Source organism: Rhizobium sp. ZX09 (genome assembly GCF_017357485.1).
GTDB classification, from domain to species: Bacteria; Pseudomonadota; Alphaproteobacteria; order Rhizobiales; family Rhizobiaceae; genus Agrobacterium; species Agrobacterium pusense.
The window spans coordinates 2,249,592-2,357,500 of the sequence record NZ_CP031363.1 but is presented as its reverse complement, the minus strand read 5'-3'; the positions used below and the strand labels follow the sequence as shown (position 1 = coordinate 2,357,500).

Annotated in this window: 90 protein-coding genes, 1 tRNA gene, 2 rRNA genes and 1 pseudogene (2 of these 94 cut by a window edge); 45 read left to right on the top strand and 49 right to left on the bottom strand. The window is 58.5% G+C overall.

Annotated elements, in window-relative coordinates:
- The 5 genes from BTN45_RS11685 to BTN45_RS26370 form a co-directional block, all read left to right on the top strand.
- A 23S ribosomal RNA gene (locus BTN45_RS11685) occupies positions 1-2,374 on the top strand (it extends 426 nt beyond the left edge of the window).
- Between the two features lie 265 nt (positions 2,375-2,639).
- Positions 2,640-2,754: ribosomal RNA gene (rrf, locus tag BTN45_RS11680) — 5S ribosomal RNA — on the top strand.
- Between the two features lie 219 nt (positions 2,755-2,973).
- Positions 2,974-3,050, top strand: a tRNA-Met gene (locus BTN45_RS11675).
- A 73-nt stretch (positions 3,051-3,123) separates the two neighbouring features.
- Complete coding sequence (locus BTN45_RS26645; RefSeq protein WP_281434737.1) at positions 3,124-3,249, top strand: hypothetical protein; 126 nt, start codon at positions 3,124-3,126, stop codon at positions 3,247-3,249.
- A 3-nt stretch (positions 3,250-3,252) separates the two neighbouring features.
- On the top strand, positions 3,253-3,597 hold the full coding sequence (locus BTN45_RS26370; protein ID WP_246751646.1) for a hypothetical protein: 345 nt from the start codon (positions 3,253-3,255) through the stop codon (positions 3,595-3,597).
- A 447-nt stretch (positions 3,598-4,044) separates the two neighbouring features.
- On the opposite strand, the pseudogene BTN45_RS26365 reads toward BTN45_RS26370, so the two are convergent.
- The 5 genes and pseudogenes from BTN45_RS26365 to BTN45_RS11655 all read right to left on the bottom strand — a co-directional run.
- A pseudogene (locus BTN45_RS26365) lies at positions 4,045-4,857 on the bottom strand (recombinase family protein); the annotation flags it as partial.
- A 74-nt stretch (positions 4,858-4,931) separates the two neighbouring features.
- Positions 4,932-5,795 (bottom strand): recombinase family protein, encoded by an 864-nt coding sequence (locus BTN45_RS11665; RefSeq protein ID WP_246751645.1) that lies wholly within the window; start codon positions 5,793-5,795, stop codon positions 4,932-4,934.
- 157 nt (positions 5,796-5,952) lie between these two features.
- A complete protein-coding gene (locus BTN45_RS26360) occupies positions 5,953-6,117 on the bottom strand; it encodes a hypothetical protein (protein ID WP_246751644.1) in 165 nt (54 codons plus the stop codon).
- Between the two features lie 86 nt (positions 6,118-6,203).
- Positions 6,204-6,749 (bottom strand): hypothetical protein, encoded by a 546-nt coding sequence (locus BTN45_RS11660; protein ID WP_246751643.1) that lies wholly within the window; start codon positions 6,747-6,749, stop codon positions 6,204-6,206.
- A gap of 642 nt (positions 6,750-7,391) precedes the next feature.
- A complete protein-coding gene (locus tag BTN45_RS11655) occupies positions 7,392-7,727 on the bottom strand; it encodes a hypothetical protein (protein ID WP_207587910.1) in 336 nt (111 codons plus the stop codon).
- An 847-nt stretch (positions 7,728-8,574) separates the two neighbouring features.
- Here BTN45_RS11655 and BTN45_RS11650 point away from each other — a divergent pair.
- The 5 genes from BTN45_RS11650 to BTN45_RS11630 all read left to right on the top strand — a co-directional run bounded on the left by BTN45_RS11650 (position 8,575) and on the right by BTN45_RS11630 (position 14,550).
- Positions 8,575-9,753 carry a hypothetical protein gene (locus tag BTN45_RS11650; protein WP_207587908.1) on the top strand — a complete coding sequence of 393 codons (1,179 nt, stop codon included), beginning with the start codon at positions 8,575-8,577 and terminating at the stop codon, positions 9,751-9,753.
- 332 nt (positions 9,754-10,085) lie between these two features.
- On the top strand, positions 10,086-11,156 hold the full coding sequence (locus tag BTN45_RS11645) for a hypothetical protein (RefSeq protein WP_207587906.1): 1,071 nt from the start codon (positions 10,086-10,088) through the stop codon (positions 11,154-11,156).
- A 115-nt stretch (positions 11,157-11,271) separates the two neighbouring features.
- Positions 11,272-11,814: a hypothetical protein gene (locus BTN45_RS11640; RefSeq protein ID WP_207587904.1), complete on the top strand. Its 543-nt coding sequence runs from the start codon at positions 11,272-11,274 to the stop codon at positions 11,812-11,814.
- Positions 11,807-13,777, top strand: a complete 1,971-nt coding sequence (locus BTN45_RS11635) for an ATP-binding protein (protein WP_207587902.1) — start codon at positions 11,807-11,809, stop codon at positions 13,775-13,777. The genes BTN45_RS11640 and BTN45_RS11635 overlap by 8 nt, the downstream gene beginning before the upstream one ends.
- Positions 13,774-14,550 (top strand): ATP-dependent Zn protease, encoded by a 777-nt coding sequence (locus BTN45_RS11630; protein ID WP_207587900.1) that lies wholly within the window; start codon positions 13,774-13,776, stop codon positions 14,548-14,550. The genes BTN45_RS11635 and BTN45_RS11630 overlap by 4 nt, the downstream gene beginning before the upstream one ends.
- Before the next feature lie 222 nt (positions 14,551-14,772).
- On the opposite strand, the gene BTN45_RS11625 is transcribed toward BTN45_RS11630, so the two are convergent.
- The 6 genes from BTN45_RS11625 to BTN45_RS11600 all read right to left on the bottom strand — a co-directional run bounded on the left by BTN45_RS11625 (position 14,773) and on the right by BTN45_RS11600 (position 20,274).
- Complete coding sequence (locus tag BTN45_RS11625) at positions 14,773-15,888, bottom strand: patatin-like phospholipase family protein (protein WP_207587898.1); 1,116 nt, start codon at positions 15,886-15,888, stop codon at positions 14,773-14,775.
- A 37-nt stretch (positions 15,889-15,925) separates the two neighbouring features.
- Positions 15,926-16,612 carry a hypothetical protein gene (locus BTN45_RS11620; protein WP_207587889.1) on the bottom strand — a complete coding sequence of 229 codons (687 nt, stop codon included), beginning with the start codon at positions 16,610-16,612 and terminating at the stop codon, positions 15,926-15,928.
- 60 nt (positions 16,613-16,672) lie between these two features.
- On the bottom strand, positions 16,673-17,707 hold the full coding sequence (locus BTN45_RS11615; protein WP_207587887.1) for an AraC family transcriptional regulator: 1,035 nt from the start codon (positions 17,705-17,707) through the stop codon (positions 16,673-16,675).
- A gap of 12 nt (positions 17,708-17,719) precedes the next feature.
- Positions 17,720-18,571, bottom strand: coding sequence for an oxidoreductase (locus tag BTN45_RS11610; protein ID WP_207587885.1), 852 nt, complete (start codon positions 18,569-18,571; stop codon positions 17,720-17,722).
- A 211-nt stretch (positions 18,572-18,782) separates the two neighbouring features.
- Positions 18,783-19,367 carry an SAM-dependent methyltransferase gene (locus BTN45_RS11605; protein ID WP_207587883.1) on the bottom strand — a complete coding sequence of 195 codons (585 nt, stop codon included), beginning with the start codon at positions 19,365-19,367 and terminating at the stop codon, positions 18,783-18,785.
- Between the two features lie 55 nt (positions 19,368-19,422).
- The gene (locus tag BTN45_RS11600) at positions 19,423-20,274 is read right to left on the bottom strand and encodes an SDR family NAD(P)-dependent oxidoreductase (protein ID WP_207587881.1); all 852 of its coding nucleotides are present in this window, start codon (positions 20,272-20,274) and stop codon (positions 19,423-19,425) included.
- 215 nt (positions 20,275-20,489) lie between these two features.
- Here BTN45_RS11600 and BTN45_RS11595 point away from each other — a divergent pair, with 215 nt between their 5' ends.
- Positions 20,490-20,930 (top strand): cupin domain-containing protein, encoded by a 441-nt coding sequence (locus BTN45_RS11595; RefSeq protein ID WP_207587875.1) that lies wholly within the window; start codon positions 20,490-20,492, stop codon positions 20,928-20,930.
- 322 nt (positions 20,931-21,252) lie between these two features.
- Here the strand turns inward: BTN45_RS11595 and BTN45_RS11590 are convergent, their stop codons facing one another.
- Complete coding sequence (locus BTN45_RS11590; protein ID WP_207587874.1) at positions 21,253-22,722, bottom strand: mechanosensitive ion channel domain-containing protein; 1,470 nt, start codon at positions 22,720-22,722, stop codon at positions 21,253-21,255.
- Positions 22,723-22,889: 167 nt separating this feature from the next.
- Here BTN45_RS11590 and BTN45_RS11585 point away from each other — a divergent pair, with 167 nt between their 5' ends.
- Entirely contained in the window at positions 22,890-23,039 is a 150-nt protein-coding gene (locus BTN45_RS11585) for a hypothetical protein (RefSeq protein ID WP_207587872.1), read from the top strand.
- Here the strand turns inward: BTN45_RS11585 and BTN45_RS11580 are convergent.
- Genes BTN45_RS11580 through BTN45_RS11565 form a run of 4 tightly spaced genes read right to left on the bottom strand, consistent with a single transcriptional unit; the run spans position 23,029 to position 27,261 of the window.
- Positions 23,029-24,189, bottom strand: coding sequence for an ABC transporter permease (locus BTN45_RS11580; protein ID WP_207587870.1), 1,161 nt, complete (start codon positions 24,187-24,189; stop codon positions 23,029-23,031). The genes BTN45_RS11585 and BTN45_RS11580 overlap by 11 nt on opposite strands.
- On the bottom strand, positions 24,186-25,400 hold the full coding sequence (locus BTN45_RS11575; RefSeq protein WP_246751642.1) for an ABC transporter permease: 1,215 nt from the start codon (positions 25,398-25,400) through the stop codon (positions 24,186-24,188). Before BTN45_RS11575 ends, BTN45_RS11580 begins: the two co-directional genes overlap by 4 nt.
- Complete coding sequence (locus BTN45_RS11570) at positions 25,400-26,380, bottom strand: HlyD family secretion protein (protein ID WP_207587868.1); 981 nt, start codon at positions 26,378-26,380, stop codon at positions 25,400-25,402. Before BTN45_RS11570 ends, BTN45_RS11575 begins: the two co-directional genes overlap by 1 nt.
- Before the next feature lie 14 nt (positions 26,381-26,394).
- Positions 26,395-27,261 carry an SDR family NAD(P)-dependent oxidoreductase gene (locus tag BTN45_RS11565; RefSeq protein WP_207587859.1) on the bottom strand — a complete coding sequence of 289 codons (867 nt, stop codon included), beginning with the start codon at positions 27,259-27,261 and terminating at the stop codon, positions 26,395-26,397.
- A 236-nt stretch (positions 27,262-27,497) separates the two neighbouring features.
- On the opposite strand from BTN45_RS11565, the gene BTN45_RS11560 reads away from it, so the two are divergent.
- From BTN45_RS11560 to BTN45_RS11540, 5 genes are all read left to right on the top strand, one after another.
- On the top strand, positions 27,498-29,216 hold the full coding sequence (locus BTN45_RS11560; RefSeq protein ID WP_207587852.1) for a hypothetical protein: 1,719 nt from the start codon (positions 27,498-27,500) through the stop codon (positions 29,214-29,216).
- Between the two features lie 102 nt (positions 29,217-29,318).
- On the top strand, positions 29,319-30,302 hold the full coding sequence (locus BTN45_RS11555; RefSeq protein ID WP_207587850.1) for a catalase: 984 nt from the start codon (positions 29,319-29,321) through the stop codon (positions 30,300-30,302).
- Between the two features lie 4 nt (positions 30,303-30,306).
- Positions 30,307-30,702 (top strand): ester cyclase, encoded by a 396-nt coding sequence (locus BTN45_RS11550; protein WP_207587848.1) that lies wholly within the window; start codon positions 30,307-30,309, stop codon positions 30,700-30,702.
- The gene (locus tag BTN45_RS11545) at positions 30,699-31,217 is read left to right on the top strand and encodes a hypothetical protein (protein ID WP_196379756.1); all 519 of its coding nucleotides are present in this window, start codon (positions 30,699-30,701) and stop codon (positions 31,215-31,217) included. Before BTN45_RS11550 ends, BTN45_RS11545 begins: the two co-directional genes overlap by 4 nt.
- A 4-nt stretch (positions 31,218-31,221) precedes the next feature.
- A complete protein-coding gene (locus tag BTN45_RS11540; RefSeq protein ID WP_207587840.1) occupies positions 31,222-32,547 on the top strand; it encodes a peroxidase in 1,326 nt (441 codons plus the stop codon).
- Positions 32,548-33,203: 656 nt separating this feature from the next.
- On the opposite strand, the gene BTN45_RS11535 is transcribed toward BTN45_RS11540, so the two are convergent.
- Positions 33,204-33,476, bottom strand: coding sequence for a hypothetical protein (locus BTN45_RS11535; RefSeq protein WP_207587838.1), 273 nt, complete (start codon positions 33,474-33,476; stop codon positions 33,204-33,206).
- A gap of 930 nt (positions 33,477-34,406) precedes the next feature.
- A protein-coding gene (locus tag BTN45_RS11530; RefSeq protein WP_207587836.1) for an IS3 family transposase occupies positions 34,407-35,533 on the bottom strand; the annotation gives its coding sequence in 2 pieces (ribosomal slippage) (positions 34,407-35,305 and positions 35,305-35,533; 1,128 coding nt in all).
- 419 nt (positions 35,534-35,952) lie between these two features.
- On the opposite strand from BTN45_RS11530, the gene BTN45_RS11525 reads away from it, so the two are divergent.
- The 3 genes from BTN45_RS11525 to BTN45_RS11515 all read left to right on the top strand — a co-directional run bounded on the left by BTN45_RS11525 (position 35,953) and on the right by BTN45_RS11515 (position 41,216).
- Complete coding sequence (locus tag BTN45_RS11525; RefSeq protein WP_207587833.1) at positions 35,953-39,027, top strand: AAA domain-containing protein; 3,075 nt, start codon at positions 35,953-35,955, stop codon at positions 39,025-39,027.
- A gap of 87 nt (positions 39,028-39,114) precedes the next feature.
- Positions 39,115-39,690 (top strand): hypothetical protein, encoded by a 576-nt coding sequence (locus tag BTN45_RS11520; protein ID WP_207587831.1) that lies wholly within the window; start codon positions 39,115-39,117, stop codon positions 39,688-39,690.
- A gap of 59 nt (positions 39,691-39,749) precedes the next feature.
- Positions 39,750-41,216, top strand: coding sequence for a hypothetical protein (locus BTN45_RS11515; RefSeq protein ID WP_207587829.1), 1,467 nt, complete (start codon positions 39,750-39,752; stop codon positions 41,214-41,216).
- A gap of 35 nt (positions 41,217-41,251) precedes the next feature.
- Here BTN45_RS11515 and BTN45_RS11510 read toward each other — a convergent pair whose 3' ends face one another.
- Together BTN45_RS11510 and BTN45_RS11505 are read right to left on the bottom strand one after the other, a co-directional pair.
- Positions 41,252-43,012 carry a hypothetical protein gene (locus tag BTN45_RS11510; RefSeq protein WP_207587827.1) on the bottom strand — a complete coding sequence of 587 codons (1,761 nt, stop codon included), beginning with the start codon at positions 43,010-43,012 and terminating at the stop codon, positions 41,252-41,254.
- Between the two features lie 290 nt (positions 43,013-43,302).
- The gene (locus BTN45_RS11505) at positions 43,303-45,045 is read right to left on the bottom strand and encodes a hypothetical protein (RefSeq protein ID WP_207587825.1); all 1,743 of its coding nucleotides are present in this window, start codon (positions 45,043-45,045) and stop codon (positions 43,303-43,305) included.
- Between the two features lie 507 nt (positions 45,046-45,552).
- Here BTN45_RS11505 and BTN45_RS11500 point away from each other — a divergent pair.
- Positions 45,553-50,862, top strand: a complete 5,310-nt coding sequence (locus BTN45_RS11500) for an ATP-binding protein (RefSeq protein WP_207587823.1) — start codon at positions 45,553-45,555, stop codon at positions 50,860-50,862.
- Positions 50,863-51,294: 432 nt separating this feature from the next.
- On the opposite strand, the gene BTN45_RS11495 is transcribed toward BTN45_RS11500, so the two are convergent.
- Positions 51,295-51,639 (bottom strand): ethanolamine utilization protein, encoded by a 345-nt coding sequence (locus BTN45_RS11495; protein WP_112766996.1) that lies wholly within the window; start codon positions 51,637-51,639, stop codon positions 51,295-51,297.
- A 228-nt stretch (positions 51,640-51,867) separates the two neighbouring features.
- Positions 51,868-52,761, bottom strand: coding sequence for an AraC family transcriptional regulator (locus BTN45_RS11490; protein WP_004443590.1), 894 nt, complete (start codon positions 52,759-52,761; stop codon positions 51,868-51,870).
- Positions 52,762-52,933: 172 nt separating this feature from the next.
- Here BTN45_RS11490 and BTN45_RS11485 point away from each other — a divergent pair, with 172 nt between their 5' ends.
- Both BTN45_RS11485 and BTN45_RS11480 read left to right on the top strand, forming a co-directional pair.
- A complete protein-coding gene (locus BTN45_RS11485; RefSeq protein ID WP_207587822.1) occupies positions 52,934-53,674 on the top strand; it encodes an SDR family oxidoreductase in 741 nt (246 codons plus the stop codon).
- 165 nt (positions 53,675-53,839) lie between these two features.
- The gene (locus BTN45_RS11480; RefSeq protein WP_004443587.1) at positions 53,840-54,796 is read left to right on the top strand and encodes a zinc-binding alcohol dehydrogenase family protein; all 957 of its coding nucleotides are present in this window, start codon (positions 53,840-53,842) and stop codon (positions 54,794-54,796) included.
- A gap of 24 nt (positions 54,797-54,820) precedes the next feature.
- On the opposite strand, the gene BTN45_RS11475 is transcribed toward BTN45_RS11480, so the two are convergent.
- A complete protein-coding gene (locus BTN45_RS11475) occupies positions 54,821-55,705 on the bottom strand; it encodes a LysR family transcriptional regulator (protein WP_004443585.1) in 885 nt (294 codons plus the stop codon).
- Positions 55,706-55,856: 151 nt separating this feature from the next.
- Between BTN45_RS11475 and BTN45_RS11470 the strand changes: the two genes are divergently transcribed.
- The gene (locus tag BTN45_RS11470; protein WP_112556987.1) at positions 55,857-56,516 is read left to right on the top strand and encodes a hydrolase; all 660 of its coding nucleotides are present in this window, start codon (positions 55,857-55,859) and stop codon (positions 56,514-56,516) included.
- Between the two features lie 235 nt (positions 56,517-56,751).
- Here the strand turns inward: BTN45_RS11470 and BTN45_RS11465 are convergent, their stop codons facing one another.
- Positions 56,752-57,243: an Lrp/AsnC family transcriptional regulator gene (locus BTN45_RS11465; protein WP_207587821.1), complete on the bottom strand. Its 492-nt coding sequence runs from the start codon at positions 57,241-57,243 to the stop codon at positions 56,752-56,754.
- Positions 57,244-57,404: 161 nt separating this feature from the next.
- On the opposite strand from BTN45_RS11465, the gene BTN45_RS11460 reads away from it, so the two are divergent.
- Both BTN45_RS11460 and BTN45_RS11455 read left to right on the top strand, forming a co-directional pair.
- On the top strand, positions 57,405-57,971 hold the full coding sequence (locus BTN45_RS11460; protein ID WP_004443577.1) for a hypothetical protein: 567 nt from the start codon (positions 57,405-57,407) through the stop codon (positions 57,969-57,971).
- Complete coding sequence (locus tag BTN45_RS11455; RefSeq protein ID WP_004443574.1) at positions 57,958-58,365, top strand: PPC domain-containing DNA-binding protein; 408 nt, start codon at positions 57,958-57,960, stop codon at positions 58,363-58,365. The genes BTN45_RS11460 and BTN45_RS11455 overlap by 14 nt, the downstream gene beginning before the upstream one ends.
- A 50-nt stretch (positions 58,366-58,415) precedes the next feature.
- Here BTN45_RS11455 and BTN45_RS11450 read toward each other — a convergent pair whose 3' ends face one another.
- The 9 genes from BTN45_RS11450 to BTN45_RS11410 form a co-directional block, all read right to left on the bottom strand.
- Positions 58,416-59,300, bottom strand: coding sequence for a DUF296 domain-containing protein (locus BTN45_RS11450; RefSeq protein ID WP_207587820.1), 885 nt, complete (start codon positions 59,298-59,300; stop codon positions 58,416-58,418).
- Positions 59,297-60,076 carry an SDR family oxidoreductase gene (locus tag BTN45_RS11445; RefSeq protein ID WP_004443568.1) on the bottom strand — a complete coding sequence of 260 codons (780 nt, stop codon included), beginning with the start codon at positions 60,074-60,076 and terminating at the stop codon, positions 59,297-59,299. The genes BTN45_RS11450 and BTN45_RS11445 overlap by 4 nt, the downstream gene beginning before the upstream one ends.
- Before the next feature lie 31 nt (positions 60,077-60,107).
- Positions 60,108-61,748, bottom strand: coding sequence for an acyl-CoA synthetase (locus tag BTN45_RS11440; protein ID WP_207587819.1), 1,641 nt, complete (start codon positions 61,746-61,748; stop codon positions 60,108-60,110).
- A complete protein-coding gene (locus BTN45_RS11435) occupies positions 61,745-62,914 on the bottom strand; it encodes an acetyl-CoA acetyltransferase (RefSeq protein WP_207587818.1) in 1,170 nt (389 codons plus the stop codon). The genes BTN45_RS11440 and BTN45_RS11435 overlap by 4 nt, the downstream gene beginning before the upstream one ends.
- Positions 62,911-63,768 (bottom strand): IclR family transcriptional regulator, encoded by an 858-nt coding sequence (locus tag BTN45_RS11430; RefSeq protein ID WP_004443561.1) that lies wholly within the window; start codon positions 63,766-63,768, stop codon positions 62,911-62,913. The genes BTN45_RS11435 and BTN45_RS11430 overlap by 4 nt, the downstream gene beginning before the upstream one ends.
- A 1-nt stretch (position 63,769) precedes the next feature.
- On the bottom strand, positions 63,770-64,573 hold the full coding sequence (locus BTN45_RS11425) for a glucose 1-dehydrogenase (protein WP_207587817.1): 804 nt from the start codon (positions 64,571-64,573) through the stop codon (positions 63,770-63,772).
- Between the two features lie 75 nt (positions 64,574-64,648).
- Positions 64,649-65,659: a TRAP transporter substrate-binding protein gene (locus BTN45_RS11420; protein WP_004443559.1), complete on the bottom strand. Its 1,011-nt coding sequence runs from the start codon at positions 65,657-65,659 to the stop codon at positions 64,649-64,651.
- A 65-nt stretch (positions 65,660-65,724) separates the two neighbouring features.
- Positions 65,725-67,602 (bottom strand): TRAP transporter large permease subunit, encoded by a 1,878-nt coding sequence (locus BTN45_RS11415; RefSeq protein WP_004443556.1) that lies wholly within the window; start codon positions 67,600-67,602, stop codon positions 65,725-65,727.
- Positions 67,603-68,016: 414 nt separating this feature from the next.
- Positions 68,017-70,053: an NADH:flavin oxidoreductase gene (locus BTN45_RS11410; protein ID WP_207587810.1), complete on the bottom strand. Its 2,037-nt coding sequence runs from the start codon at positions 70,051-70,053 to the stop codon at positions 68,017-68,019.
- A 143-nt stretch (positions 70,054-70,196) separates the two neighbouring features.
- On the opposite strand from BTN45_RS11410, the gene BTN45_RS11405 reads away from it, so the two are divergent.
- The 4 genes from BTN45_RS11405 to BTN45_RS11390 all read left to right on the top strand — a co-directional run bounded on the left by BTN45_RS11405 (position 70,197) and on the right by BTN45_RS11390 (position 74,009).
- The gene (locus BTN45_RS11405; RefSeq protein WP_006698730.1) at positions 70,197-70,835 is read left to right on the top strand and encodes a TetR/AcrR family transcriptional regulator; all 639 of its coding nucleotides are present in this window, start codon (positions 70,197-70,199) and stop codon (positions 70,833-70,835) included.
- 194 nt (positions 70,836-71,029) lie between these two features.
- Positions 71,030-71,704, top strand: a complete 675-nt coding sequence (locus tag BTN45_RS11400; RefSeq protein ID WP_022556873.1) for a response regulator transcription factor — start codon at positions 71,030-71,032, stop codon at positions 71,702-71,704.
- On the top strand, positions 71,701-73,131 hold the full coding sequence (locus tag BTN45_RS11395; RefSeq protein ID WP_246751641.1) for a HAMP domain-containing sensor histidine kinase: 1,431 nt from the start codon (positions 71,701-71,703) through the stop codon (positions 73,129-73,131). The genes BTN45_RS11400 and BTN45_RS11395 overlap by 4 nt, the downstream gene beginning before the upstream one ends.
- A 257-nt stretch (positions 73,132-73,388) precedes the next feature.
- Positions 73,389-74,009, top strand: coding sequence for an outer membrane protein (locus BTN45_RS11390; protein WP_207587807.1), 621 nt, complete (start codon positions 73,389-73,391; stop codon positions 74,007-74,009).
- Between the two features lie 97 nt (positions 74,010-74,106).
- Here the strand turns inward: BTN45_RS11390 and BTN45_RS11385 are convergent, their stop codons facing one another.
- The 5 genes from BTN45_RS11385 to mprF all read right to left on the bottom strand — a co-directional run bounded on the left by BTN45_RS11385 (position 74,107) and on the right by mprF (position 83,050).
- The gene (locus BTN45_RS11385) at positions 74,107-74,496 is read right to left on the bottom strand and encodes a hypothetical protein (RefSeq protein ID WP_022556870.1); all 390 of its coding nucleotides are present in this window, start codon (positions 74,494-74,496) and stop codon (positions 74,107-74,109) included.
- A 288-nt stretch (positions 74,497-74,784) separates the two neighbouring features.
- A complete protein-coding gene (locus BTN45_RS11380; protein ID WP_207587805.1) occupies positions 74,785-77,178 on the bottom strand; it encodes a DUF1217 domain-containing protein in 2,394 nt (797 codons plus the stop codon).
- A gap of 332 nt (positions 77,179-77,510) precedes the next feature.
- Positions 77,511-78,842 carry a telomere resolvase gene (locus BTN45_RS11375; RefSeq protein WP_004443532.1) on the bottom strand — a complete coding sequence of 444 codons (1,332 nt, stop codon included), beginning with the start codon at positions 78,840-78,842 and terminating at the stop codon, positions 77,511-77,513.
- A gap of 225 nt (positions 78,843-79,067) precedes the next feature.
- Positions 79,068-80,438 carry a virulence factor family protein gene (locus BTN45_RS11370; RefSeq protein ID WP_045532266.1) on the bottom strand — a complete coding sequence of 457 codons (1,371 nt, stop codon included), beginning with the start codon at positions 80,436-80,438 and terminating at the stop codon, positions 79,068-79,070.
- Positions 80,439-80,449: 11 nt separating this feature from the next.
- Positions 80,450-83,050: a bifunctional lysylphosphatidylglycerol flippase/synthetase MprF gene (gene mprF, locus BTN45_RS11365; protein WP_004443529.1), complete on the bottom strand. Its 2,601-nt coding sequence runs from the start codon at positions 83,048-83,050 to the stop codon at positions 80,450-80,452.
- A gap of 278 nt (positions 83,051-83,328) precedes the next feature.
- Here mprF and BTN45_RS11360 point away from each other — a divergent pair, with 278 nt between their 5' ends.
- A complete protein-coding gene (locus tag BTN45_RS11360) occupies positions 83,329-83,622 on the top strand; it encodes a hypothetical protein (protein WP_004443527.1) in 294 nt (97 codons plus the stop codon).
- Between the two features lie 59 nt (positions 83,623-83,681).
- On the opposite strand, the gene BTN45_RS11355 is transcribed toward BTN45_RS11360, so the two are convergent.
- On the bottom strand, positions 83,682-84,722 hold the full coding sequence (locus BTN45_RS11355; RefSeq protein WP_207587803.1) for a dipeptidase: 1,041 nt from the start codon (positions 84,720-84,722) through the stop codon (positions 83,682-83,684).
- A 231-nt stretch (positions 84,723-84,953) separates the two neighbouring features.
- On the opposite strand from BTN45_RS11355, the gene BTN45_RS11350 reads away from it, so the two are divergent.
- From BTN45_RS11350 to BTN45_RS11320, 7 genes are all read left to right on the top strand, one after another.
- Positions 84,954-86,549: an ABC transporter substrate-binding protein gene (locus BTN45_RS11350; RefSeq protein ID WP_004443523.1), complete on the top strand. Its 1,596-nt coding sequence runs from the start codon at positions 84,954-84,956 to the stop codon at positions 86,547-86,549.
- Between the two features lie 2 nt (positions 86,550-86,551).
- The gene (locus tag BTN45_RS11345) at positions 86,552-87,565 is read left to right on the top strand and encodes an ABC transporter permease (protein ID WP_034498671.1); all 1,014 of its coding nucleotides are present in this window, start codon (positions 86,552-86,554) and stop codon (positions 87,563-87,565) included.
- Complete coding sequence (nikC, locus tag BTN45_RS11340) at positions 87,562-88,464, top strand: nickel transporter permease (RefSeq protein WP_004443520.1); 903 nt, start codon at positions 87,562-87,564, stop codon at positions 88,462-88,464. Before BTN45_RS11345 ends, nikC begins: the two co-directional genes overlap by 4 nt.
- 3 nt (positions 88,465-88,467) lie before the next feature.
- The gene (locus tag BTN45_RS11335) at positions 88,468-89,298 is read left to right on the top strand and encodes an ATP-binding cassette domain-containing protein (RefSeq protein ID WP_004443518.1); all 831 of its coding nucleotides are present in this window, start codon (positions 88,468-88,470) and stop codon (positions 89,296-89,298) included.
- A complete protein-coding gene (locus tag BTN45_RS11330) occupies positions 89,295-90,035 on the top strand; it encodes an ABC transporter ATP-binding protein (protein WP_022556864.1) in 741 nt (246 codons plus the stop codon). The genes BTN45_RS11335 and BTN45_RS11330 overlap by 4 nt, the downstream gene beginning before the upstream one ends.
- A 228-nt stretch (positions 90,036-90,263) precedes the next feature.
- The gene (locus BTN45_RS11325; RefSeq protein WP_207587801.1) at positions 90,264-91,775 is read left to right on the top strand and encodes a serine hydrolase domain-containing protein; all 1,512 of its coding nucleotides are present in this window, start codon (positions 90,264-90,266) and stop codon (positions 91,773-91,775) included.
- A gap of 127 nt (positions 91,776-91,902) precedes the next feature.
- The gene (locus BTN45_RS11320) at positions 91,903-92,799 is read left to right on the top strand and encodes a LysR substrate-binding domain-containing protein (protein ID WP_207587799.1); all 897 of its coding nucleotides are present in this window, start codon (positions 91,903-91,905) and stop codon (positions 92,797-92,799) included.
- Positions 92,800-92,854: 55 nt separating this feature from the next.
- Here BTN45_RS11320 and BTN45_RS11315 read toward each other — a convergent pair whose 3' ends face one another.
- From BTN45_RS11315 to BTN45_RS11275, 9 genes are all read right to left on the bottom strand, one after another.
- A complete protein-coding gene (locus tag BTN45_RS11315) occupies positions 92,855-93,721 on the bottom strand; it encodes a D-amino-acid transaminase (RefSeq protein WP_006697595.1) in 867 nt (288 codons plus the stop codon).
- Positions 93,722-93,740: 19 nt separating this feature from the next.
- Positions 93,741-94,799 (bottom strand): P1 family peptidase, encoded by a 1,059-nt coding sequence (locus BTN45_RS11310; protein WP_207587797.1) that lies wholly within the window; start codon positions 94,797-94,799, stop codon positions 93,741-93,743.
- A 143-nt stretch (positions 94,800-94,942) separates the two neighbouring features.
- Positions 94,943-95,902, bottom strand: a complete 960-nt coding sequence (locus BTN45_RS11305; RefSeq protein WP_207587794.1) for a sugar kinase — start codon at positions 95,900-95,902, stop codon at positions 94,943-94,945.
- Between the two features lie 20 nt (positions 95,903-95,922).
- The gene (gene ugpC / locus BTN45_RS11300) at positions 95,923-96,981 is read right to left on the bottom strand and encodes a sn-glycerol-3-phosphate ABC transporter ATP-binding protein UgpC (RefSeq protein ID WP_207587792.1); all 1,059 of its coding nucleotides are present in this window, start codon (positions 96,979-96,981) and stop codon (positions 95,923-95,925) included.
- A gap of 32 nt (positions 96,982-97,013) precedes the next feature.
- Positions 97,014-97,835: a carbohydrate ABC transporter permease gene (locus BTN45_RS11295; RefSeq protein ID WP_169538611.1), complete on the bottom strand. Its 822-nt coding sequence runs from the start codon at positions 97,833-97,835 to the stop codon at positions 97,014-97,016.
- 14 nt (positions 97,836-97,849) lie between these two features.
- Positions 97,850-98,788, bottom strand: a complete 939-nt coding sequence (locus BTN45_RS11290) for a sugar ABC transporter permease (protein ID WP_207587790.1) — start codon at positions 98,786-98,788, stop codon at positions 97,850-97,852.
- Entirely contained in the window at positions 98,788-100,116 is a 1,329-nt protein-coding gene (locus tag BTN45_RS11285) for a sugar ABC transporter substrate-binding protein (RefSeq protein ID WP_045532247.1), read from the bottom strand. The genes BTN45_RS11290 and BTN45_RS11285 overlap by 1 nt, the downstream gene beginning before the upstream one ends.
- A 100-nt stretch (positions 100,117-100,216) precedes the next feature.
- The gene (locus BTN45_RS11280; RefSeq protein WP_004443498.1) at positions 100,217-100,873 is read right to left on the bottom strand and encodes a GntR family transcriptional regulator; all 657 of its coding nucleotides are present in this window, start codon (positions 100,871-100,873) and stop codon (positions 100,217-100,219) included.
- Between the two features lie 20 nt (positions 100,874-100,893).
- Positions 100,894-101,778 carry a dihydrodipicolinate synthase family protein gene (locus tag BTN45_RS11275; RefSeq protein WP_006697602.1) on the bottom strand — a complete coding sequence of 295 codons (885 nt, stop codon included), beginning with the start codon at positions 101,776-101,778 and terminating at the stop codon, positions 100,894-100,896.
- A gap of 294 nt (positions 101,779-102,072) precedes the next feature.
- Between BTN45_RS11275 and BTN45_RS11270 the strand changes: the two genes are divergently transcribed.
- The 7 genes from BTN45_RS11270 (at position 102,073) to rutF (ending at position 107,351) form a co-directional block, all read left to right on the top strand.
- Positions 102,073-102,684, top strand: a complete 612-nt coding sequence (locus BTN45_RS11270) for a biliverdin-producing heme oxygenase (RefSeq protein ID WP_022556855.1) — start codon at positions 102,073-102,075, stop codon at positions 102,682-102,684.
- Between the two features lie 461 nt (positions 102,685-103,145).
- The gene (gene rutA / locus BTN45_RS11265; protein ID WP_207587788.1) at positions 103,146-104,237 is read left to right on the top strand and encodes a pyrimidine utilization protein A; all 1,092 of its coding nucleotides are present in this window, start codon (positions 103,146-103,148) and stop codon (positions 104,235-104,237) included.
- Positions 104,234-104,974 (top strand): pyrimidine utilization protein B, encoded by a 741-nt coding sequence (rutB, locus tag BTN45_RS11260; RefSeq protein ID WP_207587786.1) that lies wholly within the window; start codon positions 104,234-104,236, stop codon positions 104,972-104,974. The genes rutA and rutB overlap by 4 nt, the downstream gene beginning before the upstream one ends.
- 26 nt (positions 104,975-105,000) lie before the next feature.
- Positions 105,001-105,387, top strand: coding sequence for a pyrimidine utilization protein C (gene rutC, locus BTN45_RS11255; RefSeq protein ID WP_112765888.1), 387 nt, complete (start codon positions 105,001-105,003; stop codon positions 105,385-105,387).
- 13 nt (positions 105,388-105,400) lie between these two features.
- Entirely contained in the window at positions 105,401-106,192 is a 792-nt protein-coding gene (rutD, locus tag BTN45_RS11250; RefSeq protein WP_162699326.1) for a pyrimidine utilization protein D, read from the top strand.
- 17 nt (positions 106,193-106,209) lie between these two features.
- Complete coding sequence (locus BTN45_RS11245) at positions 106,210-106,800, top strand: malonic semialdehyde reductase (protein ID WP_022556850.1); 591 nt, start codon at positions 106,210-106,212, stop codon at positions 106,798-106,800.
- A gap of 26 nt (positions 106,801-106,826) precedes the next feature.
- Positions 106,827-107,351 (top strand): NADH-dependent FMN reductase RutF, encoded by a 525-nt coding sequence (rutF, locus tag BTN45_RS11240; RefSeq protein ID WP_004443483.1) that lies wholly within the window; start codon positions 106,827-106,829, stop codon positions 107,349-107,351.
- 143 nt (positions 107,352-107,494) lie between these two features.
- Here rutF and BTN45_RS11235 read toward each other — a convergent pair whose 3' ends face one another.
- Positions 107,495-107,909 carry the 3' portion of an NAD(P)(+) transhydrogenase (Re/Si-specific) subunit beta gene (locus BTN45_RS11235; protein WP_112765887.1) on the bottom strand. 1,031 nt of this gene lie beyond the right edge of the window, so 415 of the gene's 1,446 nt are visible here — the last part of the coding sequence; its start codon lies beyond the right edge, outside the window; the stop codon is at positions 107,495-107,497.

Here is a 107,909-nt window from a genome sequence, read left to right as displayed (position 1 = left end):
TGAAATCCTGTCTGAACATGGGGAGACCACTCTCCAAGCCTAAGTACTCGTGCATGACCGATAGCGAACAAGTACCGTGAGGGAAAGGTGAAAAGCACCCCGACGAGGGGAGTGAAATAGAACCTGAAACCGGATGCCTACAAACAGTCGGAGCCCGCAAGGGTGACGGCGTACCTTTTGTATAATGGGTCAACGACTTAGTGTAACTAGCAAGCTTAAGCCGGTAGGTGTAGGCGCAGCGAAAGCGAGTCTGAATAGGGCGATTGAGTTAGTTGCATTAGACCCGAAACCGAGTGATCTAGCCATGAGCAGGCTGAAGGTTGGGTAACACCAACTGGAGGGCCGAACCCATAACTGTTGCAATAGTTCGGGATGACTTGTGGCTAGGGGTGAAAGGCCAATCAAACTCGGAAATAGCTGGTTCTCCGCGAAATCTATTTAGGTAGAGCGTCGACCGAATACCCTCGGGGGTAGAGCACTGGATGGGCTATGGGGACTCACCGTCTTACTGATCCTAACCAAACTCCGAATACCGAGGAGTACTAGTCGGCAGACACACGGCGGGTGCTAACGTCCGTCGTGAAAAGGGCAACAACCCTGACCTCCAGCTAAGGTCCCCAAGTCATGGCTAAGTGGGAAAGGATGTGAGGATCCCAAAACAACCAGGATGTTGGCTTAGAAGCAGCCATCATTTAAAGAAAGCGTAACAGCTCACTGGTCTAAATAAGGGTCTTTGCGCCGAAAATGTAACGGGGCTAAAGCCATGCACCGAAGCTGAGGATTTGCACTTTGTGCAAGTGGTAGCGGAGCGTTCCGTAAGTCTGTGAAGGCGGACCCGTGAGGGCTGCTGGAGATATCGGAAGTGCGAATGTTGACATGAGTAACGATAAAGGGAGTGAGAGACTCCCTCGCCGAAAGACCAAGGGTTCCTGCTTAAAGTTAATCTGAGCAGGGTTAGCCGGCCCCTAAGACGAGGCGGACACGCGTAGTCGATGGGAACCACGTTAATATTCGTGGGCCTGGTGGTAGTGACGGATCTCGTGTGTTGTTCAACCTTATTGGATTGGTTGGGCGGCGAAGAGGTTCCAGGAAATAGCTCCACCGTATAGACCGTACCCGAAACCGACACAGGTGGTCAGGTAGAGTATACCAAGGCGCTTGAGAGAACTATGTTGAAGGAACTCGGCAAATTGCACGCGTAACTTCGGAAGAAGCGTGACCCTTTTGTACGCAAGTATGATGGGGTGGCACAGACCAGGGGGTAGCGACTGTTTATCAAAAACACAGGGCTCTGCGAAGTAGCAATACGACGTATAGGGTCTGACGCCTGCCCGGTGCTGGAAGGTTAAAGGGAGGGGTGCAAGCTCTGAACTGAAGCCCCAGTAAACGGCGGCCGTAACTATAACGGTCCTAAGGTAGCGAAATTCCTTGTCGGGTAAGTTCCGACCTGCACGAATGGCGTAACGACTTCCCCGCTGTCTCCAACATAGACTCAGTGAAATTGAATTCCCCGTGAAGATGCGGGGTTCCTGCGGTCAGACGGAAAGACCCCGTGCACCTTTACTATAGCTTTACACTGGCATTCGCCAAGGCATGTGTAGGATAGGTGGTAGGCTTTGAAGCAGGGACGCCAGTTTCTGTGGAGCCATCCTTGAAATACCACCCTTATCTTCGTGGATGTCTAACCGCGGTCCGTTATCCGGATCCGGGACAGTGTATGGTGGGTAGTTTGACTGGGGCGGTCGCCTCCGAAAGAGTAACGGAGGCGCGCGATGGTTAGCTCAGACCGGTCGGAAATCGGTCGTCGAGTGCAATGGCATAAGCTAGCCTGACTGCGAGACTGACAAGTCGAGCAGAGACGAAAGTCGGTCATAGTGATCCGGTGGTCCCGTGTGGAAGGGCCATCGCTCAACGGATAAAAGGTACGCCGGGGATAACAGGCTGATGACCCCCAAGAGTCCATATCGACGGGGTTGTTTGGCACCTCGATGTCGACTCATCGCATCCTGGGGCTGGAGCAGGTCCCAAGGGTATGGCTGTTCGCCATTTAAAGCGGTACGTGAGTTGGGTTCAGAACGTCGTGAGACAGTTCGGTCCCTATCTGCCGTGGGTGTAGGAATATTGACAGGATCTGTCCCTAGTACGAGAGGACCGGGATGGACGTATCTCTGGTGGATCTGTTGTCCTGCCAAGGGCATAGCAGAGTAGCTATATACGGAATGGATAACCGCTGAAGGCATCTAAGCGGGAAACCAACCTGAAAACGAGTGTTCCCTATCAGAGCCGTGGAAGACGACCACGTTGATAGGACGGGTGTGGAAGCACAGCAATGTGTGAAGCTTACCGTTACTAATAGCTCGATCGACTTCTTCGTTCCCATTGTTCATGCTCATCAAGCGAAGCTTGATGATCTGTTCTGTCTTCACGCTGACGTGGCCTTCGGCCACTACGCTGCAGACGGCGCGCCAAACGATTGGCGACGGACTAGCGTCCTGTATGGGCGCCACGCTCGACCTCGAGCAAGGCAACATACGGATAAGTCACAGAAACGACGTGTAAATTAAAAACGAAGCGCAAGCTTCCCAGCTTCTCGAAAACAACGTTCATGTGAAAACATGAACAATGTTGCGTTTTGCCGACCTGGTGGTTATCGCGGGGCGGCTGCACCCGTTCCCATTCCGAACACGGCCGTGAAACGCCCCAGCGCCAATGGTACTTCGTCTCAAGACGCGGGAGAGTAGGTCGCTGCCAGGTCTGCAAAACGCATCAAAAATCTTCTCATCACATCCCTCGGCCCAGCCGAAAAAAAGGGCCGCCAAAAGCGGCCTTTTGCAGTTTAAGACAAAACTTAAGGAAAACGCCAAGTGCGTCCCTTACAGGAGATAAATTGCTCCGCAATTTACTCCGGCAAAGATCCGTCGTCGCTAAAGCAACGACGTAACCGCGACATTCGGCCTTGCCGAATGCGCTGGACGCGGGGTGGAGCAGCCCGGTAGCTCGTCAGGCTCATAACCTGAAGGCCGCAGGTTCAAATCCTGCCCCCGCAACCACTGAAACTTGTAAATTCTCCCATTCGGGATATTTGCACCGGAGCTCCTCCGCGTAAGCGTCGAGGAGCTTTTTTTGTTTCTGCTCCGTGTCGATCTCGCCGGATGCAATCCGGGCCATCAGATCATTCTGGGCGGCGGTGATGAACTGCTGCTCCATCAGGTCCAGGACCTCCATCGAGGCCATGATGTTGGCGATTGAGCCGTGTACCTGCAAACTGGCCGGTTGATGGCCCGGGGTCTTGCCGATCACGACGGTCTGGATGAGATCACGCACGATCGGCATCAGCCGCTGCTTGGCATGTTCGTCGGCGTTGTTGCGTGCGAGGAAGATCAGCTTGCGGATGCTGATCTCGGTATTGGCGGGATTGAACTGCGCCTTCAGCTTCGCAATCTTCTCCTGGAAATCCTCGGCCGGCTCCTGCGAGTGGGCGAGTTCCAGAACCAGCGCCTCGCGCGTGACTTCCAGTTCGTCCAGTTGATCATCCAGGATGGCAAGCCGCGGCCGGCCGTCGGCATGGCGGTCCTGAATCTGCTGCATGAGACCTGACTGTTTCGACTTGATCGCCGCGAGTTCTGTGGTCAACTGGTCCTTGCGCGAAGGCAGGCTCTTCAGCTTGCTCACCTCATGCGCGACCATCTTCTCTGAAATCCGATCGAAGATATCCATCGAGAAGAAGGCCACAGGCAAGCAGTTGAGGACGCGTTCCTCCAGTTCATGGCGTGTGATGGTCTTGCTGTTACCACAGCAGGCGCCGTCGAGGTCGTCGATCGGCAGGCGCTTCTTGCGGTTGGTGCAGCTATAGCGGTCCTTGCCTGAGATTGCGTAGGGACCTCCGCACTCCGCGCATTCGAGCATGCGGCTGAGCAGATACTCGGGGCGCTGCGTCGCGTTCAGCCGGTTGCTCTGCCCGAAATCGAACAGCTCACCGATCTCTTTCTGACGCTCCTTCACCCGCTGCCATAGGTCGTCGGAAACGATGCGCATCTCCGGCACGTCCGTCAGCACCCATTCGCTTGCGTCGTTGGCGCGCGCGGTGCGTCGTTCAGTCTCCGGGTTCTTGCGGTAGTTACGCTTGTTCCAGACCATGCGGCCGATGTAGCTCTCGTTGTTGAGGATGCCGGTGCCACGGCTGACGTGGCCGCGGATGGCGGTGTCGCGCCACTTGCGGCCGCGCGAGCCCGGGATGCCCTCTTTGTTCAAAAGCTGGGCGATGTCGCGAGGCGACACGCCGTCGGCATAGAGGGTGAAAATGCGGCGAACAACCTCGGCTTTCGCAGGATCGATCTCGCGTAGACCCTTGACACGATCGCCGTTCGCATCGCGCTGCTGGGAGAGCATGTAGCCGTAGGCGAGGCAGGTGGATGCCTTGCCTTTCCGGACGGCCATCTTCATGCCTTCACGGGTGCGGTAGCGGATCTGTTCGACCAGTTCATGGCTGAGCGCGGCGCGCAATGCCATCTCGAGGTCGGTCACCGGCGTGCCGGCGTGGACGGTCCAGATGTCGGCGTCGCAATAGCGAAGCTGTTTGAGGATCTTCGCGCTATGCTCGATGTCGCGCGACAGGCGATCGACGGTGACGCAAAGCACGACATCGATGCGCTCGCGCTTCACATGCGCCATGAGGCTCTGGATGCCGGCGCGGAGCTGGTAGCTGGTTCCGCTGATGGCGGCGTCGGAGTAGATCTCGACCAGCTTCCAGCCCTGACGTGCGACAAAGGCCTTGCCGAGTTCGATCTGCGTTTCGATTGAGACCTCATGCTGGCGGTCGGTGGAATAGCGGGCATAAAACAGAACATTTTTGGTCATTTGCGGAATTCCATATTCATCAATGTCTTCGTGAACACTGGCCGGCATGGCCGGCCAGATCCTTTGTAGCGTGCTCAGCTCTGCAGCTTGCGGCGCCATGCCAATCCTGCAGCACGCTCGGCTGCGGCATCCTGGCGATCCTTCACGCGGTCCCAGAGTTCATCGCTGACGATGCGCAGTGCGGATACGTAATGGTAGTCATCGTCACCCGCCTGTTTACAGGCGCCGATGTAAGCCGGATTGTTGAGGATCCCGGTTCCGCTGGCGCGGTTGCCGCGGATCGCAGCGTCGCGCCAGATACTGCCACGGGGACCGGCCACGCCTTCCACATTAAGAAGTGCAGCGATCTTTGTCGGTGCGATCCCCTCGGCATACATACCGAAAATACGCCTGATGACGTCGGCGGCGACCGGATCGATGGTCTGGAAACCGAAGATGCGCTGGCCGTCGGCATTGCAGGCGCCGGAATAGCGGTAGCCGAACGGGAGGGGCGCGAAGTGTTTCTCCTCGCGCAGGTCATCGGGCACTTGGGCAACGTGGCTGCCGATGGCAAACATCTTGCTGCGGTCATCGATATAGTAATCGGACAGGTTCCGGGCGGTGATACGCTCGCCGGGATCGGCGACCCAGAGTTCGATGCCCTTGCGAGCGAGTTCGCTCAACAGTCGGCTGGCGATATCAAATCGCGAGCACAACCGGTCCAGCGTATGGCAGAGGACGATATCGACCGTCTCGCGCTCGATATGGGCGAAGAGCTTGCGCACGCCGGGCTGCGCCATGAAGACGACTTCGCCGATATCCTCGTCAGCATAGGACTTTGCGAAGGTCCAGCCATTCTCCTTGATGAAGCGGTGCCCGTAGTAGAGCTGCGTTTCGAGGCGGGCATGGTCATGGTATCCGGCAGAATGGCGTGCGTAGAACAGAACGTTCTTGGTCATGGAGTGATCTCCGTTCGAATGGGTGAGGTCGGGGGACATGGTAACCGGCGGCGGGCGACTTGAGAGCCCCGCAGCGATGCCAGATCATCATGGTCTGGCGGTTGGCAGGTAGTGGCGGCAATAATTGCCGCGATAAGGAGCCGATCCTGAGCGCTGGTCAGTAACCCATCGTGGCGCGGTAGGCCGCGGCCTCATCGGTGTTACCGCCAATCCAGCCATGCTGCTGAAGCTTGAGGAGGCTGTCGACGACGCCATCGCGCGCGCCGCACCACGTCCAGCCGGAATCGACGGGGCGGATAATGAAGACTTCGGTGGCTGTCACCTTGATCCGCGTCGCGCCCGTCTCCGCCTTGACGGCTTCGCGAAACAGTCGGTCCAGTTCCTTGATCCGTTGCTTCTGTTCGGCCGTTAGGTGCGCCGGCTGGACGCGGGACGGGGTCTTCGACGGGATGGGCGTCGGGGGATACGGTGGGTGAGGACGAACACACGGTGCACCTGCTTGCGCCGCCAGGGTGCCCGGTCGATATCGACCATCAGGCCGTTATTGGTCACGTCGCAAAACAGCCCGCCACTGATCGCGACGCGGTGGTTTCTCATAAACACGACGCAAGGGTGGCTTTGCTGGATGCCCGTGCGGGCTTTGAGGTATGCCGCAAGGGTCGGGCGACCTTTGATGTCGTGCCATTCTCCTGCATAGCCCAGCAATCGCAAGGTGCTCTCGATCTCGTCCTCGCTTGTCTTTGTGACCGCGGGAGCACGACGGCGGTCTACCCAGCCAGGGCCATGACGGTTGAGGCGCACGGCATCCCGGACGCGGGACATCGGCTCACCCGTGATGGAGGCGATGGCTACTGTGCCGGAATACAGCCGGGATTTGGTGTTGTTATCGACGTCGTGGAGGTGGTGGGTCTTGATCGCACCGAGTGCGGACGGGAGGTCGATGATGTTGGGCACGTTCGGATCCTTCGTATCCAGGGTGGAGTTGAAGGAATGCGTTCACCACTCTGGATCCCTCAGGCGTCCGTTCGCCCTCGATCCCATCTCTTTGTGCCTGAAAGCCACCACACGGATAAGGTGACCCAGGCTGGGCAATGCTCTGCAGGACGGTCCGCACCGGCCAGAGCCTCTGTCAAAATCGGTACGCCACTCGATCATCGGTGTCACGAGCGCGCCAGGAGTCCTCCCTTGCAAGATTGTCCCGGTTAGCAAAAAGCCAATCAAAAACCAGTTTCCGCCATGCAAGGGCTTCCGCTGGCCGCATTCCTGCCGAGGCGTTCACCTCAGCCGCCGGCGACATTATCCGTACCCCTTACGAAATCAATGCAGTGACCTTGCAGGATTCAGGATTATTTGAAAACCTGGCTAACCAGGGCTTGATCAGATCGATAGACTTTTAGCGAATGGGATGGATGCTGATGAGTTGATCTTAGATGATCGGTCCCCCCAGCACTCTGGAAATCCGATTCAGAATCAAACGGCGATTAACCGAGTAATGGGGGGGGAAGTCGCAGAGATTGCAAACGCCGTTGGGCGTTGCCATGGCAGCGTTGGATGGTCACGGGCTGGAATCGCAGTTGGCAGGTCAAACGAAACCGGTCAGTCACCCTCGTCGGCACCGTCAGGATAAAGCAGATGGGGCTTGCGGCGGAAGGGCCAGTCGCCATCCCGGTACTTCTCGACAAGCTCATCGAAGACGGCGTGGGAAGCATGTTCGTCGAACCCCTGCCGAACCAGCATGGAAACGACGATATGCTGAAAGTGTTCCAGCTCTTCGGTCTTCTCGCGCGTCGTCATGCCAGAGATTGTCATGAACAGCGCCGTGCGGGCCACGTCGTCGCGTCCGGGGCGCTTGGCCTTTCTGTCGGCATCACGCAGCTTCTGCTGCCGCTCGCGCTGTTTGCTGTTGCGGATCTCCTCGGACTTTGCTGGCATGCGCTCTTCCCCGTCAGGTCTTAGGCTACGGATGCCAGACCGTTGTCGCTCCGGCAACGCCGTTTGCATGGAATCGGAAATCCCGGTTTATGAATCGTTTTTTTGGGGTTCTGAATCAAATGATCGCAATTTGAGATCAATTGCGGGCACGTTGAGACAGGTCGAGATAAGTTGGCGAGGGACAAACGGAGGACGTGAATCAAATGACCAGCGTTTGGAATCAAAAATATCGGACCTTGAATCAAATGAGCGCAATTTGTCTCGACGTGCGGACACGTTGAAACGACCTGTAGGCAAGCTGACGGAAATCGCCGACGGCTTCCTGTCGCGCTTGCGCCTGCAGGACCATCTCCATTCCCGAATATGAGGCGGCGAACCGAAATCTTCCCGTTTGGTTCATCCGAAGTCGCATGTCATATGACCCAGCCGTTCGCGCGGAATGTGCCATCTTCGGGTGGAAATCGAGCATCGCTCTCAGGCGGCGAGACGCTGGCTTCGTGTTTACTTCGTCGCGTGTTCCCGTGACGGCAAAACTACTTCGTGAAGGCCTTAATGTGGGAGATCGGCTATCCGGCTTCGGATTCTGGATTTTGCGGTGAAATAATATCGATCGATTATGAAGTGAATAATTTTTATAATTATCGTATATATTGATATTAATTGATTAATATGTCGTATATATTTAAATATAGCCTCTGAAAGCCGCAGAAAAATAAAGTTTATAATCGAATGTATACTATTGGTATGTTTTACTTGAATTTGCGTTAAATCTGAATTGGCGCGATTATATAGTCATCCGATGCGTTGTTCGTCGGACACATTGTAAACGCGTCACACGGAGACTTCCATGCGCACCAGAAATACCAAGACCACTGCGAACGCCGCCTTCTCCTATGACTATGAAGAAGAGGGGATCGGGCATACAACGCGCGATCTGCTCGAAAGCAGCGCTGCCAACATCTTCGACCTTGGCCGCCGCACCACCGAGCAGACTTTCGAGCTCGGCGATCATCTGGCAAAAGCCGCGGACCTGCTGGCCGACGGCCGGTTCGACAAATGGGTAAAGATGCGCTGCGGTCTCTCTGCGCGCAGCGCTCGCAACAATATGGCGGTGTTCCGCAATCTCGGTCAGTTCCGTGACGAGTTGGTCGACCTCTCGGTCGGAGCGACCGCGCTGTACCACCTGAGTTCGGCGACCGAAGACCAGGTTAAGGCAGCGATCGCCTTCGCTGAACACAATGGGCGCCTTCAGGTCTCCGACGTCAAGACCATTCTTGCCGGTGGCGAAGAAGGTGGCGACAAGGCCGAGAAGGACGATCAGTTCTGGACCGGCGGTGTTGGCGGGCTGAAAGTGTTGATTGCGGCCAAGATTCGCGATGGATTGAAAGCGTTCATCGAGCACGTCGTGACGATCTGCAAGGCGGTCGAGGCTGCGCTTAGCAGAAGCCGTGTGATCAAGGAGGCGCTGGCGAAGGAAATCCAGGATATCGCCCGCGTCGCACGTCAGGAACTCGAAAGCCTGGCCTTGTTCCTCGAGCCGGAGCTCGATTATGGCCGCAACACCCGGCCGACGAAGTTCCCGAAGAAGACCGGCTGGGCCGAGGTCAACGACACGCTCTATACATTGGGGGGTGTCGATAGCTGGCCGAAGTCGAAGGACATGCGTGACTGGCTTGCGCTGCATGTGCTTCCGGTGCTCGGCTGGGCTGTGTCCAAAGAGCGGAAGCCGGAATGGCCGCTCGCGGCGCCAACTGCTCCGGCTTCCGAACCGGTGGTTCCGGCAGAAGCGGAGAGCGTCGGCGATCGTCACGATGGCGAGCCGGTTATGTCGGACGAGGTCTCTGACGATGCCGATGGCCCGGATGAGGCGATCGACCGGTTCGGTGCTGCGCTGGAGGAGGCGACAGGCGGCTTCATGACGGTCAGCCGTGAAGCGCCGCGCAACCGCAAGCAGTTTGCCAAGGTGCCGGCGCTTGCCGATGACAGCGTCGCCGATGTTGAACTCGCGCCAGGGGTCACGCGGTAAGATGCAAGTTGCACGAGGGCCGGGCGACCGGCCTTCCCGCCAAACTCGAAAGGGCCGCATGTCGGCCCTTTTCCTTTTGCTCGATGATAGCGAGCGGAAACGTTGAGGTCGAGCGTTGCGATCGCCGGACGCGTTCATCGGCCCGGACTTCGTGAGCCCGTCGTTAACTATGTACCGGCTTTGTTCTTTTTTGTTGTTCCGGGTCCTTGAGCCCGGCTCCCGGTCCTGCCAGGTTGGGGTCGTTCGGAAGACCGGACATAAAGCGGCCCAAGCCGATGCTGGTAACATCGACAAGGGCCTGACCCTCAGCCTTCGTGAAAAGGAATCGGGCTATGACCACGTTTACCTCTATGACCCCCACAGGGGAAGTTCTTCGTTCGACTGTCGCCGCGGCATCGATGTTCTCCCATGGCTCCTTCGGTATCGGTGCGTACAGCATTGGCGAGCCAGCGGTCCTGCGCCGCCATCCGCATATCGTTCGCTTCGCCGAAGTCGAGGCCGATCTCGATCTGCTGATCGATCGCGCCATCGCTGCCATTGCCGACGGCGAACCCGTCGAAGACGAAATCCTCGGCCATTACGTTCACATCGCCTCGCTCGTCCGTGCCGTTTCGTTCCGCGAAGGCAAGCTCCTGGAGCAGGCGGTCGAGCGTCTGGCGAAGGCTAATCCCAACATTGTTGTCTTGACCCAGTCGTTGAAGCTTCCTTTGGTCAAGGCGGCACTCGAAGCCGTGTCCGGAAACGACTGGCAGAGTCTTGATGGGGTCAAGCTCGATTGCGAGGCACCCGCCAAGGGCAGCTATACGCCGGACCTGATCCTTGTGAATCGGGCGCGACACACCGCTTACATCCTCGATCTGAAGCGGTCGCTCGCTTCTTACGGCGACACCAGCCGTCTCGAAGAGTTGAAGCTGAAGATGATGGCGTCGGCGATGGTCCTGCCGGACTGGCTCTACAAAAACCAGAAGCGGATGATGGTCGATACGGTCGAGGTTGCGATCGTCGACGGCGCCAGCCGCCCTAGCGACCACGGCAACGGCATCTGGGCATTGTCGGAGATCGACGACCTGCTGGAGATCGATGGCGTTGCGGCCTGCATGGCCGAACTGCGCTTGCGCTTCGGCCGCCGCGTCCAGCAGCTTCTCGAGGCAGAAGCTCGCAAGGCCCTTGGTGTCATGGCGGTGGCTGTGTCGGATTCGATGTGGCCCTCGACCGGGACCGTGTCCGGCAAGCCGCTGATCGCGCTGAACGGTCCCGCCCGCACTTACGAAGAAGAGCGGGCCATGGCTGCGAATGAAGAGGACGACGGTTACTGCGACCTGGGGTGCTTCGACGATCAGGACGAAGAGCCGGAGCCCGCCCGCATCCGGGTCGGCTTTGCCCGCCGTCCGCGCCGGCACTGACGAGCCGCTAGCCTGACGGCACTGATTGCGGCCGCACCTGAAGTGCGTGGCCGGCTCCCCAGTCCTTTCCATTCCATGAACGCCGGATGCCAATGGCTCCGGCGAGGAGACAGTCATGTCCATCGATACCCACAACCCGTCTGTGGCCGGCTTCCGTTGCGAAGCGGTCACGACCGATACTATCGCGTCGCCTTGCCTTCACAGCAGGCTCGTCAATATCCCTCTTGTACACTCCGATGACCTGGATCGCGGTTCGAGCGATCGCGACGATCCCGCCGTTCTGATCGGGCTGGCGCTCGCCTTCGTCCGGCAAGGTTCTTTGCTGGATGGCCTTGTGCCGGAGCCTCTGATGCTGCGGTTGCGCGCACTTGCCGAGGGCGGCAATGCGGCATGCCGCCTGTTGCTCGACTGGCTGCGGAGCCGCAATCTAAATCCCGCTCCGCCCGGGAACGAACACCTGAGCCTGTCTGTCTCGACCGGTTCGTCGGCTGGCGCGCATCTGCCACGTCGTTCGCCGCGCGACCATGTGTTGGCGCGGATCCCGCAGCCCGGTGGCATTGACGGGTGGCGGCGTGGTCGGACGCGTCCGCGCGATCCGGTGCAGAATGCTCAAACGGCAATTATTGCCGCGGAGACGGGAGGTCGGACTGATGGATAAGCTCACCCGACTGTTTATCCGCCGCCTTCGTCATCTTAGCCGTCGCGAGGCACGCCGGACCGCGCTGCGCAACGGTCTGCTGGAAAGCAAGATCGTCGATGTCGATGGTCATCTCACCTGCCGCTACAGTCCGGCTTTCGACACGACACGACTGACCGGCGATCCGATCCGTGACGATACCTGGTTCCGGCGGAATTTTGGTGACTGGCTTGTCGCACCGAAGGATACCGGCAATCCGACGACCGGCTCTGCTGGCGATGGTGTCGTGACCACCGGGATCGTTCATCCGTCGTTCGCCTCGCAACTCTTGGCCCTCCCTCGGGTGCGTCGCGGCACAATCGCGCATGACGGAGTGCTGGGTAACGGAGTTGATCGGCGCGCTTACGCCGTCGGCCTGGTGGATCGGGCAGTCGCTCAGCCACTGGTCAGTCACATCGTTGCAAGCCTGGTTCTGGCGCGCGCGGTGAAGAGCAGCGGGCGGTCGCTTCGGGAGATCGTTTATACGCTCACCCGTGTGACACCGGTCATCACACTCCATGCGCCACTTGCAGGCTTCGAGGGGCAAGTGCTGCGGCTCCTGGAGAAAACCCGGCTGGTGCCGGGCGGCCCGTTTGCGATCGTCGATGCGGACCACATGTTCAACGACGATCACTTCGATGTCCTCGAAAGTGAGGCACGCAAGCGCCTGATGACCTTCTCGGGTGCCGGCGTGCATCGTGTCACGGGCAATGCCCTGCGCCGGCGGATGCTCAGCGCGCTGTCGCGCGACTTGTCCGTCCTGGCCGTCGCGGAAAAGCGATCGGACATTCCCTCGCTGCTGCAGATCTCCGCCGACCTGTCGCTGGAAACGGGAAAGCTCGATCGCAGGTTCGTCGCCGACCTGGTCGAGGTGTTTTACCCTGACGAGGCAATCGAGATGCTGGGCCTGCCGTCGGATTCCGATGCGCGCTGGTTGTCACTCGAGGATCTGGTTCTTGCCTTTCGTCCGGGGCGGCATATCAGGGACGTACTGCATGTTCTTGCAGTGCTCATTGAGCGCAATCGCGGTGAGTTCGAGGAAGAGGAGGGTGGTGGTGGCGACAAGGGATCCGGATCGGCGTCCTCCAGCACATCCAGCGAGAAACCCCAAGGCTCGGATGAAAAGCCGAAATCGAACGACACTGATAGCAACGGTCGCTGGAAGAAGGACAAGCCGTCTGGCGCCGAAGTGATCCAGCCGGAGCCTTTGCCGACGGCAGGTGAGATCGGCCCAAAGCCGCCAATGACCGTCGAAACGCTCTCCGGATATGGCAAGGCGAAAGACTGGGCGCTCGATCTCAAGGTCGACCTCGACGATTACCGGGCAAGCATCCTCGCTTGGTCGGAGATGAGCACCAAGCTGCTGCTGTCCGGCCCGCCGGGAACCGGCAAGACGACCTTTGCCCGGGCGCTGTGCAACAGCCTGCGAATCCCGCTGGTCGTCACATCCGTCTCGACCTGGCTACAGGGCGGGCATTTGAATGACGTCATCGACAGGATGAGCAAGACGTTTGTCGAGGCGCGGGCCATGGCGCCGGCGATCCTGTTCATCGACGAGATCGATGGCATCGGCAAAAGGCAGCCGGCTGAGCGGGAATATGCCGACTACTGGAATACCGTCGTCAACAAGGCGCTGGAACTGCTCGACGGCGCGATCAAAAACGAAGGGCTGATCGTCGTCGGCGCCACCAACCGACCCGAGCATATCGATGAGGCCATCAAACGATCAGGACGATTGGAGACCCATATCGAAATCCCCAGGCCCGATGTGCCGACGCTGGCCGAAATCCTGGCTCATCATCTTGGTGACGATGTGACATCGCTGATCCGGGAGCCAGAGGCGGATGCTCTGTCGGAAGCTGACGATGGATTCTCGCTGAAGAAGATCGTCGCCGACCATCTGAAGGCAGAGGCGGAAGACGAACGGAAGGGAGCAGGCCGGTGACCGAGCCGCAGAACAACAACACGGCGGAAACGCTGGCAGCCGTGCAGCAGGGCAATCCCGTCGACGCGATCCTGCGGCGTTTGGCAACACGCGCGATGGGGCTGACAGGTGCGGATATCGAACGTGTCGTCCGGGAGGCGCGATTGAAGGCGCGCCGCGGCAAGCGGGCGATCCGCTATGAGGACATCGAAGACGGCATCCGCGGTAATCGCCCGCCCGTGCCTTATAATCTCCGTTGGCGCTTCGCCTTCCACGAGGCAGGGCATGCGGTCGTGCATCATGCGCTTGATCTCGGACCTGTTCGCGGCCTCAATATTGACACGGGGCAGGGCGGCTACAATCTCGTCGGCTTCCACGTCTGGGCTACCGACACTCGTGACTGGTACGAAAACATGCTGACCATGCTGATGGCCGGAAGGGCTGCCGAGCAACTGGTGCTAAAACGTGTCTCCAGCGGTTCCGGTGGTACCGACGACAGCGATCTGGCGCGCGCCACCCGGCTGGCCTTCGACATGGAGCGCACCCTTGGATTCGGGAGCGAGCATCCGCTGCTCTATCGTCCCCATCGCGATCCGGGTGCGGTGTTCGACCGTGATCCTGAGCTGGCGGCTCGCGTTCATCAAAGGCTGGTAACGGCGCTCGACCGGGCGGCGACGATCCTCAGAAAACGTCGCCCCACATTCCATGCCCTCGCAAAGGCGCTGTTCGAAGCTCAAGCAATGGATGAAGAGGCAGTGCTGCAAATCCTGACAGATGGTGAACTGACTCCTTAGAGCTGGAGTGGTACGGCCGACCTTGGAGCGATACGTAAAATGGAATTCGGTCTATGTGAGCTTCCGTCGTTGGGCCAAGACCCTCTCGAACTGGGGATGATGGATAACTGGCAGCACATGATCGATAGCACCACAGTTCGCGGCCATTCTCAGGCTGTGGCACTAAAGGGGGACTTATCAGGAGGCTTTTGGTCGGTCACACGGCGGCTTACAAATGGCAGCTCACGGCGCGGCGAGCCGCGCGCTGGTTTTTAAGGTAGGCGTCGCAAACTGGTCGAAGCCGCGCTGCCGCCCCATCGCGTAAAGTCCTTGCATCTCCGCAGGTTTAAACGCGAACGGATTAGCGGCCTCCGGGACCACGTCAGGAAGCGCGATCAAATGGAATCGCGCACCCGCTTGTCTGGTTTTGGTCTGAGCCTCCTGAACCGAGACGTAAAGCAACTGCCGGATGAGCTGGGAAATTCCACGCTGCGCCAAGCTCAAGGTGGAACTCGCGTTGCTGCGAGCCGCAGCTTCACGGCTGACATGGCCGTTTGCGATCACCCAGACATCGGTCAGTCCGGATGCGCGCCGATCGAACATGAAACTTTCCAGGGGGACTGGTGTCTTTACACCGCCATCACCATGTACGGCGAGCGGCCCTCCTCGACTGTCTCGCACGTAGACGGGTTCGACCAGACCGGGAACCGCCGCCGATGCGACGAGCACGTCGATATAGCTATCTTTACGATTGGTGCCGCTCGCGGCAATCGCTCCCATATCCCAGAGCACCGGCTTGCCAGCGCTCATGTCGGTGGTCGTGACGTAAAGCCGGCGTCCGGCTGCATGCGCCGCCGCGACCGCATCGAGCATCCCGTCGCTGATGACTTTTTCCAGAAGTTGGCGCAATGGGGTCGGATCGTACAGACCCGTGGCCAGCAATGTCTTGATCCCGTTGGAGCGGAAGACCTCACGCGTCGTCGTCGATGTGTAGACGCTTTCGAGCACATGGTCGTAATCAGGACCGAGGAATGCTGCTGTCGCCTGCAGCGCTCCGGTCGAGGTTCCCGAGACGATGTCGAACACCGGCCGTTTGCCACTCTCCGTCCAGGCCGTCAACACGCCCGCGCCAAACGCCCCGTCGGCGCCGCCACTGGTTAAGATGAGGATGTTGCGGGCCTTGGCCGACCTTTTCGATCCTGATTGGACTGAGTTCGTGTGCGAGCTCGGTAGATCGGGGCTTACTATCGCATCGCCCGCATCGATGACCATGTTAGTGCGAGCGCAGGCCGAGAGCGACAGCGTCAGAATAAGCCCCGCTGCGAAGGGTAGCCGCCGGATATGGGAAGGTTGCCTCATGATTGAATCCCGCGTGGACAGGCGCAGCGTCGGGACCTCACGCTTTCACGTCTCTACCCGGGCGGACGGCTCTCGCCAATCGGCGCATATCGGCATTCTCATACAGATGACGGCCGGGGGGAGAGAGCCCGACAACCGCTTCGATCGCGTCTGCGGCGGTATCGGCAGGGATGGCTCCATAGCGTGAAAGCGGGCCGAGCAGGATCGGCGTGAGAACTGCAAAGACGCTCTGGCCGATCGCCTCCCAGACGCGCCGTTCGCTGCGGGCGCCGATGAGGAAGCCCGGACGGATCAGATCGACCCGCTCGAAGCCCAGATCTATGACCGCCTGTTCGATCTTGCCCTTGGTCTGGAGATAGAAGCCGGGCCCACCGGCGCTTGCAGCGGCGACGAGAATGAACTGGCGCGCTCCGAGCGCCCTTGCACCTTTTGCTACGGCGAGGACGTAATCGTGGTCGACGCGAAACATGGCGGGCTGTGATCCAGCGGTACGGATGGTCGTGCCGAGGCAGGAAATGGCGACATCGACGCCTTCCGACGCAAGTGGACGCAAGACCTGCTCGGGGGCCATGCAGAGGCTCTCATAATCGATCGCTCGACCGGATGCCGACGACCCTTGACGAACGAGGCCCGTAAGATCGATGTCATCTCTTGCGGCAAACCGCGCGGCGACGATGCCGCCGACCAATCCGGTGCTGCCTGCGAGGAGAACGCGTTGGCTCATACTGAAAATCCCTTCGGCAGGTTCGAAACATGCCTGCCTGTTCATTTTGCGGAGATCGGCTTAATGGAGACCGGCGGATCCGGCTGGACCAATCTTGTTCATGTTCATCTCGCGCCAGCGGTTGGGCGGCATGCCTTCCCATTCGCGGAAGGCGCGGTAGAAGGAGGTCGTATCCTGATAGCCGAGCAGGCAGGCGACTTCGTCAATGTCGGTTGCCGGATCAGTCAGGAGATGACGACCCAGATCGCGGCGTGCGTCTGACAGGAGATCGCGGAAGGTCGAGCCTTCCTCTGTTATGCGCCGTTGCAGCGTTCTGTCACTCATGCCCAATTGCTTCGCCACGTCAGACAGACCCGGTTGGCCGCTGGCGAGACTGCGTTTCAGCACGATCTTTACCTGCTCTGTTACCGAGCTTTGCGCCTCCAGTTCGCCGAGTGCTGCGCTGAGTGCCGGCGTCAGCATCTCCAGCATCTCCGGGTTATGGCCCGGAAACGGCCTGTCGAGATCGGCCGCGTCGAGCACCAGGATGTCGCGCTGAGCGCCGGTGCGGATGGGGCAGCCAAAATATTCCGCGTGGGTTGTACCGGCCGGCCCCGGCCGTGCCAGCTCCAGCCGGCGCGGTACGATGGCCCGACCGGTGGCGCGCCGTCCAAGCTCCACAAGCGTTGCAAAGGTGATATCGACCGAGATGGCAGGCTCCACACCTGTGGCGAAGGGCCATTCGGCGGATATGGTGCAATCTCCACCGGCCTCGACGATCTGCAGGTGCTCCGGTGTGCACAGTCGCTTGAAACGTGCGAGCCGGGTCAATCCGTCACGATAATCGCGTGCATAGAAAGCGGCGAGGCTCGATGGCGGATGGACGGCCGTATCGACGGCCTGCACCATGCGAATCCCGAGCGCTGCATCGCCCGAAAGATCGGCCATCGCCTGCATCAGCGCGAAGTACTGCTGCGTGGTTACGAAGGCCTGCGCACCAAGATGCAGCGTCGCCGGCAGCCGCGCCTGCCTCAGTAGGGCGGCGGGGCGGATACCAAACTGCTCGGCTGCGCGCCAGAAGGCCTGCGGTATCTTGCACTTGTCGACCTGCGCCATCATCTGCTCCTTTTAAGCCTTCTGGGCCTTGAGCGCCTTCGAAATGCCGGTCGCCATCCGCATCATGCCGTCGAAAGCGCGGTCGGACAGGATGCCGCGCATGAAGATCATCGGCTTGGCGCCGAAGCCGATCGCATAGCGGGTCTTCGGCCTGGCCGCGGTGACGGCCTTGGCAATGGTGTCGGCAATGATCTGCGGCGGCGACTGACGCTTGACGCTGGCTTCGCCAACCATGGATTCTGCCATGGCCCTGGCCTGAACCGCGTAGGGCCCATGACCAGAGGTCTCGCGCAACTTGTCGGCGGCGATGCCGGCCCATTCGGTCTTGATGCCGCCCGGTTCGATCACGACGACATCGATGCCAAAGGGTTGCACTTCCATGCGCAGGCAGTCGCTGATTGCTTCCAGTGCGAACTTGGTGCCGTGATACCAAGCGCCAAGTGGCGTATGGATTTTGCCACCCATCGAGGTGATGTTGACGATCGTGCCGGAGCGCTGGGCACGCATGTGCGGCAGCGCCAACTGTGACAGCCTGACAGCGCCAAAGACGTTGACGTCGAACTGGGCGCGGGCCTCCTCCATCCGAACGTCCTCGACAGCACCGTATGAGCCGTAGCCGGCATTGTTCACAAGCACGTCGATGCGACCGGACTCGGCGATAATCGCGTCGACCCCTGCCTGCATGGAGGCATCATCGGTCACGTCCATCGCCAGGATCTTGATACCGGACTGCGTCAGGCGCTGCATGCTGTCGACGCGGCGTGCGGCGCCATAGACCGTGTAGCCGAGGTCCTTGAGCTTGAGGGCGGTGGATTCCCCGATGCCTGAGGAAGCGCCGGTGACGAGTGCGACTTTGTTGGCCATGTGCTGGTTCCTTGCGTTGGAAACTGTTGGTGTCCGCAGCCTTCATTTGATCCGGCAGCGTCTTATGCAATGGACACTAGCCGCTTCGATACGTCACAGCATTGGCTCTATATGCCACATAACTTGCGCATCACGCCAACAATCTGGCACTGCGTGCCGCGTTCGTATCGCTCTCCAGAATTTGTCGATCGAATGCGCGTCGCCGCCGTGATTAAGCGAGAGATGACAGCGACCGACGACGCGTGATGCGATAGACGCGAGCTGGCGGCGCGTTCAGAAGCGTCTTGCCGACGATGCTTGCCTTGAGGCCGAGCCTGTCGAGGATGCGCGGGGGAACGGGGCAGCGAGGGCCATAGGTGAACTGATAGAACGCGCCCTCGGATCGCATCTGCCAGAAGGCACTGGACAGGATCGCCATCACCTTTCGTGGCGGCATGCTCAGAAGGGGCAGCCCGCTTACGACCGCTCCGACCGAGTGCAAACTGTCGAATTCGATCTTCTTCAATCGGCCAGCGTCCATATGGATGACCCGCGTATCAGGAAATCGTGCGCGCAGGAGACGGGCGAATTCGGAACCATACTCCACCAGAGTGAGGTCTTCCGGCGCTACGCCCCGAGCAAGTAGTCCGCGGGTAAACACGCCAGTTCCCGGACCGAGCTCAATGACCGGTCCGGTGGCAGGACCAATTTCGCGCGTCATCAGCTTTGCGAGCGCCCGGCCCGATGGAGCGATGGCGGCAACCTGAAGCGGATTACTCGCCCATGACTTCAGAAACGTAAGTAAGTCGATTTGCAACTATGACACCTGAGGCTGGAAGGTGGAGGACGCGCGAAGCGCGCCCTCATATTCTTCAAAGTGATGCGATCTGTTGATTGGATGCGCTGCCCTGAGCGGCATTGGATAACTCTTCCCAGGCTTCCCATTCCACCAAACGGGCGGCATAAGCGGCACGCGCCACGGGAAGCCCTTCCGTACCAAGGAAGAACCGCAGCGGCGGCTTGGGGGCATCGACGATCGCCAGGATTGCATCAGGCGTCGCCTTGGGATCGCCGAAGGCCATTTGGGCACCTGCTGCAAAGGCCTGCTGGCGCAGTTCCGCATAGGGGGCGAGGCCTTCCGAAATCTTGAGGGAGGTCGCGCTGGCGAAATCGGTGGCGTAGGCGCCGGGCTCGATCAGAGTGACCTTGATGCCGAAGACCTCTACCTCCTTGGCAAGAGCCTCGTGCAGCGCTTCGACCGCCCATTTCGACATGTTGTAAGCGCCAGCGATAGGACTTGCGACAATCCCGGCCACACTCGAAACACTGAGGATATGGCCGCTTCCCTGCTCTCGCAGATAGGGAAGCGAAGCCTTTATTACGCGCAGCATGCCGAAAACATTCGTGTCTAGTTCGGCTTGCAAATCTTTCTCGTCGATCTCCTCAATCGCGCCGACCAGGGCATATCCGGCGTTATTCAGAACGACGTCCAGACGCCCGAACTGGGTGTGGGCGGCGGCAAGCGCAGTTCCAACACCATCGACGTTGGTGACATCAAGTTCAAGAGGCAGCACGGCCTCCCCATATTGATCGGCGAGCTCGGCAAGGGTCGACGCGTTGCGGGCGGTGGCCGCGACCTTGTCTCCGCGCGCCAGTGCTGCCTCGGCCCAGATGCGACCGAGGCCTCGTGACGCTCCTGTGATGAACCATAATTTCTCTGCCATTGTGCGGCTCCTTGTCGCTGAAGATGTGAGCAAGGATCGCAGTTGGACAAAGCGAAAGCACTAGCAGGAGACGCCGCCGCCTTTGCATGCGGCGCCATTCGTCGCCGCGCGTGCGATTTTCTTGGTACCGATCAGCTTGTCAGAGCCGTCCACGGAAAGATCGAGAACAGCGCGGCAAGATCGTGGTCATTGCTTTGTGGGTTAAAGGATCAAACATGCCTGAAGATGTCGAGCGCAAGAAGCTGGTGGAGGCGGCGCCTTATGCCGCCTTCAAGCTGAACGACATCATTCGCACGTTTCCTGAAACGGCGAACACGCTGCTGATGGATCAACGGCTGACGGATGAGGATGAGGCCAGCGCACGTGTGTTTCGCGTCTACCGGCCAACGCCTGCCCATTATCACGCGACCTGCGATGAGTATCTGATCATTCTTTCGGGTCGCGGGCGATTTTTCATGGGAGATCAACAGCCCTTCGAGGTAGGACCGGGCGGGATGCCGTTCTTCAAGAAGGGCACGGTTCACGGCATGCCCGAAATTCTCGAACATCCGCTGTTCATGGTTTCCGTCGATACGCCGCGCCGCGATCCTGGGGACATTATCTTCGTCGATCCAACCGCTGGAACGCCCGAAGGCTTTGTTCAACCGAGGAAATGAGCTTTGCGATATTTCATTGGAGAGACATGATGAAAGCATGGGTTCATCACGAGACGCGTCTGGAAGACCGTCCGCAACCATGGCCAGCGCACGGCCTACTTCTCGGTAGAAAAACCGGCTCAGTGCTGCGTGGAAAACTAAGACCCCAACGTAAAACACAAATTCCAAAATTAACAGGCGCAAAGCTGGGAAGGAGCGTGATCACTAAGTGAAAGCGATGCCTTCTTTGACAGTGGTCTGTGAGGCAAATCTGCGCAGATTTGTAGATGGGGCCGATAAGGCTGACCATGACAGATCCGGACCGGCCGCGGACGTTCAAAAATCAAAGCGTGCCCGATATTTTCAGGGCAATCCGGATCCGATCACCTATGGTCAGAGTTGGCTTTGCTGGCCCCGTCGGCGCAAGTTGCTCACGCTCCTGCTCGAGGCGTCTGGCCAGAACAACACCTATTTCATCTGCCATTGCCGGCCTCTCTTTCAAAAGTGCTGAAAGGCTGTCCTTGCCAATCTCGTAGGCTACGACGGTAGTCACTGCCCGGCTCGTTCCCGTTTCTTCTGATCCTGTCAGAAGCCCTCCTTCGCCGAACCAGTCACCAGGAGATAACCGCAGCAGTTCATGTCCACCGCTTTCGATTGATACGATCCCAGACCTTACAATGAGCAAGGACGTCAGAACCTCACCTTGCCGGGCGATAACCGACCCCTTACGAAAAACGCGCCGTGTCATCTGTGAACTGAGGACTTCTTTCTCGTCGTTAGTAAGCGATTCCAAAAGAGGCAATGCGTTCAATAGCCGCCAGGCCGTACTCTGAGGTGGCCGGTCGTTTTCGCCACGTACGGACGCAGGCTCTCCGCCGACGATAGTCACGCCCGCCGCTTTTGCGTGTCGGAACGCCAGATCAAAGACCTCATTTCTCGCGGCAGAGCCGTTGCCGACACTCGCGACACGGAAGCACAGTTCCAGTTCGATACCCTGAGAATCAAGGCTGCAAATCCTGACCGACGATTTGGCGGGGTTTGCAATTGAGTTTGCGCCACGAAGTGCGGTTTCCATCAATTCGACCGCGGCTTTGGGCGTGAATGCCAGCGACAATTTCACCCTGATAGACGTACCATGCTCTGGGTCGGGACTGCTGAGATTGATGATCCGAGCTTTCGCAAGTGCACTGTTGGGAATCGATAACAGGTCGTTTGAGCCGTTCAGGAGTTGGGTTGCCCGCCAGTTTGTCTCTACGACCTTCCCTTCAAATCCATTATCCAGACTTACCCAATCTCCCACCGAATAGGGTCTAGCAATATTGAGCGCGATACCGGAGAAGACGTCGCTCAACGTATTCTGCAAGGCCAGACCGAGAATAATCGCGAACACGCCTGAAGTGGCAACCATGGTGCCGATCGGCACACTGAACACGTAGGATATGATTGAGAAAAACGTGCCGACATAGATAATGGCGACCACCAAATCCTGCAGGAGGCGTGCCTCTCGCGGTTTGCGCTCGAATATCAGAAACACGCGGACTACGCTTACCAGACATGCAGAGCCAAGAATCCACCAGGCTGCTTTTGCCACTGAAAGCGATATTGTCAGGAGCTTGTTGGAACTCGGATCGGCTGGCGTGAATGGGGCACTTCCATTTGAAAAAAGAATTGCACTCACGGTACCAAACAGAATAAGGCGTGTGAGCAAACGAAGACTCGGATACCGGCGGAATAGAAACCAGTTCGATACGATGAAGGCAAGTATCAGGCCCGTAATCTGTATCGGAACTGAATCGGCGTCAGCGAATCCCATCAGCCTTGCCCGCTAAGGGGTCGGGAGTATGACCGCTGTGGGTGGTCAGCCCAGCATTTCTTTGACCACGAAGATGGAATCCAGAGCCATTTTGCGGCGGGTGAGGCCTTGACGCCGGACGCCCGGATAATCGTGTTGCAAGGTATGACTTGATCCCCGACAACTATGTGTTCGACAGCGCAGTTGGTTACTGCCTCGCCTGCGAGACCCTCGAAGCGACGGCGCGCGAGAACCTTTTCCGCGTAACGACCAAGGTCTTCCTGGAAACTCTCCAGAACGCCTGGGCGGGCTCCAACGACTACGACATTATGCGTTAGCATCCGGGGGCTTCCTTTTCGCTTCAGATGCCTCAAGGAGAACAGCAAGGAAGAAGTAGATTGCTGCGAGTGATCCAAGGATGAGCAACTGAGCGCGCACATCAGCGAGGCTCGCGCCGAGCTGGCTGACATTGACGATCGCATGGATTGCGCTGGTGCTCGGGATGACCAGGGCAATCGTTCGTAAGGGTTCAGGAATGGCTTCCCCCGGCCATGAGAAGCCGGCCAGGAACATGAAGGGCATTCCGATGGCCGCCGCCACCATCTGGACCACGATCGGGCTCCGGAACAGTTTGGCAACGACGATGCCAAGGCTCGCGACGGCAATCACGAAGGGAAGCGCCGCCATCATGATCGTGGACACCGATCCCAGACGGGGAATGCCGTAGAGGTCGGGCAGAACGATCAGGTAAAACGAGAAGACGATCGCCTCGAGCAGCAGATAGGCCAACATTCGCCCGCTGATCCTTTCCAGGGATCTCACGCCTGATAGCCGGGCCTTCACGTCTGGCGGGGCGGGGTAGGTTCCAAGAAGTCCAACCCCAATCAAAAGGGTTTGCTGCAGAATGAGAACAAAGGCCGCCGGCAGGATGTAGGTTGCATAACCGCCCTGCGGATTGAACAGCGGGATTGTCGTTGCCGGCATCGGGCTGGTTGCAGCCTCGGCGAGAGTTGGATCGACCTGTGCCGCGATAAGCCTGGCGGTTTCGACTTCGGCACCGACTGTCCTTGCAAGAGCGTTCACCGCGCCCGAAATGCGGCTATAGATCAGGAAATAGCTGGCATCGGCATAGAGTGCCAGCGGCGCGGAACGTCCGTGCAGGAGATCGCGCTCGAAATATTTCGGGATGATGAGTATCCCGTAGATGCCGCGAGCATAGACTTCCCGTTCGGCGGTCACCTGATCCGGCAAGACCGCGGCGATCGAGACGTCGGCAGAAGCATCGAGCCGCCGGGCAAACGCGCGGCTGCTATCCGTTCCATCGAGGTCGACCAGGGCGATCGGCACGTTGCGTAGTGCCTCCGCACGATACGGCTGCGGATAGAACACCGCATAAACGACGATTGCGAGGATCAGCACGGAAAAGGCCGGTTTCAGGGTGAAGATTCGCTTCACCTCAAGGCCGCAGACGAACAGCAGATCCTTCATGACATTGTACCGATTGTCGCCGTAGGGGGGCGGGCAAGCTGCGATACCTTTTTTCGAATGGCGCCGAGCCGGAGCGCGGTCAGGCAGGCGAGGAGGATCACCATGAACAACAGGATTGCAAGGGGACGGACGGAGAGATCGAAGGGTGCTCCCCGGATTGTCTGGTCGATCCGGGCAATCAGGTACCAGGTGCCGGGCAGGGCGTCGCCCCAATAGTACGCGAATGCGTTCATCCCGATGCGGGGAAAGCCGATCCCCATGAAGCCGAAGGCTGGTGCGGTAAGCAGTGTTCCTATGCTGACAGCCGTTGCCATTGGACGAAGGATGAGTGCGAGCAAGGCGCCTAAAAATTGATTTGCCAGAATGAAGAGGATGCCGGCGCCCAGGAGCAGAACCCTATTGCCCCGTAAGGGTAGCTCGAAAACCAGAAACAGCATTGCATCCGCGACCCCGAGGACGAACAGGAAGACCAGCGTATAGGGAACGAGTTTGCCGAACATTGCCGGCCAGATGCCTCCGCCGAGGCGCCTCAAGATGCGGAACCGATGTTCAGTCTCGGCGTCGCGGCCGATCGAATAGGCCATGACAGTCACGACGATGATCTGAAGGATTGTCGGTAACAATGCTGCCAACAGGAAATGCGTATAGTTCTGGGTCGGGTTGAAGAGCGGATTGACCTGTACCGGTATCGGGGCAAGCAAAGATCGTGCAATATCGATCGGCTGGCCTCGTGTGGTCCTGACTGACAGCCTGATGTTTCCTTCAACGCTGGCAAGTGCGGTGTTGACGCCACGCAGGGTCAGGTTGCCCGTCGTCATAGTCTGGGTGTTGTAAAAGAAGACGACCTCTGGACGCCGCCCAGCAAAAACGTCCCGCTCGAGGTCTTTCGGGATCATCAGTAGGCCATGCACCCTTCCCGAGAGGATAAGGTGCCGGCCTTCAGTCAGATCGCTGACATTTGCGACAACGGCGGCATCAGGCGTTGCGTCGACTGTACGGACAATGGTTCGCGACAGGTCGCTTCCATCAAGGTTAAGGACGGCGATAGGGAGTCGTGTCGCCAGCCCTTGGCTGAAGACTGCCGCAAGCAGACCCATCAAGATCAGGGGCATGACGATTGTTAGAAACAACAGGAACGGTTGTTTTCGAAACTGCGCTGCCTCGCGCAGAAAAACGAGCACAAAGCCTGGTTTTATACGCGCGACCGACATTATCGATCACTTCCGGGCCATGATGCGATCACGCTCATTCCGGGCCTCAGCCCCTCGATGAGCTTGATCGGAACGGCGCGGACTTCGAACGTCCTGAGGTCAAAATCGCCTGTAGCCCTGGTCGCGCGCCATGTCGCATACTGGCCCTGTGCATTGATGATCGTTACCCTTACATCGATCTCGGCACCCGTCAGTGCTGGAACGGTGACACTAAAGTGGTCGCCAACTTTGAGTGACCTTATGAGGTCCTCTCGGAGGTTGAAGGTGAACCATGGATGTTCGATATCGACGATTGAATAGAGGGGAGCGCCAGCACTGAAATTCTCACCGAGTTCGGCTATTCTGGTTGTTACTTGCCCATCGATTGGCGCGTAGACGGTGAGTTCCTTCACGTCCGTTTCCTGCTGGCGGAGCGTCGCTTCTGCTTGCTCCACCTTAGAGGAGGCAAGAGCCCGTTCCTCTTTGCTCGCACCCGTGATCGCCAAATCAAGGTTGGCCTGGGCGGCTTCCCGGCTTCGGATCGCCGCCTCCAGATTGCGACTCGATTGTTCGACACGAGCCTGTGGGACCGCGTCAGTCGTCGCAAGGCGCGCCTGCCGGGCCTGGTCGGTCTGATAGAGCACGACATCGGCCTCAGCGGCTTCGACTTCCGCCTTCCGTGCGGCGATGGTTTCCGGTCTGGTACTGTTGACCCGATCGAGATCGGCAATCGCCACGGCGAGCGCCGCCTTTGTTGTATTGAGTGCCGAGCCGAGTTGCGGGCTTGCCAATTCGACAATGACTGATCCGCGCTTGACCATGTCCCCGACGTCGGCGTGGAGCGCGGCAACGCGCCCGGAGGTACGTGCGCTGATATCGACCCGGTCCGCCGAAACCTCTCCTTGAATGATCAGGGGAGGCGGCAGTGTCGCAAACCAGAGGAGTGCGCCGAGTGCTGCAAGGCAGGCAAGACTGATGATCAAGCGTATGATCCTGGCCATGTCGGAGGCTCTCTTCAGCTTACGGCGAGAAAATCGACGCCGGTGACGGCAGACGAAGACTTCGCGACATCAGGGTCGACGCTGGCATGGCTGGGGTTGGTCTGACTGACGATCTCGCCGGCGCGCGCGAGAATGTACGGTTCCATGTGCGTGGCATGCGTCAGTATCCAGAATTGCTTCGCTGCGATTGCGGAAAAGACCTGTGCGGCGACATCGGAAGGTTCCATCGCGTGCGATGATTTCATGGCATTGGCGTCGGCAGGCCTGCCCGCGGTCTCGGAACTCATGATGTTCGTTTTGACGAGGGCCGGGCAAAGAACGGAAACACCGACGCCGGACCGGCTCGCGATAAGCTCCCGATAGAGGGTTTCGGAGAGGCCGACGACCGCGTGCTTGCTCGCGACATAGGCCGACGCGGCAGGGATGGTGACGAGGCCGGCCGCTGAGGCCGTGTTGATGATGTAACCGGAGTTGCGTTCCCGCAGTCCGGGCAAAAACGCTAGAAGACCGTTGACGACACCGCCGACATTGATGTCGAACATCCGCTTCCAGTCGGCTTCCGTATGATCCCAGGTCAGGGAAAGCTTGGTGATGCCGGCATTGTTCGCGATCAGCCACGGATCGCCGAGAGCTTCGCTGGTCCGGTCACGCAATCGCTCCACGTCAGCGAGATTGCTGACGTCCGTCGGAACGGTCAGGGTTTCAGCTCCTGCGGCTTCGACCGACTTTCGCGCTTCGTCCAGTCGCTCCTGGCTGATGTCGGCCAGCGCGACCTTCATCCCCTTGCGTGCCGCTTCGACCGCAAGTGCCAATCCAATTCCGCTCGCCCCGCCGGTTATCACGGCGACCTTTCCAGACAAGGCTTCACTAACATTTTTCATGGCGTTTGCTCCAGCGATTGCGTCGCTGGCAGGTTAAGCAGGAACAGAGGCAGTGGAAGTTAGCTTGCGGGTGCTATCGGACAAAGTAACAGTGTGCCAATGCGCTCACAGGCGAAGTTGTGGTCGACAAATGGATTGACCAAGATCAAAACGCGCCGCAGGATTTTATATGCTTTGTGCGAGGGTAGAGAATGGATGCAATATCAGGCCCGTCACCATCGTCCGTAAGGGATCAGATGGAAAGGCTACGCAAAAGCGCCAGCTTTAATGGCTCCGATCGACTTCTCGTCCTGCTGAACTATGTCGTTGAAGAAACTCTCGGTGGCCGAGGAAAGGATCTCAAGGAAGCAACGATTGGCAATGAAGTCTATCGCCGCGACCCGCCTTACGATCCTCGAATAGACTCGACCGTCCGGGTTGAGGCGCGACGGCTGCGCAGAAAACTGGAGGAGCATTTCTCGGGCGATGGTCTGTATGATCCCGTCCTCATCACCATTCCAAGTGGTAGTTATACGCCGTTCTTCGAGTTGAACACGCAGCAGCGCGCCTCACCGGCTGGCTCTCCGGCAGTTGCAAAAGATATCTTTCGGCCTGGGCCCGGTACTCGTCTGGCGGTGTTGCCGATCAAAGTCATTTCCGGAGGAGCCGAGATTCAGGAATTCGCCGATGCGCTGACAGATGAACTCGTCTTTGCGTTCGGCTCCGAGCCTGGCCTGAAGGTACCCTCTCGTGCAACTACCTTCAGTTACCGCGACAAAGAGCCCGCGATTCCCATGATGTCGGCGGAACTCGGTTTGGATGCGATCGTCCAAGGAACAGTTCGGCAGGTCAATGGGCGAGTCAAGGTGACCGTTGAGATCTCTGATCCGCGCGGATTTGTCGTCACGTCGGACCGGTTCGAAAGCGCGTCTCCAAACCTTGGCGAATTAACCGAACGCATGGCGACTACGTTCGTCAGCAGATTGCGCTTCGATAGCTCCAAGATGCGCAATCTCCAGATTAGTCCCGGGCCTGTCGCCGTCGATTCCCACGCCAAGATTTATCGTGCGCGCCAACTGCTTGACAAGCAAACGACCGAAGGCATCAAGGCTGCGTTGCAACTCTTCAGAGATGTCGCCGCAACCGCACCGGACTATGCGCGTGGTCATTCCGGAATAGCGGATTGCTTCTGCGATCTGTTCAGGATCGGCGCCATCGATGAGCCGGCGGCACTCGCTCAAGCGAAACCTGCCGCGGAAGAGGCACGTCGGATCGACCCGGAGTCACCGGAAGCGTATGCGGCACTAGGAACGATCCATGCCTGGCTCGAGCGTGATCGGTCCGCAGCCGAAGACAGCTTCGAGATATCGCTATCGCTTGGGCGCAACGCAAGATCAGCGAGGATTTACGGCTCATACCTTGCACTGCTGGGGCTGACGGAAGAGGCTGAGCAGCTCTTTCGGGAGGCGCGCACGATCGAGCCTTTTTCTCAGCAGCAGGACATCGCCGAGTCTGTCAGCCGGTTCCAGGATCGTCAGTTCGACTGGCTCATCGAGAAGCCTCTTGAGATCGAAGTCGGGAACGCGCCCGCCGAGGCACTCTATTACATGGCACTCAGCAGTCATTTCGGGGGTAGATCATATCAAGAGGAGTTTTTCCTACCTCTTGAGCGCCTCAGAATTGGCAACCCACAACTGATTTTTGCGTCCGCGGAACTCGCCGCCTGGCGTGGAGCGACAGATACCGCGGAACGGACGCTTGGCGTAGACAATCCAAGGGCCGGAAAATTCGCATATGCGACGCTCGCTTCCGCTGTCGGCGATCGCACGCGGGCGCTCTCCTACCTTTCCGAGGCGTTGGACGCCCGCGAACTGGCCACCGTCTGGATGCGAACCGATGTTCGGTTCGACTTTATACGCGATTCGACTGAATTCAGGGCTCTCATCGATCGCCTGGAGGCATTACGGCTGTCGTGAACATCAGCTAACTGGTCAAACGGTTAGCCGATTCACACCTTACTTTTGTCGATTCCCGTCCGGCTCCTATCGTCTCGCCACCGATCACAGGAGGCTTCGGACGTGAGTCAGAACAGTCAATATCGTAGCGCAGATCTTATCGTCGAACGAATACACGGCGTTCTTGGGCATTATCCCGGCTACCGGACACTTCACGCCGACGGCCGCTTGTACAAGGGGCACTTCCAAGCCTACGACATTGCTCGGCAGTTCACGAGGGCAGTGCATCTGCAAGGGCAAGAGCTGCCTGTGTCCGTACGCTTCTCCAAGGGCGGGGGCAATCCGCACGCCTTCTTCAACTCGACCGTTGGCATGGCGACGCGCTTCTATCTCGAGGATGGGCGAGTCACCAATCTCGTGATGCTGAGCCAGAAGCTGTTCTTCGCTAACACGATCGAGCAGTTTGTCGAGCTTGTGAACTCGGCTCAGCCCATAGCGCCAGGGGCTGGCCCGAACAAGGCGGGTCTCGACGTGTTCCTCGCGTCAAATCCCAATGTCATGAACGTTTTCAAGATGCGGGCCGCCGCCCAGGCTCCTGTCAGCTTCGGCAATACCGAATTCCATGCCGTCCATGTATTCCGATACCTAAACGCTGCCGGAGACCTGCACCACGTGCGGTGTCATTGGATACCGGTCGATGGCGTCAAGGGGCAGGATACTGAGATCCTCACCCATCAGAGCGTCGACGTCTTGTTTCTGGAGCTGGACGAGCGTCTGAAAACCTCTCCCATTGAATTCGAACTTGAGCTTGAGATCGGCCAGCCTGGGGACCCCTTGAACGATGCGACGGCGCTATGGCCGGAAGACCGGCAGCGCGTTCGTATCGGCCGCCTTCGCGTCACTGGTCCGACCAGCGAACAGGAGATTGGCGATCGCCTGATGAACCACGACCCGACGATGCTGGTCGATGGGATCGAGGCTACAGATGATCCGATCCTCCAGATCAGACGCGGCGTCTACGAAGCCTCCGCCGCTCAACGAAGTGGAGGCTGGCAAGCCTCCCAGGCTCAAGCAGGAGGGAGGGCAGATGGGACGGCGAAATCTTGATCATATGCGTGCACTCGATACGGCCTGGAACAGGAGACAATGGTCAGACTATGCGGCTCTGTTCGATGAAGACCTTGTCGCCTGGCGCTCAGGCGAGATCGAGCCGCATGGCAAGCAGGAGCATGTTTTCAGCGCGCAGCGATTTTGCGCAGCTTACCCTGAGGCTCAAGTCGACGAAACCTACCTGGATTTCTTCCTGAGCGCGGACGGACACAAGACCTGCTCGATAGCGATCCTCTCAGGAATTACCGATGGAAAAGCTCCAGCGTTCGAAGTCACCTTTACAGCAATATGCACCTGGCGAGATGGTCGTGTCGTCGAGCAGCGCGAATACGTCGATGACCAACTCTTCCAGAAATATCTTCAACAGTTCACCCTCGACAACGGAGACCAATCATGAGTGACAACATCGCGCCTTTGGAAGCTCGTCTTGCTATGGCTCAGACCGTCACGAACCAGCCGGACGGTCCGGGAAAGCGTATCGGCAAGCGCGGTGAGCTGACCATGATTGGCAATGTGCTGCCGGGCGGCGCGGCCTTGTTCCGCGAACGCCTGCCGCAGTTTCAGGCAGAAGCTGGCTACTGGGAAGATCGCGTCGGAACTGTCCAGGATTTCCGTATCCTGCTTTTCGACAACGACACCCGGTTCCTTCTTTCGCTGGTCTATGATGGAGACTTCGAGCCTTATCTCGTCGATATCACCACACAGGCGCATCAGTGGCTCGATTTCTTCGCGACCGATGTTCTGGAAGGCTATCCCGGCTTGACCAGCCCTCATGCGGCCGATTGGGTCAAGAGCCTGATGCATCCCGCCGAGTTCTTCTATGTCGGCGCGCCGAATTCAAGCGTGAGAGACATCAAGAAGATGGAAAAGCTTTCGAAAGCGGTGAGCGATCTTCTCGACGCGGCCGGCTGAGACCATGGTATCGACACTCGATTTTGCCGACATTCAGGGGACTGTCCTTCGCAGCCGCCCGATGCCCTATTTCGGCAGCTATCTGATGTTCACGGTTCATGACGCCTCTGCGGCGCGCATTCTCTTGAAGCGGCTCGTTCCGCATATCACGTCCGCAGCCGATTGGAGCAGCCCGGCGGAGAATGCGTGGATCAACATCGTATTCTCTTATGCAGGTCTGCGAAAGTTGGTGGGCGACGAACGCCTCGAGGGGTTCCCGCGGGAGTTTCGGCAGGGGATGGCCGCGCGTAGCGCCTATCTGGGCGATGTCGGCACGAATGCGCCGGATCATTGGGATTTGCCTCACGGAGGCAATGGCTTTGATATCGGGCTTCTGGTGATGGCCGGAAGTATCGAGCTCAAGGAGGCCAAGCTTGCCATCGGGCATGCAGCCCTTGAGGGTATTCCCGGCGTCGAATTGATTCATCGTCTTGACGTCGGCGTGCCGCCAACGCTCAGGGAGCATTTCGGGTATGCCGACGGCATCAGCCATCCGTTCATCGAGGGGCAGGGTGGTGACCCCTTGCCTGGCCAGGACGTCCTGAAGCCCGGAGAATTCATCCTCGGCTATGAGAACGAACTCGGTGTGGTCGCGTCGCTCGATGCTCCGGCCGCGCTCTGGCGCAATGGCACCTTCATCGCGATCCGCAAGGTCTGGCAGGACGTCGCCGCCTTCCGAACTTTCCTTCATGAAAGTGGTGGTCGGACAAAAGACGGAGCTGAACTGCTTGCGGCCAAAATGATGGGCCGTTGGCGAAGTGGCGCGCCGCTGGCACTTTCGCCGGATAAGGACGATTCCGGTTTGGCTCGGGACAGCACTCGAAACAATGCGTTTGTCTATGCCGATACCGACGCCGAAGGCAAGCGGACCCCCGCGGGCAGCCATATTCGACGGGTCAACCCGCGCGATGCGCTCAAGGATTCGTTAACGAACATCCGGCTGCATCGCGTTCTTCGACGTGGATTCGCTTATGGACCGTTGTTGCCGGAGGACGCCATTGTCAACGACGGGGTCGATCGCGGCATCATGCTGGCAATCATAAACGCCGACCCGGGCCGGCAATTCGAGTTTGTCCAGGCGCAATGGGTCAACGATGGGGATTTCATATCGCAGGGCGCCAGGGCAGACCCTATCGTCGGCAGGCGGGATAGCGTGGACGATTTTCTGTACCCCGCGAAGCCGGTCAGAAGGCGCGTACCGGGGCTTCCTGCCTTTACTGCAACGAGAGGAGGGGAACACGTCTTCTTACCCGGCATCGCTGGTCTTCTTTGGCTGACCGAGGGGAATTAATCCGCAGTAGATCGCATTATGGGAAGTGTTCTTTCACGACAGCGTTCGCATGACGCAGCGTCTACGAGCCCAACCCAAGCGTTGTAAGAAGCACTCGGTCCGTTGCCGCCCGCAACGGCCTGAACCCGAAGACGGTCGCCAAATGGCGGGAGCGTACCACGACCGCCGGTGCATGAGATTCGAGAGCGGTTCATCGTTCCATTTTACTTTCGTCCACGAAAGCTCGCGGTGGCCTTCAAAGCCATAAAGATCAGATGATCCATTGGTCAAAAACGAATATCTTCGTCGAATGGTTGACCGAATCATTCCGAGGTATGTTTCCGAGCAAACTAACGCGCCGTTGAGCTTGGATGTCGGAACGCCGAGATTTTCTCGAATGGGAAGACGATAAATGGGCGCGGCTGGGCGCAGCTTCATTTGGGGCTGCGCGAACACGTGGTTGTTACTGTCGAGGTTGAGGACTATTTCGACGCGGCGAGTATCCTCTACTCGTCAGCCGACCTAATATTAAAGCTGGAGGGTGCCAGCCATCCGACCGCCGTTATCAGCACGCAGACGCGCACGACTGACGAAAAATGTGAACTAAAGCTTGTGGCACGGTCTGGCACTTTTGAACTGTGCCGCGACCGGCGCATTCGGCTCAAATCTGCAATCCTTCATCTGGTGAGTTTTCCGGCATTTGTCTGCCTCTGTGAGAATTCGCCTGATTTCCTTTTGAAGAGGGCGGCAAGCATCAGCGGCTCGGGCGTGTTGTTCTGGCTCACAAAGAATGGCTGATTGAGATTCAGGAACTGCCGCACACGCGAGAGATCGTCAAACAACTGAAAAGCGACGGTGGTAGCGGCATTACTCATGTCGTCAAGGTGGATCGATGCGATGGAAAATCCTTCCCCATTTCCGCACTGTGGCGGGTTATAGGGGACCTGCATCGCTTCCTCTCGTTCGCACGCGGGCAGTGGACATCGATTTTCGGCCCCGTGGGGTATGATGCAGGCAACGCGCTAGTCTATGAATCATGGGGAACACTTCTTTCAGCTCCGTGGCAGTCCGGATACGCATGGCTGGACGTCCATCACGGAGAATGTCTCGCGGAAGCGTATTCTGGCTTCGTTACCACGCTTCATAACAAGCTGTTGGGCGAGGCGGTTTCGACCGCGCTATATTGGTATCTGCGCAGCAACCGGGGCGGGGACGGCGCGGGCATCGATAGCGGCCTGATCCTTTCGCAATCGGCGCTGGAGCGCCTATCCGTCGCGATTTTATCATCATCGGGATCAACGATACCAAATTCAGCGGCGGAGAAAATCCGCGCCGCGTGCCTTGAGTTGGGGATACCTATAAAACTCCCGCCACACCTAAAGGAGTTGCAAAAGGCAAAGCGCGCAGACCCAAAACTAATGGACGCCGCTGCTATGATCGTTTGTGTACGCAACGAACTTGTCCATCCGAAACGCCGTATGGCCGTAAAGATAACTCCACTGATCGTACCATGCTGGTACCTGGCGCAATGGTATATCGAGATGTTTCTACTCAAACTCTCCGGATACAACGGCCGGTACTCCAACCGTCTGAAGGCAAAATGGGTTGGGGAAGTGGAATCTGTTCCGTGGGCAGATGAACATAGACGCAGCCGAAAGGCCACATAGCGGTGCGGCCCCGGACCCCAAAAGCAATTCTCTCATGCGTGCCAGTAAATTCTTCTGCATCGTAATATTTGATTTTGCACAGCTTCTGGTGGCAAATGGAGCCAAACAGTAATTTGAGAATGTTTACATGCCAAAAAGACCGCTTATCCAGAAGGGCGTAGCAGAGCTTGAAAAGCTGTTTGAATAGCCCCGAGTTTCGTAGACGCCCTCGGGTTAGATTTTCTGCTGTTTCTCGAACTCGACGGGGGACAGCATTCCGTTTCTGACATGCTTGCGTTTCGGGTTGTAGAACATTTCGATGTAATCGAACACGTCCTGGCGGGCTTCGTCGCGTGATCGATAGACCCTGCGGCGTATGCGTTCGCGCTTCAGAAGGTTGAAGAAGCTTTCGACGACCGCGTTGTCGTGGCAGTTGCCACGCCGGCTCATTGAGTGGACCAGATTGTGGTGCTTCAGGAACGAAGCCCAGTCCATGCTGGTGAACTGCGAGCCCTGATCCGAATGGATCAGAACCTGATCCTTGGGCTTGCGTCGCCAGACCGCCATGAGCAAGGCCTGCAGCACGACGTCGGTGGTTTGCCGGCTCTGCATTGCCCAGCCAATCACCCGGCGGGAATAGAGATCGATGACGACCGCGAGATAGGCGAAGCCTTCGCAGGTCCGGATATAGGTGATATCAGTGACCCAGGCTTTGTCCGCAGCCTCGACGTCGAATTGCCGATCGAGCGTATTGTCGACCACGACGGAGGGGCGACCGCCATATTTGCCGGGACGGCGTTTGTAACCGATCTCAGCCTTGATACCGGCAAGCCTTGTCAGACGCGCGACGCGGTTCCGGCAACACATCTCTCCCTGGTCGAGCAGATCGTCATGAAGCTTGCGATAGCCATAGACCTTGCCGCTCTCCCGCCAAGCCTGAAAAAGGAGATCGGTCTGTCGTTTGTCTTCGCTGGCCCGCTTGCTCAACGGGTTCTTCAGCCAAGCGTAGAACCCGCTCGGGTGAACATGGAGAAGCCGACACATCGTCCGCACAGAGAAGCTCAGGCGATGCAGGGCTATGAACGCGTACTTCACTTTGCATCCCTGGCGAAGTACGCGGCCGCTTTTTTTAGGATGTCGCGCTCCTCGGTGACGCGGGCCAGTTCTCTCTTTAGCCGTCTGATCTCCTCGGCCTCGTCGCTAGCCTTGGCGTTCAATGTGCCGAACTTCTTCTTCCACTCGTAGAGTGAATGCTGGCTGACACCGAGCCGCTGCGAAACCTCCGCTACCGGGTAGCCCCGCTCAGTGATCTGACGCACCGCGTCGCGCTTGAAATCTTCCGTGAAATTGCCTTTGCCCATGTAGGCCTCCTGCCTCAAATTTAGGGAAGAAGGCGTCTACAAATCTAGGGGCTATTCAGTTCGATCAACGACATGGTGATCCAAAGTTTTTGGATGATCTGCTTGAAGAGCTTTCCGAGCGAAAAACCCAGCGTGCGCAGGAGCTACGGCAGCGGGCGATGCAGGCCCGGGGAACAATCGCTCAACGATCTGCCATGAGCGTTGATACCCGCGAGGCTGCCGTGGAAAGCCCGATTATTTCTGCCGTGAAACCGGTCGAGCGCTCGGCCTCTCCTGTTTCCCGAGTAGCGTCCGCTCCGGCAATAACAATCCGTCCTGTCCCAGAACGTCCCCCTGTCGGGAATGATCCCGGAAGCATCCTCTCGGCTTGGACCGCGATGGAGGTCTTGTCTCCTCCGTCGTTCCGAAAGCCCGAGGATTTGGCGCGCGGCGATCGATACCGTATCGCCCAAATCGATAAGGACGCGCTGCCTTGGGAGAATGGCGGCGAAAGAAGCCGTCCCAATCAAAAGCTTTACTACCAAGTCATTCTCGGCAGTATCGACATGGAAGCTGCCGTTTCGGCACTATTAGCGGTTTACACCGACAGCCGGGCGGAGCGCCCACAAGCGCGCGGCGAGGCTGTGCTCGCGACGATCATGGTGGACCGGGAGGGGCGTCCGGTCGAGAGCGAAGCCGTTTCTATTTCCAGCTTCGGTTGGGGAATACCCGTGGCGCTGGGCGGCAGGCTGAGCGATCTAGGACAATGGTCGCACGCGAAAGAGTCGCTCGTAGAGGGGTTGGCGGCAAAGATCGTAGTTGCCGACAGGGACGGAAATCCGCTGCCGCTCACCCATAAGATGATTCAAGACGCTTATGATTGGCTGGTACAGGCCGTCAGCCTGTCTGCACAATTCGTCAGGCCACCGGCGTTTGCCGTTCGGTCGTATCAGTATTTCAAGCTGCAAGATCCGCCTGAGTCCATTCTGCTCAACTCGTTCTTCCTTGATGATCTGGTAGCGGCACGCGCTCTTGTGGCTTCCGGCAAGGCGACGTCCAACCTGAAGCGCTATTTGGGCGCACTTAAGCCAAGCGGTCGCCGAAACCTCATGAAGGACAACGAGACGCTTTCAGAAGCGCTCGAGCCCCGGAAATTCCCGTTAGGATCGTGGCCGGGCGACGGCCGGCATTCGCTGGCACTCCTTCAGCAATGCGCGGTCAATCTTGCCCTTCACGACCTGAAGGCGGCCGGCATTCTCGCTGTGAACGGTCCGCCCGGCACGGGAAAAACAACCCTTCTTCGCGATGTCATCGCCGCGCTTGTCACCAAGCGGGCGGAAATTCTCTGTTCCTATGACGAGCCGGAAAGCGCCTTCATCCATTCAGGGCAGAAGCTGAGAAAGGGAAGTTCCTTCGTTCACCTCTATCGCCTGGACAACAAGATCAGGGGATACGAGATGATCGTTGCCTCCTCGAACAACAAGGCCGTCGAAAATGTCAGCGCCGAGCTTCCCGCCATGCAAGCGATAGCGGGTGACGCCGGCGGCCTCCGATATTTCAAGACCGTGTCTGACGCGCTATTGGAACGCGACACTTGGGGTGCGGTTGCTGCAGTGCTCGGCAATGGCAAGAACAGAAGTGATTTCCGGCAAACCTTCTGGTGGGACGATGACGTCGGGCTCCAGAGGTATTTGCAACAGGCCAGCGGCAATCCTCAACTGATCACTGAGAAAACAGAGACAGGAACGAGGCAAAGACCGCCGCATGTCATCGTCAAGGAAAACGCACCGGAGGATCATGATGAGGCCCTGCGGCGCTGGAGAAAAGCCCGTCAGCATTTTCGCAAGGTAGCGGCATCTTCGAAATCGGCACTGGCGGAATTGCAGAAGGCCCATGACCTTTTGCGATCGATCCGGCAAAAGCAGGAGACGGTTGATGGTCTCACCGTCGAAATCGAAGCGATGCGCCCGGTTTTGGCGCAACTGGCGGAGAACGCCGGAAAAGCGGTGTCCGCTTTTGATGTCCAGAAGCGGAATGTGGAAGCACTGGATCAGAATCGAGCCGCCTTATGGAGAACGCGGCCCGGTTTTCTCAGCCGGCTGTTTGGCACGCGGGTTTATCGTTCATGGCGCGAGGCATACGATATCCTCTCGAAAAAGCTGACCTCCGAGAAGGTAGAGCTTTCGCGTCTGTCGGCAGATGCTGAGACGAAAAGGTCGGAATATGCGCGGGCGAACGGCGAGCTACAAAAAATGCAGGCTTCGGTCACCGAACTGGCCGAGACACTCCGGTGCGAACGGGTTGCATGCGAAGATCTCGCCCGCCGATATCCCGGCACGTTCATTTCAGAAGAGTTTTTCGACCAGCGTCATCAGGACAAACAGAAGAGTGCGCCCTGGCTGGATGCGGCTACCGCACGTTTGCGCAACGATGTTTTCGAAGCAGCGATGGCATTGCATAAGGCGTTTGTTGATGGTGCCGCAAAGCCGATCCGGCATAACCTCAATGTTCTGATGAACGGCTTTGGCACGCGTTCGCTGGGAAGTCCGGAAAAGGACGCGCTGATCCCGGACCTCTGGTCCACCTTGTTCCTGCTGGTGCCGGTGGTTTCCACCACGTTTGCTTCGGTCTCCCGCATGTTCAGTAAAATCGGACCGGAATCTTTCGGCTGGTTGCTGGTGGACGAAGCAGGCCAGGCATTGCCGCAGGCGGCCGTGGGCGCATTGATGCGAACTCAACGAGCGATGGTCGTCGGCGATCCGATCCAAATCGAGCCGGTCGTCGTTCTGCCTGACCAGTTGACCGAAGCGATGTGCCAGCAATTCGGGGTCGATCCGCTGATTTACAACGCGCCAGGGGCTTCGGCGCAAACACTGGCCGACAGCGCCACGGAATATTACGGAACATTCGAGACCAAGTTTGGAACCCGTGAAGTTGGCATGCCTCTTCTGGTTCATCGACGCTGCGCCGAACCGATGTTCAGCATTTCCAATTCCATTGCCTACGAAAACCTCATGGTGCAGGCGAAGGCAGCCAAACCTTCCGCAATCCGGGACATTCTCGGTCCTTCCCGATGGATCAATGTCGAGGGGCGGGGGCAGGAAAAATGGTGCCCGCAGGAGGGCGACGCGCTGCTTGGCCTGCTACGCCAACTACGAGATAAAGGATGCGCTCCCGACTTCTATGTCGTGACCCCGTTCGTCGTGGTGCAGGATCGTACGCGGGAAGTGTTGCGTACCAGCGGCTTGCTCGAGGGGTGGGTCGAAAACCCCTATCAGTGGGTCAGGGATCGCATCGGCACGGTTCACACTGTTCAGGGCCGCGAGGCGGAGGCCGTCTTTTTCATCCTGGGTGCTCCGGATGCCCAGCAGCGAGGCGCGAGGGGCTGGGCTGGCGGTCGTCCCAATCTCCTGAACGTCGCAGCGACAAGGGCTAAGGAAGCGCTTTACGTGGTAGGCAATCGGAACCTATGGAAAACAGCAGGCGTGTTCCAGTCGCTCGATAATTTCCTCTGATGAGCCGGATCGCGTCCGAAAACAATCGCTGGTCGCAGAATTCATACAACACGTATCGAGAGGGATTTATGGCGAACGGAGGAGGGCATGACTGATGGCTGTATTAAAGAGTTCGAGACTGTCTCCCTGATTTTAAGGTCGAGCTGCGAAAGCAGAGGTGTCGATGGCTTTTGTCTCGCCTGGATCAAGCTGGAAAGACAATTACGCAAGCTTGCAGCGAACATTGTCTACCAAGCCTCCACGGTGCGTTACTCGGATCAGGCTTGCCTCCGAAAGGCGCTTTACGACAATGCCGGTCTATCTCACCGCACGTTCATGGGGGCGATACATCATCTTAGCGGAATGAGCGTGAAAGACCTCATAGGTGAACGCTATCGAACCCTGAAGAATGCTGTCGATGCATCATATTCGATAAGGCAGAAGATTTTCCACGGCCAGCAAACCGAGAAAAGGCTCGGGCGGGAGGCATTGATCGGCCACATCGATGATGTTCGTGAATGGTGCGGCGCGCTTTCCGATGCGTCCATGCATCATTTTGGCTATGACGGGTTTTCCGGAACGACATCGCTTTTCAAAACCAATAAGCCGGAATTGATCGCTGCTGTTGACAAAGCGTTGCAGCCGAAGGGATGGGAAGAATACGTGAAGACATTTCAGCGTTAGTTTTCCTTCTATTCTGCTCGGTGCTCGACATTTTTTGATCGAAAAGTCATTATTTCCTCATGAGTCGCGCTAAACGCTTAATCCTTTTTCCCGACAGCAACTTATTTTTTCAATGCAGGGCGCTCGGCGAACTGCCGTGGAAGGAATTGGGCGACTATGATGAGGTCGAATTGATCGTCAGCCGCCCAGTTCAAAAGGAGATCGACCGTCATAAAGGAGGCGGCAACGACCGGCGTCAGAGACGCGCCCGCCAGATCGCGTCGCTCTTACGAGAAGTAATCAAAAACAAGCTGGCACCCCAGGATATCTGCGACGGCCCACCGGAGGTAAAGCTTACGCTGCGGGTTGACCTCAAACCCGATGTAGGACTCACCGATAAGCTTAATTATGCCGAGCCAGACGATACCCTTGTCGGGATAGCGCACGGATTTGCAGGTGGTGTGGTCGACGCCGATGTGGCGGTCCTGACTGATGATACAGGTGTAATGGCGTCGACTGAGGCGGTCTCTCTAACTTGCATCGCGATTCCCGACGAATGGCGGCTTGAACCCGAAGCTACCAAAGAGTCGAAAGAACTTAAGGCGGCGCAGGCGGAAATAGCCCGATTACAGAAACATGAACCCACTTTTAATGCGGAATTTTTCGATTCAAACGGCAGGCCGGCTTTATCTCTCGACTACGAGTTTGCCAGGGCTTCGGCGTTGACACGGCAGGAAATTAGAGCACTTCTGGATCAAGCTCGCTTAGTGTTTCCTTTGCAGACCAATTTTGCTCCACAGTCAATACCTGTTCGAGGCCCGCGCGGCATCTCACTTGAATCGCTTCGAGGCATGCGAAGCCCACCCAACGAACAGCAGATAGCAGAATATAACGCGGCCTATGAGGCATGGCTCTCGAAATTGGAAACGGCGCTCGGGAAGATTCACCTAAAGCTCCTGCAAGATAAAACAGAAAGTAACTTCTCCTTCGTGGCGCAGAACTCCGGCACACGCCCGGCAAACGATGTTCTGGTGGAGATCGTTGCCAAAGGCCCGCTTTTAATTAGCCGTCCGCCGGATAAAGACGATGAAAATGAAGATAATTACCCCCTGCCTGTTCCTCCAGCCGTGCCAGAATTTCAATTCTCTGCGCTCGGCTCTATGTTTCGAGTGTCGAACATGTTTGGGCCGGGCTATGGGATAGAGCGCGAACTAAGACCGTTGGTCGATCCTTATTTCCATCGAGGGCGCGACGCGGAAGGGTTCTACTACAAAGGCGGTCATCGTAAGATTGCGGGGGATAGTCTCAGGCTAGAGTGTGCTCTGTGGCGACATGGAAGGGAGCCTGAGAGCTTTCACGCTGTGATCGAAACCGACGCCAATAAAGATGCCAAGGGCATTGTGGAGTTTCGAATACATGCAAGCAATCTTTCGAACGTAGTTTCTTGCCGGATTCCCGTCAGGATAACGTTCAAGGCCTTTTCGACATATAAATATGCTTCGCAACTGATTGATGCATTAACGCCAGCGAAAGGCGAAGGCTCATAATCAGCGATCATTCATAGCAGCAGGAAGGGCGATCCCTATGGATGCCAACGCTCGCCTATAGCTGCACGTTCGTCCTGACGACGGGCATCCCCCTCGTAGCCTTCAGCAATCGAGATGAGAACGGCTGAAACGCGCGGATGTGAATTTCCATATCGTGCGGCAAGTCCACGATAGCGACCCGCCAGCTTGCGCTCCTGTTCGCCACCGTCGTATGGCCCACGACTAGTGACGCCACGAGCATTTCGAACGCCCAGATCAAATTTTTCGCGAAGCTCCCCATTTTCGGAGCGATCCAAAAAGTCCAATATCACCACCGGCAACCAGTCATCCCAAGGACGGTGGCGTGCAAAGCGTGCGAGTAAAGCTGCGAAATGTGTTTCGGCAACTTCCTTGCGATCTAGGTCACTTGCTTGTCGCATCGCTTCTTCGGCCCAGACGTTGAAATCTTGCTCGATTATCTCTCCGTCTTCGCTCAGCCCGGGAAGTTTATTCCAGCCCTCAAGCGTATGAGATGCCAGTTCGGCAAGGAATTTCCGGCGATCTGGTGATATCTCTTCTTGCTCCGGATCGTCCCTTCCGTCTCTGCGACGATAGCGCCAACACAGCAGTTGAACAAACAGCGATGGATCACTTGCCAGTTTTCGATGCATCGCCAAGGTTCTTTGATGATGGCGATGCCCATAGCGGCATAGCAGCGGTACGAATGGCAGTTCCAAAGTTGCGATCCGGTCATTTGAGATCTCGTCAGAGTCATCAAGGCGTTTAAGCACTTCGTCCAAATGATAGGAGTCTGGAAATGGACCATCCGACTCTTGCCCATGCGTAATGGCTTCCAGAATGCGTTCCCATTTCTCTGGAGAGAGTCTATCAGGTGAAAGACTCATTGCAGTAAATGCTGAACGTGGACGTTCAACATCAAGCAGCTTTGTTATAGCGTATTCAGCTTCTTCCGATGGTGTGTCGTCCCATAATCTGACCGATACAGTCCTCCAATAAGTGGTCGCAACGTCACTTCCTAGTTCTTCAGCAACTGTCCATCCCGGCGCGCGGCCAGGAAGGTGCTCGGCTAACCGATACTTTGCGTCGGCATCCTTCAAGATGCCCGTTTGAGAGAGAATTGTCACAACGGCGTTGAGATCGGTCCATCCGGAGGTCCAGAGCACTTGGCGAAGGAAGGTATTGACTGATTCGCTCGGTTGATGCTGGAGCGCGCGCACCGCCCATTTCGCCGCTATCTCCGGAGAGGCTTCTGGCGGCACCACAACTTGGGCGACAAGCTCGGGGTGCTTGACACTTAGCGCGAAATTGAAGACCTGATCCTCACCCATTTGCTCTCGGATTTCCATGATGGCCCCGATGCGCTTCCGCTGTATGCGAGCATCCCGTTCCTGCCACGATAAGCGTCCCTTCTCCTCATCTTCGATCAGAGATCGCCACTCGACGTGCGGACTGTCGAAAAGCCAGCGATGGCGGGCAGTCGCAATTCCAGCCTCCAGCGCAGCCTCCATCCTGCGAAGAGCAACCACTACGTTGTTCTCGTCTTCGCCGTCTTCGAAAGTACGCATGACCTCACGACGCCGGAGGTCATTCCGGAGGCCCGCCTTGTCTTCGTCGTCAGCATCTGATGCCCAACGCTCGACCTGCTCAACCAAGCGGCTCAAATCGTCAGGGTGCAAACGTGGGGCGATTTTCAGCAGCTCTTCCAACTCAGCTTTGTCAAAAGGAGCCAAATCTAGCAAAAGGCGGCTTGCTTCAATCGCAGCATCCCGAACGTCAAAGTTCGTCGGGATAGGCACATCATGTTCCAGTGCACGCCACTGAGGTCTTGTGGGTCTTATGGCGAAACCGGGGCCGGTGCTGGGAAGTAGCGAGATGCAGACACCAATCGCCGCGCTTCGAAACTCTTTGGATAATCTCCGTAATACTTGCATCCGCTCCACGAAACCAAGTGCAGTTGCCGGCAGCCAAACGCGGAAAAGCGACCGCGCGGTTGACGCGGGTGAGTTTGACCAATTGTCATTTATTTTAAAGCGCTGAAGGTCAAACGCGATTCCGGCGACGCGCGAGAAATGCGTAGGATGCCACGCTAACAGCTCAAGTGCCCAGAGTAGGTTAGTGCGAAGACACTCGCCGCCGCTTGGTCCTCCTGTCGTTCCCATGATTGCCTGGATGGAGGGTTGGGGGCGTTGAAGCTCCTCCTCCAAACAATCGAGAAACGCATTTGGCGAGGCTTCTGCAAGCATTCGGAGATGGCCGCGGATTGAAAGACAGCGTTCATCATTCGCATTCTGCATAAGAGAACGCACAACTTGCTTGCGCGATACGCCAAGTCGATTTGCAGCCTGTTCCCGCATATCTCAGCGCCATGGAATGCTAAAATGCACAAAGTGTCACCGAGCCCAGATAGAAGCGCGCCGGAATAGCTTTGTGCTTTACCCAAAACATTCGCCATCCACCATTGATCCTGGGGAAGATCCAGAGCCGGGTCCCGCTCACCCAGCAATTCTGGCACGAGCTGGAAGAAGCGGTCGAGATCGCTACGCTCAATATATGGTCCGATTGCGAATAGGGCATCAAGTTGAGAAACAACAACGTTTACGTTGCCATATTTCGCTATTGGCGCGTCGTCGAGCGCTAACAAATCATCTCGAACGCGTTCTGTTTCGCCATCACCGAATTTTCCTAAAAGCTGAAGCACGGTGGTGTCGTGAAAGTGCTCCCGCTCAACCCAAGCGCCTGCCAGAGCGAAGGGCAGAAGTTGTTTGGCTGATGCCCTACCTCGCGCCCACACCGGTCGTCGAACCTCTGGATCAGGGGAAAGTTGACGTCTTAGCACGGGAACGGAATGGCCCGCCTTTCGGGCAAGAACCTCAGCATCCTCCTCAGCCAATCCCATTGCCTTAAGCTCAGCGCGAAAGGCGTGGCATGGCACATGAGAAAGCTGCACCGAGTCCTGAACGTCGACACGACCTCTGGGATATGCTCTAACAATTGTGACATTGCGTCTATCCCCAAAGTCAGATTCCTGCCCCTCCGGAATATCCGCAATCGCGATCAAACGAGAGGCACCAGCAGTCGGAATTTTCGTTTTGCCGGAGGTTACGACCAAGGTTCGATCGAGCAGGTCAACGGCATCTGCTTCGATTAAGGCGGCGACAACAAATGCGACCGCCTCTCTCCGGTCGTCTGCCTGGACCGAGACCACGTGGTCGCCATCTCTGAGCTTCTTTAGAAGCGTGTCAGATTCATTATGTTTTCGGGTTGCAACCAGGCACATGGATATTGGCGGTATGGAAGCCGTCGACCACTTTTGCCACCATTCGTGAGGCGTCAACAAGTCCGGGTTGGCTACTCCAAGAAGTTCACCTAGCCAGCGGGAGGTTGCAGGTGCTTCTTCAAGCCAAGTTTCGAGGTCGATAGCATCGTAGGCATAGACTGCCGCCCAGGAACCTTCCCGGCGCCGCTCCGCAAGCCAGTCATCTTTCGTCTTCCAGCGTCTGGGGGTAACAAAAATAAAGCTGCTATTCTCGCGTTCATCCCGAAGCGTTTCTGCGGTTCGTTTCTCATAATCACTGTCCGCCTTCGCGCGCGGCTCTTGGTTGCACCCCATTTCCCAAACGCTTCGTCCTCGTGGTACCCAACCCGTTGCGTTCTCGGTCTCGCACTGACCGTCGAGACCTGGTAGATCGACGGCTTCATTGCCAGGGAAACGCAGGGATGACAGAGATGGAGTAGTCTCGCGTATCAATCGGCGGACCAGGAGCGGCAGGTTCCTTCGGCACTCCTGACGGTCCGCCCATTGGCGAATGGCCGTTTCATCGACTGGCATAAATCCCCCCAAAAGCCTTCCATTAGAGATCCGTGCAGAAAGAAAATCCCAAATCAGTTTGAGATAACCGTGACTGTCCGAAGTCTATCATGGTCCGGCGAAGCTCATAGACAATGAAGTGAATAGTTTCACCTCGGCCATTCAAAGCGGAGTTAGCTTAGGCAAGGCCGGCCTTCGGCGTAAAGCACCGCTCACCTCCACTCCAGCCTGAAGGCAGCACCGGATCGGGCGAGAGTAAGTTGTGCGCTTGATCTGGCCGATATCAATGGGATCGTTGAGCATGTCGGCCTTACGAGAGCGGCTGCCACGGATTGCGTACGTCCCATATTTTGCTGCCAGCGCGCAAAACGCTTTCGCGATTGAGCAAGTCCGCGATGCATCGAGCAGATATGCCGTCGGCATAGTCCCTTGCCCGATTGCCAATGCCGCTTAATATACAGCGCCTGCGCCGCGTATACTGCTCGCGCGCAGAAGACCCTTTCAAAAGACAATTCCCAGTAGGACGCCTTGACCGACACACTTGATCAGAAACCAGCCTCCACGGAACTTACCGGCGGTGCAGGCTTCACGTACGAAGACACGGTCGTTGCCTACTACCTCACGCATCTGCTGCGGCATGAGCGCGCGGCAGGCCAGCCTGGAATCGTCACCAGCGTCGCCGTTCAACGGCAAGGTCACGGTCATCCGATGGACGACGTCATCGTCGGGCTCGACGATGCAGGGACAAAAAGGTCGCTGGATCTTCAAGTCAAACGCTCAATCACGATCAGCGGCGCTGACAAGCAATTCAAGGAAATCGTCACGGCCGCCGTAAAGACGCAAGGAGCCGACGCCTTCGTTAAAGGTTCGGACGCGACTGGATTTGTCGTTGAGCATGTCACGGATACGACATTCCGAAGCCTTTCGCGGCTGATCAGCAAGGCGAAGGCGAGCCCTGATGCCAAAGACTTCGAAGAATTCTTAGCGCCGACAGGCACGGCCGGAGCAGATGACAAGAAATTGCGAGAAGGCCTGCGGCCCCTCATAGGCGCAGCAAATCTGGATGAGGAAGTCAGCTTCTACCGGGGTTTTACCGCGCTCCATCTAGCCGGTTTGGAAGAAGGCGGAGCGCTTCGCGTCGAGATCGTCAATCGCCTGCAAGAGCTTGTTGCGGATAATGTGGACGGTCAGGACATCCTCCTTTTTGACCGCCTTTGCCGCATTGCGCGCGAAGGCGCAGCTAACGCGGCTAAATGGACTCGTTCATCTTTGCTCGCTCAATTGCAAGGCTCGGTGCGTCTCAACGTGGCACCGAACTTCAGCGACGACATTAATAGGCTGAACGCTGCATCACTCGATGCGCTCAACGATGTTTCCGAAACTGTTGATGATTTTCATGTTGCGCGCGACGGTTTACAGGCGGAAGTCGCCCAGGCGCTCCAGAAGCATCGCGTTGTTTCCATCGGTGGCCTGCCGGGGTGCGGTAAGTCGGCGGTGCTGAAGCACTTTGCTGCCAACGCGGCGAAGTCAGGACCGATCCTGTTTCTCAAGAATGACCGACTGCAAGGAACGAGTTGGACAACGTTTGCAACAGCACTTGGTCTGCGCCACAGCCATGCGGCCGATCTTCTCGCTGAAATCGGTGCTTCTGGTACGCCCATCCTATTCATCGATGGAATCGATCGTGTCCGGCCAGATCAGCAACACATCATCACCGATCTGATCCGCGCCATTGAGTCCGACCCCACTCTCCAGTGCTGGAAACTTCTCGCTAGCTCGCGCGACCAAGGGCTCGAGGCCTACCGGGCTTGGTTTCCCCAGTCTTTTTATTCCGAAAAGGGTATGGGTAGCGTTTCGGTAAAGGGGTTCTCCGACGATGAGGCGGAACTCCTTGCCAAATCGAAGCCCAACCTCCGCAGTCTTCTTTTCAGTCCCAGCTCAGCAGTGGAACAGATCGCCCGTCGCCCATTTTTTGCGGCGGTTCTTGCAAAGGCTCTTCCGCAAGACGCCGAGCCGCAAACCGAAGTCGACTTGATTAACGCATGGTGGCTGCGGGCCGGGCACGACGCGATACCAGAAAAGGTGCCGCAACGTCAGCGCGCACTCGTCGATCTCGCCGAACAGGGCGTGCGTAATCTCGGCAAGAGAATCTCTGTCCGAGATCTCAAGCCGGAGACCGTCGAACATCTGGTTGCGCTTCAGGCCGACCACATTCTGCGTACCGAGCGCGGCGGCGCGATAGTGTCCTTTACACACGACATATTCTTTGAGTGGGTTTTCTTCCGCCTGCTTATTGAGCTTGCCGACACATGGCCTTCAGCGCTTGCCGCCGCAGGCGAGCCACCTTTGCTCGGTCGCGTGGTGGGTTTGCTCGCGCAAGACGCACTTACCGAAACGGGTTTATGGACAGCCGGTTACGCCAAACTTGAGAGCTCTGCTCTTCGTGCCCAATGGCGGCGCGAATGGCTCACAGCCCCGCCTTTTACAAGCGCGTTTGAAAAAGCAATCGACGAGTTTACACAACGCGCCGAAGCAAACGACTTTGCGCTATGCGAAAAATTGCTGGTGTGGTTTCAGGCGCAGCATACCGTACCAAGTCCCATCATCATGCAAAGCGGCATTAGGGTCGATGGTATGGACCCCGTTCGCATGGCCGACCTCCTAGGATGGCCTTCCGATGGAGTGGCATGGGGACGCCTGCTTGACTGGATTATCGCACGCCAGCAGACGTTACCGGCCCGTCTTGTTCCGCAGGTGCTCGAACTCTTCAGCGTGTGGCAGAATGCTCTCGCAGACTTCAAGAACAATCGTTCGAAGGATATTCTGGCCACATGCAGTGCGTGGCTAATCGATCTCGAAGCCGAAATTTATGCCGAGGGCTATCCGCGAGCACGCGGAAAATGGGACGTACTCAGCAGCGAAGCGCAGAAGAGTCTTGCGACAGGATTGCGAAGCATCATTCTCCGCTCTGCCCGCGGTTATCCCGAATTTGCGGTTGCCCTATTTGAACGAGCTGCCGGCAACAAACAGATACTGCGGTCAGCATTCGACGATCTGATGGGCTTCACGCCGATTATGGCAGAAGTAGCACCGCAGGCAGTTGAAAAGGTCGCCGAAGCGAAACTTATACAAGAGTTGCCGCAGGAGGCATACGACCGCCGCCTTCGCGAAGAAGCGGAACAGGTTGAACGGCGCCAACAGATCGCGGCGATCCCAGAAAAGAAACGCACGCGTCAGCAAAAAATGGCGTTGTCGTCGACGCCGTATTTTCCGACAAGCTATTCCGAGTTTAGATTGGACGATATCGGCCTAGAAGCACATAACAGCTACTTCCACCCTCCGTCAGCGCTGCACGAACCTTTCGCCAGCCTACTTGCGAAGAGCCCCAGCATCGGACTTCGCCTCATCACCAAGCTTACAAACCATGCGACCACCGGCTGGCGTCAAATCCATAAATTTCGCCGTCGCGAGCACGGCACGCCAATCCCCGTCGTGCTTGAGTTTCCGTGGGGCCGGCAGGAATTCTGGGGAGATTGGCACGTCTTTGGCTGGGGTCTTGGAATGTTGGGCTCCGAACTGCTCCAGTGCGCTTATCTTTCGCTCGCTTATTGGGCGTTCAAGGAGATCGACGAAGGGCGCCCCACGAGCGACGTGATCAAGCAAATCCTCGAAGGCAGCGAATGCTACGCATCGCTAGGGCTGTGCTTGCGCCTCGCCATCGAGACGTTCGAGGTCTCCGAAACCACGCTGCCCATCGTGACATGCCAGCGCCTCTGGGACCATGATTTTGCGCGCCTCGTCCACGAGCCGCAGAAGGATATAGACCTATTCGGGCTCGGGTTCCTCACGCAATTGAAAGGCGAGAAGGCCAAGGCGAAGGCATTTCTTGAGAGCCGGGAATACCGCAAACACGACGTGCGCGAGCTCGCGATGCGTTTTGCCATCAGCAGTGACATGAGTTTGCGAGACCGTTTCAAGAAGGCGCTTGAGGCGTTTCCCGAAAATCTTCCGTATATCGTGGAAGAAGAACGCGAACACCTGAAACGAACGAAGGATTTGAAGGAGAAAGCGGAGCTTTGGTCCGGCCTCGGCAATATCGAGAATTATCGGCGGTATAAAACGGAAAGCGATCAAATCGCCATCGGCTATGAACCGCCGAAGCCGCCGCCCGAGGCGACACAAGAACGAGCTGCCAAGGCCACGGAATCGTTGAACCAGCAACTCGTGCTTAATTGGGCCCACAAATCCTTGAACGAGGGCAAGCCTGCCGAGGAATGGACGTTGGCAAACGCCATCGCCTTTGCCAAAAAATACGACCGCGACGACCTATTCGACGAACGCGCCGATGTCGGCCTCCATGCGATCCAAAGCGGCGTCTCCGCTATCGCCGCGTGCGTTATCAAATTTGACGAAAGCGATTCACCGGATCGGTCATGGGCGTGGAACGTGATGGGACGCGTTCTGAAAATGCGGGAACCCAGCGATTTCCATGGATCGAAGATTCCGTGGCATCCTTCTTTGCACCTCATTTCCGCTCTGTTCCATGACCGCAAGAGCGGCGCGCCTCGTTCGGACTCCCCTGCAAGCCTGATCCAGCTTGCGAGTCATCCGAACGAGGATGTACAGGTCATGGCTTTCCAGGCCCTCTTTATGGACCCCGACCCGCATGTGAAGTGGGTTGCCGCGCATTTCGCGTTCGATCTCGCGCACCACATCGATCCGATCCGAAATGAAGAGACCTTCGAGCGCGACGACACAGCAGATCGAGATGCGCGCAAAGCAGCTCTCACGAAGGCACTGCATGCACTCGGTGTGGAGACCGAGGAGGGTTTTGAGCCTCTGCCACCTGCGTGGGTGAAGGCATCCAAACAGAATAGACGTGCGGAAGACTATTGGACCGCCCCCAAGCGTTCTTTCGATGGGCAATACGCCGCCAAGCTCTTCGCGCACTTTCCGATTGAAGAGTGGTGCCGGTCAGATGTTTACCGTCCAAAAATCCAGTCGCTTCTTCTCGAGCTCGTGCGCTGGACCGCCGAGCGCCTGATGCCATCTTGGGACGACAGAAAGACGCGCCGAGACAAAGATACCTCTCTTTTCGAATGGGATCGCACCTTGGGCACAATGCTTGCCCGCGCCTTGCCGTTTTTTGATCTGCAATGGGTTCGCGACAATTTCGTCAAGCCGTTCTGCTCGAACGACGAGGAAGGATTGCGCGTGCTTGCGAAACTCGCGGATAGCATCGTGACCCGTCATATCCTCGATGCCAAAGACATCCCCGAGAACGCCCTGCCAGTTCTCGATGATTGTGTACAACGGGTCATCGACGACAGAGCATTTGCGCCGAACGGTTATCGTGCGGGTGAAATCTACGGCTACGATATGCCGAACCTCATTAAGGCGCTTCTTTTTGTGAACATCGACGCAGATTGTCCGGGAGCTGCGCGGTTTGTGAATGGCGATTGGAGCGGTATCGCAATTATTATGCCTCTCGTGACGAAGCTCGTTAAAGCGACCGGATGGTCAACATATGTCATGCAAAACTTTTTGAGCCTGTGCGAGCGTGCAGGGGCGTCTTATCCAATCGATGCCTTTATTGAACAAGCTACCGCAGCATTGGAGTCAATCGAATACGCAAAAGGAAGTTGGGTAGGAATGTCATTGCCGGCGCGGCTTGCAGCCGTCATCCAAAGATTAGCCGAAGCGAACTATCCCCTTGAAGTTAATCGCGCACGAGGATTGCTGAAGCTCCTCGACGCATTGATCGACCTCGGAGACCGGCGCAGTGCGGCGCTTGAACAGGATGAGGCGTTCCGCCGTGTTCAGGGCCCAGTTGCTTGATTGGACCTTTCTCGGCGCCGCTTCCCTTCGGCATTACAGGCGCGCGAGTCGGTCGAGATGCGTGTTTCAAGCTCTGCAGGCGGCGGCAGGCGTTCCTTTAGCCTGACAAAGTCGATGGTCGATATTGTGGCAGTGAGAGTCTGCTTTTGGTGCAAGGCGGAAACCGTTTCCACGTCGATTGACCAGGCGCCAGAATCTCCAAGTCTCTGTGGGTTCAGGCCCCCGCAACCAAAATTACGGAGACTATCAAGACCTTATCGGCCTCCTAACGGGAGGCCGAAGTCGTTTTTAGGTCTAGCACAAATCCGGCCCCGAGCACGCGCGGCAAGTGGATGCACCCAAACACAGTCGAACACTCCGAAAACAACCCAGCTTCACAAAGTCCCGGATGCGACCCTGGCCCGAAGCCATGCTTGCCTGTGCCGATCACGTCTACGGCTGCTGCCAATGAGGATAGGTCACATAAGCAGTCAACGCTCCTTCTTCTTGAGACCGGATCGTAACCCTGTCGCCTTTCTGCATGGCGATGATCTCTCCCGGACCTGCCATCACCGTCTTGTGGCTATCGGAAACGGTAATACTTCCTTCCAGGATGACCATCGTGTCGTGTACGGCCATTGTTTCTTCGAGAATCTGGTTTGGTCCATAACGCCCGAATCCGATAGTGACCGGCCCGCCATGACGCTGATCGAGGAGGTTGGCGGTGAAAATGTCACCGTCTTGTCCTGGTGAGCGTTCAAATGCCGCATCAGCAATGGCGAATTTATGAATGACCATACATTGTCTCCTTAAAGGTTTTGCCGTGCGTGGAGCCGCTTTGAACCGCAGCACGTGCTTGTGCACTCCGCCGAGAGGCTTCTTGTCTGGCGATAACGCCGAAAATCTTCATTCAGGATGGCAGCGTTGATCATCAACACGCCGAGGGAATAACCGGAATAGGTCTTCAGTGTTCCGTTTTACGATTATTGCTTGCGGAAGGCTTTGGCCTGCCGTTCCCGGAAGAGTTCAGCGCTGCAGGTCGGCGACGGGCGCCGTGCCAAACATGCTCTTATACTCCCGACTGAATTGCGAAGGGCTTGCGTAGCCCACGTCATACGCCACGCGGGAGACATTGGTGCTTCCGGAGGCGAGAAGCTTTCGGGCTTCCAGCAGGCGTATATGACGCTGGAAGGCCAGGGGGCTAAATCCCGTGACAGCCTTGAAGTGCCGGTGAAAAGAGGTGACGCTCATGCCGGACGAGGCCGCCAGCTCGGGAATGACAATCGGTTCGTTGTGATTGGTGGCAAGCCAGTCGGCCGCCGTCTTGAGTTGCTGGAACCGGTCGTTTCGCCGTCCGACCTGCCGAAGCGTGTCGCCCATCGAGCTTTGCAGCAAACGATAATAGAGCTCGAACTCGTAGTGTGGCGCGAGCGCGCCGACGTCATCGGGCGTGGCCAGAAGTCCGACAAGGCGAACAAATGCATCGCCGACAGGTCCGTTCAGATTGTCTGATGCGACCGCACATGTCCAGCGATCCTCATGCTTGGGCATGTCGAGCACGACACGCGTGAGCATTCCGATATCGAGATGAAGGCTCATGCCGATGTAGGGAAGCTCTGGCGTCGCGTCAGTCAGCTGGTGGATATAGGGCAGGCCGAAGGACGATGTCGCGCAGTCGCCCGCCAGCAGTTCGAAACGATTGGCGCCCATGGTCAAAACCTTCGTGCCCCGTAGAACGGCGTAGAACATCGGCTCGAACACCGCCGGTGTGGGTGGCGTGGTGCGTGTACTTGTCCATAGCGTCAGGCGCGGGACAGGGGTCGGAATGGCAACGGTTCCCCCCTGACGCTCAACAAAGGGAGCAACGTCCTTCAGCAGTTGGGTGATTGGTTTCACAGAGCCGGCCATCATCTCAGGCATGTAGTGATTTGGAAGGATCAGGCAAGTCTCTGGGAAGATCGGGCATGTAGCTTTCGCCGTGCCCGCCTATCTTCAGGCTTAACGAATTGAGCTGCCACGATCCCCGGTAATCAGGTGGAACATACCTCGAGACCGCGCATCGGGGCGACATGAGATTGAAAGGGTCCGGATTATGCAGGAACTGGCTGGAAAGAACGCTCTGGTAACGGGTGGTTCGCGTGGCATAGGCGCAGCAATTGCGCGCGCTCTTTCTGGGAAGGGAGCGAATGTAGCAATAACCTATGAGCGGTCAGCCGAGAGCGCCGCGCAACTCGTTCTGGCAATTCAGGCCGAGGGGGGCACGGCCGTCGCGATCCAGGCTGACAGCGCCGATCCGGCCGCAATACAACACGCCGTGGACGAGACGGTTCGGGCTCTGGGCGGCCTCGACATTCTCGTCAACAATGCCGCGATAGGACGATACAATAATATTGCCGATTTCGCAGTCGAGGATCTCGACGCGTTGCTGGCGGTTAACGTCCGCGGGCCTGTTCTGGCGTCGAAGGCAGCCATTCCACACCTCAAGGAAGGTGGCCGGATCATAAATATCGGCTCAGCGGGCGCGGATCGCATCGTCGGCGTCCCCGGTACGGTCTATTACATGACCAAGAGTGCGCTTCAGGCATTCAATCGCGGACTTGCGCGAGAATTGGGTGCTCGGGACATCACGGTCAATCTCGTTCAGCCGGGATCGACGAACACCGATTCGAATCCCGAGACGGGAGAATCAGCGGACTACCAGCGCAGCCTGAGCGCGCTTGGCCGCTTCAATCAGCCGGAAGATGTCGCGGCCGCCGTCGCTTTTCTCGCAACGCCTGCCGCCCGGCAGATCACAGGGACGATCCTTACCGTCGACGGCGGCGCGCTTGCGTGAAAGCGCACTGCAGCCGGTGCTTCGCACGATGAAAATCGGACGGGGCACCGATCGGTAACCGATCCCTGTGGAAAAATCGGCGCAGTCTGCACATCCCTTCGTTCCCGAACCGCGAAGCGAAAAAATAGCGTCGCATCATGCTCCCTGCCAGCCAAGGAAAAATACATGAAAGCCGCAGTTTACGACAACCCCGGTCCTCCTACAGTTTTGAGATATGCTGATGTGCCCGATCCGGTTTGCGGGCCGGATGATGTGCTTATTGCCGTCGAGGCGATTTCCATTGAAGGCGGCGATCTGATCAATCGCCGGTCGACACCACAGCAATCCCCGTGGATTGTCGGCTATGCCGCTGCAGGGACCGTGATTTCCGTTGGTAAAAATGTCCGCGACCGGGCGGTCGGCGAAAGGGTGGCTGCATTCGATATGCAGGGGTCCCATGCAGAACTCTGGTCCGTCCCGGCCTCGCGCACGTGGCTTTTGCCGGAAGGCGTCGGAATGGCACAGGCCGCGGCCCTGCCGATTTCGTTCGGCACGGCTCATCATTGTCTGATCACCAAAGGCGGCTTGCAAAAGGCAGAGACAGTTCTGATACAGGCTGCCGCCGGCGGCGTGGGTCTGGCTGCCGTCCAATTGGCGCGTGACGCGGGCGCGACCGTCATTGCTGCGGCGGGCGGTAGTGAAAGACAGGCACGCCTGCGCGGCCTCGGCGCATCACATGTCATCGATCGGCTGGAAAAGGATGTCGTTGAGGAGGTTCTCCGGCTGACCGGTGGCATGGGGGCTGACCTCGTCATCGATCCTGTCGGTTCGACTTTGCAAGCGTCCTTATCCGCTCTCGCGCCCGAGGGTCGCCTCGTGTTCGTCGGGAATGCAGGTGGCGGCAGCCTCCATGCCGATCTCTGGCCGCCGATGCAGAACAATCAAACGCTGCACGGTGTCTTCATGGGGCCGCTCTTCGAGAGGACGGCGGTATACGGAACTGTCATCCAGCTTCTCAAGGCCGTGGCCGAGGGACGCATGGAGGTCGTGATCGACCGCGTGTTTCCGTTGAGCGACGCCTCGATGGCACATGAGTATGCGGAGAGAGCCAAGCCGCTTGGCCGCGTCGTGATGACACCTTGAGGTTGCTGCCACCCATTCATGCGGTCAGGCGCTTGAGCCCTTCCCACTGCCGAAGCACTCGATCAGCATTTCGGTCAGCACCCGGACTTTTCTTGCGGGATGCTGACCCGGCGGCCGGACGACATATATCCCGGCCGGGGGTGGAGGATGACCTTTCATCACTTCCACCAGTTCGCCCGCAGCCAGATAATTTTTGACGAGGTCGTAAGGCAGCACGGCGACTCCCAATCCGGCCGCCGCGGCGACAGCAAGAGCAACTCCGTTATCGGCCTTGAACTGTCCCTGCGGACGAACGGTTATCACCCTGTCTCCGTCCATCACCTGCCAGGTTTCCGTGCCTTGCATGAGAGCCTGATGAGCCACAAGTTCTTCGGGTGTTTGCGGCGAGCCGTGGACCTTGATGTAATCCGGGCTGGCAACAAAAATTCCATAGAGCGGACCGACGCGTCTGGCGACGAGGCTTGAATCCGGGAGGTTCCCGACCCGGATCGCGCAATCATATCCTTCGGCGATCAGATCCACGAAACGATCAGTGTAGCAGGTCTGGATCTGAAGCTGGGGATAGCGGCGCGCCATTTGCGCAATCACGAGCGCGAAATGCGTTGGGCCGAAAGAGAGCGGCGCTGCAATCCGCAGACGCCCGCGAAGCTCACCAGCCGGAAGAATCGTCTCCCGCGCCATATCGATGTCGGCTGAAATCCTAGCGGCATAGTCCCGGAAGGTGGCGCCCGCCTCCGTCAGGGAAGCGCCGCGTGTGGACCTGGCCAGAAGCTGAACGCCAAGTTCAGCCTCAAGCCGCGCCAGCCGCCTGCTGACCATGGACTTGGATATGCCGAGCCGCACTGCGGCCGAAGAGACACCTCCCGCATCTGCAACTTCGACAAATGTCCTGATGTCTTCGATATCCACTCTGCGTTCCCCATTCTGCAACACAGCTCAACGCTGACAAGGACTACCGCATCATAAACAGGAATGACAAGTTTCCTCCCGCGGCAACGCCCGAAGGGATGCAGGTCCCTTGCGCAAGCGCCTCGATAAACCGCCAACACAGGATGAACCCATGACCTTTCGTAACGGCCTTGATTCACTTCTCCGCCCCGAAGATTCCGTCCTCGTTCTGATTGATCATCAGCCCTATCAGCTCGCAAACCTGAACAGCCATGATCCGCAGGCTGTGGTCAATCTCACAACGGCGCTGGCGAAGCTGGCCAAAGCCTTCGATGTTCCGACTGTCCTCACCAGCGTAATTGCGGCACGCGGCGGACTTCTCTTCAAGCAGATCACCGACGTGTTTGCTGATCAGCAAGTCATCGATCGCACCTGGGTGAACACCTGGCAGGACGAGAATGTAGTGAACGTTGTCAAGGCGACCGGCCGCAAGCAGCTGATCATTGCCGGACTGTGGACCGAAGTCTGCGTTGCAATGCCCGTGATCCAGGCCGCTGGCGAAGGCTGGGACGTGACCGTGATCACCGACGCATCCGGCGGGATTTCGAAGGAATCTCATGAAGTTGCCATCCAGCGCATGATCGCGGCCGGCGCAAATGTGATGACGGTAATGGCGCTTGCGGGTGAGTGGCAACGCGATTGGGCCCGCACCGAGCATGTTGAGGAGCTGACCGAAATTCTCATCCAGCACTTCGGCGGCAGCGGCATCGCCTATCTCTGGGAGCAGCAGTTGCTCAACACGCCGGCCCCGTCCACCAAGGGCGGCCACTAAAATAGGGCGGGATGTTGGGGTGCCGGACGGAGAGCTGCGGAAGGCCCACCGTCGCAAGCTTCTTCATCCCAGCCCTGCATCCGCATTGCACGAGAAATCGTCCGTGGCGAGTTTCGTCATGAAGCTGTTACCGAAAGGGTCGCTTACCCATGGTGCGGGGCCGCGGGCAGGAGCTTAAAAGTGCCCGTTGCATCACGGGTAATGCAACGGGCGCTTATCCGACCTACAAGTGTTTTCAGGTCGGACGAGACGGAGGCTCGGTATCGGGCACGACCGACAAGGTGTGCTTGAGACATTTGAGTGCAAAGCAGGAGCGCGAATGGCGCACGCCCTCGATCTTGTAGAGCTTGCGGCGCAGAAATTGCTCGCAACCTGCGGTTCCCGCCACCGCGACCTTGATGAGATAATCATATTCGCCGGTGGTCAGATAAGCTTCCAGCACCTCTGGAAGAGCCGCCATGGCTTCGCCGAAGCGTTCCAGAACCTCATCATCGTGACGCTCCAGCATGACCTCGATGATTACCGTCTCGGTGAAGCCTAGCTGCGCCTGATCGAGAATTGCCGTATAGCCGCGGATGACACCTTCCTCTTCCAGCCGCTTGACTCGCTGCCAACAGGGGCTGGGTGAAAGTCCCACCTTCTCGGATAGTTCCGTATTGCTCAGCCTGCCGTTTTGCAGCAGGGCGCGGAGTATTTTGCGGTCGATCCTGTCGAGCGGCTTCGTCATGCCGGTCTCTCCCAAACATGCAGCAAAAAAATCTGTCGCCGATCAGTCGGCGTGCGAAAGAAGTGTCTTGGTTTCGATGCTTTGGCTGCGCCATTCGAAAGCACCTTCGGCTGGTTTTTTAGTACCGTACTGCATGGTACAGGCAGCAGGGAGGAGCGGGCATGGCACCGATATCGCAGCAGCATTTTCCAAGACCCAGGACGTTGATCCATCCCGGTATTTCCGCGCCTGTGCGCATCAACAGCCTGCGCTCGCCCTCGGCGCGCCATGTCCGGCTGTTCATCAAGCCGGGGCGCAGCCTTTACGACGGCATCGTTCAGCCGCTTGCGGGGGAAGGCATTGAAAGCGCCTCCCTGACCATACTCGGAGGGCACTTCGATGGATTGTCCTATTGCGTTGCTCCGCCTGATCCGTCCGGCAACGCCGTCATCGCTTATACGAAGCCCATCGACGCCGGTGCGGCGTGGCTCATCTTCGGCAACGCCACCCTCGGGCGCAGCATGAAGGGCGAGCCGATCGTGCATTGCCACGCCGCCATGCGAACCGCGGCGGGTTTGGTCAGGGGCGGTCATTTGCTGACAGAATCCTGCATTGTCGGCGAGGGTGGCATTTCCGCGCTTGTGACCTCGCTCGACAGTTTCCTGTTGCAACAGTCTTTCGATCCCGAAACGAATATTCCCCTTCTTCAACCGAAAAATCGCATGGAGCGCGCCGATGAACATGCATGATATTGTCGAATCCGGTTCCATGGGGCGCGTGGCCTATGCCCGCATAGCCCCCAATGAAGATCTTGTGCTCGGTGTCGAGAAACTCTGCCTGGCCGAGGGCTTCCGCAATGCCTTCGTGCGCGGTGCGCTGGGCAGCCTGGTGGATGCGTGCCTCGGCACCCGCAGCGGCGATTTTCTGCAGATAAGCGGCCCCGCCGTTGAAATCGTTTCGATAGCCGGCGAAGTACGTGCCCAGCCTGATGGCTCGTTGCGCGCTGCGCTGACCGGCGTTGTGGCTGATACGGAGGGGGCGGTTTACGGCGGCCCCTTCATCGCAGGCGCCAACCCTGTCTGCATGACTTTCGAGGTGACGCTGGAGGAATGGCTGCCGACGGAAAAATCGCAAGCGGCGTGAACAAAATAGGACGAGCAGGGGCGCCGTGTCGCCAAACGTCCCTGCGCCACTCAAGCTGCGGCCTCACGTTTCTCCGTCAGAAGAAGTTCGAAGGTGACGCAAACGGGGTTTTTGCCGCGCACCAACCGCCCGCCGCTGATGTGGCGGGTGAGATCGACCATCGCAATATCCACCGCCGTGCGTTCACTGTCGGAGCTGATATGGCCTGCGCGGATGAGGATTTCGCTGGCGTAGGCGGTAATGGTCGTTCCGTCATCGTAGTCCGCGCCGATAAGGCTTCCAATGCCATTGACATCGGCTTCCGGCAGGCCGAATTCCGTGCAGGCCGCTTCGAGGGCGAGGCAGATGTCGGTGTTAGGCCGAACAGTGCATAAAAGCGCCCTCAGCCCCGCATCCTGATGCCTAGGCGGCCGGGGGATTGGCGTGAAAAGCGGAAAATTCGTTTCCTCATCCTGCCGAGCGTCGAAGATTGCTCCGTCAAGCGCCAGCGCCTCAAGCTGCGTTTCTTGGGCAAATTCGGCTTCGAAGGGAAGTAGGTGTCCCATGGAGACGACGCCCTGAGCACTTTTCCACGAACCATGGCAGTGCAGAAACGGCTGGCCATCGCGACGTCCCATATGAAGGCCGGCATCGATGATCGTACCCTCAGGCATGGAAAAGGTTTCGCTGTACCAGGCCGCATGGGAGGCATCAGGAGCGGCCGCGGGCATAACGTATTCCAGCCGCTTCATCGGCACGTTTTTCAGCCTGATGTAGCCACCTTCGAAACCCCGTTCCGCAAAGGCAGCGGCAATCGCTTCGTTGACGCACATGCCCGCACGGACGGTTAACGTGACGGGATGGGCACGGCAGCCGATGGCGCGAAAGCGCTCGGGTGTCTCCGGCCCGGGGTGGACGATGCTGCGCGGAAGCGCTGCCTGTGCCATCGGCGTCATACCGCCAGCCCTGCGGTGATGAAGCCGCCATCCACGGCAAGAACCTGACCATTGACGTAGCTCGCATCATCCGACACCAGAAACGCCACGGCAGAGGCGATTTCATCGGTTCTGCCATAGCGGTGCATGGGAACACGGCTATGCCACTGATCGCGAACATTCTCGGTATGGACCGCCTGGGTCAGTGGTGTATCGACCGGGCCGGGTGCAATTGCATTGACGCGGATGCCCGATTGTCCGAGCTCGTTCGCCATCACCATCGTCAGGAGATTGACGCCGCCTTTCGAGGCACCATAGGCGCTGCGGCCCCGGTTGCCACACATGCCGGAAACCGAGCTGATGTTGACGATGGAGCCGGGAATCTCACGGTCCAGCCAGTAACGCGCCGCCGCGCGAGCCACCGCGAAGCTGCCGACGAGATTGACGTCGACGATGCGGCGAAATTCTTCGACGCTGGTCTCGACGGAAAGCTTGTCGATGCCGATGCCGGCGCTGTTGACGACGGCCACCAGATCAACCGCCTGTTCAACGCCATTCACCGTCAATGCGGCGAATGCCTCCTCTATCGACGCTTCATCCGCCACGTTGCACACGATGCCACGCGAGGCGTCGATACCGAGCTTCTCGCAGGCCGCGTCCAGCGCTTCGCGCTTGAGATCCAGCAGCCAGGGTTGCCATCCGCGCGCCATCAGCAGCTGCGCGGTGGAAAAACCGATGCCGGATGCTCCGCCGGTGATCGCGACAGCCCCTTTTGTCCCTGCCGTCCGTTGTGTCATACCCTCTCCTCCCGGTTGAATGCCGCGCGCGTCAGCCTGTCCGCTTTTCCTCGAAAACCGGCATCTGGCCGCGCTTTTCCAGCTCTTCGCGGATCATTTTCTTGGTGATCTTGCCATAGGCGGATTTTGGCATGGCATCCCAGAACACGACTGTTTTGGGCAGCTTGTAACGGGCCATCTTGCCTTCCAGATAGGCCCTGAGGTCGATGCCGGCGATGTCAGCGCCTTCTCTCGCCACGCAGACCGCCACGCCCACTTCACCCCACACCGCATCTGGCACACCCAGAACCGCCGTCTCGCTGATATCGGGATGCATGAGAATTTTTTCTTCGATCTCGCGCGGATAGATGTTCGAGCCGCCGGAAATATACATGTCGGAGGCGCGCCCGGTGATGTAAACGAAGCCGTTTTCATCGCGGTGGCCGAGATCGCCGGTGCGGAACCAGCCGTTGCGGAAGGCTTTGGCATTGGCGTCGGGGTTGTTGTAATAACCGGCGAAGACGGCGGGACCGATGACGCAGATCTCGCCGGTTTCTCCCGCCTCCACCTCTTCGCCTGCGTCGTTCTGGATCTGCACCTCCATGCCTGTCCGGTCGAACCCGCAGGTGCCGACCCGCGCTTCCGGACCGTCTTCTGCGCTATGAAAAGAAGGGGGAAGCACGGTGATATTACCGGTGACTTCGCCGAGGCCGAAATATTGCACCAGCACCGGACCGAGCTTTGCCAATGCCCGTTTCTGGTCGGCGCGATACATCGGCGCGCCGGCATAGATGACATAGCGCAGCGAGGAATGATCGAAACGATCCACGGACGGGTCTTCGATCAACATTTTCAGAATGGTCGGCACGGTGAAGGCATTGGTGACACGCCATTTCTCGATCAGCGCCCAAACGGCGGGGACATCGAGTTTTTCCGCTGCCGGCAGCACGGTCTTTGCCCCGTGCGCCACCTGCACCAGCTGGTGAATACCCGCGCCGTGCGAAAGCGGAGCGACAACGATGGATGCGTCGCCTGTTCCCGTGCCGGGCATCAGATCGCAGAGATGGTTGGTGATGACAAAGGCCATCTGCCCATGGGTCAGCACCGCCGCCTTGGGGCGCCCGGTGGTGCCCGACGTGAAGAAGAACCAGCAGGGATCGTCGCGATCCACCGCCTCACCCTTGACCTTCTGACCCAGATGACGGGCGACAATCGCATCATAATCCTCACCGAATTCCGCCTGACCGATGGCGATGGTGAAATCGATCGCTGCGGCTTCACGGCTTGCTTTCGCATGTTCGGGAAAAGCGCTGGCGCAGATCATGCCGCGTGCGCCGCTGGCCTTCGCCAGGTAGCCGACTTCATCTGGCGATTGGCGGTAATTGGTCGGCACCCACACCGCGCCCACCCGGAAGCAGGCGAACATCGATTCGAACATCTGGTTGTTGTTGGAAGACTGCACCAGAATACGGTCACCCTTGACGACACCGAATTCATTGACCAGCGCATGCGCCATGGCGTCGACGCGGGCTTCCATTTGCGCCCAGCTCCAGGTCTTTTCACCCCAGACGAAGCCGATATGATGCGGGTTGCGGCGCGCGGCCTGCGTCAGAAAATGCGAAAGGTTCATCACCCGCGTGGTTGATGGTGTGACACCGCCCGGAGGATGCTGCACGGGGCCAGGTGTCCTCATTTCACGCGCTCCATGATCGAAACATAGTTGGCAACCGCGGTGCCGCCCATGTTGAAAACGCCGGCAAGCGAGGCGCCGGGGATCTGCATGTCTCCAGCCTCGCCCATCAATTGCATCGCTGCCATTACATGCATGGAAACGCCGGTCGCTCCGACCGGGTGGCCTTTCGATTTCAGTCCCCCTGAAGGGTTGATTGGCAAACGGCCGGTCTTCAGCGCGGTGCCTTCGTGCACGACCCGGTGCCCTTCGCCTGGTTTTGCAAGCCCCATGGCCTCATATTCGATAAGTTCGGCTATGGTGAAGCAGTCGTGCGTTTCAACGAAGGAAAGGTCGTCGAGCGTAGCGCCCGCAAGTTCCAGCGAGCCTGCCCATGCGCGGCGGGCGCCCTCGAAGGCCAGCGGGTCGCGGCGGCTCAGCGCCAGAATGTCATTGATCTGTTTTCTGCCCCGAAAGCCGATAGCCCGGTGGAGGCTGGCTGCGGTTTCTTCGTCGGCCAAAACGATGGCCGCCGCGCCGTCGGAAATCAGCGAGCAGTCGGTACGGCGTAGCGGGCCTGCGACATACGGGTTCTTATCGGACACGGTGTTGCAGAATTCGAAGCCGAAATCCTTGCGCATATGGGCATAGGGATTGACCGCGCCGTTGGCGTGGTTCTTGGCGGCGATCATCGCAAGCTCCTCCGAGCGATCGCCATAACGCTGGAAATAGGCCTGGGCGATGCGACCGAACTGGCCGGCAAAACCGCCGGGGATATTGGCCTCTTCTGCGCGGTAGCAAGCAGAGAGCAGAATGTCGCCTACCTCGGTGGTGGGAAGCGCCGTCATTTTTTCGGCGCCCACGACGAGCGCAATGCGGCCCCGCCCCGCCTCGATGAAATCCATCGCGCTGTACAGGGCGGCCGATCCCGTCGCGCAGGCATTTTCGAAGCGCACGGCGGGCGTATAGGCCAGTCTTTCATCACCCATTGCCACCAGGGCGCCCTGAAAATCCTGTTTCGAGAAACCATTGTTCATCACACCGACAAAAATGCCGTCGATATCGCCAACGTCGATGCCCGCATGGTCTATGGCCGGCGCGACGACTGACGCCATCAGCTGTTCGGTATTTTCAAGGGTCGATTTGCCGAAAGGCGAATGCGCCCAGCCGACGATCTGCGCTTTGCTCATTTGCTCGTTCTCCTTGCCTGTCGCTTCGGTTCGCCGTCTCCGCGCGTACGTGCGCGGCTGGCCATCATTTCTGCGATGCGTGTTTCGATACGTGTCACCTCTTCGCGCAGCAGCGCCGCCAGTTCTGGCTGACGCTCCGGCCGCATGCGGCTATCGACGGCGGCGATGCTCAACGCTCCCGCCACCGCTCCATCCGGCGTGCGGATTGCGACACCGATACCCCATGAATTGGAAAGGATGAGGCCGGGATTGAGCGAGTAGCCGTTCGCCCGGGTCAATTCGACATCACGGCGTAGCCCGTCGAGCGTGATGCCGGGATAATTCGCGGCGATGAGGCCGCTATTGGCGGCGATGACGCTATCCACTTCGGCATCGGGCAGGGCGGCCAGCATGGCGAGAGATCCGGCGCCGATACCCAGCGGGTGCTCGAAACCGGCCTGGAGCGCATGGGTACGCACGGGCCAGGTGCCTTCCTCACGATAGAGGCAGAGCGAAAACGTATCGCGGCGTACCGAAAGGAAGCTCGAATCCTCGGTACGGCGGGAAATACGCGTCAGTCCGTCCTGGGCCATCTGCAACAATCCGAAACGGCGTGACGACAGGCTGCCCAGCACGTAGGCTTCCTCGCCGAGATAATATCGGCGTGTCTCCTCGTCCTGTTCCACGAGGCCTGCCCGGATCAACGCCAGCAGCAGGCGGCGGGCCGTTGGCTTGTTCAACCCGCTTTCGGCGACGATGCCGGAAAGCGACACACCGCGTTCGGCGTGCCGCCCCACCATGGACAGCAGCGCCAGCGCCCGGTCCACGGCACGTGCCCCTGTCAGATCGTTTTCCGCCGCAACCACCGTGGCCATATCAGGTAAACGCCCCCACTGCGCAACTTTGGCCGCCGTCGACCGGCAGGCAGATGCCCGTGATAAATTTTGCTTCATCGGATGCCAGAAAAACGGCGGCGCGGGCGATATCGAAGGCATCACCCATGCGTCCCACGGGCACTGCGGCATTACGCGCCGCCACCATTTCCTCGACGGAGGCGTACTGGCTGCTGATCTGCTTGTAGATCAGCGGCGTATCGATCATGCCCGGCAGAACACAATTGGCGCGAATACCTTGCCGTGCGTATTGCATCGCCAGCGCCACGGTGGCCTGGTTGACCGCGGCCTTCATGGCGTAATAGGCGAAATAAGGATAGCCGGTCCAGCGGATCGAGGCGAGTGAGGAAATATTGACGATGGCGCCGCCGCCCTGCCTCAGCATCACCGGCAGAACAGCCTTGGCGGTGCGATAGACAGAGCCGATGTTGAGATCGACGGAGGCGCGAAAGCGCTCCTCATCCAGCTCCACCGGCCCGCCCATATGCGTCACGCCGACATTATTGTGCAGGATGTCGATGCCATCAAAGGCATCGCAGGTTCGTGCAACTGCCGCTGATACGGATTCCAGCTTCGTGACATCGGCGGCAACGGCGATTGCCTCAAAACCTTCTTCGCGGATGATCTGCGCGGTTGCTTCAGCCGCGCCGGCGGAGAGGTCGACACAGGCCACGCACGCGCCCTCGCGGGCAAATTGCACGGCCGCAGCCTTGCCATTGCCAAAGCCCGGCCCCGATGATCCTGCGCCAAATACAAGCGCGCGTTTTCCCGTCAGGCGACCTGTCAAAACAGTCTCCATTAAAACAGCCAGAAGTGATCGGATCGGCCCCGCTTGCGGCGGGACCGATTATTTGCTGACCCGTCAGGTCAGGCTGGCGCCAACGGCCTTTTCAAGAATGGCCCAGGCTTCGTCGCCATATTTGCTTTTCCACTCGGAATAGAATCCGGCTTCCTTGAGGGCTGCACGGAAGAGCGATGCGTCAGTATCGTTGAAGGCCATGCCCTTGCTGATCAAGTCTTCCTTCACCGAGGCGTTGAGCTTCGCCACGTCGGCGCGTTCATCCTTGCCGGCCTGATTGAGGTTCTTGGCAACGATGGTGCGCAGGTCGTCCGGCAGCCGCTCCCACGCGCGCTTGTTGGCGAGGAACCAGAAACCATCCCACATGTGATTGGTAACCGAGCAGAACTTCTGCACTTCGAAGAGCTTCGCGGTGGAAATGATGGCCAGAGGGTTTTCCTGGCCGTCGACGACGCCGGTCTGCAACGCGGTGTAGACTTCCGCGAAGTTGATGGAAGCGGGAGCCGACTTGAAGGCCTTGAACATCGAGGTCCAGAGAGGGCTCACCGGCACGCGGATCTTGAAACTTTCGAGATCGGCAGGCGTGGTGATGGGTTTCGACGCGCTGGTGATCTGGCGGAAACCGTTGTCCCAGATCGTATCCATGGCGACGAGATTCTGTTTGGCAATTTCACCGCGTACATATTTGCCGAGATCGCCGTCCATGGCCGCCCATACGGAATCATAATCCGGGAAGGCAAAGCCGATGCCGCTGATGGACGCGTTTGGTACCAGCGTGGACAGGATCAGCGGCGAGAGCGTGAAGAATTCAACGCCGCCGGAACGGACCTGGCTCAGCATGTCGGTATCGGCCCCCAACTGGCTGCTGGGGAATATCTTGATATTGACCCGCCCATCGGTTTCTTTCTCGATACGATCGGCCGCTTCCTTGGCGCGCACGTTCATGGGGTGCGCAGCCGGCAGGTTATTGGCATATTTGTAGCTGAATTCCGCGGCGCGTGCGCGCGATACGAACGCGGTGGCAAGAACGGCAGAACCGGCGCCCGCGAGCATGGTACGTCTGTTGATGATCATTGCTTTCTCCTCCCAAATAAAAGCATGTTTCGTTCATCGGCATGGCGGGTGGACCCGCCACGGTGTCAGAGCAGAATTGTGGATAGACCCGGAATTCCGGCAATCAGCAGCAGGCCGATGACCATGGCTGCGAGATAGGGCCAGATGGCGCCCATGGCTTCATCGGGCGAGACATTGCCGATCTTGCAGGCAATGTAGAAGCCGATGCCGATGGGCGGCGCCATCAGGCCGATATTCATGGCGACCACCACGACCATCGAATAATGGATGTCGTTGATGCCGAGCGTGCGGGCAATGGGGAACATGATCGGCGCGAGCAGAACAATTGCAGGCAGTCCTTCCAGCACGCAGCCGAGGATCATGAAGATCAGGATCGACACGATCATGTAGGTCATCCAGCCGCCCGGCAGGTCGGTTATCATCGCGGTCAATTCGAAGGCGAAACCGCTTTGCGTCAAACCCCAGGCCATGGCGGAGGCGCAGCCGAGGATCAGCAGGATCGCGCCCGACAGCGCCGCTGTCTCCACCAGCATGGAGTAGAGTTTTTTCAGGCTGATACCGCCATAAAGCACCGCGCCGATAATCATGGCATAGAGCACTGCAATGGTGGATACTTCGGTCGCCGTTGCCACACCGCCGCCCACAAGGCTGCGGATGAGGAAAGGCAGAACCAGAGCGGGGGCGGCAACCAGTGCCGCCTTGCCGACCAGCGGCCAAGGGGTGCGTCTGGCGCCATCCATGTTTTCGTTGCGTGCTTTCCACCGGGCCAATACCGCCAGCACCAGAAGCAGCACCATGGCGATCATGAAGCCGGAGGTAAACAGGCCGGCAATCGACACGCCCGCTGCCGAACCGAGGACGATGAGAACGATGGACGGCGGAACGGTATCCGCCATGGCGGCGCCGGTGGCCAGCAGTGCAATCATTTCCTTGGGCTTGTGGCCGCGTCGCTTCATTTCCGGAAACAGCGCAGGTGCGACCGTTGCCATATCTGAAACCTTGGAGCCGGAAATGCCCGAGACCAGAAACAGCGAACCGAGCAGAACATAGGACATGCCCGCGCGGATGTGGCCGAACATCGAGGACAGCAGTTCGACGATCGCCTTGCCCATGCCGGTTGCGTCAAGGACGCAGCCCAGCAGCACGAATACCGGCACCGACAGCAGAATGATGCCCGACATTCCTTCATCCATGCGCCCGACCATAACGATCATCGGAACCCAGGTGGTGAAAGTCAGATAGGACAATGTTCCAAGGCCGAAACAGAAGGCAATGGGCACGCCGAGCGCCAGAAACACCGCCACGAACAGGCCGAGGAAGATCGCCAGGTTAAAATTGCCAAAGGATTCCAGTGTGGGCGACGCCAGAAACAGAAGGCCGGCAGCCACCGCAACCGTGACGATAGCGGCGACGATGTCCCGCAGCCTTTCCCTCCGGAAGAGGTTGTTCATGACCAGGAGCAACATCAGGGAGGCGCCGAATGGCAGGGCGGCGGCGCGGAAAGTCATGGGAATGTTCAGCGCCGCCGATGTGACGACCCATTCCTCGATGGCGTATTCGATTGCGGGCTTGATGATAGCCGCGAGAAATGTCGCCACCAGCACCAGCGCCAAGGAATTGATGTAACCCAGGAAACGCTGCGGAAACATGTTGAGGAACAGCGTCAGGCGCAGGTGCTCGCTGCGGTCGATGGCAATGGCGGCACCCAGCATGGCAAACCACAGGAAGCACAACGAGGCCGTTTCATCGATCCAGACAATCGGCAGATGCAAGGCATAACGTGATGTCACGCCGAGCAGAAGCAGGCCGATCATCAGCGCCAAAAGAATGGCTGCCATGGCCTCGACCGGCCGCATGAACCAGGAGCCTGTTACCGGCTCCGTGTGCAGTAGCTCGCCGTCGAGCACAAAGACGTCGTCATTCGCGTTTGCGGTCATGGTCATTGGGGCCTCCTCTCCCGCAGAACAACCTTCGCAATGGATGGTGGTCAGCAAGGCAGAATGTCCGGGCCCCAGCCACGATCATGGCCGGCATCAGGATATATCTGTCATCGCAAGACCGGCCAGACCCCTCCAAAAGTCTGAGCGTATCGGTATATCGCCTCCACGATATGGACCGTTACAAAACCATACGTTCGGGATACACAGGAAGAATGATAAAATCAATAGTAAAAGGACGCAATTACGCAGTTTTAGACTCGCGTATAGAGGTCCATATAGTGGATCTTACTTTGGCCCACTCGAGCTTGTGCCTGTGCGATGATCCGGGCGACAGCCGCCATCCTGCCTGACAAGTGAACATCGTCGGCATCGAATGATCCCCTCGATGCGCCCTGGGGCCGCAACGCGACCCGCGCCTCAAATGTCCTTTGCGAGGCGCAGGGCGTCGTAGATCGCCGCATGGGTGTTGCGCGCCGCGACGGCATCGCCGATGCGGAACAACCGATATGTGCCTGTCGGATTGCGCGCGACGGTCTGAGCCTCTCCGGCGAGCAGGGAGTCATAGGAAACCTCCCCGAGATTTGTCGAGCCGGGCTTGAGTTCGAAATACAGTTCGTCCAGCGGGACTGTACCGTGATTGACGACGATCTGGTCGACGGTGCGCTGTCTAGAAATGCCGCCATAGTCGCTGCCGACGTGGGCGACGATCTGGTTGCCGCTTCTTTCGGCTGCTTCCAGCCGGTAAGTGACGGTAAATGTGGCGTCGAGCTTTTGCAGCGAGCGCATATAGGGAACAAGATTCATGGCCATGACTTCAGGGGCGAAGGAGCGATCCGGTGTCATGATTTCCACCTTGCCGCCAGCCTTGGCGATGAGCTCGGCCGCCTGAAGGCCGGCATGGTCTCCCGCGTCGTCATAGACGAGAACATTGGCACCCGGCCTGACGTCTCCGGAAATAATATCCCACGCGGAGACGACCAGTTCGTTGCCCTTAGACAGCACCTCGGTATGCGGCAGTCCGCCTGTGGCGATGATCACCACATCGGGTTTTTGCGAGAGAACCGTGTCCGCTTCCGCCCAGCTGTTGAAGTGGAAGACGACGCCGAGCTTTTCGCACTGGCTCATGCGCCAGTCGATGATGCCGGTCATTTCCCGGCGGCGTTCGCTCTGCGCGGTGAGGCGAATCTGCCCGCCCGGATGGCTCGCTGCCTCGAAGACCACGACCGTATGGCCGCGTTCGGCACAGACCCTTGCGGCTTCGAGGCCTCCCGGCCCGGCGCCGACGATAACCACCTTCAGGCTTTTCGCAGCCCTGGTGATGGCGTGCGGCATGGTTTCCTCGCGGCCGGTTGCCGGATTGTGAATGCAGAAGGCAAGGCCGCCCTGATAGATGCGGTCGAGACAGTAATTAGCGCCGACGCAGGGGCGGATATCGCCCTCCCGCTTTTCCACGATCTTGCGCACGATATGCGGATCGGTCATGTGCGCGCGGGTCATGCCGACCATGTCCACCTTGCCGGTGGCGATGGCATGCCGGGCTGTGGCAACGTCCTGAATTTTGGCGGCATGGAAGGTCGGGAAACGTGTCGCTGAACGGATCTCCCCGGCAAAATCGAGGTGCGGCGAACTTGCCATGCCCTGAATCGGGATAACGTCGGTCAGGCCGGCATCGGTGTCGATATGCCCCCTGATGACGTTGAGATAATCGATCAGACCGCTTTCTTTCAGCAGTCTGGAGATTTCGAGGCCTTCTGCTTTTCCGGTGCCACCCTCCAGACATTCATCGGCGGTGTAACGAACACCGAGGATGAAGTCCTCACCCACGCGCCTGCGTATCGCCCGGAAAACGTCGAGGCAGAAACGCATGCGGTTTTCGAGCGAGCCACCATAGGGGCCATCCAGCTCGTTGGTCAGCGGGGAGACGAACTGATCGATGAGATGACCATAGGCCTCCAGCTCCACCCCGTCCATGCCGCCAGCCTTCATACGCTCGGCGGCGTCGGCGAAATCCCTGATGACACGCTCAATATCCCAATCCTCGATTTTCTTCGGAAAGGCGCGATGAGCGGCTTCCCGCTGGTGTGAAGGTGCGAGCACCGGCAGCCAGTCACCCTTGTCCCACCGGGTGCGCCGGCCAAGATGAGTGAGCTGGATCATGATTGCCGACCCCGCCTCGTGGACGGCGTCGGTCATTTCCCTGATCCACGGAACGATTTCATCCTTGTACGCGAGCAAATTGTTGAAGACGGGAGGGCTGTCTTTCGAAACGGCGGCTGAGCCTGCGGTCATCGTCAACGCCACGCCGCCTTTCGCACGCTCGACGGTATAGGCGCGATAACGCCCTTTCGGCATGCCGTCTTCCGGATAAGCGGGCTCATGCGACGTCACGATGATACGGTTGCGCAGCGTCAGGTGCTTCAGCTGATAGGGTTGAAGAAGGGGATCGTTCGACATGGGCCTGCTCCAAGGGGGGTTATGGTGCGAGGCTAAGAGAAAATGTACATATGTGTCAATTAACAAAACACCAGTGTCTATAAGTTAGACAAGAGTGTACGCCTCGCCTTGTCGCGCAGGGACTGATTTGGTACTCAACTGTCATGGACGCGACATTAAACGAAACCGGTTGGCGTGGATCGCAGGAGGGTTGGCTTGAGGCCGCCTACGAGTCCCTGCTGGAATCGGGGGTGGATTCCGTCAAGATTTTGCCGTTGGCGAAGAAGCTCAATCTCTCGCGCACCAGCTTTTACTGGTTCTTCAAGGATCGGGAGGAGTTGCTGGCGGCGCTTTTGTCCCGCTGGCGCGACAAGAACACGGGAAGCATCCTCAGGCAATCGGAGGCCTACGCGGAAACCTTGGCCGAGGCGATGCTGAACGTCTTCGATTGCTGGCTGGATCCCTCGCTTTTTGACAGCAAATTCGAATTCGCGGTGCGCAGCTGGGCGCTGCAGTCCGATGATATCCTTGCCGAGGTTCGCAAGGCGGATGCTGTGAGAATGGAGGCGCTTTCGCGCATGTTCGTCCGTTTCGGCCATCCCGAAAATACTGCGGATGTGCGCGCCCGCACCACTTATCTCGTGCAGATCGGCTACATTTCCATGCAGGCCGAGGAAGATGTGGCAGTGCGGATGAAGAGAATTGCGGATTATATCGCCATCTATACCGGCGAGGTGCCGCAACAACGGGAGCTTGATCGCTTTTATGCGAGGCACGGATACAGGCCAGGCCCCGGGGCCTGACGCCCGCATGCCGATCTCGACAGGCGCGGACAACCCTCGGGACAGCGATAAGTGGCGCGGCCAACGCCTTCGATGCCAGTCGGATTACGCCGTTGGGATGGTACAAGAAGAAGGGGCGGCCGGGCTGCAATCTATCTGCAACATTCATCAATCAGTGGTGGGGATGGCAAGAGCTCATCTTTGGGGGAAAGTCATTGCGAATCCTGCTTCTCGAGGACGAACCCGAAATGGCGCGTGCGCTGCTCGAAGCCTTGCGCCGGCGCGATGTGCTTGCCGATCATGTCAGTACCATCAGCGATGCCGATGTCCTTGCGCGTGACGGCTCCTACGATGTGCTTGTCCTGGATCGCCGCCTGCCCGATGGTGAGGGGCTGAACCTTGTATCGGCGCTTCGCCGCAGCAAACATTCCGTACCGATCCTTGTCCTGACGGCGCTTGGAAGTGTCGATCACCGCGTTGACGGGCTGGATGCCGGCGCGGATGACTATCTCGCCAAGCCTTTTGCGATAGAGGAACTGCTCGCCCGCCTCAGGGCCCTTCACAGGCGCGGCCCTTCCATTTCCGACAGATATGCGATTTTCGGAAATCTGAGCATTGATCAAAGAAGCAATGAAGTCAGCGTTGCCGGCTCCATCCTCGAGTTGCGGCGTCGGGAATATCTGGCGCTCGAAGCCCTGATGCGGCGCCCGAACCGTATCGTGACGCGGTCCAACCTGATCGAGGCGGTTTATACGCTCGACGACGAGATCGAGTCCAATGCGCTCGATGCCCACATCTCCCGTATCAGGAAGAAGCTGGCGCAGGCGGGAGCCACGGTGGAGATTAGAGCCGTGCGCAATATCGGTTATCTCATTCGGGCAAAGTCATGAGTTCGCAGCACAACCAATCCCTGCGTTGGGGGCTGATGAAGCGCCTTCTCGTCCTGCAGGCTTTCTTGCTCGTTCTCTTCGTCGTTCTTCTCGTTGGCTGGATCTGGATCATCGATCCAAGGCTGGAAGGTGCCAATGAAGAGGCTGTGCGCATCATTGCGGAAAGCGTGACAAAGGATGGGCAGGGGCGGGCGCAGGTGTCGGCTACACCCGATCTGGAGGCGCTGAAACAGCGCTATCGCAATCTCTGGTTCATGGTGCGGGACGCGGAAGGAATCGTCCTTCGATATGGAGATATCCCCACTTCCGTCGTGACGGGGGCATTTCCTTTGGGCATCGAAAGGGCGCGTCTGGAGGCTGGGGAAACAGTCCGGGCCACGATGGAGAACCGCGATACGCCCGCCGGGCGGCTGCAGTTCATTGCCGGGACGGAAAAAGGTCTCGCGAATGATGGCGTGAATATCTGGATCAACATACAGCTGGATCTGGAAAAGGATGCGGATGGTGCCATTCGCTGGTTGACCGTGCTGCCGGGAATTGGATTCATTATTCTTGTGGCCGTGGTGCCCATGTTGCTGCTGACGGGTATTGCGACATTGCTGGTGACCCCACGTGCGGTCGGCCGTTCACTGAGTGGCCTCATGGAAACGGTCACCCAAGCGCAGTCGATCAATTTCGAGAACCGGTCCGCCCGTATCGCTCGCTCGAAGGTGCCGAGTGAAATCATTCCGCTGGTGGATGCCTTCAATGTTGCCCTCTCGAAACTGGACGAGGGCTATAATCGCCGCAACCGCTTCCTGGCCGACGCCGCCCATGAACTGAGGACGCCGATTGCGATCGTGCGCGTCCGCGCCGATCTTCTTCCCGATGACGCGCTGAGCCGGCAGCTGCGGGCGGATATCGACCGGCTTACCCGCGTCGCACACCAGCTTCTCGAAATGCAGGCGGTGGGCGCGGTAGACCTGCCTGCGGAAGAGCAGGATTTGAATGTTCTCGTCGAACGCATCGCGACCGATCTTGCCCCGATTGCGATGGATGCCGGTTACGAGTTCGATTTCGAGCCGAGCGAAACAGAAGCCCTGCTGACGGTCCAGACGTCGATCATTGAGATGGCCGTCGTCAACCTCATCCGCAATGCCATCGATCACGGCGGCGGCAGGGGCGCCATTGTCGTCCGGGTGGGTGCCGCAGGAACCATAGATGTCTGTGATGAAGGTCCGGGCATACCCGTTGACGAACGCGAGCAGGTGTTCGAACCGTTCCATCGCATCAACACCAGCTCCTCCGGTGCCGGCCTTGGCCTCAATCTCGTGCAGAAAGCAGCTGAGCTGCATGGGGGCAGGGTGCTGTTCCTCGACCTTGATCCCGGCTTCTGCGTTCGGCTGGAGGTCCGCTCCGTCACGCCAGGGAGCGGTGCGGGGCCATGAATCGCCTCCGGGAAGTCCGGACTCCTGAAGTTCTTAAAATAAGATTAAAGAAATAAGTATAATCACATGAAAAATAACAATTATATTTAAATAAAACAGCCGCGTGTAATCCAGGCGCAATTCTCGCGCGGAAAATGCCCGTATCTTCTGCGCTCATTCGCACAGGAGACCATGGGAGCCGGTTTCCGGTTCTTCAACGCGAACGGAAATCCTGGCGCCTCAGATTGAGACGCCCCTGGTTTCGTCTGGAGTCATTCATGTCGTTCATTGCAAAATCGCTTGTTGCCATCAGTATTATGGCGGCACCGAGCGCCTATTCCGCTGATCTTGCCGACTACAATGCGCAGCAATTCGATTATACCAGTCCGCCAGCCTTTTCCTGGAATGGGGCTTATATCGGCGCACATGGCGGCGTCGCCTCACCAAAAGTCAATCCTCTGGCCAGTGGCCGTGGTCTGACGGGTGGCGTACAGGCCGGTTACAATTTCCAGTTCGGCTCCGGTGTCGTCGGGGCGGAGCTGGAGGGCTCGTATCTCGGCAACGAGGCGCGGGTGCCGAATGGCCGCCTGAGAGAGCGTTTTCGTGGCGCCGCCAAGCTGAAGGCCGGTGTGGCGCTTGATCGTACCCTTCTTTACGGCACCGCAGGTCTGACCACGACGAAATTCAAGGATGGAAACGGCGTTACCGGACCGGACGACTGGAAGCGGGGCTATCTCGTGGGAGCGGGTGTCGAACAGAGTTTCGGCGGCGGCCTCTCGGCCAAGTTCGAATATAACTACGTGAACACGGGAAATGTATCGACGACGACCTCCAGCGGCAGATCGAAGACGGATGTCAGCGATCACGTCGTCAAGGCGGGCCTGAACTATCGTTTCTGATCCGCTGACATGTGCCCCAGAAGCATAAGACCGCCGCTTTCGGGTCGAAGCGGCGGTAAGGGGAAATGGCTCGAACGGCGAGGGGGCCGTAAGAGGTTCATTCGCATTCGAGTGAGGGTTGCCGGAAGCTCGTTACATACCAGTCGTTACCGGAACTGCGGGTGTAGAAGGTGTAGTAGCAATCGATGCGCTCGACATAACCAGGCGTTTCGGACACTTCGTAACGCTCGCCATGCCGCGTCGAGCGGACCTCGCCGCTTGATGATCCGGCCACAACCTGCGTCTTGTTCTTGCGCCACTGATAGGCCTGCTGGCCGGGGCCGAGGCTATAGACATTGTCAGGCGGCCCATAGTCCAGCATCACGCTGGTAATGGGTGCGCCGACATAAGTTTTCATCACGGTTGATGCGCAGGCTGTGAGCAGGAGCGATGTGGCGGCGATGAGGGTGATTGCTGGCGGGACTGCAAGTGATGACCTGTCGGACATGGGAATTCCTTTCAGCTGCGGTAAATTTCAGCAGGGATAGGAACAGGTCATTGCAGGTACATTACACTAGCAGACGGCGCGATGGACGGTCGTCTCGACGGGCCCGTGCCTCAGCGGGGCGCACCTGAACGGAATTTCGGCTTTGGTGCGCTGACAGGCTGTTGTTGACTGTGATGATACTGCTCTACAGCACCAGGGCTACGGGCGAGTTTGACCGCCCTGACACTGGCCGCCGGAGCCAGTATCAGATTCCATCCGAGAGCCAGCCAGCCTTTTCAGGCAGACGAGTTAGCGGCTGCGGGCGTTCCGAAGCTGGGCGAGGGTTGCCAGCGTATTGCCGCTGATGGACATTTTGCCATTGCCGAACAAGTCGAGACGGGGATCGGAAGGCGAATTGTTCATTTCATACCTCAGCAAAAAGCGGTCAATCAGCTTGTCGACCTTGCCGGCTTCCTGCAGGTCCCTCATCTTCAGTTTCTTTTCGATCATCTTTGCCTGCATCTCGACCTTGGAATTTGCAGTTTCCGCGGGAATTCCAAGGGCGGTGCGGGTGAATTCCGAAAGCGCATTGTCAGCCAGTATGTCGTAGGCATTGGAAATGCCGCCGGCCATCCGCTTGAAATAGAGAGCAAGACGAACACCGGCGTTTTCTTCTCCCGCCCTTTCCTCCAGCGTCTGCCGAACGTATTTGTCACGCGTTTCCATCAGGCCGCGGTTGTTCTGGACATGCTGGCTGGCTGTCGCGCGAATATTCCCCTTGGTGTCGAAGTTGAAGGAACCGGCAAGGGCGCGAAAGCGGGGATCCTTTTCGGCGTTGGCGAAGCTTTTCGGGTCCTTGAGGTCGGATTTGAAGATCTTTTTCAGATAATCGGTGCTGACCGATTTGGGGTCGATGCGTTCGGCAACAAGCATGAAATCCACCAGACGGCGATCGGCAAGCAACTGATCAACGGTTTCCAACGTCTCCATCTGCTGGCGGTAATAGGCAGCCTCCGTCTTTGCCTTTTCCTTTATCTTGTCTTTGCTGTTTTTCTGGCGATAGGCGGCGAGTTCCTCATCCTGCTTGCCTGTTTTCTCCCTGCTCTTCGAGGCCGTGTTCCATCGGGTCATTTCGAGAACGTAGTTCCGGGAGATGCGGGTAATCTCGTTTTCGGCCTGGGCCAGCCGTGGCGAGCCGATCCTGCCTTCGGCATCGAAATTATAGGCTTTCGCCAGTCGAACGAACCTTTCGTCTTTGAGGCTGCGGACATAACTTTTCGGGTCCGACAGGTCACTGGTGAAGACCTTCTTCAACTTGAACGTGGAAACCTCTTCGGGGCTGATGTTGAATGCCTTCAGCGCGAAATTGCGAATGGTAACGGCTGCCGGTGCAGCAGAGAGGAAGTCCTCCAGGTTTTTCGTAAGGCCGATATAGCGTCTGTAGTCCTTGATCGTCTTTTGGTCCGTCGCCTCCTGTGCGTCGTCGTAGCGGCTAAAATAAAGTGTCATCATCGTACTGAGCTGGGCGGCCGTCTGGATCGTCTTTCCGGCAGCGATCTTGCCTTCCCCGTCGAAATTGAACGCTCTTGCAAGATCGATGAAGCCTTTGTCCTTTTCGGCGTGAAGCGCGCTTTGCGGATCATCGGGATTTTCGCGAAGCGCCCACTGGATTTTCTTGTCGGTATCGGTGTCGTCCCTGAGGTTGAAGGCGACGATCAACATCGTTCTAAGACGGGAATTGGATATGAGTTGTTGGGCATCGGTAATCTCATTCATCTTTTGCGCGAAGAAGTCGCGATTGAGAACTGCGCCGGTCTGCGTCAGGCGAGGATACGATAAAACATAGGTTTCGTTGATCAGCCGCTTCTGGGTTGCCGTCTGCGCTTTCGTGCCGTCATCCACGAAACCGTCATCGCGGAAATTAAACGCTGCCGCCATTTCGAAGAGCTTGTGTGCATTGGCGATGCGCTTGTTGTACTGGCCGAGCAGATAATCGATTTTGGCCAGCGACGCCTTATCGGCGGAGGGGACTTTTGCGCGTTCGATGCGCAGATCGGCGGTCTTTGCCTGCCATTCTTCGACCAGAGGTTTGTAGGTTCTGTTGACGTAACTGTCGGCGCTGCTGATATCGCTGGTCAGAACATCCCGCAGATGTTTGTAGTTGAAGGCTTCGGCGTCGATGCCGAAGGATTTGAAAACATAGTCCCGCAACCGCGTGTTTTTGAAGATGTCATCCACATGGCCGACCGTGTCGATGACGATGTTGTAATACCGCGTTTCCTCCTTCAGTTCGTCGTCTCGTTGTTTGTGTGCATCGTGATAGGCGGCAACCAGTCGGTCCTGCTGGGTTTGCGTTTGAACCGTTTTTTCCGATTTGATAGTGCCGAAATCAAACGCCGCCGCAAAGTCGCGGTAGCGGGTGTCCTTCAGCTTGTTGGCGAAACTGTTCGGGTCGTTGAGATTGCTTTCCAATACCTTCTTCATAAAGGCGGCGGCGTAGGTCATCTCGCCGAGGCCATGGGCCTTCATGGCGTAGGAATATAGCCTGTGGTCCTTCAGAAACTCATCGAGATTTTTGATCTTGCCAATATTGTCGGCGTAATATTTGGCGTCGCGCGATACGATCGGATCGTTTGCGACGCGTTTCAGTGACGATGCCAGGTCGCGATTATAGAGGGTGTAAGTTGTATATGCGGGCAGCACCCCAAGCCTCCGGACAATATTCATTCGTGAAAACTGTCAATATTGTTTCGGATATAACTTGTGTGTGGCTGTATTTATTTAATTTATACTTCATATAATTCTTTAGTGTTTAATTTATAAAATATTGATTCATTTGGTTCTTTTGTTCGCAGCGGTGTCGGTACAATACATCGTCGCTGGAAGTGGTAGAAAAATCGGCGGTTTATCCAAAGCAGGGGAACAGGAGCGCGCGCCCGGATCGGGGCGCAACGACATGTCGAAATCTCCGCGGGGACAGTCCTGCGCGTCGGGTTATCCATGGCGTGCTTGGCCGCAAGGCAGGTGCGGCTGCGCTATGGATTGCTGCGGGAAACCGGCGCAATGGCGGCCATTTGCTGCAATGCCCGCTCGTTCGTGCGCTTTGCCCGTGCAAGCGCATCGTCTCGATCCTCCGGCAGCGTGTAGGTCATATAGGAGAGGGAGGTTTCGAGATCGTTGTTGTTATGCCCGAGAATGGCGGCGAAATAGCTGTTCTTGGTCACGTGGGGAGGTGCGAAATTATGATAAGCCACCTCCGCATAGAGATGCCGAAGACCATAGGGCTTGGGAAGCTCCTCCTTCGGCCAGAGATCTTCGAACAGGTTAAAAACCGTGTCCCTGAGCAGCAGGCGCGTCTCCGATGAAAAATCATCGATCGACATGCCGTGCCACAATTTTCCCTGCCCGCTTTCGCGCAGGCGCTTGTAGGCGGCAAGAATGGTTTCCGAGCGGGCAAGAACCGGGATCTCATAGGTCACACCGTACTTCGTTCCCTCGCCCTGTTTTGTCTTGGCCTGGCCGTTGAACAGGACGCTCCATTTGGAAATGCCCTTGCCATAGGGAGCAGGCGAAAATTCCGCCTGGGTAAAGACTTCGTAGGGTCGGCGTCCGGTCATGCCGATCAGGCCGATGCCGATCATAAGGGGATCGGCTGACAGGAGTTTGTCGGCACAGATCTTCAGAACCTGGCGGTAATTCTCGAAGGTGATCAGCGCGCCGTGCTTTCTGGCGATCTTCTCCATCTTCACCCGTCGCGCATCGTCATACATCGCAGCGTCGCCGGTGGCGATTTTCAGCATCGGGTGATCGTCGCCAAACGCCTCGCGGATGGCGTTGCGATATTTGGTGATGTAGGAGATGATCGTTGTCTGGGCTCTGCCCTTCATGGTGCTGATTTCAGCATTCCACAGGGTCTGCATCTCTTCTTTCGTGCCCATGCCGTTCATCGCAGAAATGAAATCCGCGATGCGTAGAAGAACGGTGGGTTTGCGGCCGGCTGTATTAAATTCCGCGCGTTCGATTTTCTCGACGATCGAGGTTGCTACGCCCGTTTTCGGATAGTCGGCACGTTCGATGTAGGTTTTCAGCCGCTCGCGCAGTTTTTTCATGTTGCAAATGGCAAGCGGCGTGCTCTTGGGACCGAATTCGGCCTTCAAGGCGTTACGGTACTTCATGATGTAAAGTTCGAGAGTCTTTTCGGTGCGCCCATTGTCGAAATGGTAGCGGACCTCGGCGTCCCACAGATCGCGGATCTTTCTGTTGCGCGAGGCGTCGTCGTTTTTCATCGCCTCTTTGACCTGTGCGACAAAGTGGTCGATGCGTTCCACCAGGACCGGCGTTTTTGTTTTTCGTTTTGAGGAAAGCATGCGGCGGCTCCCTGAACCGGTCCGGATATATAAATCGATGGTTTGCGATCAACAGCAGCAGGGTTGCAGAAATAGATCAACATCCACTGCAGTCCGGTTCTTTTGAATAATAGTTTAGGCGATTCCGCAAGCGCGATGCGGAAAAGCGTCGGCGGCCCATTCGCCGCCAAGGATTGTCGAGGGCTCCTGTCGTAGCCCGGGGTCAAGGTGGTGAGTGAGACGCCGTTATTTCGGCAGCCGGGTCTTCAGCGACGTCACAATACGCTTGGCCAACCCCTCATAATCCTCGTCAAAGTGGTGGCCGCCCTCGATGCCGACCGCCTCCACGCCCTTGGCTTTCAGGCCGGGGCAGGGGTCTTCGTCTTCTTCTTCCGTGCCATATATGCATTGCACCAGCTTCGGATCGATCTTCGCGATGTCATCCACCGTTTTGCCGCCCTTGCCTTCGCCGGCCACGCCAAGCCAGCCTTCGACGGAAATTTCGAAATCCACTTCGGTGGAAAGACCCATCAGGGTCAGCTGCACGACATGCGATTTGTCACGGTCGGGCAGCAGATTATAGGTGGCGGGGATAATATCGGCACCGAAGGAATAGCCGATCAACACAACATTGCGGACTTTCCATTCCTTGCGATAGGTATCGATGATGCGGCCGAGATCGCTTGCGACCTCCTGTGGTTTCTTTTCCTTCCAGAAATAGCGGAGTGAATCGACGCCGATCACGGGTATGCCTTCCTTCTGGAAGGCGCCGCCCACTTCCTCGTCAAGATCGCGCCAGCCGCCGTCGCCGGAATAGATCACCGCCATGGTGTCCATGACAGGGCTGGTTTCCAGAACCTTGATCGGCAGGCCGAGCGGACTGTCGGTGTCGCCTGCGGCGTCGACCTGGTCGGAGAGGGTCTGGGTCAGAACCTCGTCCGCCTTGTCATCCACATCCGTCACGTCGATATCGGGATGCAGTTTCACGAGCGCGTTGACGTGGTCGCGGCCCTTCTGATCCGCAGCAGAGGTGAACAGCACGCTGACGGGGGCAGGAAGGGGACCGTCGGTCAGACCATAAACGGTTTCGCCATCCACTTTATCTTTGGTGGCGGGGGTACAGAGGATCTTCTCGAGAGGCAGGCCGGCCTTGGGGTCCACGGCGATGGCCTCCCGCACGGTGGAGACAGGGCTCTGCGCAATCATCGCCAGCGCCAGCGTTCCGCCCTTGCCGATGCCGGAAAGGATGGGCTGGCGATAGCTGCTGGTGCCGGCGGTGCGCTGGATCTGCTGCGAGAGTGACTCGATGTCCGAGATCATATAGATGCACTCGTCATCGTCGGCCTCGAGCGCCTTCAGATATTCCTTGAAGTCGATGCCGACCACGGCGGCGCCCTTTTCCACCAGCGCCTTGGCACGGGTCTCATCGGCCGCCGACCATCCGTCCGCATCGGAAATCAGGAAGACGCTGGCGAGGATGTCGCCATCAGGCACCATGATGTGCCCGGCGGGGATCATGCCGGTTTCGTATGCGGGCTTGTCCTCAGCAAAAACGGCGCCAGAAACGAACAAGGGGGATGCAAACAGGGCGGAGGCGGCCAGAACTGCTTTGAGCATGCTGAATCTTCTCATTTTCCGATCACTCCTCTGACACCGCCGCTGATCAGAACCGTCGCATCCATCAGCGCCAGAGCGGCATCTGCACCGTTCTGCACGGCGAGGTAACGCGGTTCCCATTTCGGGTGGAACTTGGCCTTGAAGGCGCGAAGCCCCTTGAAGTTGTAGAATCGTTCACCGTGTTCGAACAGTGTGCTGCCGATCCGGTCCCAGACGGGCGCCGCGTCGCGTTTAGACATGCCGGACATGGGCGCCATGCCGAGATTGAAGCTCTCGTAACCGGCCTCGCGCAGATATTGCATGATGCTGACGAAGAGAAAGTCCATCGAGCCGCGCGGCGCATCCGGCGAAAAACGCATGAGATCGACGGTGGCTTCCTTTTTCGTATCCGTCACCATCAGATTGGCGAAGGCGGTGATCTTTCCATCCTTGCGCAGCACGGCAACGGGTTGCGACAGAATGTAGTCCGGCTCGAAAGCACCGAGCGAAAAGCGTTTTTCGCGGGTGTTATGGTGGGCGAGCCAGCCGTCGGAGACCTGTTTCAGCTCTTCCAGAACATCCTGCACCTGGGTCTTTTCGATGACCTCGAAGGTCAGCCCGTCGCGCGCGCCGCGGCTCAGCGACTGGCGAAGATTGGCAAGCTTGCCACCTTTGAGTTCGAATGCGGTGAGATCGACCAGGGCCAGTTCGCCCAGTTTGAAGGCGCGCAGACCCGCATCGGCGCAATGGGACAGCAGGAAGGGCGAAATCTGATAGAAGGCGGCACGTGCGCCAGCGGCACGGGCTCCTTCGACGAATTGCCACACGAGGTCAGGGAAATCATCTTCATCGCCGACCGGATCGGCAAACGCGATCCATGAGCGGCCCTGAATGCCGTACATGATGAAGGCATTGCCGCTTTCGGAAAACATCACGTGCTTGTCGCCCATGCGCACCAGATTGGCATCGGCCGCATCCTGCTTCATGACAATGTCTGTAGCACTTGCGATATCTTCGGCCTTGATGGCATCCGGGCGGAAGGCCACCGGCCTCATGAGGCTGAAGATGGCGATGGTGGAGGAGGCAAGCACGAGGCCTAAAAGGGCGCGCAGTCCGCGTGGCGCTTCCTCGGAGAATTCGAACTGCCACCAGAGCGTATGGCTGTAATCGGTATCGCGATAGACGAAGAGAAGGATGGTGGCCGCGCCGGCGACGATGACGGCCATGGCCGCGAGCCAGCTTGGCCCGAGCGCCTGTTTGACCAGAGAAGCGTGACGGTTGAAGCTGCGCATGTTGGCGGCGAGCGCAACGATGAACAAGCCGAGAAAGATCGCTTCGAAAACCGCGATCGCCTTGAGAAGCGAGAGAATGAGCGCCAGAGATGCCGCAACGAGGGCGATCCACCATGCGCCATCCAGTCTCTGCCCCAAGCCGCGGGAGGCGACGACGAGGCCAAGGCCGAGAATGCTGGTCAGAAAGTGAGCGGCCTCGATGATAGGCAACGGGACGAAGTTCGAGAGGAAATCCAGGTTGCTGCCCGGCGTCGGTGTCACGCTCGAGAAAATCAGCATGGTGCCGAGAATGATCGCGAATGTGGACAGCAGCGGTGGCGCCAGCCGCACGGCAAGCTGGCTGATATCGGATACAACGGGCTTTGCCGCAAACTGCTTCATTTCCGAAACGATCATCACCAGAATGGCGACCACCAGCGGCAGCACGTGGTAAATGACGCGATAGAGAACGAGGCTTCCGAGTAGCTGATCAACGCTGATCGCATTGCCGAGACCGGCGACCATCACGGTTTCGAAGACCCCGAGGCCGGCGGGCACGTGGCTGAGAACGCCAAGCCCCACGGCCGTGGCATAGATCGCGAAGAAGGTCGGCCAGCCGAGATGCGTTTCCGGCAAGAGCACGTAAAGAACGGAAGCCGAGGCGGCGATGTCGAATGCAGACACCAGGAACTGACGCGAAGACGTACGGCTGTCTGGAAGGCGCAGCCGCCATTTGCCGAGGCGTATCGCCCTGCCATTGCGCCCGATATAGGCGGTGGCCACGAGAATGGCGATGACAGCGAGCGCCGCGCCCCTCAGCACGAGCGGGTCGAAACCGATGATTGCGGCGATGCGGGGCGCGACGATGAAGGTTGAAAGCGCGCTCACCGACAAAAGCCCAAGGCCGAACGACAGCGTGACGAAGGCGATGACCCGTGCGATGTCTCCCGGGGAAAGCCCCAGCCGGGAATAGGCGCGGAAGCGGATGGCGCCGCCGCTCAGCGGCCCGAAGCCGGCGGTGTTGCCTATGGCATAGGCCGCGAAGGCCGTGACCGCCATTGACGGAAACCGCACTTTCTTGCCGACATATTCGATGGCATTGGCGTCATAAAAAATCAGTGACAGGAAGCTCAGCGCGGTAAAGACGATAGCAAGAAGAACCGAGGAAAAAGACGTGTCGAGAAGGGCCGCAATCACATCGTCGTATCTTACTTCCGAGGTAAGACGATAAATTGCAAACGTCATCATCACGAAGATGAGCGTTATGGCCGCGGCCGTCAGGTAGGCACGGTTCCTGGCAAAAAAGCTTTCAACCGCGGAGTCGGCAATATCGGTCTCTGTAATTTCGCTCTTGTCTGCCATTTATCTTTTCCAGCGCCGGTCCCGTCGGTTGGCGAACCACAGGATTGTGTCGCTAATTCGTTTCAGTTGCGGAAATTTGCTTAGCAGAAATGCGTGACGTGTCGATGTGAAGTTTGGACAGGTTTCCCGGATGATTTTGCCAATTATATCCGGGTGAATGCAACCATGAAATGTGCGATTTCCGAGTTTGATGAAAACGCGACGAAATTGATCGCGCCGGTTGCTTGGTGGCCGCGTTTGATGCAACTACACGCTCCTTTGGATTGAAGGAGATACCAATGAACACGCCCACAAGAATAGTCGTTTCACTCGTCGTCGCGCTCGTGGCGGGGGCCGGATATATGGCGGTGGACAAGATGCGCGGTGCCGAATGGGTCGTTTCGCCGCAGCAGATTGCCGAGGCTAAGGCAAAGGGCCAGATGGGGTACGAATCGCAACCGGGAACCGTAACCGTGCTGCCGATCCGCAGCGAGACGGCGGATGTGCTGCCGATGAAATGGGCCATGATCGGGCTGGTAGCCGGGCTTCTCACCTTCCGTGCGACCGGCAGGAAAAAAGCGGCAAAGGCCTGAAGGGCCCGCCGCTTTCTGTCTCCGGCGCTTTGCGCCGGGGATGAAACTCTATTTTTGCCTTACGTGCCCCAGGTCTTTTCCAGCACCCGAATCCAGTTGCCGTGGCAGATTTTGGCAAGCGCCACGTCGTCATAACCGCTCTTGCGCATCGCTTCGATCAGCAATTGCAGATCGGCCGCATCCTTCATGGCGGCGGGTATGGTGGTGCCATCGAAATCCGAACCGAGCGCCACGTGATCGATGCCGATGCGGTTGACGATGTAGTCCACATGGCGAACGAGTTCGTTGAGATCGGTATCCGGGTTCTTCACGCCGTCCTGACGCAGGAACAAGACACCAAAGTTGATGCCAGCGAGGCCACCCGTATCGCGGATGGCGTCCAGCTGCCGATCGGTCAGGTTGCGGCTGTGGTTGCAGATTGCGTAAGCGTTGGAGTGCGATGCCACCAGCGGTGCGTCTGATATTCTGGCGATATCCCAGAAACCCTGTTCGTTCATGTGCGACAGATCGACCATTATCTTCAGCTCGTTACAGGTCTTCACCAGCCGCTTGCCTGCATCGGTGAGGCCCGGGCCGATATCCGGTGTCGAGGGGAAGCGGAAGGGAACGCCATAGGCGAAGATGTTCGGGCGGCTCCAGACCGGTCCGAGCGTGCGCAGGCCCGCCTCATGCAGAACGTAGAGCGCATCCAGATCGGCGCCGATGGCTTCCGCGCCCTCGATATGGAAGACGGAGGCGAAGGCGCCCTCGGCCATGGCCTTGCGGATATCGGCGGCCGTGCGGCAGACTTTCAGCGCGCCCTTTGACTGCTTCTCGGCCCGGAACAAAAGGCCCGCCATGGCAAGCGTCGCCTTCAGCGCATCCGCCTCGGTGGGCGTCGGGTAGTCGCCGTTGGCGTCCTTATCCATGCTGGGCGAAGGTACATAGACGGCGCAGAGGCCACCGGCGAGGCCGCCTTTTTTTGCACGAGGCAGATCGATATGGCCGACGGTATCGCCTTCGATCAGAAGTGTTTCGGGAGAAGCGTTGCCCGATCGCCATAACCGCAAAAGCACATCATTGTGGCCGTCGAAGACGGGTACGGTTTTTTGATCAGTCATGGTCTCACCTTCGGAAATGGGATTGCGCGGACGCGCCTGCGGACAAGTTTTCGGAATTGGTAGAGGAAAGGTCAAGGCGGGAGCAAATGCAATCCGTGCATAGGCTCTGCCAAATTTGGAATTGGTCGGGCCTCGTTTGCTCGTGGTAATCGCGGGAAAACATAAAAAAAACGACTGGATTGGGGCAAACCCACCATTTTCCGAAAAATAAGGTCCGAAAGGGGATTTTCGATGATTTCAAGACGCAACCTGTTGATTGCCGGCGCCGCCGTTCCGTTCCTGTCCTATGCGCGCATCCCGGCCTTTGCCGCCACGCCGAAGGATATTCTGGTCGTTGCGCAGCAGCTGGACAACATGACGAGCCTTGACCCACATGAAGGTTTCGAGGCTGTCGGCGGTGAAATCATCTCCAACATGTATCAGAAGCTGGTGCGCGCCAACCGCGAGGATTCCACCAAGGTCGATCCCGTCATCGCCAAGTCGTGGGAAGCCGATGCGGACAGCAAGGTCTTCACCTTCACCATCGGCGACGACGCGACCTTCTCGAGCGGCGCCAAGGTCACGGCGGAAGACGTTGCCTTCTCGCTGCAGCGCGCCATCAAGATGAACAAGAGCCCGGCCTTCATCATCAGCCAGTTCGGCTTTGCGCCTGACAATGTCGAGACGACCATTGTTGCCGCCGACGAGAAGACGGTGAAGCTGACGACGGCGAGGCCGACCGCCATCTCCTTCCTGCTTTATTGCCTCTCGGCCAATATTGGCGCGATCGTCGAAAAGAAGGTGGTTCTTGCCAATGCTTCCGGTGAAGACCTCGGCAATGGCTGGCTGCAGAAGAACAGCGCCGGTTCCGGCGATTTCGTGCTGCAGGCCTGGAAACCCAGCGAAAGCGTCGCGCTCAACGTCAACCCGAACGGTCCCTACAAGGGCAACATCAAGCGTATCATCCTGCGTCACGTTACCGATCCGTCTTCCCAGCTGCTGATGCTGCAGAAGGGCGATATCGACATTGCCCGTGACCTGACCTCGGAGCAGCTGCGTACCGTCAAGGACGACGCCAATATCGAGCTGGAGCGCAAGTCCATCGCTTCGCTGGTGCTGATCTCGCTCAACCAGGGCAATGAGAACCTTGCGAAGCCGCAGGTCTGGCAAGCGATCAAGTGGGCGCTGGACTACAAGGGCATGCAGGAAAACATCGTGCCGCTGACGCACGAAATCCACCAGAGCTTCGAGCCGAAGGGCTTCCCCGGCGCCGTCAACGACATTCCGTTCCAGCGCGATGTCGAAAAGGCCAAGGCACTGATGGCCGAAGCCGGCCTTGCCGATGGTTTCGAAATCAGCATGGACCATTATTCCGCCCAGCCTTATCCGGATCTGGCGCAGGCCATCCAGGCAAACCTTGCCGATATCGGCATCAAGGTACGCCTGCAATCGGCCGAGAACCGCCAGGTTCTGACCAAGATGCGCGCCCGCGAACACCAGATGGCGCTGTCGGCCTGGGGCACGGATTATTTCGATCCGCATTCCAACGCCGATGTCTTCAACATCAACAAGGACAATGGCGACGACGCCAAGTCGAAGCCCTTCCTGTGGCGTTCGCGCTTCAAGAACGACGACTTTGCCGCCAAGGCGGAAGCCGCGCGTGACGAGAAGGATCCTGCAAAGCGCGTGGAGCTTTATGAAGCCCTGCAGCGCGAACACATGGAAAACAGCCCCTTCGTGTTCATGTTCCAGACCACCAAGACGGCAGCCTTCCGCAAGGGCGTTTCCGGTTTCGAACTCGGCGTTCTCTCTGAGGGCAATTCCTACCACGATGCGAAGAAAGCGTGACATTGAACAAGCGCGTTAAAAGCATATCGTCGATACTGAGCAGCGTCCTCCTGACGCTGTTCGGTTTGATGATCATCACCTTCATGATCGGGCGCGTCATGCCCGTCGATCCCGTCATCGCGGCGGTCGGCGACAATGCGCCCGAAGACGTCATCGTGCGGGTCCGGGCCGAAATGGGTCTCGACCAGCCGCTGGTCGTGCAGTTTTTCCATTATGTCACGCAGGTTCTGCATGGCGATTTCGGCAATTCGATCCTGACCCGCAATCCGGTCTGGATCGATATCAAGCGCGTTTTCCCCGCCACCTTCGAACTTGCCACCGCAGCGCTCATTCTTGCCGCGCTGATCGGCATTCCGCTTGGTGTCTGGGCCGCCGTCAAGCAGGGCAAGCTGACGGATCAGGTCATCCGCGTCGTCTGCCTTGCCGGCCACTCGGTGCCGGTCTTCATGCTGGCGCTGATTTCGCTGCTCGTCTTTTACGCCACGCTTGGCGTCGCACCGGGGCCGGGGCGTCAGGACATCATCTATGACGGCATGATCACGCAGGTTACCGGCCTGATGACGGTCGACACGCTGCTTGCGGGCGACTGGGACGCCTTTTACGACGCCATCGCCCATATGGTGCAGCCCGTCTGCATTCTCGCCTATTTCAGCATGGCCTATATCACCCGCATGACGCGCGCCTTCATGATCGATGCGTTGAAGGGCGAATATGTCATCACCGCCCGCGCCAAGGGGCTTTCTGCCATGACCGTGATCTGGGGACACGCCTTCCCGACGGTCGCCGTGCAGCTCGTCACGGTTCTCGCGCTCACCTATGCCGGCCTTCTCGAAGGCGCCGTGGTGACGGAAACCGTCTTCAGCTGGCCGGGCCTTGGTCAATATCTCACCGTCTCGCTCATGAACGCGGACATGAACCCGGTCGTCGGAGCCACCCTGTTGATCGGCTTCATCTATGTCGCCCTCAACCTGCTCGCAGACGTGCTTTACAGAGTTATGGATCCTCGCGTTCGATGATGTTAGCAAATTTCAGAAACTGGGCGCTGGATGAAACGCCGCATTCGCGAACACAGGCTGCCTGGGGCAACCGGTATCGCATCTGGCTCAACCTCAAGTCCAATCCGCTGGCGGTGGTCGGTCTAACGATCATCGTCCTCTTCATCGCGCTGTCGCTGCTGGCGCCGCTGCTCGCTCCCTACGATCCGGCGACGCAGAACCTCGGCAACCGCCTGGCGTTCCCGAGCGCCGAGCACTGGTTCGGCACGGACGAACTCGGCCGCGACATTCTCTCGCGTATTCTCTACGGTGGTCGCGTCACGCTTGGCATGGTCATTGCCGTCGTCGTTCTCGTCGCCCCCATCGGTCTCGCCATCGGCTGCATCGCCGGATATTTCGGCGGCATCGTCGATACGGTGCTGATGCGCGTGACGGACGTGTTTCTAGCGTTTCCGCGGCTCATCCTTGCGCTGGCCTTTGTCGCGGCGCTGAAACCGGGCGTCGAAAGCGCCATTCTCGCCATCGCGCTCACCGCCTGGCCGCCTTATGCGCGTCTGGCCCGCGCCGAAACCATGACGGTGCGCGGCAGCGACTTCGTCGCGGCCTATCGCCTGACCGGCGCTTCCGCCTGGCGCATCATCGCCCGTCATATCGCGCCGCTCTGCGTGCCGAGCCTTATCGTGCGCATCACGCTCGACATGAGCTCCATCATCATCACCGCCGCCAGCCTCGGCTTCCTCGGCATGGGCGCGCAGCCGCCTTCGCCGGAATGGGGCGCGATGATTGCGACAGCCAAGCGCTTCATCTTCGAACAATGGTGGGTCGCCACCATTCCCGGTATCGCCATCTTCCTCGTTTCGCTCGCCTTCAACTTCCTCGGCGATGGCCTGCGCGACGTTCTCGACCCGAAGGGACATTGAGCCATGCTGGTCGAAATCGAAAATCTGAAGATCGCCTTCCAGACCCGCACCAGCCGTTTCGAGGCGGTGCGTGGTGTCTCCATGAAACTCGGCACTGAAAAACTCGGCATTGTCGGCGAATCCGGTTCCGGCAAGAGCCTGACGGCGCGGGCGCTGATGAAGCTCCTGCCCTCCAATGCCGATATCCGCGCAGACAAGCTCGCTTTTGACGGCATCGACGTGCTGTCCGCCAGCGAAAGGCAGATGCGCCAGATCCGCGGCAAGCGGGCCGGCTTCATCCTGCAGGACCCGAAATATTCGCTGAACCCGGTGAAGACTATTGGTGCGCAGGTGGCCGAAGCATGGCGCACCCACAAGGGCGGCAGCAAGCGAGCCGCCATGGAAGCGGCAATCGCGCTGCTCGATCAGGTGAAAATCCGCAATCCGCGTCAGGTCGCCTCGTCCTATGCGCATGAGGTTTCAGGCGGTATGGGCCAGCGCGTGATGATCGCCATGATGCTCGCCCCCGATCCTGAGCTGCTGATTGCCGACGAACCGACCAGCGCGCTCGACGCCACGGTGCAGGCGGAAATCCTGCGGCTGATCGAGGAGCTGGTGTCGGAGCGGGGCATGGGTCTTATCCTCATCAGCCATGACCTGCCGCTCGTTTCGCATTTCTGCGATCGTGTTGCGGTGATGTATTCCGGCCGGGTGATGGAGGAGCTGAAGGCTTCCGAGCTTCTGAAAGCCCAGCATCCTTATACGCAGGGACTTTTGAACTGCATTCCCTCGCTGACGCATCCGCGCGAGCGTCTTCCCGTTCTCAACCGTGATGCAGCGTGGTCCAGCCAATGATCGACGTCGAAAACCTCCGTATCAAGTTCGGCGACCGCGAAGTGGTGAAGGGCGTCTCCTTTTCGGTGGAAAAGGGCGGCAGCTTCGGCATCGTCGGTGAAAGCGGCTCGGGCAAGTCCACCATCCTGCGCGCCATGGCCGGCCTCAATGAAAGCTGGGAAGGGCGTATCGCCTTTGCCGGCAAGGATGCCCCTCTGCGTCGTACGCCGGAATTCTTCCGGCAGGTGCAGATGGTGTTTCAGGACCCCTACGGGTCGCTGCATCCGCGCCAGACCATCGACCGTATCCTCAGCGAACTGCCGCTGGTGCACGGCATGGACAATATCGAAAAGCGCATCCAGCAGGCGCTCTCGGATGTGGCGCTGCCGCAGGCGGTGCGTTTCCGTTTTCCGCATCAGCTTTCCGGCGGCCAGCGCCAGCGCGTGGCGATTGCCCGCGCCTTGATCGCCGATCCGCAGGTGCTGCTGCTTGATGAGCCGACTTCGGCGCTCGATGTGTCGGTGCAGGCGGAAATCCTGAACTTGTTGCAGGACCTGCGCGCGGCGCGCAACCTCACCTATATTCTCGTCAGCCACAATCTGGCTGTCATTGCGCATCTTTGCCCGCAGGTGGGCGTGATGTTGAATGGGGAGATGGTGGAGCAGCTGAGCGCGGGTGATCTGCGCGAGGGACGGACGAAACATCCGCATACGGAAGAGCTGCGTAGCCTGAGTATCCGGCTGGAAGAGCCGGCCTGACGGCCGTTCATCTGGCTTACGTTATATATGGATTGAGCGGGTGCCGCTCGCTTCTTCTCCCCGCCGGGGAGAAGTCCGCGACAGCGGGATGAGGGGGCCAGCTCTCCGCATATCGCTGGCGTCGCCCCCTCATCCGGCCCTTCGGGCCACCTTCTCCCCGGCGGGGAGAAGAAACAAGCGGCGGTGCCGAGGCTTTTCTGTAAAGACGACGAGATAAGAGACCAAACCATGCCACAGCAACTCGACTGGAACGCCGCGTCAGCCCTTTCAGAGACCTTCGTCTCGCAGTGGACAGGCAACGAGCCGGGCGGGGCGGTCATCGGTTTTGATCTCGATGGTATCCTTTTTACCCATGCCGGCGGCGTCGAGAGCCTTTCGACTTTTGCGCCCTTCACGCCGCAGAGCGTGGTGCGGTATGCCTCCGTCACGAAACACGTTTTCTGCGCCATGGTTCTGGCCCATGCGGATCTGATCGGGCTCGACGATCCGCTCGGCAAACATCTGCCGGAGCTGCAATCGCCGCTGCGCGATGTCACGGTCGGGCAGGCGCTGGATATGAGCGGCGGCCTGCCGGATACGCGCGAGTGTCTCTCCTTGCTTGGGCTTTCCGTCTATACCGAAACTAAGGCCGGACCGCTTCTCGAATACCTGTCCCGGCTGACCCGGCTGAATTTCGATGCCGGCAGCGAGGTGTCCTATTCCAATACCGGTTACCGTCTGGTGGAAGCGGCGCTGGAGCGCCATGGTTTCCGTTTTGACGATTTCGTGCAGCAGCATATTGCCGCGCCGTTCGACGTGTTTCTGAAAGCGCCTGACGTCTGGAACGATCCGGTCAACGGCCTGGTGCCGGGTTACTGGAAGTCCGAAGAGAACTGGCAGCTTTCCGCCGCTGGCTTGCATATCTCCGCATCCGGCAGCCTTGCAGGCAGTGCGGAAGCACTCACCCGCTGGCTTCAGGGGCTGATGCGGGGCGAGGGCAGCTTTGCGGGTGTTCTCGACGGGCTTTCGGCTGAGCGGCCGCTCGCGGACGGGAGGATGAGCGAATATGGCCTCGGTCTGCGCTGGTCGCATTTGGGCGGCCGCCGGTTTGTCGGCCACGGCGGTTCTCATCCCGGCTACAAAACTTACTTCCTGCTCGATCCCGAAAACGGCACGGGATTCGTCGTGGTGTCCAATCGCGAGGATACCAACGGTTTCAAGATCGCGCTTGAAAGCATGGCGGCTTTGACCGGCCTGCCTTTGCCCAAGCCGGCCGCCAGCCTGCCGGAAGGCCTCTATGTCACCGAAAGCGGTCCGTGGTGGCTGGAAATCAAAGGCAGCACATCCACCTTCATCGATGGCGACGACACGCTCTATGAAGATGTCGATGGCTGGGTTTCTTCCCGCTCCGCATCTTCTCCGATGCGTCTCAGGTTAAATGGCGATGCCATTGCCGGCGAGGCCGGTCATGCCACCCGCCGTTTCTTGCCTGTCGAAGAGCATACGGTGCCGGATGATCTCTCGGGAACGTGGCGTTCGGATGAGGGGGCGGAATTTTCGATCGGCGGTTCATCGCTGACAATGGGCATCGGCCCGACCCGCCGCAGCATGCCGCTTAAGGCGCTTGGCAATGGCCGTTTTCTCTTTACGCTCACCGATGGGCCCTGGACGAAGCGTGTCTGCCTCAACCGGCTCAGCAACGACCGGATCGAACTCGTGTCCAGCCGAGCGCGGATGATCGAATATCATCGCAGCCGTTAGGCCGTCCGGCCGACCGGCGATTTGGCCGCAGCCTTGCAGCTTACAAGAGGGTTTCATTCACGCCTCATTGCACCTAATAAAGACGCTTCTGAATAACCGGAAAGATTTTTTGTTGGGAGTGTGAGCCGTGGAAGTCAAATGGCTCGAGGATTTCCTGGCGCTGGCCGGAACGCTCAATTTTTCGAAGGCCGCCGATGAACGGCATGTGACGCAGTCCGCCTTCAGCCGGCGCATCAAGCAGCTGGAGGCCTGGGTGGGCGCGACGCTTGTCGACCGCGCATCCTATCCGTCGCGGCTGACCGAGGCCGGGGTCAAGTTCGTTCCGGTGGCGCAGGAGACGCTGAAGCAGCTTTACCATGCGCGGCGCACCCTGTTGCAGGAAGAAGGGGCCGATGCCAGAACTGTTCGTCTGACGGCGCTGCATACTTTATCCTTCACCTTCTTTCCCGACTGGTTGAAACGGGTGAACGAAAAGGCGGGCCCGCTGTTTTCCGTTCTGCGGCCCGACTCCGGCAGCATGGAGGAAAACCTCAATTCACTGGTGGACGGGCAAAGCGATTTCCTTCTGACCTATGCCCATCCCGAAGTGCCGATGCTGCTCGATGCGCAGCTTTTCGAGTTTCGCGTGCTCGGTGCGGAAAAGATCATTCCCGTTTCAGCGCCCGCAAAAGACGGTTCACCGCTGCACGCGCTTCAGCAAAATGCGAAAAAACCCTTTGCCTATCTGGATTATGAAAAAGCGTCGTTCTTTGGGCCTTTGTTGCGCGATCTCCTGAGCGCGCGGCTACCCAAATTCGAGCGAGTGCATGAGGGCAGCATGTCGGTGGGGCTGAAGGCCATGGCGATGGCCGGCTGGGGTGTGGCCTGGGTACCGGAAAGCCTGATGCGGCACGAGCTTGATAGCGGCGCTCTGGTGCGGGCCGCAGACCCGACCTACGATATCGCGGTCGATATCAGGCTCTATCGCTCCAAGGAGAACCGCCGGCCCGTTGTTGAGCGCATCTGGGCGGTTCTCGAGGACTAGAGCATTTCCGGCCGCGGTTCTCCGACCGGAAATGCGATAAACAAAACGCGTTCGATCAGATCGCCGTGCGGCGTGCGTTTTCGAGGTAGAGCGCGCGCAGGCGGCTTACCATCGGTCCGGGCTTTCCGTTGCCTACCGGCTTGCCGTCGATCTTCGTGACCGAAACCACGAAGTTGGAGGCGCTGGTCAGGCAGGCTTCATCGGCATTCAGCGCCTCTTCCAGCGTGAAGGGGCGTTCCTCCAGCGTGAAGCCTGCTTCCTTTGCCAGTTGCAGGGCGGCGAGGCGGGTGCAGCCGGGCAGGGTCTTGTTGCTGTTGCCGCGGGTGATGATCTTCTTATCGGCGGTGACGATATAGGCGGTGGAGGACGCGCCTTCAGTGACGAAACCGTTCTCGATCATCCACGCCTCGTCACAGCCTTCGGCCTTCGCGATGCGCTTTGCCATGACCTGCGGAAGCAGGCAGACGCTCTTGATGTCGCGACGTTCCCAGCGCTGGTCGGGAACCGACTTGACGGCGATCCCGACCTCTTCAACCGGAGTGCCGATCAGCTTCTTCGCCTGGGTGAACATGACCAGCGTCGGCTTCAGATCGGCAGAGAACAGGAAGTTGCGATCTTCCGCACCACGTGTCAGCTGCAGATAGATCATGCCTTCGACGAGATTGTTGTCGGCGATCAGGCGACGTTCGGCCTCAACGATCTCGCCGGTCGTGACCGGCAGGGCCACATCGATCTCGCGGGCGCTGCGTTCCAGCCGCGCCATATGCAGGTCGCTGTCGATCAGCTTGCCTTCCAGAACGGAGGTGACTTCGTAGATGCCGTCGCCAAAGAGGAATCCTCGGTCGAAGATGGAAAGGCGGGCGTCCGCTTCGGGCAGGAACTCGCCGTTGACGTAAACGATGCGGCCGGATGGGCTGGTCATGAAAACTCCGTCTGGAAAATCAGGCTGAAACAAGGGTTTTGAGGGTGTCGATGGAAATGGCCTCGACCGTGGAGACCTTGCCGGTGCCGGCATTGAAGCCCGTGGTCATGGTCGCTGCGCAGAGCGAATTGAGGATCGCCTCTTCCGTTGCCTCTATCGTGGCTTCGAAGAGGGGTGAGATCGCATCGTTGGAAAGTTCTGGATAGTCTGCGACGGCCTTGCGGCGCGCAGGCGTGCGGCGAAGGCGCTGATCGGTGGAAAATGCCAGCGCATAATCGCCGGATCCGTTGCTGAGCGCGGCACCCGTGCGTGCCAGTCCACCGAAGCTTCTGGCGGCGAGGCGCTTCAGATTGCGGGAGGAGAGCGGCGCATCGGTGGCGACAATGATGACGATCGAGCCATCCTTGTCCTTATGTTCCGGGCTGGCATAGGGCTTGCCGCAGACCAGCAGATGCCCGCCGTAATTCGATTGGACGAGAATGCCGAGCGTATAGGTCTCACCAGCGATGGTAACGAGGCGGGAGGCGGTGCCGATGCCGCCCTTCATGCCGAAGGCGACCGTGCCGGTTCCGGCGCCAATGCTGCCCTCGGCGACGGGGCCGGTGGTCGCATTTTTCAGCGCGGCCGAGATTTCCTCAACGGTGGGGCGGCCGGCGCGGATGTCGTTAAGACGGGAATCGTTGGTCTCGCCGACGACGGCATTGAGCGAGACGACTTTTTCATTTCCCGGCTGCGCCAGTGTATGGCGGTTGATCGCCTCGATGGCACGACCGGTTGCCAGCGTATTGGTGAGGATAACCGGCGTTTCGAGTTCGCCCAATTCCTCAACCTGGGTTGAGCCTGCAAATTTGCCGAAGCCGTTATAGACGGCGAAGGCGGCGGGCACCTTGTCCTGAAACAGGTTGCCGCCATGCGGCAGGATCGCGGTTGCGCCGGTGCGGATCGTCTCACCTTCGATAACGGTCGAATGGCCAACGGCCACCCCTTCGACATCGGTGATGGCGTTGAGCCGGCCGGTTTCGAAATGGCCGGGCCGGAAACCGATATCGCGCAGTCTCGGGCGGGTCGTCTGATGCATCGGGCGATCACTTTTGCGGAATGCGGGCTGAGGTCGGGGCGAGCGCATCTTGCGAAAAGCTTTGCTCTGACTTGACGTTAGCCTAGTTCGCCGGGAAACGGCATCGCAAAAATGGAATAGTTTTATGCGGGCAATGGATGCCCTCAGGAGGCGCGCAGCGCGGGTTCGCCTCCACGCTCCAGCCATTGCCGCATGGCCTCCTCGGTCTCTTCGCGAGTCGGTGCGCCGGCCCGGCCGCCGAAGACCGTGCATTTGAGCGCGGCAGCAACGGAGGAGAGGCGGATGGCGGCGCGGCTTTCCATGCCCTCGGCCATCGCGAGTGCAAACGTGCCGTGGAAAATATCGCCCGCCGCCAGCGTGTCCACTGCTTCGACCTGCATCGTTGACTGGAAATGCACCGTGGGATTACCGGCTTCCGTCCACCAGCAGCCTAATGGACCGGCGGTGACGGCAATGAATGTCTCAGGATATCGCGCATGCAGCACCGGCAGCATGTCTTTCACCGTTTCAAGCCCCGTCAGCCGGGCAGCGGCGGGTTCGGAAAAAACGATATGGCTCGCGGCTGGCGCAAGCTTCTCAAGGATTTCGACGGGTGCAACGTCTCCATCAAGAATGGCGGGTTTGTCGAGCGTGCGCGCCATTGTGAGCACATCAAGCGCCAGTTCCGGCCAGCGCACATCCACAAGAACGGCGTCGAAAGGCGCGATGTCTTGCGGCGTGCAGGACCGCTTCTTCTCGTGCAGCCGGTGATCGTAGAAAGGCACGATCAGCCGCTCTCCCCTGTTGTCGATGATAATCGTTGACAGGGCCGAGCGTGCGCCGGTCGCGACCGTCATACCGCTCGTATTGATGCCGCTTTCGCTAAGATCGCGCAGGATACGGCTTCCGGTCTCATCGTCGCCCACCGCTCCCCACAGGCTGGCGCGACCGCCCATGCGATGCACGGCATAGGCAGCGCTGGAAGCCATGCCTTCGGCGATCTGCAGCATTTCATAGGGCAGGACCTTCCCTTCGCCCTTCGGCATGTCTGCCACGCGAAACAGGGTGTCGAGCACGGCTGCCCCCACGCAGAGGACATGCTTGCCGCCCTGATTGTCTGCCATGCTGCTCACTCCTGCCGTGTTCAGAGACGCTTGCCGCTGTCCTTGTCGAACAGATGCACGGTTGCCGGATCGATGGCAATGTGGATCGTATCGCCGAAGCGGACATTGAGGCGTTCGCGGAACAGGCAGGCGATGTCGTCGCCCTTGCAATCGAGTTTGGCATAGATTTCCGATCCGGTGCCTTCGACCAGTTCGACCCGGCCTTCAATGCCGGTCTCAGCGGCGCGGATATGTTCGGGCCGCACGCCGTAGACGAGGTCGCGGCCGCCGAGCTTGCCGATATCGGCATGGGCGGGCAGCGGCAGGCTGAGACCCTTTGCGGTTCGGAAGACGCCTTCTTCGATCCGGCCGCGAATGAAGTTCATGGCGGGCGAGCCGATGAAGCCGGCGACGAAGAGATTGGCGGGGTTGTCGTAAAGCTCCAGCGGCGCGCCAATCTGCTCGATGACGCCATCATGCAGCACCACGATCTTGTCGGCCATGGTCATGGCCTCCACCTGATCGTGGGTGACGTAGATGGTTGTCGTGCCGATGCGCTGATGCATGGCCTTGATCTCGCCGCGCATCTGCACGCGCAGCTTTGCGTCGAGATTGGAGAGCGGTTCGTCGAACAGGAAGACCTGCGGATCGCGCACCAACGCGCGGCCCATGGCGACACGCTGGCGCTGGCCGCCGGAGAGCTGGCGCGGATAACGGTCCAGCAGCTTTTCCAGGCCCAGAATTGCGGCGGCCCGGTCCACCTTGGCCTTGGTTTCCTCGGCGCTCACCTTCTTCAGCTTCAGCGCGAAGCCCATATTGTCCTTGACTGTCATGTGCGGATAAAGCGCGTAGTTCTGGAAGACCATGGCGATATCGCGGTCGCGGGCGGGCAGGTGGCTCACCTCGCGCGGGCCGATGTGGATTTCGCCGTCGCTCAGCTCTTCGAGCCCGGCGATCATACGCAGCAGTGTGGATTTGCCGCAGCCGGAAGGGCCGACGAGGACGACAAATTCGCCATCCTTGATGTCGATATCGATGCCGTGGATGACGTTGACCGAGCCGAAGCGCTTCTGGACATTTTGGATATTGACCGGTGCCATGTGCAGGTTCCCGTATTTATTTGTTTGATGGTTCAGCCGCCCTTGACGGCGCCGGCGGTAAGACCCGCCACGATCTGTTTCTGGGCGAACATGGTGAGCAGCAGCACTGGCAGCGTCACAATCAACGCGGCAGCGGCCAGCGGACCCCAGCTCACCTGTTCGAAGGACAGCATGTTGTAGACCGCGACCGGCAGGGTGCGCGTTTCACGGCTGGCCAGCACGATGCCGAAGACGAAGTTGTTCCACGAGAAGATGACCGCGAGGATGAAGGAAACGACGATGCCGGGCTTGGCGATCGGCAGCGCCACGAGGCGAAACACCTGCCAGGAGGATGCGCCATCGATGCTTGCGGCCTCTTCCAGCTCCTTCGGCGTCGTCTCGAAATAACCGATCATGATCCAGACGACGATCGGCACCGTCACGACAAGATGGATGATGATCTGCGGCCAGAGCGTGCCGAGCAGGTTCAGCCATTGGAACAGCAGGAACAGCGGAATGAGGAAGGAGAGGCCGGGCGTCATGCGGGCGATCATGATGACCACAGCCGACTTTTCCGCCTTCAGCCGGGCGATGCCGTAACCGGCGGGCACGCCGATGACGAGCGCGAGAATGGTGGCCGCACCGGTGACGAGGACCGAATTCCAGAAATAGAGGAAGAAATTATTCTCCTCGAACACCTTCACATAGTTCGACCAGGCGAAACGCTCGGGAATGAGGATCGGCGGATAGGCGCCGTTGTCGATTTCATATTTCAGCGACAGCGAGATCATCCAGATGAAGAACAGGATGACCGGCGAAATCATCACCAGCGCCACGAAGAACAGGCCGAGCCGGTCGAGATTTCTGCGTTTCAGGATTTTTGCGGACATCAGTGTTCCTCCATCTCGTTCCATTGCGAGCGCTGGCGCACCATCAGAAGCACGAAGGAAAGCGCCACGATGATGATGAAGAAGACGACGGCCATGGCTGAGCCGTAACCGATGTCGTAATAGGCAAACGCCGTATTGTAGAGGTAGATGTTGATGGTTTCCGATGCCGTGCCGGGTCCGCCCTGGGTCATCGCATAGATGATGTCGAAGCTCTTGACGGCATCGATGGAGCGGATGATGACGGCGATCATCAGGAACGGCGCGATCATCGGCATGGTGAGATAACGGAACTTCTGCCAGGCATTGGCGCCGTCGATTTCCGCACTTTCATAGGGTTCGCGCGGAACAGCCGCCAACCCACCGAGCACGATCAGCATGACGAGCGGCGTCCATTGCCAGGTTTCCACAAGGACCAGCGACGGAATGACCGTTGACTGATTGTAGATCCATTCCAGCGGGCCGATGTGGATGAAGGACAGGAGATAGTTCAGGACGCCGAGCTGCGGATGAAACATCATCGTCCAGACCAGCGCGATGGCGACCGGGGTCGCCATCATCGGCATCACGAAAACGCCGCGCAGAAAGCCGCGCAGCGGAAACTGCGCATCGAAAACCAGCGCCGCCAAAGTTCCGAGAAACAGCGGGGCAACGACCGACAGCACGGTATAAACGAGCGTGTGCCAGAGCGATTCCCAGAACCTGGTGTCGCCTGCGAGCCTCACGTAATTCTCGAATCCGATGAAGCTCTGCTCCTGCCCCAGCGTCCAGCGATGCGCGCTCATCCAGAGGGTGAAGACCCACGGAAAAACGATGACAGCCGAAATGACGACAAGTGCCGGGATGACGAAGGGCCAGTAGTTGGGAGCAAGCCTTGCGGGCCTGCTCCCTTCTTTGCGACTGACGCCTGTCTTGGTGTTTTCGATGCTCACGGAGGCCATTATCCCTCGCTACGCGCCAGAACGGGTGTGAACTGTTCCGTTGCCTTCTTGAGTTCCGCCGCCGGGTCGGCGCCGCCGATCATGTTGGTGAGGCCGACGCCGTAGATGTCGCGGAACTCCGTCACCGGAATGATAACGGGAAGGGCAAGCTGCGAGACCTTGCCGGAACCGACAACGGCATCCAGCCAGGCGGCCGGCATCTTGACGCCCTCGCGGACCTTCTGGTCTTCGAGGATGGACTGGCGGAACGGGACACCTGCACCTGCCTGCAAAAGGCGAGCGCCCATTTCATGCGAAATCGCCCACTGGCAGAAGAGGTAAGCGGCTTCCTTCTTGCTGCTGGCTTCGACGACACCGAGGCCATCACCGAATGTGCCAGCGGCCTGCGCTGCCGGGCCCTTCGGCATGACGCCATAACCAACCTTGCCGACGACACGGGATTTTTCCGGGTTCTCGATCGGCGGGGCAAAACCGACGCCATCGAACCACATGCCGATCTTGCCCTGCAGGAAGGCCGACTGCGCTTCCGCCCAGTTGAAGCCGGAGACGCCGGGAGGGGCGGCTTTGGTCATCAGGCGCTGATAGAGCTTGGCGGCTTCAACCGCCTCCTTGGATTCGGTGTTGACCTTGCCGTCGACGATCGGCTTTGCGCCGTAGCCGAGCATCAGCGAGGTCCAGACCGGTGTATTGGCGTTCTTGAGGCCACGCGCCACGAAGCCATAGGTGTTGGTTGCGGGATCGGTGATCTTTTCCGCCGCCGTTACCAGCTCCTCGAAAGTTTCGGGGTATTTCAGGCCCTTGGCTTCGAAGAGCTCCTTGTTCCAGTAGACGATCCAGTAATCCACCGAGAAGGGCAGCGAGCGCAGCACGCCGTCGCTGTCCTTGGCGAACAGCATGCCGGCCTCGGCAAAGTCCTTTTCGGCCAACGACGGATCGGTGAGTGACGGGTCTTTCAGGAAGCCGCTGATATCAGCCAGCCACTTGCCCTTTTCGAACTGGCGCTTCTGCACATGGTAGCTCAGATGCACCACGTCGAAGCTAGGCTTGCCGGAGGAAAGTTCGATAACCACCTTCTGGCGCTGCTGCTGTTCCGGTGTCGCTTCGGCATTGACCTTGATGCCGGTCAGCTCTTCGAACTCGCCGAGATATTTGATCAGCGTTTCGCTGCGCGGGCTTTTGACGAGATTGACTTCAAGGGTAGTGCCCGCGTGTTTCTTCCAGTTCACCGCCGCCGATGCCGGGCGAATGCCGAGCACCGCGCTGCCGCCAAGCGCCGCCGTGCCTGCCAGAAAGGCGCGGCGCGTGGGGTTGAGCAATGAATGCGTCATGTCTGTTCTCCTCCAGTTAGCCGGAAATTCTCCTCACCCCGGCTTGTTGCTTATTCCCTGCAAGGCCGGCGCAGACCCTCTTTGTCCCGCCGGATTTACCTTAAACCGCCAGCGCCCTGTCCCTTGCGTTGCGGATATGGGCGGTCAGCCGTTCCACGGCGTCTTCCACGGATCGCCTCTCGATGGCTTCGAGAATGGCGAGATGTTCCTTCATGACCGACTTCACATGGCCGGCGATGCGAAAGCGCTCCTGATTGATGAGGCGCATCTTGATGGAATTGACCCGGTAGGCATTCGAGATGATCGAATTGCCGAGCGCATCAATGAAGGCATCGTGCATGCCCCAGTCCACCTGCTGCGCGTGCTGCTCCAGTTCCGGCGATTCCCCCCCATTTTCGGCCGCTTCGGCGATATCGCGGTGCTGTTTCAACAGTTTCGCAATAGCTGCGTCTGAGGCAGAACGGGTAAACAGCGCCACGGCCTCCTTTTCGAGGAAGATACGGAACTGGAATGCTTCGCGGATGAGATTGATGTCGATATGGGCAACCTGTAATCCCCGCTGCGGCACGGTCTTGATCAGCCCTTCCGCCTCCAGCCGCGGAATTGCCTCCCGGATCGCGCCGAGGGGTAGACCTGTCAGTTCCACAAGGCGGCGCTGCGAGATGAATTGCCCCGGGCGAACATCACGCGAGAGAAGGTGATGCGTAAAGCTTTCATACGCCCGTTCCCGCAATGTCTGTTCGCCGGTATCGTCCATGCTCAACCTTTCAGCTCCGTTCAGGCGGCCTGCCTGCGAAACAGCGCGTCGAAAGCGCCTTCGATCTGCCGCCGATCCTCAGGTGAAATCGCCACCAGCGGTGCACGCACATCCGACCAGATATTTTCCCCTGTCGTGTGTGATACCAGCACCTTGACGGCTGGTGTAACCGGGAATTTCAGAAGTTCCACAACAAGATCCTCGACGCGCTTGTCATCCTTGCCGTCGACGGCCATGGCGCGCACTTCCTGTGTGAGGAAATTGGCTACGCCCGATATCGCACCCTGACCGCCGAGGCGAACACCCTTGGCCAAGTCGCGCTCATCGCCGATCAGGATGGCGAGATCGCCGTGCTCTTTCAGCAAGCGCTCGGTGTGGCTCCAGTTGCCCGAGGAATCCTTCACGCCCGTGACGACGCCGGGAAATGCCTTTTTCAACCTTCCGACCAGTTCCACGGACAAGGTGACCATGGTTACGGAAGGAATATTGTAGACGAGAATGTCGCGCGCATCCTTGCCGATTTTTTCGAACACCGCCGAGAACCAGGCAAACAGGCCGTCATCGCTGACATTCTTGAAATAGGAGGGTGGCGCGAGCAGAATATTGCGGGCGCCGGCTTTCAGCGCTTCCGCCGACTGGTCGGCCGCGTCCTCGATGGAATCCACCAGAACGCCAGTGACCAGACGGGCAGGCGCAACACCCGCCTCGATGAAGCGGGAGAGAATGACCTGCCGCTCGCGGCTGCCGACCGAGCATCCTTCGCCTGTCGTACCGAAAAGCGTCACGCTGTCGCAACCATTTGACAGGCAGCGGCGGGCATGGGCGATCATGGCATCGATATCGACCGTTCCGTCCGTTTTGAAAGGGGTTGTCAGGGCTGCCGAAAGGCCGAATTTCTGGGTCAATTAAGATGCTCCTCCAAGGTGACTACGAATTGATGGCATGCTGACATGTTAGTTGTAAAGAGCTAATTGCAATATGATTGTCCGGAAGTGCGGTTTGAGGTTTCGCTTCGTTTCTGGCCGCGCCGTCAGGTGTTGAGGCGAAGGGTCAAGGAAGCTTAGAGTAGGCTGCCCTGCCAGGGAGATGGCGGCCCGATGCTCTTTCCAAGGCGTGTCGATAATGCGAAAATAAATTTGACTGTTGGAGTAAAGATTTTTATCAGGCAGTCTGAATATAGGGATAAAGGGACCATCATCATGACCATCGCCGAGCCGGCAGCGCCTGTAGCAGAGATCGAGCAGAGCCGCGTCAAGCGCCTGAAAGCTGCAACGCGCGGTGCGCATGGCGATCTGGATGCCTTCATCATGGCGGCGAAGCCGTTCGAGAGCCGGGAGAACTTCGGCAAATTCGTGGAAACGCAATATCTCTTCCACCGCGATCTCGATGCCTTTTTTTCCAATCACACGCTTGATGGTCTGCTCCCCGACCTCAAGGGCCGTCGTCGTCTTCCCATGATCGAGCAGGACCTTGCCGATCTCGGTCTCGCCATTCCGGAAACGTCCGAACCGCGCTTTACCGCCGAAACGCCCTTCGATCTGCCGGAGGCCATGGGCTGGCTTTACGTGGTCGAGGGGTCCAATCTTGGCGCTGCCTTCCTGCTGAAGGATGCAGCCAAGCTCGGTCTGAATGAAGAATTCGGCGCGCGGCATCTGGCCGGCGCACCGGAAGGACGCGGCCTGCACTGGCGCACCTTTACTGCGGCCCTCGATGAAATTTCGCTGACGGTGGAAGAAGAAGAGCGTGTTGTTGCCGGCGCTGAAGAGGCGTTTCGGGCGGTCCATGCTTATGCGCAGCAGCGGATGGGCTGAGGGTTTCGCATAACTGCGCGGTTGTTGTCCTCATCGCGCAGAAATGCCCCCTCGCGCGTGCGCATTTGATTGAGTCTTAACTCCCTACCGCCGTCACCCTGGACTTGATCCGGGGTCCGGTGCGATCAAGTCCTTGATCGCGAAAGATTCCATTCACGGCGCAGACGCGCCGTGTCTGGATGCCGGATCGGGTCCGGCATGACGGAGGAGAGCCTTCGGATTTCTTAAATCGGTCTGCGACTGTGGTAAGGACCACTCGCCTTTGATGTGCCGCTCTCAATATTTGCTGAATAAACAGGCAAATATTTTTACCAAATGATAAAAAATTTGCCTTTCTGTCAAAGCTCGATTTGTCCCGAAATTTTATCCATTTGATAAAATTATTTTATTTGGTCTGGCACAGAACCTGCTACTCTTTTGGCAAGTCAGGAGACACCTGACGCAAAAAAGGGAACAGCAAAATGGAAATTGGTGTTTTTATCCCGATCGGGAACAATGGGTGGCTTCTTTCCGAAAACGCGCCGCAATACAAGCCGAGCTTCGACCTGAACAAGGCGATCACGCTCAAGGCGGAGCAATATGGTTTTGACTTTGCGCTGTCGATGATCAAGTTGCGCGGCTTTGGCGGCAAGACCGAATTCTGGGATTACAATCTGGAATCCTTCACGCTGATGGCGGGGCTGGCCGCCGTCACGTCAAAGATCAAGCTGTTCGGCACCGCCGCCACGCTGGTGATGCCGCCGGCGATCGTTGCGCGTATGGCGACGACGATCGATTCCATTTCCGGTGGCCGTTTCGGCATCAACCTCATTACCGGCTGGCAGCGGCCGGAATATAGCCAGATGGGTCTTTGGCCGGGTGACGATTATTTCGGCGACCGCTACGAATATCTCGGCGAATATACGACTGTGCTGAAAGAGCTGCTGACGGAAGGTCAGTCGGACTACAAGGGCAAGTTCTTCCAGATGGACGATTGCCGCATGAAGCCGGTGCCGCAGGGTGATGTGAAGCTCATCTGCGCCGGGTCGTCCAATTCCGGCATGGCGTTTTCGGCCAAATTCGCCGACTACAGCTTCTGCTTCGGCGTTGGCGTCAACACGCCAAAGGCCTTTGCGCCCACCAATGAGCGGCTTCTGGCGGCAACGGAAAAGTCCGGCCGCGAGGTTAAATCCGTGGTGCTGACCATGATTCTTGCCGAGGAAAAATCCGAAGATGCCTGGGCGAAGTGGGAGTATTACAAGGCAGGTGCCGATGAAGACGCCATCAAGTGGCTTGGCCTGCAGAGCGCCGTTGACACCAAATCCGGCTCCGACACCAATGTCCGGCATATGTCCAACCCCGTCTCTGCGGTCAATATCAACATGGGAACGTTGATCGGCTCCTATGAGGAAGTGGCGGCCATGCTGGATGAAATGAGCGAGGTGCCGGGAACGGGGGGCGTGATGCTGACCTTCGATGATTTCCTCGAAGGGGTCGAAAAATTCGGCAAATACGTGCAGCCGCTGATGAAGAGCCGCGCGCATGTTCGAGCGGCACGGGAGGCAGCGGAATGAGCGAAGCCGTCGTGGCAGGTTACAAGGGCCCGGAGAGCCGTTCGGAAAGCGTGACGCTTCCCGCAAGGCCGGAGCCGATTACCCTGAAACCCAGCGAGACCGCCGTTGTCGTAGTCGACATGCAGAACGCCTATTCGACCGAGGGCGGTTACGTCGATCTGGCCGGGTTCGATATCTCAGGCGCAAAAGGCACCATCGCCAACATCAAAGAGACGCTGGATGCGGCGCGGGCCGCCGGTGTCCAGGTCATCTATTTCCAGAATGGCTGGGACAAGGACTATGTCGAGGCGGGCGGGCCGGGTTCGCCCAACTGGCACAAGTCCAATGCGCTGAAGACCATGCGCAAAAGGCCGGAACTGCAGGGCCAGCTGCTGGCCAAGGGCACATGGGACTACGCCATTGTCGATGAGCTGCAACCGCAGCCCGGCGATATTCTGGTGCCGAAAACGCGTTACAGCGGTTTCTTCAACACCAATATGGACAGCGTGTTGCGCGCCCGCGGCATCCGCAATCTGGTCTTTGTCGGCATCGCCACCAATGTCTGCGTGGAAAGCTCGCTGCGCGATGCCTTCCACCTCGAATATTTCGGGGTGATGCTGGAGGATGCCACCCATCATCTCGGTCCGGACTTTATTCAGCAGGCGACGGTCTACAATGTCGAGAAGTTTTTCGGCTGGGTTGCCACCGTCAATGATTTCTGCGGCGTGATTTCGCAGGCAGCCCCCGTCACCGATTGATTGAGAACCACAAAGAGGAGAACGAAATGCCGAAAACGATCATCGTGCCCGTTGGCACCAGCAAACCCATCGCTCCCTTTTCGCCGGGAACCCTCGCCGATGGCGTGGTTTACGTGTCCGGCACGCTGCCCTTCGACAAGGACAACAATGTCGTGCATGTGGGCGATGCCAGCGCGCAGACCCGCCATGTTCTGGAAACCATCAAGTCGGTCATCGAGACCGCCGGCGGCACGATGGAAGACGTGACGATGAACCACATCTTCATCACCGACTGGGCGAATTATCAGGCCGTCAACGCGGTCTATGCGGAATATTTCCCCGGCGACAAGCCGGCGCGTTATTGCATCCAGTGCGGCCTCGTCAAGCCCGACGCGCTGGTGGAAATCGCCACCGTCGCCCATATCGGCAAATAGGGCGAAGCGGGAGATGATGCATTTCGAGGTTCATGGTCGCACCGAGCCTGAGGCCCCCACTATACTGTTGTCCTCGGGACTGGGCGGATCGGGTGCTTACTGGACGCCGCAGATCGAGGCTCTTTCCGGCCATTTCCGGGTCGTCACCTATGACCATCGCGGAACAGGCAGGACAGGCGGCGAGGTGCCGCTCGATGGCGGCATTTCCGCCATGGCGGATGATGTGCTGGAAATTGTCTCAGCCCTGAACCTCGAAAAATTCCACTTCATGGGACATGCCCTCGGTGGCCTGATCGGCCTTGATATCGCGCTGCGGCGGCCCGGCCTTATCGACCGGCTGGTGCTTATCAACGCGTGGAGCAAGGCCGATCCGCATTCCGAGCGCTGCTTTGATGTGCGGATTGAGCTTCTGGAAAAGTCGGGCGTCGAGGCTTTTGTCAGAGCGCAGCCGCTGTTCCTTTATCCGGCGGCGTGGATGTCTGACAATCAGGAGCGGCTGGCACGGGACGATGCCCATGGCGTGGCGCATTTTCAGGGCAAGGACAATGTGCTCCGCCGCATTGCGGCGCTGCGGGCCTTCGATATGGACGCACGGCTTGGCGAGATAGGGAGCCCGGTGCTGGTGGTGGCAACGAAGGACGATCTTCTGGTGCCCTATACCCGCTCGTTGCGTCTTGCCGACGGTTTGCCGCAAAGCGAGCTTTGCCTTCTCGATTTCGGGGCTCACGCGGTCAATATTACCGAACCCGACCTTTTCAACGCCCGGCTTTTGCAGTTTCTGCTGCCGGTTGACCAAACATTCTGACAGGATTTTAGAGCACGATGACGAAAGCACTGGATGATGCAGCACTCGCAACGCTTTTCACCGAAGCACGCACCCACAATGGCTGGACGGACAAGCCGATCAGTGACGAGACGCTGCACGCGCTTTACGACCTGACGAAGATGGGACCGACTTCGGCCAATTGCTCGCCGGCACGTTTCGTCTTCGTGCGCAGCCCGGAAGCCAAGGAAAAGCTTCGGCCGGCACTCTCCTCGGGCAATCTCGAAAAGACCATGGCCGCGCCGGTCACCGTCATCGCTGCCATCGACAGCGAATTTTACGAGAAACTGCCGGAACTGTTTCCGCACGCCGATGCGCGTTCGTGGTTTACCTCCAGCCCTGCCGTGGCCGAAGAAACTGCCTTTCGCAATGCCACGCTTCAGGCCGGATATCTGATCCTTGCCGCCCGCGCGCTGGGGTTGGATACCGGGGCCATGTCCGGTTTCGACAAGGGCAAGGTGGATGCGGCGTTTTTTGCCGGCACGACGTGGAAATCCAATTTCCTCATCAATCTCGGTCATGGCGATCCGTCAAAACTCTTTGGCCGCCTGCCGCGCCTTGGCTTTGACGACGCCTGTGTGCTGGCTTGATGGCCTGTTAAGGAAGGATGGGTTAGATGCAGATGATGTCTCTTGAAAAGGAAGCGGCAATGGAGACGAAGACTGCAGAGCAACGCAGCCTCGATTATAGAAACGCCATGGCGCGGCTCGGTGCGGCGGTCAATATCGTCACGACGGATGGCGCCGCAGGCCGGGCAGGCTTCGCCGCGACGGCGGTTTGCAGCGTTTCCGACAATCCTCCCACGCTTCTCATCTGCCTCAACCGCAATTCTTCCGCTTACAGGGTGGTGAAGGCCAATGGTGTGGTCTGCGTCAACACGCTCGCCGCCCATCATGAGGTGCTGAGCACGCTTTTCGGCGGCAAGACGCCTGCCGAGGAACGTTTCGCTGCGGGCAACTGGGGCGTGCTCGAAACCGGTGCGCCGGTTCTCGAAGATGCGCTCGTCTCATTCGATTGCCGTATCCGCGAGGCCCATGACGGCGGCACGCACGATATTCTCATCTGCGAGGTTGTGGATATGAAGATCAATGCGGGTGATGAGGCGCTGATGTATTTCAACCGGCGTTACCGGGTGCTTTGAAGGCGGTCTATCGACAACATCCCGCGGGACGATTCTGTTTGGCGCGGCCATAGCATCCGCACACCGTCACCCCGGACGAAACGTATAGTCGTTTCTCAGAAATTCGAAGGGCGTTCCCGGTCTCCCGGAAACGCCCTTCTCATTTACTTGATCAACGGCAGAAGGTCGTTGATCGACTTTTTCGCATCGCCATAGAACATCCGCGTATTGTCCTTGTAGAACAGCGGATTCTCGATGCCGGAATAGCCCGTGCCCTGGCCGCGCTTGGAGACAATGACGAGTTTCGACTTCCACACTTCCAGAACCGGCATGCCCGCGATGGGCGAGTTGGGGTCGTCCTGCGCTGCCGGGTTGACGATGTCGTTGGAGCCGATGACGATGACGACGTCGGTGCTTGGGAAATCGTCGTTGATCTCGTCCATTTCGAGCACGATGTCGTAAGGCACCTTCGCTTCGGCGAGCAGCACGTTCATGTGGCCCGGAAGACGGCCAGCCACCGGATGGATGGCGAAGCGCACGGTCTTGCCGTCGGCGCGCAGCTTGCGGGTCAGTTCCGAT

Coding starts and splice junctions, on each gene's coding strand:
- BTN45_RS11330 (WP_022556864.1), top strand. CDS start 89,295: ATGATCGACGTCGAAAACCTCCGTATCAAGTTCGGCGACCGCGAAGTG.
- BTN45_RS11415 (WP_004443556.1), bottom strand. CDS start 67,602: ATGACCATGACCGCAAACGCGAATGACGACGTCTTTGTGCTCGACGGC.
- rutA (WP_207587788.1), top strand. CDS start 103,146: ATGGAAATTGGTGTTTTTATCCCGATCGGGAACAATGGGTGGCTTCTT.
- BTN45_RS11355 (WP_207587803.1), bottom strand. CDS start 84,722: ATGACTGATCAAAAAACCGTACCCGTCTTCGACGGCCACAATGATGTG.
- BTN45_RS11465 (WP_207587821.1), bottom strand. CDS start 57,243: ATGACGAAGCCGCTCGACAGGATCGACCGCAAAATACTCCGCGCCCTG.
- BTN45_RS11570 (WP_207587868.1), bottom strand. CDS start 26,380: ATGGCCAGGATCATACGCTTGATCATCAGTCTTGCCTGCCTTGCAGCA.
- BTN45_RS11395 (WP_246751641.1), top strand. CDS start 71,701: ATGAGTTCGCAGCACAACCAATCCCTGCGTTGGGGGCTGATGAAGCGC.
- BTN45_RS11450 (WP_207587820.1), bottom strand. CDS start 59,300: ATGACGCCGATGGCACAGGCAGCGCTTCCGCGCAGCATCGTCCACCCC.
- BTN45_RS11270 (WP_022556855.1), top strand. CDS start 102,073: ATGACCATCGCCGAGCCGGCAGCGCCTGTAGCAGAGATCGAGCAGAGC.
- BTN45_RS11545 (WP_196379756.1), top strand. CDS start 30,699: ATGAGTGACAACATCGCGCCTTTGGAAGCTCGTCTTGCTATGGCTCAG.
- BTN45_RS11455 (WP_004443574.1), top strand. CDS start 57,958: ATGAACATGCATGATATTGTCGAATCCGGTTCCATGGGGCGCGTGGCC.
- BTN45_RS11560 (WP_207587852.1), top strand. CDS start 27,498: ATGGAAAGGCTACGCAAAAGCGCCAGCTTTAATGGCTCCGATCGACTT.
- BTN45_RS11540 (WP_207587840.1), top strand. CDS start 31,222: ATGGTATCGACACTCGATTTTGCCGACATTCAGGGGACTGTCCTTCGC.
- BTN45_RS11655 (WP_207587910.1), bottom strand. CDS start 7,727: ATGCCAGCAAAGTCCGAGGAGATCCGCAACAGCAAACAGCGCGAGCGG.
- BTN45_RS11460 (WP_004443577.1), top strand. CDS start 57,405: ATGGCACCGATATCGCAGCAGCATTTTCCAAGACCCAGGACGTTGATC.
- BTN45_RS11375 (WP_004443532.1), bottom strand. CDS start 78,842: ATGCTTTCCTCAAAACGAAAAACAAAAACGCCGGTCCTGGTGGAACGC.
- BTN45_RS11315 (WP_006697595.1), bottom strand. CDS start 93,721: ATGACCAGCCCATCCGGCCGCATCGTTTACGTCAACGGCGAGTTCCTG.
- BTN45_RS11485 (WP_207587822.1), top strand. CDS start 52,934: ATGCAGGAACTGGCTGGAAAGAACGCTCTGGTAACGGGTGGTTCGCGT.
- BTN45_RS11420 (WP_004443559.1), bottom strand. CDS start 65,659: ATGATCATCAACAGACGTACCATGCTCGCGGGCGCCGGTTCTGCCGTT.
- BTN45_RS11280 (WP_004443498.1), bottom strand. CDS start 100,873: ATGGACGATACCGGCGAACAGACATTGCGGGAACGGGCGTATGAAAGC.
- BTN45_RS11285 (WP_045532247.1), bottom strand. CDS start 100,116: ATGACGCATTCATTGCTCAACCCCACGCGCCGCGCCTTTCTGGCAGGC.
- nikC (WP_004443520.1), top strand. CDS start 87,562: ATGATGTTAGCAAATTTCAGAAACTGGGCGCTGGATGAAACGCCGCAT.
- BTN45_RS11430 (WP_004443561.1), bottom strand. CDS start 63,768: ATGGCCACGGTGGTTGCGGCGGAAAACGATCTGACAGGGGCACGTGCC.
- rutD (WP_162699326.1), top strand. CDS start 105,401: ATGATGCATTTCGAGGTTCATGGTCGCACCGAGCCTGAGGCCCCCACT.
- BTN45_RS11625 (WP_207587898.1), bottom strand. CDS start 15,888: ATGAGGCAACCTTCCCATATCCGGCGGCTACCCTTCGCAGCGGGGCTT.
- BTN45_RS11515 (WP_207587829.1), top strand. CDS start 39,750: ATGAGTCGCGCTAAACGCTTAATCCTTTTTCCCGACAGCAACTTATTT.
- BTN45_RS11575 (WP_246751642.1), bottom strand. CDS start 25,400: ATGTCGGTCGCGCGTATAAAACCAGGCTTTGTGCTCGTTTTTCTGCGC.
- rutC (WP_112765888.1), top strand. CDS start 105,001: ATGCCGAAAACGATCATCGTGCCCGTTGGCACCAGCAAACCCATCGCT.
- BTN45_RS11310 (WP_207587797.1), bottom strand. CDS start 94,799: ATGCATCAGACGACCCGCCCGAGACTGCGCGATATCGGTTTCCGGCCC.
- BTN45_RS11350 (WP_004443523.1), top strand. CDS start 84,954: ATGATTTCAAGACGCAACCTGTTGATTGCCGGCGCCGCCGTTCCGTTC.
- BTN45_RS11405 (WP_006698730.1), top strand. CDS start 70,197: ATGGACGCGACATTAAACGAAACCGGTTGGCGTGGATCGCAGGAGGGT.
- BTN45_RS11495 (WP_112766996.1), bottom strand. CDS start 51,639: ATGGTCATTCATAAATTCGCCATTGCTGATGCGGCATTTGAACGCTCA.
- BTN45_RS11610 (WP_207587885.1), bottom strand. CDS start 18,571: ATGGCCAACAAAGTCGCACTCGTCACCGGCGCTTCCTCAGGCATCGGG.
- BTN45_RS11335 (WP_004443518.1), top strand. CDS start 88,468: ATGCTGGTCGAAATCGAAAATCTGAAGATCGCCTTCCAGACCCGCACC.
- BTN45_RS11245 (WP_022556850.1), top strand. CDS start 106,210: ATGACGAAAGCACTGGATGATGCAGCACTCGCAACGCTTTTCACCGAA.
- BTN45_RS11385 (WP_022556870.1), bottom strand. CDS start 74,496: ATGTCCGACAGGTCATCACTTGCAGTCCCGCCAGCAATCACCCTCATC.
- ugpC (WP_207587792.1), bottom strand. CDS start 96,981: ATGGCACCGGTCAATATCCAAAATGTCCAGAAGCGCTTCGGCTCGGTC.
- rutF (WP_004443483.1), top strand. CDS start 106,827: ATGCAGATGATGTCTCTTGAAAAGGAAGCGGCAATGGAGACGAAGACT.
- BTN45_RS11370 (WP_045532266.1), bottom strand. CDS start 80,438: ATGCTCAAAGCAGTTCTGGCCGCCTCCGCCCTGTTTGCATCCCCCTTG.
- BTN45_RS11445 (WP_004443568.1), bottom strand. CDS start 60,076: ATGACACAACGGACGGCAGGGACAAAAGGGGCTGTCGCGATCACCGGC.
- BTN45_RS11325 (WP_207587801.1), top strand. CDS start 90,264: ATGCCACAGCAACTCGACTGGAACGCCGCGTCAGCCCTTTCAGAGACC.
- BTN45_RS11490 (WP_004443590.1), bottom strand. CDS start 52,761: ATGCCTGAGATGATGGCCGGCTCTGTGAAACCAATCACCCAACTGCTG.
- BTN45_RS11480 (WP_004443587.1), top strand. CDS start 53,840: ATGAAAGCCGCAGTTTACGACAACCCCGGTCCTCCTACAGTTTTGAGA.
- BTN45_RS11360 (WP_004443527.1), top strand. CDS start 83,329: ATGAACACGCCCACAAGAATAGTCGTTTCACTCGTCGTCGCGCTCGTG.
- mprF (WP_004443529.1), bottom strand. CDS start 83,050: ATGGCAGACAAGAGCGAAATTACAGAGACCGATATTGCCGACTCCGCG.
- BTN45_RS11520 (WP_207587831.1), top strand. CDS start 39,115: ATGACTGATGGCTGTATTAAAGAGTTCGAGACTGTCTCCCTGATTTTA.
- BTN45_RS11290 (WP_207587790.1), bottom strand. CDS start 98,788: ATGGCCTCCGTGAGCATCGAAAACACCAAGACAGGCGTCAGTCGCAAA.
- BTN45_RS11635 (WP_207587902.1), top strand. CDS start 11,807: ATGGATAAGCTCACCCGACTGTTTATCCGCCGCCTTCGTCATCTTAGC.
- BTN45_RS11505 (WP_207587825.1), bottom strand. CDS start 45,045: ATGCCAGTCGATGAAACGGCCATTCGCCAATGGGCGGACCGTCAGGAG.
- rutB (WP_207587786.1), top strand. CDS start 104,234: ATGAGCGAAGCCGTCGTGGCAGGTTACAAGGGCCCGGAGAGCCGTTCG.
- BTN45_RS11650 (WP_207587908.1), top strand. CDS start 8,575: ATGCGCACCAGAAATACCAAGACCACTGCGAACGCCGCCTTCTCCTAT.
- BTN45_RS11535 (WP_207587838.1), bottom strand. CDS start 33,476: ATGCAGGTCCCCTATAACCCGCCACAGTGCGGAAATGGGGAAGGATTT.
- BTN45_RS11580 (WP_207587870.1), bottom strand. CDS start 24,189: ATGAAGGATCTGCTGTTCGTCTGCGGCCTTGAGGTGAAGCGAATCTTC.
- BTN45_RS11305 (WP_207587794.1), bottom strand. CDS start 95,902: ATGGCAGACAATCAGGGCGGCAAGCATGTCCTCTGCGTGGGGGCAGCC.
- BTN45_RS11620 (WP_207587889.1), bottom strand. CDS start 16,612: ATGAGCCAACGCGTTCTCCTCGCAGGCAGCACCGGATTGGTCGGCGGC.
- BTN45_RS11615 (WP_207587887.1), bottom strand. CDS start 17,707: ATGGCGCAGGTCGACAAGTGCAAGATACCGCAGGCCTTCTGGCGCGCA.
- BTN45_RS11600 (WP_207587881.1), bottom strand. CDS start 20,274: ATGGCAGAGAAATTATGGTTCATCACAGGAGCGTCACGAGGCCTCGGT.
- BTN45_RS11595 (WP_207587875.1), top strand. CDS start 20,490: ATGCCTGAAGATGTCGAGCGCAAGAAGCTGGTGGAGGCGGCGCCTTAT.
- BTN45_RS11390 (WP_207587807.1), top strand. CDS start 73,389: ATGTCGTTCATTGCAAAATCGCTTGTTGCCATCAGTATTATGGCGGCA.
- BTN45_RS11645 (WP_207587906.1), top strand. CDS start 10,086: ATGACCACGTTTACCTCTATGACCCCCACAGGGGAAGTTCTTCGTTCG.
- BTN45_RS11590 (WP_207587874.1), bottom strand. CDS start 22,722: ATGGGATTCGCTGACGCCGATTCAGTTCCGATACAGATTACGGGCCTG.
- BTN45_RS11435 (WP_207587818.1), bottom strand. CDS start 62,914: ATGAGCAAAGCGCAGATCGTCGGCTGGGCGCATTCGCCTTTCGGCAAA.
- BTN45_RS11665 (WP_246751645.1), bottom strand. CDS start 5,795: ATGACCAAGAACGTTCTGTTCTACGCACGCCATTCTGCCGGATACCAT.
- BTN45_RS11440 (WP_207587819.1), bottom strand. CDS start 61,748: ATGAGGACACCTGGCCCCGTGCAGCATCCTCCGGGCGGTGTCACACCA.
- BTN45_RS11640 (WP_207587904.1), top strand. CDS start 11,272: ATGTCCATCGATACCCACAACCCGTCTGTGGCCGGCTTCCGTTGCGAA.
- BTN45_RS11550 (WP_207587848.1), top strand. CDS start 30,307: ATGCGTGCACTCGATACGGCCTGGAACAGGAGACAATGGTCAGACTAT.
- BTN45_RS11470 (WP_112556987.1), top strand. CDS start 55,857: ATGACCTTTCGTAACGGCCTTGATTCACTTCTCCGCCCCGAAGATTCC.
- BTN45_RS11565 (WP_207587859.1), bottom strand. CDS start 27,261: ATGAAAAATGTTAGTGAAGCCTTGTCTGGAAAGGTCGCCGTGATAACC.
- BTN45_RS11410 (WP_207587810.1), bottom strand. CDS start 70,053: ATGTCGAACGATCCCCTTCTTCAACCCTATCAGCTGAAGCACCTGACG.